This window comes from Streptomyces sp. NPDC002309 (assembly GCF_053593375.1).
Map to the genome: position 1 here is coordinate 1 of NZ_JBSFCI010000022.1, position 113,301 is coordinate 113,301.

The 113,301-nt window shown below is 70.2% G+C and carries 105 protein-coding genes, 3 pseudogenes and 1 riboswitch (1 of these 109 only partly in view); of the genes and pseudogenes, 38 read left to right on the forward strand and 70 right to left on the reverse strand.

All coding sequences use genetic code 11. From position 1 onward, the window contains the following. From ACWCPM_RS19385 to ACWCPM_RS19395, 3 genes are all read right to left on the reverse strand, one after another. The coding region (locus ACWCPM_RS19385) for an NADH-quinone oxidoreductase subunit C (protein WP_450977423.1) at window positions 1-655 on the reverse strand (655 nt) is incomplete at its 3' end. Then, window positions 652-1,287, reverse strand: a complete 636-nt coding sequence (locus tag ACWCPM_RS19390; protein ID WP_450977545.1) for an NADH-quinone oxidoreductase subunit B — start codon at window positions 1,285-1,287, stop codon at window positions 652-654. The genes ACWCPM_RS19390 and ACWCPM_RS19385, both read right to left, overlap by 4 nt. Before the next feature lie 137 nt (window positions 1,288-1,424). Further along, complete coding sequence (locus ACWCPM_RS19395) at window positions 1,425-1,865, reverse strand: NADH-quinone oxidoreductase subunit A (RefSeq protein ID WP_450977424.1); 441 nt, start codon at window positions 1,863-1,865, stop codon at window positions 1,425-1,427. Window positions 1,866-2,061: 196 nt separating this feature from the next. Here ACWCPM_RS19395 and ACWCPM_RS19400 point away from each other — a divergent pair, with 196 nt between their 5' ends. The 5 genes from ACWCPM_RS19400 to ACWCPM_RS19420 all read left to right on the forward strand — a co-directional run bounded on the left by ACWCPM_RS19400 (window position 2,062) and on the right by ACWCPM_RS19420 (window position 8,968). Then, on the forward strand, window positions 2,062-3,252 hold the full coding sequence (locus ACWCPM_RS19400; protein ID WP_450977425.1) for a sensor histidine kinase: 1,191 nt from the start codon (window positions 2,062-2,064) through the stop codon (window positions 3,250-3,252). Window positions 3,253-3,559: 307 nt separating this feature from the next. Beyond that, the gene (locus ACWCPM_RS19405; RefSeq protein WP_450977426.1) at window positions 3,560-4,918 is read left to right on the forward strand and encodes a sensor histidine kinase; all 1,359 of its coding nucleotides are present in this window, start codon (window positions 3,560-3,562) and stop codon (window positions 4,916-4,918) included. Between the two features lie 130 nt (window positions 4,919-5,048). Next, window positions 5,049-5,708, forward strand: coding sequence for a LuxR C-terminal-related transcriptional regulator (locus ACWCPM_RS19410; protein ID WP_450977546.1), 660 nt, complete (start codon window positions 5,049-5,051; stop codon window positions 5,706-5,708). Window positions 5,709-5,967: 259 nt separating this feature from the next. After that, entirely contained in the window at window positions 5,968-7,896 is a 1,929-nt protein-coding gene (locus ACWCPM_RS19415) for a 2-oxoacid:acceptor oxidoreductase subunit alpha (protein ID WP_450977427.1), read from the forward strand. After that, window positions 7,889-8,968 (forward strand): 2-oxoacid:ferredoxin oxidoreductase subunit beta, encoded by a 1,080-nt coding sequence (locus tag ACWCPM_RS19420; protein ID WP_450977428.1) that lies wholly within the window; start codon window positions 7,889-7,891, stop codon window positions 8,966-8,968. The genes ACWCPM_RS19415 and ACWCPM_RS19420 overlap by 8 nt, the downstream gene beginning before the upstream one ends. A gap of 31 nt (window positions 8,969-8,999) precedes the next feature. Here the strand turns inward: ACWCPM_RS19420 and ACWCPM_RS19425 are convergent, their stop codons facing one another. Further along, complete coding sequence (locus ACWCPM_RS19425) at window positions 9,000-9,398, reverse strand: winged helix-turn-helix transcriptional regulator (protein WP_450977429.1); 399 nt, start codon at window positions 9,396-9,398, stop codon at window positions 9,000-9,002. A gap of 101 nt (window positions 9,399-9,499) precedes the next feature. Here ACWCPM_RS19425 and ACWCPM_RS19430 point away from each other — a divergent pair, with 101 nt between their 5' ends. Both ACWCPM_RS19430 and rarD read left to right on the forward strand, forming a co-directional pair. Further along, a complete protein-coding gene (locus tag ACWCPM_RS19430; protein WP_450977430.1) occupies window positions 9,500-10,354 on the forward strand; it encodes an SDR family oxidoreductase in 855 nt (284 codons plus the stop codon). Window positions 10,355-10,464: 110 nt separating this feature from the next. Beyond that, window positions 10,465-11,511: an EamA family transporter RarD gene (gene rarD, locus ACWCPM_RS19435; RefSeq protein WP_450977547.1), complete on the forward strand. Its 1,047-nt coding sequence runs from the start codon at window positions 10,465-10,467 to the stop codon at window positions 11,509-11,511. A gap of 118 nt (window positions 11,512-11,629) precedes the next feature. Here the strand turns inward: rarD and ACWCPM_RS19440 are convergent. Beyond that, window positions 11,630-11,785, reverse strand: a pseudogene (locus ACWCPM_RS19440) (zf-CGNR multi-domain protein); the annotation flags it as partial. Between the two features lie 49 nt (window positions 11,786-11,834). Between ACWCPM_RS19440 and ACWCPM_RS19445 the strand changes: the two are divergent. Next, entirely contained in the window at window positions 11,835-12,302 is a 468-nt protein-coding gene (locus tag ACWCPM_RS19445) for a VOC family protein (protein WP_450977431.1), read from the forward strand. Window positions 12,303-12,367: 65 nt separating this feature from the next. Here ACWCPM_RS19445 and ACWCPM_RS19450 read toward each other — a convergent pair whose 3' ends face one another. The 3 genes from ACWCPM_RS19450 to ACWCPM_RS19460 form a co-directional block, all read right to left on the reverse strand. Beyond that, entirely contained in the window at window positions 12,368-13,129 is a 762-nt protein-coding gene (locus tag ACWCPM_RS19450) for a hypothetical protein (protein ID WP_450977432.1), read from the reverse strand. Between the two features lie 965 nt (window positions 13,130-14,094). Further along, window positions 14,095-15,315, reverse strand: a complete 1,221-nt coding sequence (locus tag ACWCPM_RS19455) for a LolA family protein (protein WP_450977433.1) — start codon at window positions 15,313-15,315, stop codon at window positions 14,095-14,097. Window positions 15,316-15,795: 480 nt separating this feature from the next. Next, window positions 15,796-16,806, reverse strand: a complete 1,011-nt coding sequence (locus ACWCPM_RS19460) for a polyprenyl synthetase family protein (RefSeq protein WP_450977434.1) — start codon at window positions 16,804-16,806, stop codon at window positions 15,796-15,798. A 330-nt stretch (window positions 16,807-17,136) separates the two neighbouring features. Between ACWCPM_RS19460 and ACWCPM_RS19465 the strand changes: the two genes are divergently transcribed. After that, on the forward strand, window positions 17,137-17,550 hold the full coding sequence (locus ACWCPM_RS19465; RefSeq protein WP_450977435.1) for a hypothetical protein: 414 nt from the start codon (window positions 17,137-17,139) through the stop codon (window positions 17,548-17,550). Between the two features lie 739 nt (window positions 17,551-18,289). Next, a riboswitch (cyclic di-AMP (ydaO/yuaA leader) is annotated at window positions 18,290-18,467 on the forward strand. A 3-nt stretch (window positions 18,468-18,470) separates the two neighbouring features. Further along, window positions 18,471-18,953: a transglycosylase SLT domain-containing protein gene (locus tag ACWCPM_RS19470; protein ID WP_450977436.1), complete on the forward strand. Its 483-nt coding sequence runs from the start codon at window positions 18,471-18,473 to the stop codon at window positions 18,951-18,953. Here the strand turns inward: ACWCPM_RS19470 and ACWCPM_RS19475 are convergent. Further along, window positions 18,917-19,795 carry an HAD family hydrolase gene (locus tag ACWCPM_RS19475; protein ID WP_450977437.1) on the reverse strand — a complete coding sequence of 293 codons (879 nt, stop codon included), beginning with the start codon at window positions 19,793-19,795 and terminating at the stop codon, window positions 18,917-18,919. The two genes, ACWCPM_RS19470 and ACWCPM_RS19475, sit on opposite strands and share 37 nt — an antisense overlap. A 359-nt stretch (window positions 19,796-20,154) precedes the next feature. On the opposite strand from ACWCPM_RS19475, the gene fahA reads away from it, so the two are divergent. Further along, on the forward strand, window positions 20,155-21,366 hold the full coding sequence (fahA, locus tag ACWCPM_RS19480; protein ID WP_450977438.1) for a fumarylacetoacetase: 1,212 nt from the start codon (window positions 20,155-20,157) through the stop codon (window positions 21,364-21,366). Between the two features lie 244 nt (window positions 21,367-21,610). Further along, complete coding sequence (locus ACWCPM_RS19485) at window positions 21,611-22,549, forward strand: M56 family metallopeptidase (protein WP_450977439.1); 939 nt, start codon at window positions 21,611-21,613, stop codon at window positions 22,547-22,549. Window positions 22,550-22,569: 20 nt separating this feature from the next. On the opposite strand, the gene recQ is transcribed toward ACWCPM_RS19485, so the two are convergent. The 15 genes from recQ to ACWCPM_RS19560 form a co-directional block, all read right to left on the reverse strand. Next, window positions 22,570-24,570: a DNA helicase RecQ gene (gene recQ / locus ACWCPM_RS19490; RefSeq protein ID WP_450977440.1), complete on the reverse strand. Its 2,001-nt coding sequence runs from the start codon at window positions 24,568-24,570 to the stop codon at window positions 22,570-22,572. 202 nt (window positions 24,571-24,772) lie between these two features. Then, window positions 24,773-26,422, reverse strand: a complete 1,650-nt coding sequence (nuoN, locus tag ACWCPM_RS19495; RefSeq protein WP_450977441.1) for an NADH-quinone oxidoreductase subunit NuoN — start codon at window positions 26,420-26,422, stop codon at window positions 24,773-24,775. Next, window positions 26,419-27,990, reverse strand: coding sequence for an NADH-quinone oxidoreductase subunit M (locus ACWCPM_RS19500; RefSeq protein ID WP_450977442.1), 1,572 nt, complete (start codon window positions 27,988-27,990; stop codon window positions 26,419-26,421). Before ACWCPM_RS19500 ends, nuoN begins: the two co-directional genes overlap by 4 nt. 5 nt (window positions 27,991-27,995) lie before the next feature. After that, window positions 27,996-29,948 (reverse strand): NADH-quinone oxidoreductase subunit L, encoded by a 1,953-nt coding sequence (gene nuoL / locus ACWCPM_RS19505; protein ID WP_450977443.1) that lies wholly within the window; start codon window positions 29,946-29,948, stop codon window positions 27,996-27,998. Between the two features lie 12 nt (window positions 29,949-29,960). Continuing rightward, window positions 29,961-30,260: an NADH-quinone oxidoreductase subunit NuoK gene (nuoK, locus tag ACWCPM_RS19510; protein WP_401436525.1), complete on the reverse strand. Its 300-nt coding sequence runs from the start codon at window positions 30,258-30,260 to the stop codon at window positions 29,961-29,963. Beyond that, window positions 30,257-31,099, reverse strand: a complete 843-nt coding sequence (locus ACWCPM_RS19515; RefSeq protein WP_450977444.1) for an NADH-quinone oxidoreductase subunit J — start codon at window positions 31,097-31,099, stop codon at window positions 30,257-30,259. Before ACWCPM_RS19515 ends, nuoK begins: the two co-directional genes overlap by 4 nt. Continuing rightward, window positions 31,096-31,737, reverse strand: a complete 642-nt coding sequence (nuoI, locus tag ACWCPM_RS19520; protein WP_450977445.1) for an NADH-quinone oxidoreductase subunit NuoI — start codon at window positions 31,735-31,737, stop codon at window positions 31,096-31,098. The genes ACWCPM_RS19515 and nuoI overlap by 4 nt, the downstream gene beginning before the upstream one ends. Next, window positions 31,730-33,106 carry an NADH-quinone oxidoreductase subunit NuoH gene (nuoH, locus tag ACWCPM_RS19525; protein ID WP_450977446.1) on the reverse strand — a complete coding sequence of 459 codons (1,377 nt, stop codon included), beginning with the start codon at window positions 33,104-33,106 and terminating at the stop codon, window positions 31,730-31,732. The genes nuoI and nuoH overlap by 8 nt, the downstream gene beginning before the upstream one ends. Then, entirely contained in the window at window positions 33,103-35,607 is a 2,505-nt protein-coding gene (locus ACWCPM_RS19530; protein WP_450977447.1) for an NADH-quinone oxidoreductase subunit G, read from the reverse strand. The genes nuoH and ACWCPM_RS19530 overlap by 4 nt, the downstream gene beginning before the upstream one ends. Beyond that, on the reverse strand, window positions 35,604-36,953 hold the full coding sequence (nuoF, locus tag ACWCPM_RS19535) for an NADH-quinone oxidoreductase subunit NuoF (RefSeq protein ID WP_450977448.1): 1,350 nt from the start codon (window positions 36,951-36,953) through the stop codon (window positions 35,604-35,606). Before nuoF ends, ACWCPM_RS19530 begins: the two co-directional genes overlap by 4 nt. Then, a complete protein-coding gene (gene nuoE / locus ACWCPM_RS19540; protein WP_450977449.1) occupies window positions 36,953-37,825 on the reverse strand; it encodes an NADH-quinone oxidoreductase subunit NuoE in 873 nt (290 codons plus the stop codon). Before nuoE ends, nuoF begins: the two co-directional genes overlap by 1 nt. Beyond that, window positions 37,822-39,144, reverse strand: coding sequence for an NADH-quinone oxidoreductase subunit D (locus ACWCPM_RS19545; RefSeq protein ID WP_450977450.1), 1,323 nt, complete (start codon window positions 39,142-39,144; stop codon window positions 37,822-37,824). Before ACWCPM_RS19545 ends, nuoE begins: the two co-directional genes overlap by 4 nt. Then, a complete protein-coding gene (locus tag ACWCPM_RS19550; protein ID WP_450977451.1) occupies window positions 39,141-39,890 on the reverse strand; it encodes an NADH-quinone oxidoreductase subunit C in 750 nt (249 codons plus the stop codon). Before ACWCPM_RS19550 ends, ACWCPM_RS19545 begins: the two co-directional genes overlap by 4 nt. After that, on the reverse strand, window positions 39,887-40,441 hold the full coding sequence (locus ACWCPM_RS19555; protein ID WP_450977452.1) for a NuoB/complex I 20 kDa subunit family protein: 555 nt from the start codon (window positions 40,439-40,441) through the stop codon (window positions 39,887-39,889). Before ACWCPM_RS19555 ends, ACWCPM_RS19550 begins: the two co-directional genes overlap by 4 nt. Before the next feature lie 14 nt (window positions 40,442-40,455). Continuing rightward, window positions 40,456-40,815, reverse strand: coding sequence for an NADH-quinone oxidoreductase subunit A (locus ACWCPM_RS19560; protein ID WP_007383963.1), 360 nt, complete (start codon window positions 40,813-40,815; stop codon window positions 40,456-40,458). A 715-nt stretch (window positions 40,816-41,530) separates the two neighbouring features. On the opposite strand from ACWCPM_RS19560, the gene ACWCPM_RS19565 reads away from it, so the two are divergent. Then, window positions 41,531-42,367, forward strand: a complete 837-nt coding sequence (locus ACWCPM_RS19565) for a C40 family peptidase (RefSeq protein WP_450977453.1) — start codon at window positions 41,531-41,533, stop codon at window positions 42,365-42,367. 729 nt (window positions 42,368-43,096) lie between these two features. Here ACWCPM_RS19565 and ACWCPM_RS19570 read toward each other — a convergent pair. After that, the gene (locus ACWCPM_RS19570; RefSeq protein WP_450977454.1) at window positions 43,097-44,389 is read right to left on the reverse strand and encodes a geranylgeranyl reductase family protein; all 1,293 of its coding nucleotides are present in this window, start codon (window positions 44,387-44,389) and stop codon (window positions 43,097-43,099) included. A gap of 98 nt (window positions 44,390-44,487) precedes the next feature. Between ACWCPM_RS19570 and ACWCPM_RS19575 the strand changes: the two genes are divergently transcribed. Together ACWCPM_RS19575 and ACWCPM_RS19580 are read left to right on the forward strand one after the other, a co-directional pair. Beyond that, window positions 44,488-44,994, forward strand: coding sequence for a GNAT family N-acetyltransferase (locus ACWCPM_RS19575; protein WP_450977455.1), 507 nt, complete (start codon window positions 44,488-44,490; stop codon window positions 44,992-44,994). Between the two features lie 106 nt (window positions 44,995-45,100). Beyond that, window positions 45,101-45,439 (forward strand): PASTA domain-containing protein, encoded by a 339-nt coding sequence (locus tag ACWCPM_RS19580; protein ID WP_450977456.1) that lies wholly within the window; start codon window positions 45,101-45,103, stop codon window positions 45,437-45,439. Window positions 45,440-45,467: 28 nt separating this feature from the next. Here ACWCPM_RS19580 and ACWCPM_RS19585 read toward each other — a convergent pair whose 3' ends face one another. From ACWCPM_RS19585 to ACWCPM_RS19610, 6 genes and pseudogenes are all read right to left on the reverse strand, one after another. Next, window positions 45,468-46,160: a demethylmenaquinone methyltransferase gene (locus ACWCPM_RS19585; RefSeq protein ID WP_450977457.1), complete on the reverse strand. Its 693-nt coding sequence runs from the start codon at window positions 46,158-46,160 to the stop codon at window positions 45,468-45,470. A gap of 319 nt (window positions 46,161-46,479) precedes the next feature. Then, the gene (locus ACWCPM_RS19590) at window positions 46,480-47,082 is read right to left on the reverse strand and encodes an imidazolonepropionase-like domain-containing protein (protein ID WP_450977458.1); all 603 of its coding nucleotides are present in this window, start codon (window positions 47,080-47,082) and stop codon (window positions 46,480-46,482) included. 1 nt (window position 47,083) lies between these two features. Next, complete coding sequence (gene mqnC, locus ACWCPM_RS19595) at window positions 47,084-48,283, reverse strand: cyclic dehypoxanthinyl futalosine synthase (RefSeq protein ID WP_450977459.1); 1,200 nt, start codon at window positions 48,281-48,283, stop codon at window positions 47,084-47,086. A 141-nt stretch (window positions 48,284-48,424) separates the two neighbouring features. Next, window positions 48,425-49,156: a prepilin peptidase gene (locus tag ACWCPM_RS19600; RefSeq protein WP_450977460.1), complete on the reverse strand. Its 732-nt coding sequence runs from the start codon at window positions 49,154-49,156 to the stop codon at window positions 48,425-48,427. Then, on the reverse strand, window positions 49,153-52,134 hold the full coding sequence (locus ACWCPM_RS19605; protein WP_450977461.1) for a BTAD domain-containing putative transcriptional regulator: 2,982 nt from the start codon (window positions 52,132-52,134) through the stop codon (window positions 49,153-49,155). Before ACWCPM_RS19605 ends, ACWCPM_RS19600 begins: the two co-directional genes overlap by 4 nt. A gap of 463 nt (window positions 52,135-52,597) precedes the next feature. Next, a pseudogene (locus tag ACWCPM_RS19610) lies at window positions 52,598-53,206 on the reverse strand (hypothetical protein); the annotation flags it as partial. Between the two features lie 21 nt (window positions 53,207-53,227). Here ACWCPM_RS19610 and ACWCPM_RS19615 point away from each other — a divergent pair. Together ACWCPM_RS19615 and ACWCPM_RS19620 are read left to right on the forward strand one after the other, a co-directional pair. Beyond that, window positions 53,228-54,079, forward strand: a complete 852-nt coding sequence (locus ACWCPM_RS19615; RefSeq protein WP_450977462.1) for a DUF5753 domain-containing protein — start codon at window positions 53,228-53,230, stop codon at window positions 54,077-54,079. Window positions 54,080-54,088: 9 nt separating this feature from the next. Further along, the gene (locus ACWCPM_RS19620; protein WP_450977463.1) at window positions 54,089-54,301 is read left to right on the forward strand and encodes a DUF397 domain-containing protein; all 213 of its coding nucleotides are present in this window, start codon (window positions 54,089-54,091) and stop codon (window positions 54,299-54,301) included. A gap of 42 nt (window positions 54,302-54,343) precedes the next feature. Here the strand turns inward: ACWCPM_RS19620 and ACWCPM_RS19625 are convergent, their stop codons facing one another. The 9 genes from ACWCPM_RS19625 to ACWCPM_RS19665 form a co-directional block, all read right to left on the reverse strand. Further along, the gene (locus ACWCPM_RS19625) at window positions 54,344-54,805 is read right to left on the reverse strand and encodes a pilus assembly protein TadG-related protein (protein WP_450977464.1); all 462 of its coding nucleotides are present in this window, start codon (window positions 54,803-54,805) and stop codon (window positions 54,344-54,346) included. Beyond that, on the reverse strand, window positions 54,802-55,218 hold the full coding sequence (locus tag ACWCPM_RS19630; RefSeq protein WP_450977465.1) for a TadE/TadG family type IV pilus assembly protein: 417 nt from the start codon (window positions 55,216-55,218) through the stop codon (window positions 54,802-54,804). Before ACWCPM_RS19630 ends, ACWCPM_RS19625 begins: the two co-directional genes overlap by 4 nt. Before the next feature lie 2 nt (window positions 55,219-55,220). Further along, entirely contained in the window at window positions 55,221-55,676 is a 456-nt protein-coding gene (locus ACWCPM_RS19635) for a TadE family protein (RefSeq protein WP_450977466.1), read from the reverse strand. Window positions 55,677-55,709: 33 nt separating this feature from the next. Next, window positions 55,710-55,961, reverse strand: a complete 252-nt coding sequence (locus ACWCPM_RS19640) for a hypothetical protein (protein ID WP_450977467.1) — start codon at window positions 55,959-55,961, stop codon at window positions 55,710-55,712. A 61-nt stretch (window positions 55,962-56,022) separates the two neighbouring features. Next, window positions 56,023-56,946, reverse strand: a complete 924-nt coding sequence (locus ACWCPM_RS19645; protein WP_450977468.1) for a type II secretion system F family protein — start codon at window positions 56,944-56,946, stop codon at window positions 56,023-56,025. Beyond that, a complete protein-coding gene (locus tag ACWCPM_RS19650) occupies window positions 56,943-57,905 on the reverse strand; it encodes a type II secretion system F family protein (RefSeq protein WP_450977548.1) in 963 nt (320 codons plus the stop codon). Before ACWCPM_RS19650 ends, ACWCPM_RS19645 begins: the two co-directional genes overlap by 4 nt. Before the next feature lie 46 nt (window positions 57,906-57,951). Then, window positions 57,952-59,259: a CpaF family protein gene (locus tag ACWCPM_RS19655; RefSeq protein WP_450977469.1), complete on the reverse strand. Its 1,308-nt coding sequence runs from the start codon at window positions 59,257-59,259 to the stop codon at window positions 57,952-57,954. Further along, on the reverse strand, window positions 59,256-60,092 hold the full coding sequence (locus ACWCPM_RS19660; protein WP_450977470.1) for a hypothetical protein: 837 nt from the start codon (window positions 60,090-60,092) through the stop codon (window positions 59,256-59,258). Before ACWCPM_RS19660 ends, ACWCPM_RS19655 begins: the two co-directional genes overlap by 4 nt. A 17-nt stretch (window positions 60,093-60,109) precedes the next feature. After that, window positions 60,110-60,823 (reverse strand): hypothetical protein, encoded by a 714-nt coding sequence (locus ACWCPM_RS19665; protein ID WP_450977471.1) that lies wholly within the window; start codon window positions 60,821-60,823, stop codon window positions 60,110-60,112. Between the two features lie 395 nt (window positions 60,824-61,218). Here ACWCPM_RS19665 and ACWCPM_RS19670 point away from each other — a divergent pair, with 395 nt between their 5' ends. The 11 genes from ACWCPM_RS19670 to ACWCPM_RS19720 all read left to right on the forward strand — a co-directional run bounded on the left by ACWCPM_RS19670 (window position 61,219) and on the right by ACWCPM_RS19720 (window position 69,980). Further along, entirely contained in the window at window positions 61,219-62,154 is a 936-nt protein-coding gene (locus ACWCPM_RS19670) for a hypothetical protein (RefSeq protein WP_450977472.1), read from the forward strand. Next, window positions 62,151-62,849: a hypothetical protein gene (locus ACWCPM_RS19675; RefSeq protein WP_450977473.1), complete on the forward strand. Its 699-nt coding sequence runs from the start codon at window positions 62,151-62,153 to the stop codon at window positions 62,847-62,849. Before ACWCPM_RS19670 ends, ACWCPM_RS19675 begins: the two co-directional genes overlap by 4 nt. Before the next feature lie 244 nt (window positions 62,850-63,093). Continuing rightward, entirely contained in the window at window positions 63,094-63,765 is a 672-nt protein-coding gene (locus ACWCPM_RS19680) for a hypothetical protein (RefSeq protein WP_450977474.1), read from the forward strand. Next, window positions 63,762-64,841 carry a hypothetical protein gene (locus ACWCPM_RS19685; RefSeq protein WP_450977475.1) on the forward strand — a complete coding sequence of 360 codons (1,080 nt, stop codon included), beginning with the start codon at window positions 63,762-63,764 and terminating at the stop codon, window positions 64,839-64,841. The genes ACWCPM_RS19680 and ACWCPM_RS19685 overlap by 4 nt, the downstream gene beginning before the upstream one ends. Before the next feature lie 260 nt (window positions 64,842-65,101). Then, entirely contained in the window at window positions 65,102-65,758 is a 657-nt protein-coding gene (locus ACWCPM_RS19690) for a hypothetical protein (RefSeq protein ID WP_450977476.1), read from the forward strand. Continuing rightward, window positions 65,746-66,777, forward strand: coding sequence for a hypothetical protein (locus ACWCPM_RS19695; RefSeq protein ID WP_450977477.1), 1,032 nt, complete (start codon window positions 65,746-65,748; stop codon window positions 66,775-66,777). Before ACWCPM_RS19690 ends, ACWCPM_RS19695 begins: the two co-directional genes overlap by 13 nt. 192 nt (window positions 66,778-66,969) lie before the next feature. Next, window positions 66,970-68,007, forward strand: a complete 1,038-nt coding sequence (locus ACWCPM_RS19700) for a hypothetical protein (RefSeq protein ID WP_450977478.1) — start codon at window positions 66,970-66,972, stop codon at window positions 68,005-68,007. A 20-nt stretch (window positions 68,008-68,027) separates the two neighbouring features. Then, entirely contained in the window at window positions 68,028-68,900 is an 873-nt protein-coding gene (locus tag ACWCPM_RS19705) for a hypothetical protein (protein ID WP_450977479.1), read from the forward strand. Further along, window positions 68,897-69,163 (forward strand): hypothetical protein, encoded by a 267-nt coding sequence (locus tag ACWCPM_RS19710; protein ID WP_450977480.1) that lies wholly within the window; start codon window positions 68,897-68,899, stop codon window positions 69,161-69,163. The genes ACWCPM_RS19705 and ACWCPM_RS19710 overlap by 4 nt, the downstream gene beginning before the upstream one ends. 4 nt (window positions 69,164-69,167) lie before the next feature. After that, entirely contained in the window at window positions 69,168-69,635 is a 468-nt protein-coding gene (locus tag ACWCPM_RS19715) for an RDD family protein (RefSeq protein WP_450977481.1), read from the forward strand. Window positions 69,636-69,713: 78 nt separating this feature from the next. After that, window positions 69,714-69,980, forward strand: coding sequence for a WXG100 family type VII secretion target (locus ACWCPM_RS19720; RefSeq protein WP_450977482.1), 267 nt, complete (start codon window positions 69,714-69,716; stop codon window positions 69,978-69,980). A gap of 93 nt (window positions 69,981-70,073) precedes the next feature. Here ACWCPM_RS19720 and ACWCPM_RS19725 read toward each other — a convergent pair whose 3' ends face one another. The 3 genes from ACWCPM_RS19725 to ACWCPM_RS19735 all read right to left on the reverse strand — a co-directional run bounded on the left by ACWCPM_RS19725 (window position 70,074) and on the right by ACWCPM_RS19735 (window position 76,204). Further along, window positions 70,074-74,534, reverse strand: coding sequence for an FtsK/SpoIIIE domain-containing protein (locus ACWCPM_RS19725; RefSeq protein ID WP_450977483.1), 4,461 nt, complete (start codon window positions 74,532-74,534; stop codon window positions 70,074-70,076). A gap of 51 nt (window positions 74,535-74,585) precedes the next feature. After that, entirely contained in the window at window positions 74,586-75,029 is a 444-nt protein-coding gene (locus tag ACWCPM_RS19730) for a hypothetical protein (RefSeq protein ID WP_450977484.1), read from the reverse strand. A gap of 326 nt (window positions 75,030-75,355) precedes the next feature. After that, window positions 75,356-76,204: a menaquinone biosynthetic enzyme MqnA/MqnD family protein gene (locus ACWCPM_RS19735; RefSeq protein WP_450977485.1), complete on the reverse strand. Its 849-nt coding sequence runs from the start codon at window positions 76,202-76,204 to the stop codon at window positions 75,356-75,358. 295 nt (window positions 76,205-76,499) lie between these two features. Here ACWCPM_RS19735 and ACWCPM_RS19740 point away from each other — a divergent pair, with 295 nt between their 5' ends. Beyond that, on the forward strand, window positions 76,500-76,703 hold the full coding sequence (locus ACWCPM_RS19740; protein WP_450977486.1) for a cold-shock protein: 204 nt from the start codon (window positions 76,500-76,502) through the stop codon (window positions 76,701-76,703). Window positions 76,704-77,096: 393 nt separating this feature from the next. On the opposite strand, the gene ACWCPM_RS19745 is transcribed toward ACWCPM_RS19740, so the two are convergent. From ACWCPM_RS19745 to ACWCPM_RS19790, 10 genes and pseudogenes are all read right to left on the reverse strand, one after another. Continuing rightward, window positions 77,097-79,043, reverse strand: coding sequence for an AMP-dependent synthetase/ligase (locus tag ACWCPM_RS19745; RefSeq protein WP_450977487.1), 1,947 nt, complete (start codon window positions 79,041-79,043; stop codon window positions 77,097-77,099). 321 nt (window positions 79,044-79,364) lie between these two features. After that, on the reverse strand, window positions 79,365-80,009 hold the full coding sequence (locus ACWCPM_RS19750; RefSeq protein ID WP_450977488.1) for a TetR family transcriptional regulator: 645 nt from the start codon (window positions 80,007-80,009) through the stop codon (window positions 79,365-79,367). A 77-nt stretch (window positions 80,010-80,086) separates the two neighbouring features. Continuing rightward, a pseudogene (locus ACWCPM_RS19755) lies at window positions 80,087-80,561 on the reverse strand (dicarboxylate/amino acid:cation symporter); the annotation flags it as partial. A gap of 25 nt (window positions 80,562-80,586) precedes the next feature. Continuing rightward, window positions 80,587-80,886, reverse strand: a complete 300-nt coding sequence (locus tag ACWCPM_RS19760) for a DUF4229 domain-containing protein (RefSeq protein WP_450977489.1) — start codon at window positions 80,884-80,886, stop codon at window positions 80,587-80,589. Between the two features lie 152 nt (window positions 80,887-81,038). Further along, a complete protein-coding gene (locus ACWCPM_RS19765; protein ID WP_450977490.1) occupies window positions 81,039-81,563 on the reverse strand; it encodes an N-acetyltransferase family protein in 525 nt (174 codons plus the stop codon). A gap of 84 nt (window positions 81,564-81,647) precedes the next feature. Then, complete coding sequence (gene mqnE / locus ACWCPM_RS19770) at window positions 81,648-82,811, reverse strand: aminofutalosine synthase MqnE (RefSeq protein WP_450977491.1); 1,164 nt, start codon at window positions 82,809-82,811, stop codon at window positions 81,648-81,650. Window positions 82,812-82,894: 83 nt separating this feature from the next. After that, entirely contained in the window at window positions 82,895-83,350 is a 456-nt protein-coding gene (locus ACWCPM_RS19775; RefSeq protein ID WP_450977492.1) for an Lrp/AsnC family transcriptional regulator, read from the reverse strand. Between the two features lie 62 nt (window positions 83,351-83,412). After that, window positions 83,413-84,090 (reverse strand): UbiX family flavin prenyltransferase, encoded by a 678-nt coding sequence (locus ACWCPM_RS19780; RefSeq protein ID WP_450977493.1) that lies wholly within the window; start codon window positions 84,088-84,090, stop codon window positions 83,413-83,415. A gap of 100 nt (window positions 84,091-84,190) precedes the next feature. Continuing rightward, window positions 84,191-85,093, reverse strand: a complete 903-nt coding sequence (gene mqnP / locus ACWCPM_RS19785; RefSeq protein WP_450977494.1) for a menaquinone biosynthesis prenyltransferase MqnP — start codon at window positions 85,091-85,093, stop codon at window positions 84,191-84,193. Then, window positions 85,090-86,541 carry a menaquinone biosynthesis decarboxylase gene (locus tag ACWCPM_RS19790; RefSeq protein ID WP_450977495.1) on the reverse strand — a complete coding sequence of 484 codons (1,452 nt, stop codon included), beginning with the start codon at window positions 86,539-86,541 and terminating at the stop codon, window positions 85,090-85,092. Before ACWCPM_RS19790 ends, mqnP begins: the two co-directional genes overlap by 4 nt. Window positions 86,542-86,630: 89 nt before the next feature. On the opposite strand from ACWCPM_RS19790, the gene ACWCPM_RS19795 reads away from it, so the two are divergent. Further along, window positions 86,631-86,963, forward strand: coding sequence for a PLD nuclease N-terminal domain-containing protein (locus ACWCPM_RS19795; protein ID WP_450977496.1), 333 nt, complete (start codon window positions 86,631-86,633; stop codon window positions 86,961-86,963). Window positions 86,964-86,967: 4 nt separating this feature from the next. Here the strand turns inward: ACWCPM_RS19795 and ACWCPM_RS19800 are convergent, their stop codons facing one another. Then, window positions 86,968-87,516 (reverse strand): hypothetical protein, encoded by a 549-nt coding sequence (locus ACWCPM_RS19800; protein WP_450977497.1) that lies wholly within the window; start codon window positions 87,514-87,516, stop codon window positions 86,968-86,970. Between the two features lie 197 nt (window positions 87,517-87,713). Here ACWCPM_RS19800 and ACWCPM_RS19805 point away from each other — a divergent pair, with 197 nt between their 5' ends. Beyond that, window positions 87,714-88,175 carry a nucleoside deaminase gene (locus ACWCPM_RS19805; protein ID WP_450977498.1) on the forward strand — a complete coding sequence of 154 codons (462 nt, stop codon included), beginning with the start codon at window positions 87,714-87,716 and terminating at the stop codon, window positions 88,173-88,175. Next, on the forward strand, window positions 88,168-89,151 hold the full coding sequence (locus ACWCPM_RS19810; protein WP_450977499.1) for an isopenicillin N synthase family dioxygenase: 984 nt from the start codon (window positions 88,168-88,170) through the stop codon (window positions 89,149-89,151). The genes ACWCPM_RS19805 and ACWCPM_RS19810 overlap by 8 nt, the downstream gene beginning before the upstream one ends. 126 nt (window positions 89,152-89,277) lie before the next feature. Here the strand turns inward: ACWCPM_RS19810 and ccsB are convergent, their stop codons facing one another. From ccsB to hemL, 7 genes are all read right to left on the reverse strand, one after another. Then, on the reverse strand, window positions 89,278-90,390 hold the full coding sequence (ccsB, locus tag ACWCPM_RS19815) for a c-type cytochrome biogenesis protein CcsB (protein WP_450977500.1): 1,113 nt from the start codon (window positions 90,388-90,390) through the stop codon (window positions 89,278-89,280). Continuing rightward, a complete protein-coding gene (resB, locus tag ACWCPM_RS19820) occupies window positions 90,387-92,129 on the reverse strand; it encodes a cytochrome c biogenesis protein ResB (RefSeq protein ID WP_450977501.1) in 1,743 nt (580 codons plus the stop codon). The genes ccsB and resB overlap by 4 nt, the downstream gene beginning before the upstream one ends. Before the next feature lie 3 nt (window positions 92,130-92,132). Beyond that, window positions 92,133-92,903: a cytochrome c biogenesis CcdA family protein gene (locus ACWCPM_RS19825; protein WP_450977502.1), complete on the reverse strand. Its 771-nt coding sequence runs from the start codon at window positions 92,901-92,903 to the stop codon at window positions 92,133-92,135. Window position 92,904: 1 nt separating this feature from the next. Continuing rightward, window positions 92,905-93,510 (reverse strand): TlpA family protein disulfide reductase, encoded by a 606-nt coding sequence (locus ACWCPM_RS19830; RefSeq protein WP_450977503.1) that lies wholly within the window; start codon window positions 93,508-93,510, stop codon window positions 92,905-92,907. A gap of 66 nt (window positions 93,511-93,576) precedes the next feature. Beyond that, window positions 93,577-94,896 carry a hypothetical protein gene (locus tag ACWCPM_RS19835; RefSeq protein WP_450977504.1) on the reverse strand — a complete coding sequence of 440 codons (1,320 nt, stop codon included), beginning with the start codon at window positions 94,894-94,896 and terminating at the stop codon, window positions 93,577-93,579. Between the two features lie 122 nt (window positions 94,897-95,018). Then, on the reverse strand, window positions 95,019-95,699 hold the full coding sequence (locus tag ACWCPM_RS19840; protein WP_450977505.1) for a histidine phosphatase family protein: 681 nt from the start codon (window positions 95,697-95,699) through the stop codon (window positions 95,019-95,021). Further along, entirely contained in the window at window positions 95,696-97,012 is a 1,317-nt protein-coding gene (hemL, locus tag ACWCPM_RS19845) for a glutamate-1-semialdehyde 2,1-aminomutase (RefSeq protein WP_450977506.1), read from the reverse strand. The genes ACWCPM_RS19840 and hemL overlap by 4 nt, the downstream gene beginning before the upstream one ends. 281 nt (window positions 97,013-97,293) lie before the next feature. On the opposite strand from hemL, the gene ACWCPM_RS19850 reads away from it, so the two are divergent. Next, entirely contained in the window at window positions 97,294-97,908 is a 615-nt protein-coding gene (locus ACWCPM_RS19850; protein WP_450977507.1) for a hypothetical protein, read from the forward strand. 9 nt (window positions 97,909-97,917) lie between these two features. Here the strand turns inward: ACWCPM_RS19850 and ACWCPM_RS19855 are convergent, their stop codons facing one another. Together ACWCPM_RS19855 and ACWCPM_RS19860 are read right to left on the reverse strand one after the other, a co-directional pair. Continuing rightward, window positions 97,918-98,655: a TIGR03943 family putative permease subunit gene (locus ACWCPM_RS19855; RefSeq protein WP_450977549.1), complete on the reverse strand. Its 738-nt coding sequence runs from the start codon at window positions 98,653-98,655 to the stop codon at window positions 97,918-97,920. 325 nt (window positions 98,656-98,980) lie between these two features. Further along, entirely contained in the window at window positions 98,981-102,544 is a 3,564-nt protein-coding gene (locus ACWCPM_RS19860) for a S8 family serine peptidase (protein ID WP_450977508.1), read from the reverse strand. A gap of 10 nt (window positions 102,545-102,554) precedes the next feature. Here ACWCPM_RS19860 and ACWCPM_RS19865 point away from each other — a divergent pair, with 10 nt between their 5' ends. After that, a complete protein-coding gene (locus tag ACWCPM_RS19865; RefSeq protein WP_450977509.1) occupies window positions 102,555-102,779 on the forward strand; it encodes a hypothetical protein in 225 nt (74 codons plus the stop codon). Window positions 102,780-103,362: 583 nt separating this feature from the next. Here ACWCPM_RS19865 and ACWCPM_RS19870 read toward each other — a convergent pair. From ACWCPM_RS19870 to ACWCPM_RS19895, 6 genes are all read right to left on the reverse strand, one after another. Continuing rightward, window positions 103,363-104,388 carry a permease gene (locus ACWCPM_RS19870; RefSeq protein WP_450977510.1) on the reverse strand — a complete coding sequence of 342 codons (1,026 nt, stop codon included), beginning with the start codon at window positions 104,386-104,388 and terminating at the stop codon, window positions 103,363-103,365. Between the two features lie 91 nt (window positions 104,389-104,479). After that, window positions 104,480-105,931 (reverse strand): HAMP domain-containing sensor histidine kinase, encoded by a 1,452-nt coding sequence (locus tag ACWCPM_RS19875; protein WP_450977550.1) that lies wholly within the window; start codon window positions 105,929-105,931, stop codon window positions 104,480-104,482. A gap of 9 nt (window positions 105,932-105,940) precedes the next feature. Further along, window positions 105,941-106,654, reverse strand: coding sequence for a response regulator transcription factor (locus tag ACWCPM_RS19880; protein WP_450977511.1), 714 nt, complete (start codon window positions 106,652-106,654; stop codon window positions 105,941-105,943). 130 nt (window positions 106,655-106,784) lie between these two features. Then, window positions 106,785-107,543, reverse strand: a complete 759-nt coding sequence (locus ACWCPM_RS19885) for an FMN reductase (RefSeq protein ID WP_450977512.1) — start codon at window positions 107,541-107,543, stop codon at window positions 106,785-106,787. After that, window positions 107,540-108,652 carry an LLM class flavin-dependent oxidoreductase gene (locus tag ACWCPM_RS19890; protein ID WP_450977513.1) on the reverse strand — a complete coding sequence of 371 codons (1,113 nt, stop codon included), beginning with the start codon at window positions 108,650-108,652 and terminating at the stop codon, window positions 107,540-107,542. The genes ACWCPM_RS19885 and ACWCPM_RS19890 overlap by 4 nt, the downstream gene beginning before the upstream one ends. 64 nt (window positions 108,653-108,716) lie before the next feature. After that, window positions 108,717-109,061: a hypothetical protein gene (locus ACWCPM_RS19895; protein ID WP_450977514.1), complete on the reverse strand. Its 345-nt coding sequence runs from the start codon at window positions 109,059-109,061 to the stop codon at window positions 108,717-108,719. 83 nt (window positions 109,062-109,144) lie between these two features. Between ACWCPM_RS19895 and ACWCPM_RS19900 the strand changes: the two genes are divergently transcribed. Both ACWCPM_RS19900 and ACWCPM_RS19905 read left to right on the forward strand, forming a co-directional pair. Then, window positions 109,145-109,480, forward strand: a complete 336-nt coding sequence (locus ACWCPM_RS19900) for a YnfA family protein (RefSeq protein ID WP_450977515.1) — start codon at window positions 109,145-109,147, stop codon at window positions 109,478-109,480. Between the two features lie 252 nt (window positions 109,481-109,732). Then, window positions 109,733-110,491 (forward strand): SDR family NAD(P)-dependent oxidoreductase, encoded by a 759-nt coding sequence (locus tag ACWCPM_RS19905; protein ID WP_450977516.1) that lies wholly within the window; start codon window positions 109,733-109,735, stop codon window positions 110,489-110,491. 6 nt (window positions 110,492-110,497) lie between these two features. On the opposite strand, the gene ACWCPM_RS19910 is transcribed toward ACWCPM_RS19905, so the two are convergent. Continuing rightward, window positions 110,498-111,691 carry an RtcB family protein gene (locus ACWCPM_RS19910; protein WP_450977517.1) on the reverse strand — a complete coding sequence of 398 codons (1,194 nt, stop codon included), beginning with the start codon at window positions 111,689-111,691 and terminating at the stop codon, window positions 110,498-110,500. Between the two features lie 180 nt (window positions 111,692-111,871). Here ACWCPM_RS19910 and ACWCPM_RS19915 point away from each other — a divergent pair, with 180 nt between their 5' ends. Both ACWCPM_RS19915 and ACWCPM_RS19920 read left to right on the forward strand, forming a co-directional pair. Continuing rightward, on the forward strand, window positions 111,872-112,732 hold the full coding sequence (locus tag ACWCPM_RS19915) for a DUF3558 domain-containing protein (protein ID WP_450977518.1): 861 nt from the start codon (window positions 111,872-111,874) through the stop codon (window positions 112,730-112,732). A 108-nt stretch (window positions 112,733-112,840) separates the two neighbouring features. Continuing rightward, window positions 112,841-113,301, forward strand: partial view of a DUF3558 family protein gene (locus tag ACWCPM_RS19920; RefSeq protein ID WP_450977519.1) — the 5' portion only. The gene runs 415 nt beyond the window's last position; the window shows 461 of its 876 coding nt (coding positions 1-461); it begins with the start codon at window positions 112,841-112,843; the stop codon falls past the right edge of the window.

The following is a 113,301-nucleotide window of genomic DNA, read 5'->3' on the forward strand; positions in this document are numbered from 1 at the left end:
GACCGCTGCCGTGTCCGCGGATCCGACGGCCGCTCTCGGCCCTCGTGGCCGCGCCGCGCGCCGGGCGGGCGGAGGCAGCCGGGAGCTGGCCCTTGAGGGGACCCCATTCGTTGGGGTCCGGGACGCCCGGCGGCAGCATCTGGCGGCGCTTGGGCCCGCCGTGCTCGGACTCGCCCGGCTCCTTCGCGCCGGGCCAGGCCTTGGCGACGCGGGCGGCGAGGACGAAGTCCTTGCGGAGGGGGTGGCCCTCGAAGGTCTCCGGCAGCAGGAGGTGGTCCAGGGCGGGGTGGCCCTCGAAGCCGACGCCGAACATCTCGTGCGTCTCGCGCTCGTGCCAGCCCGCGCCCGCGTAGACCTCGACCGCGGAGGCGAGGACCGGGGCCTCATGGGGCACGGTGGTGCGCATCAGCAGCCGGCGCACCGGGTCGAGGGCGACCAGGTGGGCCGAGACGCGAAAGCCCGTGCCGGGTTCGTCGACGGCGCTCAGCCAGTCGAAGTAGGTGCAGCCCAGTTCGTCGCGGGCCGTACGCAGGGCCGTGATCCAGGAGGCGGGCGGTACGTCGACGGTCAGGAGCGCGTAGGACTCCTCGGCCGTGGCCTCCGTGCCGAAGAGCTCCTCGGCGGGGGCGGGCAGCCAGCCGACCGTGCCGTTCATCGGGCCTCCCCCGCGCCGCTGCCTTCCGTGGCCGGCGGGAGGACCAGGCCGCTGCGCAGGGCCGCCGCCGACGGACGTGCGGAACCGTACCGCTCCTCCAGCGACTCACGGGCGATCTTCTCCTGAAGCTTGAGGATGCCCTGGAGCAGCGCCTCGGGGCGGGGCGGACAGCCGGGGACGTAGACGTCGACGGGGATGATCTGGTCGACGCCCTTGGTGACGGAGTACGAGTCCCAGTACGGGCCGCCGCAGTTGGAGCAGGCGCCGAAGGAGATGACGTACTTCGGCTCGGGCATCTGTTCGTAGAGGCGCTTGATGGCGGGCGCCATCTTGTCGGTGACCGTGCCGGAGACGACCATCAGGTCCGCCTGGCGTGGACCGGGGGCGAACGGGATGACGCCGAGGCGGATGAAGTCGTGGCGGGCCATCGACGCTGCGATGAACTCGATCGCGCAGCAGGCGAGGCCGAAGTTGAAGACCCAGAGCGAGTAGCGGCGGCCCCAGTTCAGGACCACCTTCATCGGCTCGGGGGCGAGGCGGGCGAGGGCACCGAGGCGCTTCGGCTCAGAAAGCAGGACGGGCTCCGGAAGCAGGACCGGATCCTGAGCCGAGGCACGCTCCGGAACCGACACAGGCTCCGGAGCGGAGGCACGCTCCTGGGCCGAGGCACGCTCCGGAACCGAGACAGGCTCCGGAGACAGGCCGGGCTCCGTCACGGGGCCGGGCTGCCCCGCGCCCGCGGGCGGCACCGAGGGAGTCGTTTCTGGCGTCACGTCCATGCCAGGACACCCTTCTTGTAGGCGTAGAGCAGGCCAACGGCCAGGAAGCCCAGGAAGATGAACATCTCGACGAGGGTCGTGGCTCCGTAGCCGGGGGCGGCGAAGACCGTGGCCCACGGGAAGAGGAAGATCGAGTCGATCGCGAAGATCACGTAGAGGAACGCGTAGACGTAGTAGCGGACCTGGGTGTGGGCCCAGCCCTCGCCGACGGGGTCGACTCCGCACTCGTAGGTGAGGAGCTTCTCGGGGGTGGGCACGACCGGGCGCAGCAGCCGACCGGCGCCGAAGGCGATGGCCACGAAGAGCACGCCGACGGCGGCCAGCAGTCCGACGACCGAGTAGGACTGGAAGTAGTCCGCCGCGATGACGGCGGTCGGTTCGACGGTCGGTTCCCGCACGTCCGTCCCTCGCTCCCCTGGCCTCGACCTCATGACTGTTCGAGCGGCCTTCCGGCCTCGCGACGTCACGCCATCGTTCGACGATCTGTACGCAACGTGAGTCTAGGGCCTGTCAAAGAGGCCGTAAGCAGCCCATCACGCCTGGCGAGGCAGGGGTGGGGTTTTCCCCAGCGGAACGTGGCGGCGCACCTCATGGCGCAGGCGCGAACCGCCGGGCACCCTAGCCCATGTGACCGAACACTTCCCGTCCGCGAGCGCGGCGGCGGCCGACCAGGACACGGACCGTCTGCCGCCGGCCCGGTTCGCCTACGACAGGCACACCTGGAAGGAGATCGCGCATCTCCTGGCGAACCTGCCGACGGCCCTGCTGGGCTTCGTCTACGTCGTCACCGTGCTGTCCGTCGGCGCCTTCCTGACCGTCACGGTGATCGGCTTCCCGCTGCTCGCCCTGGGTCTGCTGGGCGCCCGGCAGCTCGGCAGGCTGGAGCGGGCGCGGGCGCGAAAGCTGCTCGGGGTGCGCGTGGACGAGCCGAGCCCGATCCCGCGCCGCAGTGCGGGCGGTTTCCTCCCCCGGCTGTGGATGGCGCTCAAGGACCCGGTGGGCTGGCGGACCGCCCTGTACGACTTCATCCGGCTGCCGTGGGGCATCCTCACCTTCACGCTCACGCTGACCTCGCTGTTCGTGCTGTGGCCGGTGCTGCCGTTCATCGCGCGGGGCCTGACCAACGCGGACCGGGCGATGGTGCGCGGCCTGCTGTCGCCCTCGGACGAGCTGGAGCGGCGGATCGCCGAGCTGGAGTCGGACCGGGGGACCGTGGTCGACACCGCCGCGGCGGATCTGCGGCGTATCGAGCGCGACCTGCACGACGGGGCGCAGGCCCGGCTGGTCAACCTGGCCATGGGCCTCGGTCTGGCCAAGGAGAAGCTGCTGGAGGACCCCGAGTACGCGGCGGCGATGGTCGACGAGGCGCACGGCGAGGTGAAGCTGGCCCTCCAGGAACTGCGGGACCTGGCGCGCGGCATCCATCCGGCGGTCCTCACCGACCGCGGCCTGGACGCCGCCCTCTCCTCGGTCGCCTCACGCTGCACGGTGCCGGTGAAGGTGACCGTGGACCTCGTGGAAAGGCCGGCGGAGGCCATCGAGGGCATCGCCTACTTCACCGTCTCGGAGCTGCTGCAGAACGTCAGCAAGCACAGCGCCGCGAAGTCCGCGTCCGTGGACGTGTGGCGCAGCGAGGAACGGCTCCTCATACAGGTCGCCGACGACGGCCGGGGCGGCGCCGGCTTCGACGGCGGCACGGGGATGCGCGGGCTCGCGGAGCGGCTGGGGGCCGTCGACGGGCTGTTCGTGGTCGACTCCCCGGCGGGCGGCCCCACGGTCATCACCGCGGAACTGCCCTGGCGGGACCGGCGGCACTGAGGACGCACCGGCAACGCCGACGACCGCTTCCGCCGACGGCGGACCCATGGCCCCCGGAGGTGGGACGGCGAACCGGTGAGCCTGACCGGCAGACCAACGGACCAACGAACCGGTGAGCCGGCGGACCGGTGGGCCGATGGGCCGATGGGCCGATGAACCGGCGGACCGACCGGTCCCCCTGAGGTAGGGAAAACCCCCCGCCCGAGATGCCGACGGCCTCCATGGTCCGCCGGTCCCGGGGCCAGCAGGCTGGGACCACGACAGACACAGCGGACCGAGCACACCGAGCAGAACGGGGACCAGGCCCATGGCCACGGAGTACAGGCACGGCTACGGACACCCGAGCGGGACGTCGGGCCTGGGCGCGGAGCGGAGCGCCGGACGACGGCCCCGGCTGCCGGCCGGGCTCCGGGCACCGTTCGAGGGCCGCACCTGGCGCGAGTTCGCCTATGTACTCCTCAGCCTGCCGATCAGCGTGCTGATGTTCACCTACGCGGTGACGATGGTCTCGCTCGGCGCGGGGCTGCTGGTGACGTTCCTCGGCATACCGGTACTGGCGGCGGGACTGGCCGGCTGCCGCGGCCTCGGCGCGCTGGAGCGGGCGCGGGCGCGCGGGCTGCTCCGGCTCGACGTCGCCGACCCGGAGCCGCTGCGGCCGCGCGGGCGCGGCCTGATGGGGTGGATGGGCGCGGTCCTCAAGAGCGGCACGTCCTGGCGCCATCTGCTGTACTCGGTGCTGCACCTCCCCTGGGCCGTCTTCTCCTTCGCCGTCGCCGTGAACTTCTGGGTGTACGGCTGGGCCCTGCTGACCTACCCCGTCTGGTACTGGGTCTTCCCGATGTACGGCGGCCAGGACGGGCTGCAGCTGTACGGCGACGAGACCCACCGCATCTACCTCGACAACCCGTTCGAGATCACGGTGACGGCGTTGGTGGGGCTGCTGTTCACGCTGGCCACGCCGTGGATCGTGCGGGCGCTGACGCTGGTGGACCGGCTGCTGGTGCACGGCCTGCTCGGGCCGTCGCGGCTGGCGACGCGGGTGGTGGAGCTGGAGTCGGACCGGGGGACCGTGGTCGACACCGCCGCGGCGGATCTGCGGCGAATCGAGCGCGACCTGCACGACGGGGCGCAGGCCCGGCTGGTGGCGCTGGCGATGGATCTGGGGCTGGCGAAGGAGAAGCTGGCCGAGGATCCGCAGGCGGCGGCGCGCATGGTGGACGACGCGCACGGCGAGGTGAAGACGGCCCTCCAGGAACTGCGGGACCTGGCGCGCGGCATCCATCCGGCGGTCCTCACCGACCGCGGCCTGGACGCCGCCCTCTCCTCGGTCGCCTCACGCTGCGCGGTCCCGGTGCGGGTGGACGTGGACCTGGCGTCGCGACCGGCGCCGGCGATCGAGGGGATCGCGTACTTCACGGTCTCCGAGCTGCTGCAGAACATCAGCAAGCACGCGCAGGCGTCCTCGGCGGCGGTGGACGTCTGGCGGTCGGAGAACCGGCTCATGCTGCAGGTGACGGACGACGGCGTGGGTGGGGCCGGCGCCGGCGGCGGTTCCGGACTGGCCGGGCTGGCGGAGCGGCTGGACGCGGTGGACGGCATCCTCGTGGTCGACTCCCCCGCGGGCGGCCCCACCCGTGTGACCGCGGAACTTCCCTGGCGCGGCTGAACCGCCGCCGACCGACCGACCGACGAGCAGACCCCCGCACCCACCCCGCCCCCTCGCAAAACCTGGAATGCTTGACGGGTCTTTGGGGCGAAGTCGAGCAACCGGGGGGCCGAGGATCGTGGAGGACAGGGTGCGGGTGGTCATCGCCGAGGATTCGGTGCTGCTCAGAGAGGGGTTGACCCGGCTCCTCACGGACCGCGGGCTCGACGTCGTCGCCGGTGTCGGTGACGCGGAGGCGTTGATCAAGACCATCACGGAACTCGACGCCGAGAGCAGGCTGCCCGACGTGGTGGTCGCCGACGTGCGGATGCCGCCGACGCACACGGACGAAGGCGTCCGGGCGGCGGTGCAGCTGCGCAAGGCGCATCCGGGACTCGGCGTGCTGGTGCTCTCACAGTACGTGGAGGAGCGCTACGCCACCGAACTGCTGGCCCATTCCAGCCGGGGCGTCGGGTATCTGCTGAAGGACCGCGTGGCCGAGGTGCGGGAGTTCGTGGACGCGGTGGTACGGGTGGCCGAAGGGGGCACGGCCCTCGACCCGGAGGTCGTGGCGCAACTGCTCGGGCGCAGCCGGAAGCAGGACGTGCTCGCGGGGCTCACGCCGAGGGAGCGGGAGGTCCTGGGGCTGATGGCCGAGGGCCGGACGAACTCGGCGATCGCCAGGCAACTGGTGGTGAGTGACGGCGCGGTCGAGAAGCACGTCAGCAACATCTTCCTCAAACTGGGGCTGTCCCCGAGCGAGGGGGACCACCGCCGGGTCCTCGCCGTGCTGACCTATCTGAACTCCTGAGACACGAACCCACTCCCGAGATCCGGTCCCACCCCTGAGGTACGACCCCACACCAGAGTCCGCACCCGCATCCGCACCGGACGGCGTCGGCGGAGGGAGTCACCCGTACGGCCTATTCGAACGGGCTGCGGGGAGCTACTCGGGCAGGTAATCATCATGCGAATGGCCGACGGCTGGCGAGCCGTCCAGTCGTAGGGTTGGTGCTGGGAGGACCCTGTGGGGTCGATCCCCGACAGCGCCTCGAAGGAGGTCCGGTTCAGTGACGAGCCAGGTCAGTAGCCCAGCGGAGCAGGCCGACGGAGCGGTCGTGGGAGAGCAGCGCAAAGCGGCCGGCGTCAAGGACGTCCGCCGTCTCGACCGAGTGATCATCAGGTTCGCGGGGGACTCGGGTGACGGTATGCAGCTCACCGGTGACCGTTTCACCTCGGAGACCGCGTCGTTCGGCAACGACCTGTCGACGTTGCCGAACTTCCCGGCCGAGATCCGGGCCCCTGCCGGGACCCTGCCGGGTGTCTCGTCGTTCCAGCTGCACTTCGCCGACCACGACATCCTCACCCCGGGCGACGCGCCCAACGTCCTCGTCGCGATGAACCCGGCCGCGCTGAAGGCCAACGTGGCCGATCTGCCGCGGGGTGCGGAGATCATCGTCAACACGGACGAGTTCACCAAACGGGCGATGCAGAAGGTCGGCTACGGGACGAATCCGCTGGAGGACGGTTCCCTCGACGGCTACCAGTTGCATCCCGTGCCGCTGACGACGCTGACGGTGGAGGCCCTGAAGGACTTCGACCTGTCGCGCAAGGAGGCCGAGCGCAGCAAGAACATGTTCGCGCTCGGTCTGCTGTCGTGGATGTACCACCGGCCGACGGAGGGCACGGAGAGGTTTCTGCAGTCCAAGTTCGCGAAGAAACCGGATATCGCGGCGGCGAACATCGCGGCGTTCCGGGCGGGCTGGAACTTCGGGGAGACCACGGAGGACTTCGCGGTCTCCTACGAGGTCGAGCCGGCGGCGAAGGCGTTCCCGGTGGGCACGTACCGCAACATCTCGGGGAATCTGGCGCTGGCCTACGGTCTGATCGCGGCGGGCAGGCAGGCGGATCTGCCGCTGTTCCTGGGCTCGTACCCGATCACGCCGGCCTCGGACATCCTGCACGAGCTGAGCCGGCACAAGAACTTCGGTGTGCGCACGTTCCAGGCCGAGGACGAGATCGCGGGCATCGGTGCGGCGCTGGGCGCGGCCTTCGGTGGCTCGCTGGCGGTGACGACGACATCCGGGCCGGGGGTGGCGCTCAAGAGCGAGACCATCGGCCTCGCGGTGTCGCTGGAACTGCCCCTGCTGGTGGTGGACATCCAGCGCGGTGGCCCCTCGACCGGTCTGCCGACCAAGACCGAGCAGGCCGACCTGCTGCAGGCGATGTACGGGCGCAACGGTGAGGCGCCGGTGCCGATCGTGGCGCCGCGGACCCCGGCGGACTGTTTCGGCGCGGCGCTGGAGGCGGCGCGGATCGCGCTGACGTACCGCACTCCGGTCTTCCTGCTGTCGGACGGGTATCTCGCCAACGGCTCGGAGCCGTGGCGTATCCCGGAGCTGGACGAGCTGCCGGATCTGGCGACGCAGTTCGCGCAGGGGCCGAACCACACCCTGGAGGACGGCAGCGAGGTCTTCTGGCCGTACAAGCGGGACCCCCGGACGCTCGCCCGTCCATGGGCGATCCCGGGCACACCGGGGCTGGAGCACCGGATCGGCGGCATCGAGAAGCAGGACGGCACCGGGAACATCTCCTACGACCCCGCCAACCACGATCTGATGGTCCGTACCCGGCAAGCCAAGATCGACGGCATCGACGTCCCCGACGTCGAGGTCGACGACCCCGCCGACGCGAAGGTCCTGGTACTGGGCTGGGGGTCGACCTACGGGCCGATCACAGCGGCGGTACGGCGGCTGCGCACGGCCGGGCTTCCCGTGGCGCAGGCGCATCTACGGCATGTGAATCCGCTCCCGCAGAATCTCGCGGACGTGCTGGCACGTTTCGACAAGGTGGTGATCCCCGAGATGAACCTCGGTCAGCTCGCCACGCTGGTCCGGGCGAGGTACCTGGTCGACGCCCAGTCCTACACCCAGGTCAACGGCATGCCGTTCAAGGCCGAACAGCTGGCAGCGGCGCTGAAGGAGGCCATCGATGGCTGAGACGTCCCAGGAAGGCACCGGCACGATCGAAGCGCTTTCCCTGGTGCCCAAGGCCGCGGGCAGACAGTCCATGAAGGACTTCAAGTCGGACCAGGAGGTCCGCTGGTGCCCCGGCTGCGGTGACTACGCGATCCTCGCCGCGGTCCAGGGCTTCATGCCGGAACTCGGCCTGGCGAAGGAGAACATCGTCTTCGTCTCCGGCATCGGCTGCTCCTCCCGCTTCCCGTACTACATGGACACCTACGGGATGCACTCCATCCACGGCCGCGCACCCGCCATCGCCACCGGCCTGGCCGCCTCCCGCCGTGACCTCTCCGTCTGGGTCGTCACCGGCGACGGCGACGCGCTGTCCATCGGCGGCAACCACCTCATCCACGCCCTGCGCCGCAACGTCAACCTCAAGATCCTGCTGTTCAACAACCGGATCTACGGTCTGACCAAGGGCCAGTACTCGCCCACCTCCGAGGTCGGCAAGATCACGAAGTCGACCCCGATGGGCTCGCTCGACGCCCCCTTCAACCCGGTCTCCCTCGCGCTGGGCGCGGAGGCGTCCTTCGTCGCCCGGACCGTGGACTCCGACCGCAAGCACCTCACCGAGGTGCTGCGCGCCGCGGCCGCCCACTCCGGCACCGCCCTGATCGAGATCTACCAGAACTGCAACATCTTCAACGACGGCGCCTTCGACGTGCTCAAGGACAGACAGCAGGCCGAGGAAGCGGTGATCCGCCTGGAGCACGGGCGCCCGATCCGCTTCGGCGCGGACGACACCCGCGGAGTGGTCCGGGACCAGCGGACCGGCGACCTCGAGGTCGTCACCGTCACTCCCGAGAACGAGGAGCGGATCCTCGTGCACGACGCCCACGCCGAGTCCCCGACCACGGCCTTCGCGCTCAGCAGGCTCGCCGACCCCGACACCCTGCACCACACCCCGATCGGCGTCTTCCGCGCCGTCGACCGTCCCGTCTACGACGCCCAGATGACCGACCAGCTCGACGCCGCCATCGAACAGAACGGCAAGGGTGACCTCGCCGCGCTGCTCGCCGGCGGCGACACCTGGACGGTCGTCGGCTGAACCCCGCGCGGTACGCGGCACCGGCCCGGGCTCAGGCCCGGGCCTCGTCGTATGCCGTCCGCGCCTGCTCCACGTCGCCCATCCGGTGTTCCGTCCACAGCGCCAGCGCCCGGACCTGCTCCGCGGCCTCGCGGCCGAGGACGGTGAGCGAGTAGTCGACGCGGGGCGGAATGACGGGCCGGGCGTCGCGATGGACGAACCCGTCGCGCTCCAGGGTCTGCAGTGTCTGGGTGAGCATCTTCTCGCTGACCTGCCGGATCTCACCGACCGCCCGGCGCAGTTCGCTGAACCGGTGCGGGCGTTCCAGGAGCCGGATCAGCACCAGCACCCCCCAGCGGCTGGTCACGTGCTCCAGCACCAGCCGGTACGGGCACATCGCCTCACCGTCGGGCTTCCCTGTCCTCTCCAGCTTCCCTGCACTCTCCGTCATATCGGTACCTTACTTCAAAGTGGGTACTTTCGAAGAGTTAGTGTCCCTCCTAGGGTGAGTGGCAACCCCCTGCCGCAAGCACTCCACGGAGGAGCCCCACCATGAGCATCGTCGTCACCGGAGCCACCGGACACCTCGGCCGTCACGTCGTCGAGCAGCTGCTGGAGAAGGTCCCCGCCGACGGGATCACCGCCGTCGCCCGTGACGCCGGGAAGGCCGCCGGCCTCGCGGAGCGCGGGGTGCGGATCGCACTCGCCGACTACAACGCGCCCGCGACCTTCGACGCCCTGTTCTCCCCCGGCGACAAGGTGCTGCTCATCTCCGGCAACGAGTTCGACAAGGACCGCGTGGCCCAGCACAAGGTCGTGATCGACGCCGCGGAGGCGGCCGGCGTGGCGCTGCTCGCGTACACGAGCGCCCCCGGCGGCCTGACGGCCGCGCTCGCCGACGACCACCGCGCCACCGAGCGGCTGGTACTGGCGTCGGGCCTGCCGTACGTGCTGCTGCGCAACGGCTGGTACCACGAGAACTACACCGAGAACCTCGCCCCGGTCCTGGAGCACGACGCGGTGGTCACGGCCGCCGGCGAGGGCCGCGTCGCCTCCGCCTCGCGCGCCGACTTCGCGGCCGCCGCCGTTGCGGTGCTGACCGGCGAGGGACACGAGAACACGACGTACGAGCTGAGCGGCGACGAGGCATGGGGCTTCGCGGAGTACGCGGCCGAGCTCAGCCGGCGGACCGGCCGGGAGATCGCCTACCAGCCGGTCCCGGTCGAGACCTACCGGCGCATCCTCACGGGCGCCGGGCTGCCCGAGCCGTTCGCCGAGATCCTCGCCGGGGTGGACGTGTCCATCGAGAAGGGCGAGCTGGCCGTGCGCACCGGGGACCTCTCCCGCCTGACCGGACGCCCGACCACCCCGCTCTCCGAGGCCGTCGCGGCGGCGCTCGAGGACTGATCCCGCCCCACCGCCCCCACCTGTCATGACCGTATGGCGATACGGCCATGACAGGCAGGGGTGGTCGGCGCTACCTTCGTGCGGTGGGCTGGAGCGCGAAGGAGAAGCCGGTGTCGGGGAAGTCGAGGGGCGAGGGCCGCATAGGTCTGCTGAACGGCGTCGCCGCCTACGGGATGTGGGGGCTCGTCCCCCTCTTCTGGCCGCTGCTGAAGCCCGCCGGCTCGGTGGAGATCCTCGCCCACCGGATGGTGTGGTCGCTGGCCTTCGTCGCCGTCGCGCTGCTCTGCGTACGGCGGTGGGGCTGGGCCGTCGAACTGCTGCGGCAGCCGCGCCGCCTCGCGCTCGTCACGGTCGCCGCGGCCGTCATCACCGTCAACTGGGGCGTCTACATCTGGGCCGTGAACAACGGCCAGGTCGTCGAGGCGTCCCTCGGCTACTTCATCAACCCGCTGGTCACCATCGCGATGGGCGTGCTGCTGCTGAAGGAACGCCTGCGGCCCGCGCAGTGGGCGGCGGTCGGCGTCGGCTTCGCGGCCGTGCTCGTCCTCACCCTCGGCACCGACGGGCCACCGTGGGTCTCGATCGTCCTCGCCCTCTCCTTCGCCACCTACGGCCTCGTCAAGAAGACGGTGAACCTCAGCGGCCTGGAGTCGCTGACCGCCGAGACCGCGATCCAGTTCCTGCCGGCGCTCGGCTATCTGCTGTGGCTGACGGGCCAGGGCGAGTCGACCTTCCACACCGAGGGCGTCGGGCACGCGGCACTGCTCGCCGCGACCGGTGTCGTGACCGCGCTCCCCCTGGTCTGCTTCGGCGCGGCCGCGATCCGCGTGCCCCTGACGACGCTGGGGCTGCTGCAGTACCTGGCCCCGGTGTTCCAGTTCCTGCTGGGCGTCCTCTACTTCCGCGAGTCCATGGCGCCCGAGCGCTGGGCCGGCTTCACCCTGGTCTGGCTGGCGCTGACGCTGCTCACCTGGGACGCGCTGCGCACCGCGCGCCGGGCGGCCCGCAGGCTGAAGGCCGAGAGGAGCGCGTCGGCCACCATGGCCGCGGCCACCACCGTCGAGAGCGGCACCATCGCGACCGGAACCGATGGCACCGTACGGAAGGCGGAGAGTGTGTCCTCCGGGCACGAGTCGGGCGTCGACGCCAGACCGTAGCCGACGCACGGCCCAGCCCGGCTCGGCTCAGCGACCGGGATCTCCGTGGAATGTACGACCAGTCAGCCGCCCGCAGACCGGATCGGTGCGGCCTGGGCGGCGCACGACGAACGCGGCTCACGAGGTCGTCGGGCCGGTGCAGGACCTCGTAGCGGGCCAGGGCGCCAGGGCCGCCGGTGGTCAGCGGTTCCAGACAGAGCGCGCCGGGGTCGAAGCAGCAGGGCCTGCCGTCCTACGAAATCAGCGTCGACCCGGGTGCGGCCGGCCGCGGAATCGGCGCTCCCCATGGACGCTCGGTCAATATGACCAATACAACTGGTTACATGACCGACAAGGCAACCGCACCTGTGCACTGGAAGCTCGTCATCGACGCCGCCGACCCCCACGCGCAGGCCGACTTCTGGGCCGCCGCGCTGGGCTACGAGGTCGAGGACAACAGCGCCCTGATCGAACGGCTGCTGCAGCTGGGTGCGCTCCCGGCCGCCGCCACCGTGGACTTCCACGGCCGCCCGGCCTTCCTGGACCTGATCGCGGTACGGCATCCCGACGATCCGTACGAGGCGGAGAGCGGCACCGGTCTGGGACGGCGGCTGCTCTTCCAGCGCGTACCCGAGCCCAAGTCCGGCAAGAACCGGCTCCACCTGGACCTGCATCCCGGCGAGGGCCGGAGGGCGGACGAAGTGGAGCGGCTGCGGGGCCTGGGCGCGAGCGCGGTGCGGGAGGTCAAGGAGGCCGGCGGCGCGTGGGTGGTGATGACCGACCCGGAGGGGAACGAATTCTGCGTGCACTAGGCCTGTCCCGCAGCGGACCTACGGCAGGCGGCGTGCGGCGGCCCTGCGGCAGGCGGCGGGGGCGCTCAGCCTCCGGGCCCCCTGCCCGCACGCGTGGCGAGACGGCCCATCCGGGCGTGGGCGGACTCCAGCTCCTCCAGGTCCTCGGCCGCGGGTCCGGGCTCTGCCGCCAACTCGGTCCACAGGTCGATCAGTTCGCGCCCGAGTTCCAGGCCGAGCTCCGGGTCGCGCACGGCCCGCCAGGCTGTGGCCGCGCTCTGCACGTTCCCGTAGGCACCCTCCGCGTCCCGCATTCGGCGGTAGGTGCGGGCGACGTCCAGGGAGAACCGGAAGGCGCGGACCGGTTCGGCGGCCAGGTAGGCGACGTACGCGGTGAGTTCGAACAGGCGGAGGAGTTCGGGGTGGTCGGGCGGGAGCGCGGCCGACGCGTCGGCCAGGGCCTGCTCCGCGACGGCCGCAGCGGTGCCTATCCGCCCTGCCTTCACGGCTTCGCCGATACGGGCGGTGGGCTCGGCCAGCAGGGCGGACGTCGGCAGCTGGGTCTCGTCCTCCGGCCCGAGGATGGCCTCGGCGACCGCGTCGAACCCGCGGGGCGGCGTGGGCTTCGGGTCGGGGTCCAGCCGGCGGCCGGCGGCCAGGTCCGGCGTGACGAGCGGTTCCGGGTGCGGCCGGGCGTCCATGACGGGCGGCGGCCCGAACTCGCCGAGCGGCTGGGGCTCCTGGATCGCCCGCAGCCGGAAGGTGGGCGTGGAGGTGGGCCCGGAAACCGGCGGAGTGCGCAGGGTCTGCGTGACGTCGTCCTGCGGCGGCTCGGCCGCGGGCCACACGGGCGTCTGCGGCGGCCGATGCGGCGAAGGGGCAGGCGCCTGCGGCGACCGCGGCAGCGCAGGAGCGGGGGCCTGCGGCGGAGCGGGGGCCTGCGAAGCAGCGGGAGCCTGCGAAGCAGCGGGGGCCCGCAGAGAACGGGGCGCCGACGGGATGGGCGCCTGCGGAGAAGGAGGAGCCACCGGAGAGGGGGGCTGCGCAGAACGAAGGGCAACAGGGGAAGGCGGCTGCGCAGAACGAGAGGCCACCGGGGTGGACGGCTGCACCGCTACGGCGTCCCCCGCCGCACTCGTCGGCACAGGATCCGCCGTGAAACAACTCGACCCGTCCGGGTGAACCCGAAGCGGTACGACAAATCCGATCCGCTCGTCGCGCACGGTGGCGAGGACGGGCCGTCCGGTGGCGAGGGCGATGCGGTGGAGGTGGTTCAGTACCGTCCGCTGGAGTTCCTCGCCGGGCACGGCGACGACCGGGACGCCGTCGACCGAGGCGGCGACAGGGCCCTCGGTGTCCGGTCCGGCCCCAGGAACCCGGACGTCGATCACCGCACCCGCCCCCTGGTCCTGGTGTTCCCGCTTCTTCTCGCTGCCTGGTCGAGACATCGGTTTCCTCACTCGCCGGCGTCCACACCTCGGCGGACCCTACCGTCGAGTCTCACCGATTTCGCCGCATACACGCGTCACCAGGGCGTCACAGCCTCGTCCCAAGACCCGGCACGGTCGATCGAGTCGGCTGCCGACGTCCACCGCGCTCCTGGCCACTCGACGACATCGAGAGATCTGCGTGCGCTGTGCCTGGTCGCGTCCTGAAGGACGCCGGCGGTGCCTCCCGCACGACGACGTTCATCGCGCGGGAGACACCGCCGGCCCGCTTCCCGTACGAGGCCGCCCGGCGCTGACGGCCAAGCCCCCGGGGGCGGCCGTGCGCCCTCGGGGGCCAAGAGCCCGGACGGCATGCGCCGTGACGGCTACTTCGCGGAGTCGGCCGCCTTCACCAGCGTGTCCTTGGTGACCGCGCCGACATAGACCTTGCCGTCGTCCGTGATCAGTGCGTTGACCAGGCGGGTCTTGAAGACCATGCCCGAGCCGAACTCGCCCTTCACCTCGTCGCCCAGGGAGCCCAGGAAGCCACCCGCGGCACCCAGCTCACCCATGTCACCGGGCCCCGCGCCGGAGGCAGCGCCCTCGGCCCCGGAGTCGAGGACGGCGACGGAGGTCCAGCCCTCGCCGATGACGTTCAGCCCCTCGAGGCCCTTGGCGAGCTCCTCCTCCTCGGGCCGCTGCGCGGAGTGCTCGGGCGCCTCCACGCTGCCCTCCTCGGTCACCTTCGCGCCCTTGGGCGGGCTGAAGTCGAAGGTCGACGCGGCGGGCTTGGCGAAGCTGACCTGTGTGAAGCCCGCGTCCACCACTGCGGCGCCGCCGCTCGCCGGGGTCAGCGTGAACTTCAGCGGCATCCCGGTTTTCGCGTCCACCGCCACGCTGATCGCGCCGACCGTGGAACCGGACTGCTTCGGCTCGATGCGCAGTTTGTAGGCGTCACGGCCGGCCACCTGGGCGGTGCCGTCGACGGTCACGGACGTGGTGTCGTCGACCGCCTTCAGCGCCTCCTCCGTCAGCCCCTTGGGCGTGGCCGGGGTCTCTTCCGTCCGCTGCTCGGCGCCCTCGTCCGCGGTGCCGTGGAAGACCTCGTTGGACGCGCTGTCGTAGCCCCAGACGTCCTTGCCGTTGTGGATCAGGCTGTACTCGGCGGCGTTCTCCAGCAGCGACAGCTTCTGCCTGTCGGGACCGTCGGCGGCGACGCGCAGGGTGTGCGTGCCGGTGGCCAGCTCGGTCAGCTTCGCCGACGGGTCGGCGGAGGAGCCCTCGCCGCCGGACGGGGTCGCGCCGGACATCAGGTCACCCTCCAGGCCGCCCAGGTCGGGCAGTCCCAGATCGGTGCTGATCTTCACCGTGCCGGACAGCTGCTGCACGTCCGACGCCGCGATCTTCTCTATGAGTTCTTCCGCGGTGATCTTCGGCAGGTCGGGGCTGCCGGAGTCGGCCAGTGCGGGGACGAGCCCGATGGTGCCCGCCGCCAATCCCAGGACCGCCGCCGGGACGACGTACCGGGCGGCCTTGCGCCGCCGGGCCGCGCGCAGTTCGTCCGCGTCGGCCACGGCCGTGGTGTCGTCGGATTCGTACGGTGCCATGTGTGCCTTACCTCCGTCGTCGGCGGCGGCTGCCTCGTCGCGTCCTCGCAGGGGTCCCACCCCGAGCCGCCATTCTCACCCGGATCGGTGAGGAGTGGTGTGTTCCGTGTTCTCCATCTGACCAAATAGGGCGGCAAGATGCGTCAGACCCGGGAGCCAACTCCGCGTACTGCTGGGGTATGACACGAGACGACGACATCTCCCCCGACCCGTAGGGGTGCGACGGGGGGTCACACGTCGTACGGGGGCACGAGGGCCGGAGAACCGGGCCCTCGACAAGCGGTCGAGCGGACAACCGGACGCACGAAGGCCGGACGGCGGATCAGCCGAAGGGCGACCCGCCGAGCAGCGACTGGCCGAGTATCGACCGCCCGACCGACCGGCCGATCAGCCCGGCCCGTCCGCAGCAGCCGCCCCGCGGCGAGACGGGGCAGGGCGTGGGGCGTGGCGTGGCGGTGTGGGGCGGAACCGGTCGGGCCGCTATCCGGCCCGGTGCACCACGGCCTCGCACAGTTCCGTGAGCGCCGCCTTCGCGTCGCACTCGGGCAGCGGGGCGAGTGCCGCCCGCGCCTCCTCGGCGAACCGCACGGTGTCGCGCCGCGCCTGCTCCAGCGCCGGGTGTGCCCGCAGCGCGGCCAGTGCCTCCGCGTGCCGCGTGTCGTCGCTGAGGTCGGACGCGAGCAACTCGCACAGCGCGACGTCCTCGGCCAGCCCCAGCCGGGCGGCACGCTCGCGCAGACGCAGCACGGGCATCGTGGGGATGCCCTCCCGGAGGTCGGTGCCCGGCGTCTTGCCCGACTCGTGCGAGTCGGAGGCGATGTCCAGCACGTCGTCCGCGAGCTGGAAGGCGACGCCGAGGCGCTCCCCGTACTGGGTGAGCACGTCCACCACCGACTCGTCGGCCCCGGACATCAGTGCGCCGAACCGGCACGACACCGCCACCAGCGATCCCGTCTTGCCGGCGAGCACGTCGAGGTAGTGCTCGACCGGATCCCGCCCGTCCGACGGGCCCGCGGTCTCCAGGATCTGGCCGGTCACCAGCCGTTCGAACGCCTCGGCCTGCACCCGTACGGCCTCGGGCCCGAGGTCGGCCAGGATGTGCGAGGCACGGGCGAACAGAAAGTCACCGGTGAGGACGGCGACGGAGTTGCCCCAACGGACGTTCGCGCTCGGCACGCCGCGCCGCACGGCGGCCTCGTCCATCACGTCGTCGTGGTACAGCGTCGCCAGATGCGTGAGCTCCACGACGACGGCGGAAGGCACGATGCCGGGTGCGTACGGGTCACCGAACCGGGCCGCCAGCATCACCAGCAGGGGCCGGAACCGCTTCCCGCCCGCCCTCACCAGATGCTGCGCGGCCCCCGTGATGAACGGGACCTCGCTCTTGGTGGCTTCGAGCAGCCCTTCCTCGACAGCCGCCAATCCGGCCTGGACATCGGCTTCCAGAGCCTGGTCCCGCACGCTCAGCCCGAACGGCCCGACGACGGTCACGAGGGGTCTCCTGTCTGCTGGTGTCTACTGGCGATTACGCGGAATGTCGATAGGTCGCTGCCTTCACTCAAGTCAGCGTATCCGGTCACGTTTCGATCACCGAGGCCGCCCACCGCTACGTCTCAGGCGGTATTGGATCACGGCGGGTATTTTTCTAATCAGTTGATATGAGTGGGTATTTATCGACTCGGTCGGAGCAGCCGACCCCTGCCCCGCCCCGCCGCCGGCACCGGATGTGGACTCGGACCCGGCCCCGGGAGCATGCCGCCTTCCGGCGACGACCGCGCCCTCCCCGGCCGGCCCCGGGGCCCGCTCGGGCAGAACCCGCCCGTGACGACCTCCGGCCCGGCCCGGCACGCCACCGTCGGCCGTCACCTGGCCGGACGCACGGACACCACGGAGGTCGCACCCACGCCGCGGCCGATGCGCCGCGCCGATCCCTCGGCCGCCACAGCACTGATCGCCGACGCGGGGCTCATGGCCCTCGCCGACCCGGCAGCGTCGGCCGCCGCGCCCGGGCCGCGCCTCACAGCCGCGCCCGGGCCGCGCCTCACAACGGACACCGCCCACCGAAGCCGTCGCCGAGGTCACGCTCCTGCACATCCGCAACCCCTCCTCCACGAGACGGCCCACGAGGACCTCCGTATCCCGCTGCCCGACGGAACCCTGTCGTACGCGCGCGTACGGCGCCCGATCACCGACGAGCCCCACCGGCGCTCCCGGGGCACCCCCCGAACCGCCTGACCGACCCGACCGCACCCCGGCGTCGAGGCGGCGGGCGGCGGCGAGGCCCGCCTGCGAACGGGGACGCGGCGACCGGGCCCGCCGAGGATGCGCGGACGATCGTTACGACAACGACGCGCACCACGGGGGAGGTTCCGTCCTCACGCTGGAGATACGCGCACAGGCGGCGACCACGCCGGCTCACGTCCGCCGCCCGGCCGTTCCGCGCCACGTCCTCACCGCCCAGCGGGACATGCGCCGCGGCGCGCCACGAAGGGTGCGAGCCCACCCACCCCTCGCCCTTCGTGACGGGCGTCACTCACCCCTCCCGGGCGAGCCCGCGCCCGCCCGGGGTCCAGGACCCCGCGCACCAGGGGGAGTTTTTACCTGGAATTACCGAATACGACACTTTGCACTTGGCCTCGAAGCGGCCACCTCTCACACCCGAGGGACACACGCCCCACGAGCCGTCGATTGACTAGCACTTGGGCCTATTGCCCGATTTGCCACTCTTTCTGCAGGCGCGTGAGTTGGCTCACTCGCCCCCCTTCACGAGCCCCTCGCATCAACGGCGCGATCCACCGTTGCACATGGCCGAGTTGACGCTTTTCGACCGCAAAGGATCAAGGGTGACAAAAGGTCAGGAGGAAGATCAAATGCCGCAATGCCAGAAACGACCACTTGTTTCGGACATGTGCTCTCGCATACGTTCCGGGCCAGTCGGGCGGAACGCCGAATCCTGCCGCCGCCCGCGCCACCCATGACGGACTCACTCACCGCACGGCAGGAGCGGGGGACCCAGGTAGGCCGCCGGACCGGATGCCGCACTCCACGGCACACCGGAACGGCTCGGGGTGAAGTCGCACTCGCAAGAGAGCGGCCGGGCCCTCCCCGCCCGAACCCGACAGCTCACCTCGCAGGCGCCGGAGAGGACAGTCCCCATGACTGCAAACGGTCAGATCAGTCGTACTCGTACTGCCCGCATCGTCCGCAAGCTCGCCGTCGCCGGTACCGGCGCCGCCGTCCTCGCCCTGCCGCTCATCGGCGCGACCACCGCTTCCGCGGCGACGCCCGCGGCCATGCCCACGTCCGTCAAGTACTACTCGAACAACCTCGACGGCTGGATCCGCCAGTCGCTCGACATCATGGCGCAGAACGGGATCCCCGGGTCCTACAACGGCATCCACCGCAACATCATCCGGGAGTCCTCCGGCAACCCGAACGCCATCAACAACTGGGACTCGAACGCCGCCAAGGGCACCCCGTCCAAGGGCCTGCTCCAGGTCATCGACCCCACCTTCAAGGCCTACCACGTGACCGGCACGGCGTACGACCCGTACGACCCGGTCGCCAACATCACCGCCGCCTGCAACTACGCGGCCGACCGCTACGGCTCCATCGACAACGTCTTCGGCCCGTACTGAGCCTCGGCCAGCAACCGTTCGAGGACGACGGCGATGCCGTCGTCCTCGTTCGAGAGCGTGACCTCGTCGGCCACCGCCTTGAGCTCCGGGTGGGCGTTGGCCATGGCGACTCCGTACGCGGCCCAGTCGAACATGGGGATGTCGTTCGGCATGTCCCCGAAAGCGATGGTCCCCTCCGGGCCGAGGCCCAGATGCCGGGCCGCCAGCGCCAGCCCCGTGGCCTTGGTGACGCCGCACGGCTGGAGCTCGACCGTCCCCGGCCCCGACATGGTGACGGTCGCGAGCGAGTCGACCACCGCCCGCGCCACCGCCGCCAACTCGTCGTCGGACAGGGTCGGATGGCGCAGCAGCACCTTGCTGATCGGCTCGCACCACAGGTCGTCGCGGCGATCGATCCGCACCGCGGGCAGTGTGGGGTGCGGCATCAGATAGCCCGGCTCGATGAGGGTGAGCCCGTCGACACCGTCCTGGTCGACGGCCGCGTACACCTGGCCGACCTCGGCCTCGATCTTGCCGAGCGCGGTCTCGGCCAGCTCCCGGTCCAGCGTGACGGACCACAGCAGAATGTCCGCGTCGGCGTCGTACAACTGCGCGCCCTGCCCGCACACCGCGAGCCCGCCGCCGCCCAGGACGTCCAGCAGCGGCCGTACGCGCGGCGCCGGCCGGCCGGTCACCACCAGATGCCGGGCCCCGGCCGCCGAGACCCGCGCGAGCGCGGCGAGAGAGCGGTCGGAGACCGTGTCGTCGCCGCGAAGCAGCGTTCCGTCCAGGTCAGTGGCGATGAGGGCGTAGTCGGTGCGCGCGTACTCGGTGTGCGCGGCATATGCGATGGGTGCGGCCATGATCAGAGAATACGGACACCGCACCCCCGCTGTTCATTCCCAACTACCGTCCCACTGTCCGCTTTTCACTCTCCCGTGGCGCCTGCCGGCTCCTTGATCGTGGTGTTGGCTCCCCGACGGCCCGGAAGAGGGTCCCGAAGCCCTTGAGGGGCAGGCAGGACGACGTTCGCCAGGTTCGTCATGTGCCGGCATGGTGCTGTCCCGTGTCGCCGGACAGGTTTCCGGAACCCCGGGGTGGTATGCATTTCTGGACATTCGGAATCTTCTACGCCTGTCGGACACTGCCCAACGGTGGTGCCGCAGCCGTAACGTGATCCACGACCGCATGGACCGCGCGTACGAAAGTGAGGCAGCACCCCATGCCCCCCTTCGATGTCCCCGAGGGCGACCCCTTCGGACCGCACAACCTTCCGTACGGCGTGTTCTCGCCCGCCGGGTCCGCCGAACGCACGGTGGGTGTCCGCCTCGGCGACCACGTCCTCGACGCCGGCGCGGCAGCACTGGCGCTCGGCTCCCCGTACGCCGAGCTGCTGGCCCGGCCGACCCTCAACCCGCTGCTCGCGGCAGGCCCCACGGCCTGGTCGGACGTCCGGCGCGCGCTGACCGCCTGGGTCACCGTGCCGTCCCACCGCGAGTCGCTCGCACCCCTGATGCACCCGCTGTCCTCGGTGACCCTGCACCTCCCCTTCGAGGTCGCGGACTATGTCGACTTCTACGCCTCCGAGAACCACGCGCGAAACGTCGGCCAGATCTTCCGTCCCGACGCGGCGGACTCCCTCACCCCCAACTGGAAACATCTGCCCATCGGTTACCACGGCCGCTCCGGCACGGTCGTCGTCTCCGGCACCGACGTCGTCCGTCCCTCCGGCCAGCGCAAGGCCCCGGCCGACGCCGAGCCTGTCTTCGGCGCTTCCGTGCGCCTCGACATCGAGGCCGAGGTCGGCTTCGTGGTCGGCGTCCCCTCGGCGATGGGCACACACGTGCCGCTGTCCGGCTTCCGCGACCACGTCTTCGGCCTGTGCCTCCTCAACGACTGGTCCGCCCGCGACATCCAGGCCTGGGAGTACGTCCCTCTCGGCCCGTTCCTCGGCAAGTCCTTCGCCACCTCGGTGTCGGCGTGGATCACCCCGCTGGACGCGCTGGACGAGGCACGGGTCGCTCCACCCGGGCGGACGCACCCCCTGCTGCCCTACCTGGACGACGCCGAGGAGGAGCCCGGCGGCTACGACCTCCGCATCTCCGTCGCCCTCAACGGCCACGTGATCGCGGAGCCGCCCTTCTCCACCATGTACTGGACGGCCGCCCAGCAGCTCGCCCACATGACCGTCAACGGCGCCTCCCTGCGCACCGGCGACCTGTACGGCTCGGGCACGGTCAGCGGTCCGGAGGAGGGCCAGCGCGGTTCGCTCCTGGAGCTGACCTGGAACGGCCGTGACACCCTCGAACTGCCCGTCGGCAAGCGGACGTTCCTGGAGGACGGCGACGTCGTGACGATGACGGCCTGGGCTCCGGGTCCGGGCGGCGTGCGCGTCGGGCTCGGCGAGGTCACGGGCCGCGTCGTGGCGGGGTGAGAATCGCGCGACGGTCGACGGCGAAGGAACGTCTTCGGCGCTGACCACGACCGCCCGTCACCGGCATACTGGCGGCGGGCGGGCGCGACGCGCGACGCGGGCCTGTGACGCTCACGGTGCGCGAGCCGCCCGCCCCGCACCGCCTCACGGGGCACACACCGACCCACCCCGAAGCCACACCGCATCACCCCCCACCACCGCCCCGAAGCCGCCCCCCTCCCGACCAGGATCCGGAGCCCGTGGCATGACCGTCTGCCTGCTCCTGCTGAGCGTCGTCGCCCTCGCGGCCGCCGTGCCGGTCCCCCGCGCGCTGGTGCGCGCCGCCTGGCCCGAACGGGAGCCCGTCGTCGGGCTGTGGGTGTGGCAGTGCCTGGTCGCCACCGTCCTGCTCTGCTGTCTGACCGCGCTGGTCCTGGGCGCGGCGGCCGTCTTCCAGACGGTGCGCGACCAGGTCTTCGCGCCCGCCCCGCCGCACGTCGCCGCCGCCTACGACCTGTCGGCGGCGCCGCCCTGGGCCGCCGCGCTGACGCTGCTGCTGGCCTGTGGCGCCGCGTGGACCGCGGCGATGCTGGTGCGCGAGCTGTGCGAGGCCCGGCGCCGCCGCGGCCAGGCTCGCGCACATCTGCGGGAACGCGCTCCCGACCTGCCCGCCGGCCTGCCCGCCGCCCGGGGGCCACTGCTCGTCCTGGAGGACGAGTACCCGGATGCCTGGTGGATGCCGGGCAGTCCGCCCCAGCTGATCGTCACGACCGGCGCGCTGCACCGTCTCACGGACCACCAGCTCGACGCCGTCCTCACCCACGAGCGCGGCCACGCCCGCGCCCGTCACGACTGGCTGCTGCACCTGTCCACCGCGCTCGCCACCGGCTTTCCGCGTGTCCCCCTCTTCGCCCACTTCTGCGACCAGACGCACCGCCTGGTCGAACTCTCCGCCGACGACACGGCCTCCCGACGCTGCGGCCACCTGACCACCGCGCTGGCCCTGATCGAACTCAACCAGCACCGGGGCGTCCTCTCCTGCGCCTCCAGCCACCGCCTGCTGGGCGAACGCGTCGACCGTCTCCTGGAGCCGCCCGCCCGGCTCGACCGCAGACACCGTGCCCTGACGACGACCGCGGCGGCTCTGGTGCCGCTGCTGCCCCTGCTGATCACGTTCGCTCCCGGACTGACGGCACTGTCCTAGCGGCACTCCTTTCCCGTGCCCTAGATCCAGTCCTCCGGCTCGGGCTCCGGCTCCGGCTCCGCGTCCGGCTCGGGCCAGTCGTGCGCGTCCTGATGCCCCGCGGGAGCCGGCGCCGTGCCGCTCGCCGCGCCGCTCGATCCGTCCAGGGACACGAGCACCTCCAGCACGCCCTCCCCGTACGTCACCAGCTTCTTCTCGCCGACTCCGCTGATGCCGCCGAGCTCGGCCACCGAACGGGGCCACGCCGTGGCGATCTCGCGCAGGGTGGCGTCATGGAAGATGACGTAGGCCGGGACGCCCTGCTCCCGCGCCTGCTCGGCGCGCCAGGCGCGCAGCGCCTCGAAGGCCGGCAGCAGCTCCTCGGGCAGCTCGGCCACCGCGGCCTTCGCCTTGCGTTCTCCGCGCCCGGAGGACGACGATCCCGCCCGCGAAGTCGGCGCCTTCTTCGGCTCCTTGCGCAGCGGCACCTCCCGCTCCCGCCGCAGCACCCCGCCGCTGGCCTCGGTCAGCGCGAGCGTGCCGTAGTCCCCCTCGACGGCGAGCAGTCCCTGGGCGAGCAACTGCCGGACCACACCCCGCCATTCGCCCTCGCCCAGCTCCTCGCCGATGCCGAACACCGAGAGCTGGTCGTGGTCGAACTGGATCACCTTGGCGGTGCGCTTGCCGAGCAGGATGTCGACGATCTGCACCGCGCCGAACTTCTGCCCCCGCTCCCGCTGCAGGCGCACCACCGTCGACAGGACCTTCTGTGCCGCGACGGTGCCGTCCCAGGTCTCGGGAGGGGTGAGACAGCTGTCGCAGTTGCCGCAGCCGGCCGCGTCCGGCTCCTGGCCGAAGTAGGCGAGCAGCTGGCCTCGGCGGCACTGCGCCGTCTCGCACAGCGCCAGCATCGCGTCCAGGTGCGCGGCCGCCCGCCGCCGGAACGCCTCGTCGCCCTCGCCGGACTGGATCAGCTTCCGCTGCTGGATGACGTCGTTGAGGCCGTACGCCATCCAGGCCGTGCTCGGCAGCCCGTCCCGCCCGGCACGGCCGGTCTCCTGGTAGTACCCCTCCACCGACTTCGGCAGGTCCAGATGGGCCACGAAGCGCACATCGGGCTTGTCGATGCCCATGCCGAAGGCGATCGTCGCCACGACGACCAGCCCGTCCTCCCGCAGGAACCGCGACTGATGTGCCGCTCGCGTACCCGCGTCCAGCCCCGCGTGATACGGCACGGCCTCGACGCCGTTCCTGGTGAGGAACTCGGCCGTCGACTCGACCGACTTCCGCGACAGGCAGTACACGATGCCCGCGTCGCCCGCGTGCTCCTCACTCAGGAAACCGAGCAGCTGCTTCTTGGGGTCCGCCTTCGGCACGATCCGGTACTGGATGTTGGGCCGGTCGAAGCTCGCCTCGAAGTGCCGGGCCGTCGGCATGTCCAGCCGCTGGGTGATCTCCCGGTGGGTGGCCCGCGTGGCGGTCGCCGTCAGGGCGATCCGCGGCACGTCGGGCCAGCGCTCGCCGAGCAGCGACAGCGCCAGGTAGTCGGGCCGGAAGTCGTGCCCCCACTGGGACACGCAGTGCGCCTCGTCGATCGCGAAGACGGAGATCTTCCCGCGCGACAGCAGGTCCAGCGTGGCGTCGAGCCGCAGCCGCTCCGGCGCCAGGTACAGCAGATCCAGCTCACCTGCGAGGAACTCGGCCTCCACCACCCGCCGCTCGTCGAAGTCCTGGGTGGAGTTGACGAACCCCGCCCGCACACCCAGCGCCCGCAGCGCGTCGACCTGGTCCTGCATCAGCGCGATGAGCGGCGACACGACGATGCCCGTACCGGGTCTGACCAGGGCCGGAATCTGGTAGCACAGCGACTTGCCGCCACCGGTCGGCATCAGCACGACGGCGTCGCCACCGGCCACCACATGCTCGATGACCGCCTCCTGCTCCCCACGGAAGGCCTCGTATCCGAACACCTTGCGCAGCGCGCCCAACGCCTCGCTCTCAGCCACCGCCGTCATGGCACCTACCCCGCCTGTCCCACCCATCGCCGTGCCCCCGTACGTCGCATCTCGACCACTGCGTCCACGATAGGCGCCCGGACCGACAGCCCCGAAGTTATCCACAGGCTTCCTCCGGCTCTCCTCTCGCACCGGTCGGACATGCGCCCGCCGTGATCGGCTTCAGGCACCTCGCACAACGGAACGGCCCTCCCCGGTCACCGAGGAGGGCCGCCATGGACGAGAGCCGTCAGCGCACGAAGACTCCCGCGTTCCCCGCCAGCTCCAGGAAGTACTGCGGCGCCACACCCAGTACCAGCGTGACCGCCACGCCCACCCCGATCGCCGTCACCGTCAGCGGCGACGGCACCGCGACCGTCGGGCCCTCCGGCTTCGGGTCGCTGAAGAACATGAGCACGATCACCCGGACGTAGAAGAACGCCGCGATCGCCGACGAGATCACGCCGATCACCACCAGCGGGGCCGCCCCGCCCTCCGCCGCCGCCTTGAACACGGCGAACTTCCCGGCGAACCCGGAGGTCAGCGGGATACCGGCGAAGGCAAGCAGGAAGATCGCGAACACCGCCGCCACCAAGGGCGACCTGCGTCCGAGCCCCGCCCACTTGGACAGGTGCGTCGCCTCACCGCCGGCATCGCGCACCAGCGTGACCACCGCGAACGCCCCGATCGTCACGAACGAGTACGCCAGCAGGTAGAAGAGCACGGAGGACACACCGTCCGGCGTCGTCGCGATGACACCCGCGAGGATGAATCCCGCGTGCGCGATCGACGAGTACGCCAGCAGTCGCTTGATGTCGGTCTGGGTGATCGCGACGATCGCGCCGCCCAGCATGGTGACGATCGCGACGCCCCACATCACCGGCCGCCAGTCCCAGCGCAGGCCGGGCAGCACGACGTACAGGATGCGCAGCAGCGCGCCGAACGCGGCCACCTTCGTCGCGGCGGCCATGAAGCCGGTCACCGGAGTCGGCGCGCCCTGGTACACGTCCGGCGTCCACATGTGGAACGGGACAGCGCCCACCTTGAACAGCAGCCCCATCACGATCAGCGCGGTGCCGAGCAGCAGCAGCACGTCGTTGCCCATGGTGCCGGCGAGGGCGGGGGTGATGTCGGTGAGGGTGCCGTCGACGACCTGCGCGATGGTGCCGTACGCCATCGAGCCGGAGTAGCCGTACAGCATCGCGATCCCGAACAGCGTGAACGCGGAGGCGAACGCGCCGAGCAGGAAGTACTTGACCGCGGCCTCCTGCGACATGAGCCGCTTGCGGCGGGCCAGCGCACACATCAGGTACAGCGGCAGGGAGAAGACCTCGAGCGCCACGAACAGTGTCAGCAGGTCGTTGGCCGCGGGGAAGAGCAGCATCCCGGAGACCGCGAAGAGCAGCAGCGGGAAGACCTCGGTGGTGGTGAAGCCCGCCTTGATCGCGGCCTTCTCGCTGTCGCTGCCGGGCACGGACGCCGCCTGCGCGGCGAAGGAGTCGACCCGGCTGCCGTGCACGGCGGGGTCGAGCCGCCGCTCGGCGAAGGTGAACAGGGCGACCAGCGCGGACAGCAGGATCGTGCCCTGCAGGAACAGGGCCGGTCCGTCGACCGCGACCGCGCCCATCGCCGCGATCTGCGCCTTCGTCGTGCCGTACCCGTCCGCCGCGAGGGCCACGGCCGCCGCGAAACCGGCGGCCAGACCCACGGCGGACACGAACATCTGCGTGTAGTAGCGGGCCTTGCGCGGGACGAACGCCTCGACCAGCACCCCGATGATCGCCGCGCCGAGCACGATCAGCATGGGCGACAGCTGGGCGTACTCGATCTTCGGGGCGTCGATCTTGGCGATCGGGTCCGCCGCGGTTGTCCACAGGCTGTGGACGGCTGTTGCGCTCACTTGGCCGCCTCCACCTCGGGCCGGGGGTCCTTCTTCTGTACGTCGGACATGGTGTGCTCCACCGCCGGGTTGACGATGTCCGTGAGGGGCTTCGGGTAGACACCCAGGAAGATCAGCAACGCGATCAGCGGGGCGACCACCACGAGCTCACGGACCCTGAGGTCCGGCATCGCGGAGACCTCCGGCTTCACCGGGCCCGTCATCGTCCGCTGGTAGAGGACGAGGGTGTAGAGCGCGGCGAGCACGATGCCGAAGGTGGCGATGATGCCGATCACCGGGTAGCGCGCGAACGTGCCCACCAGGACCAGGAATTCACTGACGAAGGGTGCGAGCCCGGGCAGCGACAGGGTCGCCAGGCCGCCGATCAGGAACGTGCCGGCGAGCACCGGGGCGACCTTCTGGACCCCGCCGTAGTCCGCGATGAGCCGCGAGCCGCGACGCGAGATCAGGAAGCCCGCCACCAGCATCAGCGCGGCCGTCGAGATGCCGTGGTTGACCATGTAGAGCGTCGCGCCGGACTGGCCCTGGCTGGTCATCGCGAAGATGCCCATGACGATGAACCCGAAGTGCGAGATCGACGCGTACGCGATCAGGCGCTTCATGTCCCGCTGGCCGACCGCGAGCAGCGCGCCGTACACGATGCTGATCAACGCCAGCACGAGGATCGCGGGCGTCGCCCACTTCGAGGCTTCCGGGAACAGCTGGAGGCAGAAGCGGAGCATCGCGAACGTGCCCACCTTGTCCACGACCGCCGTGATGAGCACGGCGACCGGGGTGGTGGACTCCTGCATGGCGTTGGGCAGCCAGGTGTGCAGCGGCCACAGGGGCGCCTTCACCGCGAAGGCGAAGAAGAAGCCGAGGAACAGCCAGCGTTCGGTGCTGGTCGACATCTCCAGCGAGCCGTTGGCCCGGGCCTCGGCGATCTCCGTGAGCGAGAAGTTCCCGGCGACCACGTAGAGGCCGATCACCGCGGCCAGCATGATCAGACCGCCGGCCAGGTTGTAGAGCAGGAACTTCACCGCGGCGTACGACCGCTGCGTGGACGCCACCTGCTCGCCGTGCTCGTGGGCGCGGTCCCCGAAGCCTCCGATGAGGAAGTACATCGGGATGAGCATGGCCTCGAAGAAGATGTAGAAGAGGAAGACGTCGGTGGCCTCGAAGGAGAGGATCACCATCGCCTCGACCGCCAGGATCAGCGCGAAGAAGCCCTGAGTGGGCCGCCACCGCTTGCTGCCGGTCTCCAGGGGGTCGGCGTCGTGCCAGCCCGCGAGGACGATGAACGGGATCAGCAGCGCCGTGAGCGCGATGAGCGCCACGGCGATTCCGTCGACGCCGAGTTCGTACCGGACACCGAACTCCGCGATCCAGGCGTGCGACTCGGTGAGCTGGTAGCGGTCGCCGCCCGGGTCGAAGCGGACCAGCACCGTGATGGCGAGGGCGAGCGTGGCCAGCGAGACGAGCAGCGCCAGCCACTTGGCGGCGGTGCGTCGCGCGGCCGGGACGGCGGCCGTGGCGATCGCCCCCAGCGCGGGGAGCGCCGCCGTCGCTGTCAGCAGAGGAAAGGACATCGGTATCAGACCGCCCTCATCAGCAGGGTCGCGGCGACGAGAACCGCCGCGCCGCCGAACATCGAGACCGCGTACGACCGCGCGAAGCCGCTCTGCAGCTTGCGCAGCCGCCCGGACAGGCCGCCGACCGAGGCCGCCGTGCCGTTGACGACTCCGTCGACCAGGGTGTGGTCGACGTACACCAGGGACCGGGTCAGGTGCTCGCCGCCACGGACCAGGACGACATGGTTGAAGTCGTCCTGGAGCAGATCGCGACGGGCGGCCCGGGTGAGCAGCGACCCGCGCGGGGCCACGACCGGGACCGGGCGGCGGCCGTACTGCGCGTAGGCGATCGCGACACCGATCACCATGACGGCCACCGTGGACAGCGTGACCGTCAGCGCGCTGACCGGCAGGTGCCCGTGGTCGTAGCCCGTGACCGGCTCGAGCCAGTGCACGAAGCGCTCCCCGATGCTGAAGAAGCCACCCGCGAAGACCGAACCGAAGGCCAGCACGATCATCGGGATCGTCATGGTCCTGGGCGACTCGTGCGGGTGCGGCTCGGCGTGCTCGCCGTGTGCCTGGGCGCCCGGCTCGGCCGTGGTGGCCGTGGCCGTGTGCCTCCAGCGCTCCTCACCGAAGAACGTCATCAGCATCACGCGCGTCATGTAGTACGCCGTGATGGCCGCGCCGAGCAGGGCGCAGGCGCCGAGGATCCAGCCCTCGGTGCCGCCCTTGGCGAACGCCGCCTCGATGATCTTGTCCTTGGAGAAGAAGCCGGACAGGCCGGGGAAGCCGATGATCGCCAGGTAGCCGAGGCCGAAGGTGACGAAGGTGATCGGCATGTACTTGCGCAGGCCGCCGTACTTGCGCATGTCGACCTCGTCGTTCATGCCGTGCATGACCGAACCGGCACCGAGGAAGAGCCCGGCCTTGAAGAAGCCGTGCGTCACCAGGTGCATGATCGCGAAGGCGTAGCCGATGGGGCCGAGGCCGGCGGCGAGGACCATGTAGCCGATCTGCGACATCGTCGAGCCGGCCAGCGCCTTCTTGATGTCGTCCTTGGCGCAACCGACGATCGCACCGAACAGGAGCGTGACCGCTCCGACGATCGCGACGACCAGCTGGGCGTCGGGCGCGCCGTTGAAGAGGGCGCCGGAGCGGACGATCAGGTACACGCCCGCCGTCACCATCGTCGCGGCGTGGATCAGGGCCGAGACCGGTGTCGGGCCCTCCATCGCGTCCCCGAGCCAGGACTGCAGCGGCACCTGGGCGGACTTGCCGCACGCGGCGAGCAGCAGCATCAGGCCGATCGCGGTGAGCATGCCCTCGGAGGCGTCACCGACGAGACCCGGCTCGCCGTGGCCGCCGAGCACCGGCCCGAACGCGAACGTGCCGAAGGTCGTGAACATCAGCATGATCGCGATCGACAGGCCGACGTCGCCGACGCGGTTGACCAGGAACGCCTTCTTCGCGGCGGTGGCGGCGCTCGGCTTGTGCTGCCAGAAGCCGATCAGCAGATAGGAGGCGAGACCGACGCCTTCCCAGCCGACGTACAGCAGGAGGTAGTTGTCGGCGAGGACGAGCAGCAGCATCGCCGCGAGGAACAGGTTCAGGTAGCCGAAGAAGCGGCGGCGCCGCTCGTCGTGCTCCATGTACCCGATCGAGTACAGGTGGATCAGCGAGCCGACGCCGCTGATCAGCAGGACGAACGTCATCGACAGCTGGTCGAGCTGGAAGGCGACGTCGGCCTGGAAGCCTTCGACGGGGATCCAGCTGAACAGGTGCTGTGTCAGCGTCCGTTCTTCCGCGCCCTTGCCCAGCATGCCGGCGAAGAGCACCGCGCCCAGGACGAAGGAGACGAACGCGAGGGCCGTGCCGATCCAGTGGCCGACGGCGTCGAGCCGCCGGCCGCCGCACAGCAGGACGGCCGCTCCGAGCAGGGGCGCCGCGATCAGCAGCGCAATCAGGTTCTCCACTGCAGCGACCCCTTAGAGCTTCATCAGGCTGGCGTCGTCGACCGAGGCCGAGTGGCGGGCGCGGAACAGCGACACGATGATCGCGAGACCGACCACGACCTCCGCCGCGGCGACGACCATCGTGAAGAACGCGATGATCTGGCCGTCGAGATTGCCGTGCATCCGGGAGAAGGCGACGAACGCGAGGTTGCAGGCGTTGAGCATCAGCTCGATGCACATGAACAGCACGATCGCGTTCCGCCGGATCAGCACGCCGGTCGCGCCGATCGTGAACAGCAGAGCGGCGAGGTAGAGGTAGTTGACGGGGTTCACTTCGACGCCTCCTCGGTCCGCTTGAACGTCGGCGGATCGATCTCGTCCCGCTCCAGCCGGTCCTGAGAGCGCTGTTCGAGAGCCCGCAGGTCGTCGAGCGCCTCGGTGGAGACGTCCCGGATCTGTCCGCGCTCGCGCAGCGTCCTGCTGACCGTGAGGTCGGACGGGGTGCCGTCGGGCAGCAGGCCCGCGATGTTCACCGCGTTGTGCCGCGCGTACACACCGGGCGCCGGCAGCGGCGGCAGGTGCTTGCCCTCGCGGACGCGCTCCTCGGCCAGCTCGCGCTGGGTCTTGGCGCGCTCGGTGCGCTCGCGGTGGGTGAGCACCATGGCGCCGACCGCGGCCGTGATCAGCAGGGCCCCGGTGAGTTCGAACGCGAAGACGTACTTGGTGAAGATGAGGGCGGCGAGGCCCTCCACGTTGCCCCCGGCGTTCGCCTGGCCGATGCCGTTGAACTCGGTCAGCGAGGCGTTGCCGATGCCCCCGACGAGCAGCGCACCGAAGCCCAGGCCGCAGAGCAGGGCCAGCCAGCGCTGGCCCTTGATGGTCTCCTTCAGGGAGTCCGCCGCCGTGACACCGACCAGCATCACCACGAACAGGAACAGCATCATGATCGCGCCGGTGTAGACGACGATCTGCACGATGCCCAGGAAGTAGGCGCCGTTGGCGAGGTAGAACACCGCCAGGACGATCATCGTGCCGGCCAGGCAGAGGGCGCTGTGCACGGCCTTCTTCATGAAGACGGTGCACAGGGCGCCGATCACCGCGACCGTGCCGAGGATCCAGAACTGGACGGCCTCGCCGGTGGAGGTGGTGTAGGCGGCGAGCTGCGCGGTCATCGTCCGACCACCTTCTCCGAGGCGGTTTCGCCGTCACCGGGGGCCGAGGCCGCGTCCTCGGGCTTCTCGCCCTCGGAGACGGCGACCTGAGGCACCGTACCGGGCGCGGCCTCCGTCACCAGGCCCCGGTAGTAGTCCTGCTCGTCCATCCCGGGGTAGATGGCGTGCGGCGAGTCGACCATGCCCTCTTCGAGGCCGGCCAGCAGCTGCTCCTTGGTGTAGATGAGGTTGGCGCGGCTGGAGTCGGCGAGCTCGAACTCGTTCGTCATCGTCAGCGCGCGCGTGGGGCACGCCTCGATGCACAGGCCGCACAGGATGCAGCGGGCGTAATTGATCTGGTACACCCGCCCGTACCGCTCACCCGGCGAGTAGCGCTCCTCCTCCGTGTTGTCCGCGCCCTCCACGTAGATGGCGTCGGCGGGGCAGGCCCAGGCGCACAGCTCGCAACCGACGCACTTCTCCAGGCCGTCCGGATGGCGGTTGAGCTGGTGCCGTCCGTGGAACCGTGGGGCCGTGGTCTTCTGCTGCTCCGGGTACTGCTCGGTCAGCCGCTTCTTGAACATGGCCTTGAAGGTCACGCCGAAGCCGGCCACGGGGTTCTGGAAACCGGGCTTGGTCTCCTTGGGTTCCTCAGCCATCGGACGCCTCCTTTCCATCCGTAGATCCACCCAGAGATCCGTCACTCTGAGTATCGGGCCCACCACTGACAATCAGCTCACGCTCACGGCTCGAGCGGCGCCTCGGCACCGGCGGCAGCTCCTGTCCGGGCAGCGGCGGCACCGGGAATCCACCGGCCATCGGGTCGAACGCGGGCTGCTCGGCGGGCGGTTGTGCCGACCTGGAGCGGTCGCGGAAGAAGTCCACGACGAACGAGAGCAGCAGCAGGGCGAGGACTCCGCCACCCACGTAGAGCGCGATGTCGGCGAAGGCGTAGTTCTCGTTGCGCAGCGTCCGCACGGTCGCGACCAGCATCAGCCAGACCACGGAGACCGGGATCAGGACCTTCCAGCCGAGCTTCATCAGCTGGTCGTAGCGGACGCGCGGGAGCGTGCCGCGCAGCCAGATGAAGAAGAACAGCAGCAGCTGCACCTTGACGACGAACCAGAGCATCGGCCACCAGCCGTGGTTGGCGCCCTCCCAGAAGGTGCTGATCGGCCACGGGGCCCGCCAGCCGCCCAGGAAGAGCGTCACGGACACGGCCGAGACGGTCACCATGTTGACGTACTCGGCGAGCATGAACATCGCGAACTTGATCGACGAGTACTCGGTGTTGAACCCGCCGACGAGGTCGCCCTCGGACTCCGGCATGTCGAACGGCGCGCGGTTGGTCTCGCCGATCATCGTCACGATGTAGATCACGAAGGAGACCGGCAGCAGGACCACGAACCAGCGGTCCGCCTGCGCCTCGACGATCGCCGACGTCGACATCGAGCCCGAGTAGAGGAACACCGACGCGAAGGCGGCGCCCATGGCGATCTCGTAGGAGATCATCTGCGCGCAGGAGCGCAGACCGCCGAGCAGCGGATACGTGGAACCGGAGCTCCACCCCGCGAGCACGATGCCGTAGATGCCGACCGAGGCCACCGCGAGGACGTACAGCATCGCGATCGGCAGGTCGGTCAGCTGCATCGTGGTGCGCTGCCCGAAGATCGAGATCTCGTTGCCGGCCGGACCGAACGGGATCACCGCGATCGCCATGAACGCCGGGATGGCCGCGATGATCGGCGCGAGGACGTAGACGACCTTGTCCGCGCGCTTGACGATGAGGTCTTCCTTGAGCATCAGCTTGATGCCGTCGGCGAGCGACTGGAGCATGCCCCAGGGGCCGTGCCGGTTGGGGCCGATGCGCAGCTGCATCCAGGCGACGACCTTGCGCTCCCAGACGATGGAGAACAGCACGGTCACCATCAGGAAGGCGAAGCAGAACACCGCCTTGATCGCGACCAGCCACCACGGGTCGCGGCCGAACATGGAGAGGTCTTCAGCGGCGACGAAGTACGGGCTCATGCCTCCACCTCCTCGGTGGCCTCACCGGCGGGCGTCGCCGGGCCGATGCGGACGAGCGAGCCGGGCAGCGCCCCGGTGTCGGAGGCGACGCCCCCGCCCGCGGAGTTCAGCGGCAGCCAGACCACCCGGTCCGGCATCTCGGTGACCTGGAGCGGCAGCCGGACCGTGCCGGCGGAGCCGGTCACGGCGAGCACATCGCCGTCCTTGACGCCCGCCTCGGCGGCCGTGGCGGACGACAAGCGCACGCGTGCGGCGTGCCGTGTCCCGGCCAGCGCCTCGTCGCCCTCCTGGAGCCGGCCCTGGTCGAGCAGCAGCCGGTGACCGGCCAGTACGGCCTCGCCGGCCGCGGGCCGAGGCAGCGCTCCCGCGGTCTCCACGGGATCGGTGGCCTGGGGCCCGCCCCAGGCACCGAGCCGGTCCAGCTCCGCGCGCGCGGTCCGCAGATCCGGCAGACCCAGGTGGACGTCCATGGCGTCGGCCAGCATCTGCAGCACGCGCGCGTCGGTGGGCGCGAGGCGGCGGCTCATCTGGTCGGGCTTGAGCGCGGCGTCGAAGGAGCGCACCCTGCCCTCCCAGTTGAGGAACGCGCCCGCCTTCTCGGCCACCGCGGCGACCGGCAGGACCACGTCGGCGAGCCGCGTGACCTCACTGGGCCGCAGTTCGAGCGAGACCAGGAAGCCGACCTCGCCGAGCGCCTCACGCGCGCGCGTGGGGTCCGGAAGGTCCGCGACCTCGACACCGGCCACCAGCAGCGCCTGGAGTTCGCCGCTCGCCGCGGCCTCGACGATCTGACCGGTGTCCCGGCCGTAGCGCATCGGGAGTTCGGCGACGCCCCACGCGCTCGCGACCTCGTCCCGCGCGCGCGGGTCGGTCGCCGGGCGTCCGCCCGGCAGCAGCGACGGCAGGGCACCCGCCTCGATCGCACCGCGTTCCCCGGCCCGCCGCGGAATCCACACCAGCCGCGCGCCGGTCGCGGACGCGGCCCGTACGGCGGCGGTGAGGCCACCGGCGACGCCGGCCAGCCGCTCACCCACGACGATCACGGCGCCCTCGGCGCGCAGCGCCTCGGCGGCCACCGCACCGTCGTCCTCCAGGCCGGCGCCGCCCGCGAGCGCGTCCAGCCACTCGGTCTCGGTGCCGGGGGCGGCCGGCAGCAGCGTGCCGCCCGCCTTCTCCAGGCCGCGCGTGCTGTGCGTGGCGAGCGAGAACACCTTCTGCCCGTGCTTGCGCCAGGCCTTGCGCAGCCGCAGGAAGACGCCGGGCGCCTCCTCCTCCGACTCGAACCCGGCCAGCAGGACGGCGGGCGCCTTCTCCAGGAGCGTGTACGTGACGCCCGTACCGTCGAGGTCGCGGCCGCGTCCGGCGACCCGCGCGGCGAGGAAGTCGGACTCCTCACCGCTGTGCACGCGCGCGCGGAAGTCGATGTCGTTGGTGTCGAGGGCCACCCGCGCGAACTTGCTGTACGCGTACGCGTCCTCGACGGTGAGCCGGCCACCGGTGAGCACGCCGGTGCGCCCGCGCGAGGCGAGCAGCCCCTGAGCGGCGATCTGCAGCGCCTCCGGCCAGGAGGCGGGCTCCAGCTCACCCTCGGCGTTGCGCAGCAGCGGTGTCTCCAGGCGGTCCTTCACCTGCGCGTAGCGGAACGCGAAGCGTCCCTTGTCGCACATCCACTCCTCGTTGACCTCGGGGTCGTTCGCCGCGAGGCGCCGCATGACCTTGCCGCGGCGGTGGTCGGTGCGGGTGGCGCAGCCGCCGGAGCAGTGCTCGCACACGCTCGGCGAGGAGACCAGGTCGAACGGGCGGGAGCGGAACCGGTACGCGGCCGAGGTCAGCGCGCCGACCGGGCAGATCTGGATCGTGTTGCCGGAGAAGTACGACTCGAAGGGGTCGCCCTCGCCGGTGCCCACCTGCTGCAGCGCGCCGCGTTCCAGCAGCTCGATCATCGGGTCGCCCGCGACCTGGTTGGAGAAGCGGGTGCAGCGCGCGCACAGCACGCACCGCTCACGGTCCAGCAGCACCTGCGTGGAGATCGGCACCGGCTTCGCGAAGGTGCGCTTGCGGCCCTCGAACCTCGACTCGGCGTTGCCGTGGGACATCGCCTGGTTCTGCAGCGGGCACTCACCGCCCTTGTCGCAGACCGGGCAGTCCAGCGGGTGGTTGATGAGCAGCAGCTCCATCACACCGTGCTGCGCCTTCTCGGCGACCGGCGAGGTCAGCTGGGTCTTGACCACCATCCCGTCGGTGCAGGTGATGGTGCAGGACGCCATCGGCTTGCGCTGGCCCTCGACGTCGACGATGCACTGGCGGCAGGCACCGACCGGGTCGAGGAGGGGATGGTCGCAGAACCGCGGGATCTCGATGCCGAGCTGTTCGGCGGCCCGGATGACCAGGGTGCCCTTGGGGACGCTGATCTCGGCGCCGTCGATCGTCAGCGTGACGAGGTCCTCCGGTGGTACGGCCGCCTCTCCCCCACCGGAGGGAGCGCTCGTGGTCACAGTCATGCGTTCACCTCCGTACGGTGGTCGGCCCAGGCCGTCGACCTGGCCGGGTCGAACGGGCAGCCACGGCCCGTGATGTGCTGCTCGTACTCGTCGCGGAAGTACTGGAGCGAGGAGTAGATCGGCGAGGCGGCGCCGTCGCCGAGGGCGCAGAAGGACTTGCCGTTGATGTTGTCGGCGATGTCGGCCAGCTTGTCGAGGTCGCTCATCGCGCCCTTGCCGGCCTCGATGTCCCGGAGCAACTGCACGAGCCAGTACGTTCCTTCACGGCAGGGCGTGCACTTGCCGCAGGACTCGTGGGCGTAGAACTCGGTCCAGCGGGTCACGGCGCGCACGACGCAGGTCGTCTCGTCGAAGCACTGCAGGGCCTTGGTGCCGAGCATGGAACCCGCGGCGCCCACCCCTTCGTAGTCGAGGGGGACGTCGAGGTGCTCGTCGGTGAGCAGCGGCGTCGAGGACCCGCCCGGCGTCCAGAACTTCAGCCGGTGGCCGGGCCGCATCCCGCCGCTCATGTCGAGGAGCTGGCGCAGGGTGATCCCGAGCGGCGCCTCGTACTGGCCGGGACTCGCGACGTGACCGCTGAGCGAGTAGAGCGTGAAGCCGGGCGACTTCTCGCTCCCCATCGACCTGAACCATTCCTTGCCGTTCTTCAGGATGGCGGGAACAGAGGCGATCGATTCGACGTTGTTCACCACAGTGGGGCACGCGTAGAGGCCCGCGACGGCAGGGAAGGGGGGACGGAGCCGCGGTTGGCCCCGGCGGCCTTCGAGCGAGTCGAGCAGCGCGGTTTCCTCACCGCAGATGTACGCGCCGGCGCCGGCGTGCACGGTGATGTCTAGGTCCATCCCGCTGCCCAGGATGTTCTCGCCGAGGTAGCCCGCCGCGTACGCCTCCGCGACGGCCGCGTGCAGTCGCCGCAGAACGGGGACGACCTCACCCCGCAGATAGATGAAGGCGTGCGACGACCTGATGGCGTAACACGCGATGATCATGCCCTCGATGAGGCTGTGCGGGTTCGCGAAGAGGAGCGGGATGTCCTTGCACGTCCCGGGTTCCGATTCGTCGGCGTTGACCACCAGATAGTGCGGCTTTCCATCCCCCTGGGGAATGAACTGCCACTTCATCCCGGTCGGGAATCCCGCGCCGCCGCGGCCGCGCAGCCCGGATTCCTTGACGTACGCGATGAGGTCGTCGGGCGTCATCGCGAGCGCCTTGCGGAGCCCCTCGTACCCGTCGTGCCTCCGGTAGACGTCCAGGGTCCAGGACCCCTCCTCGTCCCAGAAGGACGACAGCACGGGTGCCAGCAGCTTCTCGGGGCTGGTGTCCTTGAGCTCGGGTGCCAACGTCATCACTCCCCCTCCTCGGCGACAGGCCCTGCCGGGTGGGAGGGGTCGGACGCCGATGTCTTCTGCGGTGCGTCGTGCGAACCGAGGTGCTCCGCCGGTGACGGCTCGTGGACCGCCCCGTCGTGCGGCTCCTCGTGCGGACCGCCCTCCCGCGGATGGACCACGCGCGCGGGTGCGGCCTCTCCCCTGGCGAGGCGGAGGCCCACCAGCGACGCGGGTCCCGCTCCGCCCGTGGCCTCGACGGCGCCCTCCCGCTCGTCGGGGAAGCCCGCCAGGATCCGGGCGGTCTCCTTGAACGTGCACAGCGGCGCCCCGCGCGTCGGCTCGACCCGCTCTCCCGCGCGCAGGTCGTCCACCAGGCGCTTCGCGCTCTGCACGGTCTGGTTGTCGAAGAACTCCCAGTTGACCATCACGACCGGCGCGAAGTCGCAGGCCGCGTTGCACTCGATGTGCTCCAGCGTGACCTTGCCGTCGTCGGTGGTGCCGCCGTTGCCGAGGCCGAGGTGCTCCTGCAGCGCCTCGAAGATCGCGTCACCGCCCATCACCGCGCAGAGGGTGTTGGTGCACACACCCACCTGGTAGTCGCCGCTCGGCCTGCGCCGGTACATGGAGTAGAAGGTGGCGACGGCCGTGACCTCGGCCGTGGTCAGGCCGAGCACGTCCGCGCAGAACCGCATACCCGTGCGCGTGACATGGCCCTCCTCCGCCTGCACGAGGTGCAGCAGGGGCAGCAGCGCGGAGCGGGAGTCGGGGTAGCGGGCGATGACCTCGCGCGCGTCCCCCTCCAGCCGGGCCCGGACGTCGTCCGGGTAGTCGGGCGCGGGCAGTTCCGGCATGCCCAGGCTGACGCCCCGCTCCGAAGAAGAGGTGGTCACCGGTCGACGCCTCCCATCACGGGGTCGATGGACGCGACGGCGACGATGACGTCGGCCACCTGGCCGCCCTCGCACATCGCCGCCATGGCCTGCAGATTGGTGAAGGACGGGTCACGGAAGTGGACCCGGAAGGGACGGGTGCCGCCGTCGGACACGGCGTGCACCCCCAGCTCGCCCTTGGGCGACTCGACCGCCGTGTACGCCTGCCCCGGCGGGACGCGGAAGCCCTCGGTCACGAGCTTGAAGTGGTGGATCAGGGCCTCCATGGAGGTGCCCATGATCTTCTTGATGTGGTCCAGCGAATTGCCCAGTCCGTCCGGGCCCAGGGCGAGCTGGGCGGGCCAGGCGATCTTCTTGTCGCCGACCATGACCGGCCCGGGCTTCAGCCGGTCCAGGCACTGCTCGACGATCCTGAGCGACTGGCGCATCTCCTCCAGACGGATGAGGAAACGGCCGTAGGAGTCGCAGGTGTCGGCGGTCGGCACCTCGAAGTCGTACGTCTCGTAGCCGCAGTACGGCTGGGACTTGCGCAGGTCGTGCGGCAGTCCGGTGGCGCGCAGGATCGGGCCGGTGGCGCCGAGGGCCATGCAGCCGGCCAGGTCGAGATAGCCGATGTCCTGCATACGGGCCTTGAAGATGGGGTTCCCGGTGGCGAGCTTGTCGTACTCCGGGAGGTTCTTCTTCATCTTCTTCACGAACTCGCGGATCTGGTCCACCGCGCCGGGCGGCAGGTCCTGGGCGAGTCCGCCGGGGCGGATGTACGCGTGGTTCATCCGCAGGCCCGTGATGAGCTCGTAGATGTCGAGAATCATTTCACGATCGCGGAATCCGTAGATCATGATCGTGGTGGCGCCGAGCTCCATGCCGCCGGTGGCGATGCACACCAGATGCGAGGAGAGCCGGTTCAGCTCCATCAGGAGCACCCGGATGATCGTGGCCCGGTCGGGGATCTCGTCCTCGATGCCGAGAAGCTTCTCGACGGCGAGGCAGTAGCCGGTCTCGTTGAAGAAGGACGTCAGGTAATCCATGCGCGTGACGAAGGTGGTGCCCTGCGTCCACGTCCGGAATTCCAGGTTCTTCTCGATGCCGGTGTGCAGGTAGCCGATGCCGCACCGGGCCTCGGTGACCGTCTCGCCCTCGATCTCCAGGATCAGGCGGAGCACGCCGTGGGTGGAGGGGTGCTGGGGCCCCATGTTGACGACGATGCGCTCGTCGTCGGCGCGGGCCGCGGACTGGACGACCTCGTCCCAGTCGCCACCGGTGACCGTATATACGGCGCCCTCGGTGGTCTCACGCGGAGTTGCGTGCTGCGTGCTCATGAGTACGACCTCCGCTGGTCCGGAGCCGGGATCTGGGCGCCCTTGTACTCGACGGCGATGCCGCCGAGGGGGTAGTCCTTGCGCTGCGGGTGGCCCTGCCAGTCGTCCGGCATCATGATCCGCGTCAGGGCCGGGTGACCTTCGAAGACGATCCCGAAGAAGTCGTAGGTCTCGCGCTCGTGCCAGTCGTTGGTGGGGTAGACGGCGACCAGCGACGGGATGCGGGGGTCGCTGTCCGGGGCGCTGACCTCGAGGCGGATCAGCCTGTTGTGGGTGATCGACCGCAGGTGGTAGACGGCGTGGAGCTCGCGGCCCTTGTCGCTGGGGTAGTGGACCCCGCTGACGCCGGTGCACAGCTCGAAGCGCAGCGCCGGGTCGTCGCGCAGGGTGCGGGCGACGCGGACCAGGTGCTCGCGCTCGATGTGGAAGGTGACCTCGCCCCGGTCGACGACCGTCTTCTCCACGGCGTTCTCGGGGAGCAGTCCCTGTTCCTCCAGGGCGCCCTCCAGCTCGTCGGCGACCTCGTCGAACCAGCCGCCGTAGGGGCGGGTGGCCGGTCCGGGCAGCCGGACCGAGCGGACCAGGCCGCCGTAGCCGGAGGTGTCGCCGCCGTTGGCGGCGCCGAACATGCCGCGCTGCACGCGGATCTCCTCGCCGCCCTGGCCGCGCTGACCCGGGAGGTTGGAGGAGGAGAGGTCCTTCTCGGGGTTGACGCCGTCCGACGCCCCGCTGTTCGCGTCGCTCATCGCAGCAGCCCCTTCATCTCGATCATGGGCAGGGCCTTGAGCGCCGCTTCCTCGGCCTCCCGGGCCGCGTCCTCGGCGTTCACGCCGAGCTTGGAGCCCTGGATCTTCTGATGGAGCTTGAGGATGGCGTCCAACAGCATCTCCGGCCGTGGCGGGCAGCCGGGGAGATAGATGTCGACCGGGACGATGTGGTCGACGCCCTGGACGATGGCGTAGTTGTTGAACATGCCGCCGGAGGAGGCGCACACCCCCATGGAGATCACCCACTTGGGGTTCGGCATCTGGTCGTAGACCTGCCGCAGCACCGGCGCCATCTTCTGGCTGACCCGGCCGGCCACGATCATCAGGTCCGCCTGGCGGGGCGATCCGCGGAAGACCTCCATGCCGAAGCGCGCCAGGTCGTAGCGGCCGGCGCCGGTGGTCATCATCTCGATGGCACAGCAGGCGAGGCCGAACGTGGCGGGGAAGACGGACGCCTTGCGTACCCAGCCCGCGGCCTGCTCGACGGTGGTCAGCAGGAATCCGCTCGGCAGCTTTTCTTCGAGTCCCATGACTTAAAGGCCCCTCAGTCCCATTCCAGGCCGCCGCGCCGCCACACGTACGCGTAGGCGACGAAGACGGTGAGCACGAAGAGCAGCATCTCCACGAGCCCGAACACACCCAGGGCGTCGAAGGTGACGGCCCACGGGTAGAGGAAGACGATCTCGATGTCGAAGACGATGAAGAGCATCGCCGTCAGGTAGTACTTGATGGGGAAGCGCCCGCCGCCGGCCGGCGTGGGGGTCGGCTCGATGCCGCATTCATAGGCTTCGAGCTTGGCGCGGTTGTACCGCTTCGGACCGATCAGCGTGGCCATGACCACGGAGAAGATCGCAAAGCCTGCCCCGAGGGCTCCCAGTACGAGGATGGGCGCATACGCGTTCACCGCTCCTCGCTCCTCTCAGTCGGCACTGACTGCTGGCGGTGGTGCACGGGCTCACATCCGCCTCACGCGTCCCACGAGCCCCGCTCGTCCCGGCGAAGATCGAGAACATGTGAAGCAGGTCACAAGCCCAACTGCCTCGCATCTTATGCCTGCCGCTCTGTGATCTGCGACACGGGGTATTACACAAGCTTTGTGATCTCTGCCACCTGACGATGGATCATGAAGTCGGATGATCGGCGATCTTCGCACTTGAGGCGTTCAAGTGATCACCTGTGGTGACATTTCCGCTAGTCAGCACAGTTCGGAAGGGGCGTCTCCATATCAAGAGACTTCCCCTGCATGCAAATTGGAGCGGGTCGCCACGGCCTGATAGTGGGACGCGTTCACACATCAGGGGGAGTCCGGAACGAGGTGTGGACGCGTGCGCGCGTTCACGAACTCGGCGACGTCGGCCTCCCCGCGCCGGACGCACCGGCTCCGGTAACCGTTCCGTGACCTCCGCCACATTCACGAGGGGCCCATGAGAAGCGGGCTTGGCCATCCGCCCCAACCGGTGGTAGGACGCGGGCAATTCGGGCGTAATGATGAAAGCCCGTGATCACAGGCTTGATGACGGACGTCCGCAATGTCCGTTACGGCGTCAATAAGGTGCGGCACTCCAAAGATTCAGGCCGCCGATTGAACAACTGTGGCGGACCACACGTTCCTTGAAGGTATGGAGGAGCCCCTGATACCGGTTATTCCCATGTCCCACACCGCCCACATACGTAGCCACCGGAAGCCCCGCCAGCGCAGCGCCTCGACGATGGCGATGCGCGCCGGAGTTGCCGGTGGCATCCTCAGCACCGTGGCCGTCGCCGGCACGTCGGCCTCGGCATTCGCCGCCGAGCCGGTGACGCAGACGATCGAGCTGCCCACTCTCACGGCCGACCTGTCGGCACAGGTCGCCCAGTCCGCGGACGCCACGCAGCTGGCCGCCGCGAACTACGAGCTGCAGGCCGAGCGTGACGCGGCCGCCGCACAGGCCGCCAAGGAGGCCAAGGCCGACCTGGCCGTGGCCAAGAAGAAGGCGGAGGCCCGCAAGAAGGCCGCCGAGGAGGCGCGCCAGGCCGCCGCGGAGCGCGCCTCGCGCGACGCCGAGCGGGCGACGCTGTCGACGGCCTCCACGGCCTCCGACGCCGTCAGCGTGCCGTCCGGCGGCAGCGTCGCAACCGTCATCGCCTTCCTTCAGGCCCAGGTGGGCGACGCCTACGTGCTGGGCGCCAGCGGCCCCAACGCCTGGGACTGCTCCAGCCTGGTCCAGGCGGCGTTCAAGCAGGTCGGCGTCGACCTGCCGCGCGTGTCGCAGGACCAGTCGATGGTCGGCACGGACGTCTCGCTGTCGAACCTCCAGGTCGGCGACATCCTGTACTGGGGCGGCAAGGGCTCGGCGTACCACGTGGGTGTGTACGTCGGGAACGGCCAGTACCTGGACGCGGCCAACCCCTCGAAGGGCGTCGTCGTCCAGGACCTCTCCGGCTACCCGGCGTCGGGTGCGGTGCGCGTCCTCTGACGCGAACGCGCCGCACCATCCCTACACAAAAGGCGCATTGAGGTACGGATGGGCCGCAACCTCCAGAGGCAGCGGCCCGTCCGTACCTTCGTCCGTATCGCGTCCGCGCCCCTTCATGCCCCGCCTGACCTCGTCCGCGTGCGCGGACGACGCCGGCCGAGGTCGAAGGTGTCGCGCGGGCCGAGCCGGTGACGCGGGGCTTCGGCGCGCCCGGGGGCTCCCGCTCCGCCGGCCGGTACGGCTCCCGGAGACGACAGCACCCCGCAGGCGAATTGTCCGCTTCGGGCAGGGTATTGACCGGCGAGCCGGGCGGATTCGTCGGCACCCTCCATGCCGGCGGCGTCGACGTCCGTGCGGACGTGGCCGCACGCCGCTCCAGGCCGTCGGTGAAGCGGCGGGGCACCTCAGGGCCGCCGCGCCCTCCAAAAGCGATGCCGAATCCCGGGCACATGTCAGCCCGAGAAGCCTGAGACCGCGCCTTCGCCACCGCCCCCCACGGCCGTGGACCTGCGCCTCGGCGAGGTACGGCTCACCGTTGGGCGCGTGCCACCCTGGCTCCTCACGCCGCTGACGACGGCGACGGGTTCGGGTATCGCGTGGTGGACGATCCGCTGACCGGACGCCGCCCCGGGTGCCGAGCCCGATGTCCGGCCCACCGATCGTGGCCCACGGCGAGAACGACCTCGCACCACGGGCCACAACCGGGCTCGCGCCATCCGGCCCGAACGATCACGAACGCGGGGCCACCTTGCTCAGCCCGTTGATGATGCGGTCCATCGCGTCGCCGCCCGTGGGGTCGGTCAGGTTGGCGAGCATCTTCAGCGTGAACTTCATCAGGACGGGGTGCGTCAGACCGCGCTGGGCGGCGATCTTCATCACCTTCGGGTTGCCGATGAGCTTCACGAAGGCCCGGCCCAGCGTGTAGTAGCCGCCGTAGGTGTCCTTCAGGACGCGCGGGTAGCGCTGGAGGGCGAGTTCGCGACCCGCGGGGGTCGAGCGGGCGTGCGCCTGGACGATGACGTCGGCCGCGATCTGGCCGGATTCCATGGCGTAGGCGATGCCCTCGCCGTTGAAGGGGTTCACCAGGCCGCCGGCGTCGCCGACGAGCAGCAGGCCCCGGGTGTAGTGCGGCTGGCGGTTGAAGGCCATGGGCAGGGCGGCGCCGCGGATCGGGCCTGTCATGTTCTCCGGGGTGTAGCCCCAGTCCTCGGGCATGGAGGCGCACCAGGCCTTGAGGACCTCGCGCCAGTCCAGCTCCTTGAAGGAGTCGGAGGTGTTGAGCACGCCGAGGCCGACGTTCGAGGTGCCGTCGCCCATGCCGAAGACCCAGCCGTAGCCGGGCAGCAGCCGGTCCTCGCCGGGCCCCCGGCGGTCCCACAGCTCCAGCCAGGACTCCAGGTAGTCGTCGTCGTGGCGCGGGGAGGTGAAGTACGTGCGGACCGCGACGCCCATCGGGCGGTCCTCACGGCGGTGCAGGCCCATCGCGAGCGAGAGGCGGGTCGAGTTGCCGTCGGCGGCCACGACCAGCGGCGCGTGGAAGGTGACCTCGCGCTTCTCTCCCGTGTCACCGAGCTTGGCGTGCACCCCGGTGATGTGTCCGGTGCGCTCGTCCACGATCGGCGCGCCGACGTTGCAGCGCTCGTACAGGCGCGCGCCCGCCTTCTGCGCCTGCCGGGCGAGCTGCTCGTCGAAGTCGTCGCGCTTGCGGACGAGTCCGTAGTCGGGGAAGGAGGCGAGATCCGGCCAGTCCAGCTGCAGCCGCACGCCCCCGCCGATGATCCGGAGCCCCTTGTTGCGCAGCCAGCCGGCCTCCTCCGAGATGTCGACGCCCATCGCCACGAGCTGCTTGACGGCGCGCGGGGTGAGCCCGTCGCCGCAGACCTTCTCGCGCGGGAACTCGGTCTTCTCCAGGAGCAGTACGTCCAGCCCGGCCTTCGCGAGGTGGTAGGCCGTCGCCGAGCCGGCCGGGCCCGCGCCCACCACGATCACATCGGCGGTGTTGTCCGTCAGAGACTCGGCCACGGCGGGATCTCCCCAAGTTCGAAATCTGTGTGCCGACCGGCACTGGACATGGGCAGTCTATTCAGCAGAATTGATCAACCCGCCGAAGGGATACCCCCGTGAACCGAGCTCTCCCCGTGGTACGGCTGCGTGTCCCCACCGACGAGGACGCGGTGGCCTGGCACCGGGTGTTCGACGACCCGGACGTCATGGAGTTCCACGGCGGCCGGGCCGCCGAGTTGTCCGTCTACGAGGAGCTCACCGCCCGCCAGCGCAGGCACGACGCCGAACTGGGCTTCTGCCTGTGGACCGTGCTCGACTCCGACGACCGGGTCCTCGGCTTCACCGGCGCCCAGCCGTGGCCGCGGGAATGGGGCCCGAAGGGCGAGATCGAGATCGGCTGGCGGCTCGGCCGGGAGCACTGGGGCAAGGGATACGCCACCGCGGCCGCGCGGACGACCCTGGAACGGCTGCGCACGGCGGGCGTCGGCAGTGTGGTGGCCATGGTCGGCGCGGGCAACACCCGGTCGATCGCGGTCACCGAGAGACTCGGTATGCGCCGCGCCGAGACCTTCAGCAGCCCCGGGACGGACAAGTCGGGACACTGTTTCCGACTGGACCTGTGACGAAGAACGGTGACAGAGGGTAATAGTCGGCTACAGAAAGCCACTTGACGCTTCCGGATGACACCCCCGGGCGGTTACGCTGCCAGTACCTCTGGGGGTGACATCTGTGCGTATAACACCCAAGACACCCGAAGTGCGCGTGCCGAGGTTCGTCGGCCTGATGGCCATGGACGCCCGTGAGGCGGCGAAGGCAGAGGGAGTACGGCTCGCCGCGCCCGACCGGCCCGACTTCCATCTCACCGTCGTGGACTACGTCGTCCGGCAGTACCCGCCACCCGGCGTCGAGGTGCCGCGCGACGCGGTGGTCAGCGTGTGGTTCGACCTCGGCGAGGGCGAGGGCGGCGGCGGCGCGGGCGTACGGGAGCCTCGGCTGCCGAGGCCGCCACGAGGCGGGATGGAACGCGAGCTGGGGCAGCCCGGGGACACGTTCGAGGCGATCAGGTGAGCCCGGCCCCAGCCCTCGGGCCCACGGCTCAGGCCTTGAACCCCCGGTGCAGGGCCACCACGCCACCCGTCAGGTTCCGCCAGGCCACCTTCGACCACCCGGCCTTGCCCAGGCGCTCGGCCAGAGCGGGCTGGTCGGGCCAGGCGCGGATGGACTCGGCGAGATAGACGTAGGCGTCCGGGTTGGACGACACCGCGCGGGCCACCGGCGGCAGCGCCCGCATCAGGTACTCGGTGTAGACCGTGCGGAACGGCTGCCAGGTCGGGTGCGAGAACTCGCAGATCACCACGCGCCCGCCCGGCCGGGTCACCCGGTACATCTCGCGCAGCGCGGCATCCGTGTCCTGCACGTTGCGCAGCCCGAAGGAGATGGTGACGGCGTCGAACACGTCGTCCTTGAAGGGCAGCCGCGTCGCGTCGCCGGCGGTCAGCGGCAGCCAGGGGTGGCGCCGCTTGCCGACCTGGAGCATGCCGAGGGAGAAGTCGCAGGGCACGACGTAGGCACCGGCACGGGTGAAGGGCAGCGAGGAGGTCGCCGTACCGGCGGCCAGGTCCAGCACCTTCTGTGCGGGGCGCGCGTCGACCGCCCTCGCGACCTCCCGGCGCCACACCCGGTCCTGGCCGAGCGACAGCACGTCGTTGGTGAGGTCGTACCGTTCCGCCACGTCGTCGAACATCGAGGCGACTTCGTGCGGCTGCTTGTTCAGGGAGGCGCGGGTCACGAGGACCATTCTTGCAGCACCCCCTCAGGGAGCAGGGCGCGGCATCTCCTGGACGCCCGAGCGGCAGCCGGGCCCGCTTCCGCCGGCGGGACGACGGTCCGGCCCGGCACACCGCCGGCGGGACAGCGCTCCGGCCCGTCACACCGCCGGGATCGCGGTCCCGCCCGGGCCACTGACGGGGATCGCGGTCCCGCCCGGCACACTGCCCGCCCGACACGATCCGACCATGCCCGGTTCCCGCGCCGATCCGACCATGCCCGGTTCCCGCCCGACACGATCAGACCCGGCACACTGCCCGCCCGAAACGATCCACCCCGGCCTACTTACGGCGAAACACGATCCGGCCCGCCACGACGGTCGCCACGCAGCTCCCGCCCCCACGCTCGGCCAGCTCCGCCTCGTCCCGCACGTCGAACACGGCGAACCGCGCGGCAGATCCGCTCTCACGTGCGGGTGGGGAGTCGACGGGCAGCCCGGAGGCGAACGGATCGAGGGAGGGCACTCCGCCCGGCGCCCCGAGCCGTCCCATCACGCCGATCCCGGACCGCTGGACGGCCGCGGCCACGGCACGGTTGCTGAAGGCGCCCGCCACCACGACGGTCCCGCGCGCCAGCATCCGCTGCACTCCACGCCGCGCGCTGGCACCCCACCGCGCCTCGTCCATGCCGAGCGCGGCCAGGTCGTCCCCGGTCAGGGGGTCCGTCCCGAGTTCACCCGCCTCGCGCGGGTCCGGGTGGTAGGCCTGCTCCAGCAGTTCGGGCCCGTGCATGTTGACGAGCCCCGAACTGAGGATGCCGGGCCAGCGCCGCACGCGCGCGAGCGGATGGGCGCGGGTGAGCTCCTCCAGCGGGCCGGCCGCGAGCACCCACTCGCCGCGCACGGCGAGGGCACGCCCCCTGGAGTCCGCGTGGACGGTCAGCAAGTCAGTTGGAGGCGAGCAGCTTGAGCTCGGGGTGAGCCGTGCCGCCCTCGATCGCGGTGGACGAGATGTGGGACATGACGCGCGCGTCGACGGGGTCGTTCGCCGGGTCGTCGTGCACGACGAGGTGCTCGTACGTCGTGTTCCGCTGCGCGGGCACGCGGTCCGCGGTGCGGATCATCTCGATCATCTCCAGCAGGTTGGAGCGGTGCTTGGCACCGGCCGCCGAGACGACGTTCTCCTCCAGCATCACCGAGCCGAGGTCGTCGGCACCGTAGTGCAGGGTCATCTGCCCGGCGTCCTTGCCCGTGGTGAGCCAGGAGCCCTGGATGTGGGCCACGTTGTCGAGGAAGAGGCGGGCGATCGCGATCATCCGCAGGTACTCGAAGATGGTGGCCTGGGTGCGGCCCTTCAGGTGGTTGTTCTGCGGCTGGTAGAGGTACGGGATGAACGCGCGGAAGCCGCCCGTGCGGTCCTGTACGTCGCGGATCATCCGGATGTGCTCGATCCGCTCGGCGTTGGTCTCGCCGGTCCCCATGAGCATGGTGGACGTGGACTCGACGCCCAGCCCGTGCGCCGTCTCCATGATCTCCAGCCACCGTTCGCCGCTCTCCTTGAGCGGGGCGATGGCCTTGCGCGGACGCTCGGGCAGCAGTTCGGCGCCGGCGCCCGCGAAGGAGTCCAGTCCGGCGGCGTGGATCCGCTGGATGGCCTCCTCGACGGTCACCTTGGAGATCCGCGCCATGTGCTCGACCTCGCTCGCCCCCAGGCTGTGGATGACGAGCTGCGGGTACTCCTTCTTGATCGCCGCGAAGTGCTTCTCGTAGTACTCGACGCCGTAGTCGGGGTGGTGACCGCCCTGGAACATGATCTGCGTACCGCCGAGTTCGACGGTCTCGGCGCAGCGGCGCAGGATGTCGTCGAGGTCGCGCGTCCAGCCCTTCGCCTTGTCCTTCGGCGGGGCGTAGAACGCGCAGAACTTGCACGCCGTGACGCACACGTTCGTGTAGTTGATGTTCCGCTCGATGATGTACGTCGCGATGTGCTCGGTGCCCGCGTACCGACGGCGGCGCACGGCGTCGGCGGCGGCGCCCAGCGCGTGCAGCGGGGCGTCGCGGTAGAGGTCGAGCGCCTCCTCGGGAGTGATCCGCCCGCCCTCGGCGGCACGGTCGAGGACGGACTGGAGGTCGGCCTTCTCGGTCACCGGATGTCCCTTTCGTCAAGGGTCGTGGACGGACCGAACCAGCCTACGCCAGCCGTTTTCCCGACCCACGCGCAGCCCGCCCCGCCGACCGGTGAGCCACCCCAGGCCGACCGACTCCACCCACAGGTGAGCCGCCCCCGGTCAGCCCGCCGCCCCCGACAGCAACCCGCCGAAGGCGCCCGCGAGCAGGAACGGCCCGAAGGGGATCGCGGTCTTCCGCCCCGCCCTCCGTACGACCACCAGCGCGCCTCCGTACACCGCCCCGCACACGAACGCGGCGAACGTCCCGAGCAGCACCGCCCCCCACCCGTACCAGCCGAGCACCGCCCCCGCGCCGAGCGCCAGCTTCACGTCTCCGAAGCCCATACCGGCGGGGTTGATCAGAAAGAGGAGGAGGTAGAAGCCACCGAGCGCCGGCGCGCCCAGCAGGGCGGTGCCCCACTCCCCGGCGTGCCCGGGCACCAGCGCGGCCACCCCGAGCAGGGCGAGCGTCCCGGCCGCGAGCGGCAGTGTCAGCGGGTCGGGCAGCCGCCGCACCCGCACGTCGACGACCGCGAGCAGCACACCCACAGGCGCGATCAGCAGCCAGACGACGAGCTCGGGCCGGGGGCCGGTGACGGCGGCGACGGTGGCGCAGAGCAAGGCGGTGAACGCGGCCGGCCATGCCCAGCAGGGGCCGTAGGACGCGACGTCGGCCGCGCAGCGGGGGCACCGGGCGGGCCCGGCCCATCCCCGGATCGGATGCCCGCCGGGACACCGCTCACGCCAGTCCTCCCCGGACGGCACGGAGAAGCGGTGGACGGCCCGCGGCAGCAGCACACCCGCTGCGGCACCCCAGGCCGCGGCCGGAAGGATCAGCGTGGCTCCGCTCATCCCCCGGCCGCCACGCCCTCGCGCCAGGTCGGCAGGAGTTCGTCCAGCAGGGCCTCGGTGCGCGGCGGAAGCCCTCGTGCCCCGCTGCGGCCGAGCAGGTCCTCGGCTAGCGCGTGGAGCCGGACGGTGTCGCCGGTGCTGTGGGTCGCGCGCAGCAGTTCGTGCCAGAGCCGCTCGTCGGTGGGCGCGGTGCGCAGGGACGCTCCCAGCGCCTCGATCGCCTTCTCCGCCCGGTCCTTCTCCAGGTGGAACGCGGACAGCGCGAGGCCGATGTCCGCGACCAGCAGCGGGAGCTGGGCGTCGATGATCTCGTGGGCGAGCCAGCGGTAGCGGCCCTCGGGCCGGTCGGACAGCAGAGGGCCGCGCACCAGGCTCAGCGCCTCCGTCAGCAGCCGTCCGCGCACACCACGGTTGTCGGCGCCCTTGCCCTGTGTGGCCTCGTGGTAGAGGGAGCGCAGCACGTCGAGGTCGGAGACGACGGAGCCGGCGAGCGTGAGCCGCCCGGTCTCGTCGGTGCGCAGCCGCGGGCTGCCGTCCTGGTCGGCGCCGAGCCAGGCTCGCAGCCGCTCCAGGAGCGCCTCCCGCACGTCGTCGGTGACGCCGCGCGGCCACAGGGCGGAAGCCAGGACCCGCGGGTTCACCCCCTCCCGGTGCAGGAGCAGCAGCGCGAGCGCCTCGTGCAGCAGTGCGCTGCGCTCACCGTCCGGGGTCTCCAGCCCGGTGACCTCGTACGACCCGACGAGTCGCGCGTACACCGCCGGACGCCCCTGCTCGCTCAGGTCGACGAGGAACCGGGGGGCGGTGTCGGGCCCGTCGGGACCACGCTCGGGGTCGGCGTCGGTGAACAGCTCGACGACGGCGCGCTGCTGCTCCGAGGGCAGCATCTGTGCGTCGAGCGAGAGGCCGAGGAGCGGCGCGGTCAGTGTGCCGGTCTCGTCGATCTCCATCTCCCACGTGGCACCGGGCAGTTCGCCACTGCCGGTGCCGACGAGGTAGCCGATGCCGAGACGGCTCGCGTCGGCGGCCAGTTCGGCGAGCCGGACCGCGTCCTCGGCGGTGGGCTCGGCGGCGAGCAGGACGAGGTGCGGGGCCCATCGGGTGTGCTGGGCCGGTCCCGTACGGCCGGTGAGAACGCTGTCGTGCCCGGCGGCGCCCAGCGCCCCACGCCGCTGCCGGGTCTCGGCCCCCATGGTCTCGATCAGGTCGTCGATGCCTTCGAGGTGGCGGATCCGGCTGGGCGCGAGGGGGGTCAGGTCCTGGCCGAAGCCGACGAGGGTGATGGTCATGCGGTCCGACCAGCCGTTGGTGGCCAGTTCGGCCGCGACCGAGGCGAGGACGGCGGCCCGGTCGGCCTCGCGTCCGCTCAGCGAGACGATGCCGGGCACGGCCTCCAGGTTGAGCAGCAGACGGGAGCCGTCCATGGTGCCGAGGCTGACGAGTCCGGGGTACGGGGCCGCCGTGTCGACGTCCTCGTACCGCTCGGCGTTGCTCCTGGCCAGCTGCCAGAAGGTCTGGTCCTGCCCGAGCTGCCAGGGAGCGGGCGGCTTGCCGGCCGGCTGGGCGAGCTGGAGGTGCAGGTCGCCGTCGCTGAACCACACGGCGTACACGGTCGGCAGCGGCCTCGACTCGGCGGCCAGCGACGCGGCGAGTCCGCGCAGCGACCGGTCCAGCAGCCGTACGCCCTCCGGGTCGGCGCCCACCAGCAGCGCGTCCTGCACGTCCAGGGCGTCACCGGCCGGCGTGGGCGGCTCCATGCCGCGCCGCCCGCCGACGGCGCCGAGCGCGGACTGCCACACGGACTGCCGGCGCCGGTGCCCGAGGGCGGCCAGGAGCCCGGCGGCGAGAAGCGGCGCGCCGAGCAGCGCTTCGGGGAGGCCGAAGGAGCGGTCGGTCCCGGCAGCGGCGACGGCGTGCTGCTCCTGCCGGTCCTGGTGCGGGGCGGACTGTTCGGGGGCGGGCCGCTGCTCGGGAACGGACACCTGGGAGGAGCCGGCTCCCGACTGGCCGTCGCCACCCTGCTGACCCTCGCCGCCGTGCTGACCGCCACCGGCGTGGGCCTGATCCCCGGACCTGGCGTACTCGTCGATCTGCTGCCGCACCTCCGGCGAGACGTCCGCCGCCTCGTCGGGCATCTCGACCAGTTCGCCGCCGACCGCGTCCCCGGGCATCTCCATGATCCAGCCGGGCCGGATCAGACTGGCCTCGGACAGCCTGGAGCCGTCCGGCTGTTCGCGGTCCTTGTTGAGCGCGTAGATCTCCTTGTACCGGCGTCCGTCGCCCAGGTGCCGCTCGGCGACCTCCCACAGGGAGTCGTGATGGCGCCCCTCGGGCGGCTGGATCCGGTAGTACTTGGTGTCGCCCTCACGGGCCGCGCTGTCGTCCTCGGCCTGGGCGGCGGCGTCGGACGCCTGCTCCGCGAGGGCTGCGGCCGTGTGCGCCGCCTGCACCTGCTGCTGGGCGAACAGGCCCGGCGTCCGCTGGGCCGCGGCGACGGTCCCCCTCGGGTTCCCCTCCACGCTCTGCCCGAGTTGCGACAGCCCCGGTGTGAGACTGGCCGCCGTGGCACCGACGAGCAGCAGCGCCGCGACGAGTTGCCGGGCCAGCAGCTGGCTGGGGCCGGCCCCGGGCACCCGCCCCGGCACGCCCACACCGGACAGGGCCGCTTTCACCTCGACGAGCACGCAGGCGGTGAACTGGGCCCAGGCGAGCCAGACCACGAACGTGAGGATGCCGAGGAACGTCCCGACGGTGATCTCCTGCTGCAGCCACTCCAGGCTCGGCGCCTCGGAGGGCAACGGCCAGCCCGCGGTCATCGCGAGCGCGACCGGCACGCCCACCACGAGACCGGCCAGGGCTATGAAGGCGACGAACGCCTTCACGAAGTCCCCGAAGGTACGCCGCCGCACACGCACGGGCTGCGGCGTCCGGTTCCTCGGGGTCGACGGGCCCGTCGAGCTGGGAGTGCTGCGTCGCGGCATGGCGGGTGTCCTGGTCGTGTGGGGAGTGTGTCGAGTTGTGGGTCGTGGGGCGAATCGAGCCTACCGAGATCTTAGGGACCGGCACTGACGGCGTCGAAGGCCGAACGGCACCAACTCCCGGCCGCTGCGGGCCGATCCAGAACATTCGCACCGCTTTGCCTGCAATTCGGGCAAAGGCTCACCCGATTCACATCGCCCCGAGAATTCCCACCCCGCACACCCGCGACGCCGGGTCCCCGCAGCCCTCACACGATCCGCCGCGAACTCACAAGCGGCCTGTCCGCCTGTGATCGCCTCCTTGCCTGCCGTAACCCCGCAGACTTCAGAGGGCACTCCCGTGGCACGCCACGCTCCGAAGACGACCGCCGCCGTACGACATCAAGGGGGCGGACTCGGAGGCGGGCAGCGCGTCGGCTTCAACGTCCGTCCGCTTCGGCCGACTCACCCGCTGACACTGCGAGCCTCAGCGGCTGTCCTCCTCGAACAGATCCTCCGCCCGCCTCGCGTGCAGCGCCCGCTGAGCCCACAGTTCGAGCTGGCCCAGGTCCGAACAGGCCTCCACCCGATCACGGACGAGATCCGGCACGGCGATGTCCCGCCAGCCGAGGATCCGCATGACCGTCGCCCTGCGCTCCCGCTCGATACCTTGCTCGATGCCTTGCTCAATGCCTTGCTCGATGCCCTCTTCACGCACCTTCTCGGCCACCTCGTGCCGGAAGAAGTAGTTGACCGGCATCATGAGCTCCTTCCAGATCTGCTTGGCCTGGGCGTCCACCAGGCACGACTCGACGAACTGCGCGAGCATCCCCGCGCTGTCGGTGTCCGTGGTCGCCAGGGCCGCCGCCAGCGGATTCAGTATGGCAGCGGCGCCCGGCCCCTTCCCATGCGTCATCGCCGAGAACGCCGCGAGGAAGACGTCCCGCCTGGCCTCGGCCTCGTCGGTGACGAGCGGCACGTTCTCGGGGCTGAGCACGAGCGGTCGAACGGTCAGGGAGTGCCAACCGGGCAGCCCCAGACGGATCGGCCTTGTCGCCCAGCGTGCCGTGGACACGCTCTGCGTCAGCACGATCAGTGGTTGAGGCAAGGAGGAGTCATGACGCGCAGGCAACAGCCCACCGCACGACAAGTACGCCTGGGCACCGAGCTGCGGAAACTCCGTGATGCCGCAGGGCTCAAGGCGACTGAGGCCGCCGCGCTTCTTGCGACGACCTCGGCGCAGATGAGCCAGATCGAGTCCGGCATCGCAGGTGTGAGCGAGGCGCGGGTGAGAAGGTTTGCCGCTCAGTACTCCTGCACGGACGAGGAGTTGATCGCCGCTCTCGTGGCAATGGCCACCGATCGGACACGCGGCTGGTGGGAGGAATACCAGGGCCTACTGCCCGCGTCCTTCCTGGACCTGGCCGAGTTGGAGTACCACTCCACCTACCGGCTGGATGTGGAGTTCCTGCACATCCCCGGCCTCTTCCAAACGGAGGATTACGCTCGCGCGGTCTTCTCGTACCGAGTCCCGAGCCTCCCGGAAGCCGACCTGGAACTGCGTGTCCAGCACCGCATCCAGCGCAAGGCCGTCCTCGAGAGGCCCACACCCGTCCGCTACCAAGCAGTGATCCATGAGGCGGCCCTACGCATCAGGGTCGCCGACCGGCGTTCCGCGCGAGCCCAGCTCGCACACATCGTGGAGGTCTCCGAGGCTGACCACATCCTGGTGCGCGTCATCCCTTTGGACCTGGACGGCTTCGCCGGAGCCATCAGCGCCATGATGTATGCGGGCGGGGCCGTACCCAAGCTGGACACAGCAGTCCGGGACGGACCGCAGGGAGCGGACTTCATCGACTCTGAAGCCCAACTGGGGGCCTATCGTGTGCTCTTCCGCAAGGTGGAGGCGGCGTCACTCGGATCCGAAGGTTCGCGTGACCTCATCCACAGACTGTCGAAGGAACTGTGAGGCGCCCCCATGAGCATCCCCGACAACTGGCTGAAGTCGTCGTACTCGGGTGGCGGTGACGGCAACAACTGCGTGGAAGTCGCCGCCCTCCCCACCCTCATAGCCGTCCGCGACTCCAAGCACCCCGCGCACGGCCTCCTCAGCTTCCCGGTCGAACCCTTCACCGCGTTCCTCGACAGCCTCAAGGCCGGCGATCGACAGGAAGCCGCATACGGGGGATGACCCGTGTCCCACGGGTCGACGGACCGGCAGATGCTCGGGCGCTCAGCCCACCTGGTTCTCCGCCACCGCCTGCCCGTGGACGACGACATCGCCGCCGTAGAACATCCCCACGAACACCGGGGAGTACGTGAGCTGGATCTCGACCTCCACCCGCTCGGCGTCGGCCGCCACGCAGTGGCTCGCCGCGATGTCGGCGCCGGTCATGTCCATCTCGCGGGCGAAGTTCCTGACCCGGGTGTCGCAGTTCTCGTGGTTGATCGGCGCCGGGCCGCCCTCGTCCTCGTACAGGGCTTCGAGGTCGATGTCCTGCGCCGCGTACCGGGCGGCCTGTTCGGCGATGTCCGCCGCCCGCTCCCGCTTGGAGATCGACAGACCGCCGTCGATGACGAAGGCGGACAGCGACAGGAAGACCAGGGCGAAGATGATGACCGCGCCGGCACCAGAACCGCGGTCGTCCAGTGCGACCCGGCGACGGTCCCACCACGCGCGCACGACGGCCGTCACGCCGACCTCCGGAACGGATCCAGCGGCGAGCTGAAGCTGGCCGACAGCGTGGTGGGGATGTCCAGGCCCAGCATCGCCAGGCCCCGCACCTCACAGCTCACCTCGACCGTGAACAGGGTGTCGGGTGCGAAACCGGCACTGGTCTGCCGTACCGACACCGGCCCCGCGCAGACGTCGGCGAGGTTCGCCTCCGCCGCCCTGCGTGCCTCCACCATCGCCGTCGTGCGGTCCTTCTGGATGGAGCCCGCGCGGGCCGCGTCCCGGGCCGCACCGTCGAGCGCGCCACGGCCGTCGACCAACTGCCCGAAGGCCACCAGGACGAGGATGAACAGGATCATCACCGGGGCGAGGATCACCACCTCGACCGTCGAGAGCCCACGGTCGTCGCCTTCTTGCCCGAACGCCGCAGCCATGCTCAGTTCTCCCCCTCCGCGACGAACCTCTCCACCGGCCCCACCGACTGCGCGTGCACCGTCAGGTCCAGTCCGGGAAAGACCGCCGGCACCCGAGCGGTGATCTCCACGCCCACCGTGCCGGCATCCGGCTGGAGCATCACGACGTCGGGAGACAGGACCAGTTGCGGCCCGAGTTGGGCGATGTAGCTGTCCACGACGTCCCGCGCCTCGCCCCGCCAGCCGCCCGGGTGTTCGTCCGCCGTGGCCCGCGCCTCGCGGGCGCCTGCCTGCGCCGCCGCCTGGGCGACATGGTCGGCGAAGAAGTACAGCGCGAACTGAACGGTGGCGAAGATCATGAAGAACAGCACCGGTGTGAGCAGCACGAACTCGATCGCGGTCATGCCTGAGTCGCCACGGCCGGCCGCCGCCTCACGCGCGGCCGCGACCCTTCGGCCCACCCATCCGCCCACAGCCATGAGAACCCCGCCAACCCCCTTCGTACGTCCGGCTCAGCAGGTCTTGCCCGCGTCCGCGCCCTTGATGCAGTCGCCGACCTTGGTGGCGCCCTCGCTCAGCGCGGTGTTGATGATCGCGGCCACCACGCCGACGATCGCCACGACGACCGCGGAGATGATCACCCACTCGACCGCGGACGCGCCCCGGTCGAGTTCTCCGGATCGGGCGCGCTCGACACGGGCCCGCAGGAAGGTGACCAAGAAGTCCGTCGCCGGGTTCCCGGTGAGGAAGTTCCGTCCGTTCATGGTGAGTTGTCCTCTCGCAATACGAAGTACTGGCTTGTGTCCGGGCTTCGGACCACTGACGTCAGACCTGGAACACGCGCATCGCCGCCGGGAAGATCAGGAACACCAGGAAGCCGGCGCACAGCAGCAGCTGGGCCACGAGCATCGACTGGGACTTCTCCCCCGCGCTGCCCTCGATGTCGGCGAGTTCCCGGTGTCGCATGGTCTCCGCGCGGGACGCGAGCGACTCCCGGACCTTGGCGCCGTCGTCGGCCACCAGGGCCAGCGAGGCCGACAGGTCCTTGAGTTCCTCGACCCCGATCTCCTCGCCGAGCTGGCCCAGGGCCTGCCACTGGCTGATGCCGGTGATCCGGGCGTCGGCGAGCGCGTTGCGGATCCGCTGGGACGCCCAGCCGTCGGACACCTCCGCCGCCGCCATCAGGGCCTCGGGGAGACCACGGCCGCCCGCCAGGCTCATCGACACCAGATCGAGGTAGGCGCCGATCACCCGCCGCAGGTCCCGACGCTTGTCCGTCGCGTCCCGCCGTACCTCCAGGTCGGGCAGGAAGAAGAAGACGACCGCGCAGAGCAACGCCAGCCAGACCGGGACGATCGGGCTGCTGTCGAACCCCAGCGTCCAGACCACAGCGAACAGGAACGGCCCGAAGAACAGCCCGGCAGCGGCCAGCAGTGCCTTGGTCGCCAGGAACTTCTCCCATCTCCGGTCCAGCACCGCCAGGTCAGCCCGCAGCGAGCGCTGTTCCCAGCCCTGCTGCTGGTAGAACTCGGCGACCCTGGCCCCGACCTCGGCCCGCAGCGAGCCGAAACGGCCACCCGGTTCCTGTGCCGTTCGGGCCGACTCGTACGCCGACCCGCGCGCCCGCAGCGCGTCGATCCGCGCCACCTGCGCGACGGCGCTCCGCCGGGTCGGCGACAGCGCGCGGACGAGGACGTAGACGCCCAGTCCGACGACCGCGCCGGCGACGATCGGCATCGTCAGGTTCATCGTCGTACCGCCTCGTCCGAGGGGAGGGTCTGTGCCGGCGCGCCGCCGGCATGCTGCGCCGGCGTCCGGGGCCCCACGAACCGCACCGACGGCTCCTCCCGGACGAGGAAGCGCTCGGGCGTCTCGATGGTGGACAGCTTGCGCAGCCACCAGAAGCCCAGCGCGAACAGCCCGCACACACAGGCGAGCACGAGCTGTCCGACCGGGGTGCCGTACGGCTCGACGAACTCGCGGTTGAAGACGGACAGGCCGAGCACGAAGGCGATGGAGACGCCGACGACGATCTGCACCGAACGGCGGGTGGATGCGCGCTGGGCCATCACCCGCTGCCGCATGTCCACTTCCTCGCGCGCGGACTTGGCGAGGGCACCGAGGACTTGGCGCAGGCCGGGACCGCGCAGCCTGGCGTTCAGGATCAACGCCGCGACGATGATGTCCGCCGACGCGTCGTCGATCTCGTCGGCCAGCATCTGGAGCGCGTCCGGCAGAGGTGTGCGGGCGCGCAACCGGTCGACCAGAGCGTCCAGGTGAGGGCGCAGGACGGGTGCGGCGGCCCGGGCGGAGGCCGGAATCGCCTGTTCCAGCCCGACCGCGCCCGCGATCGTGTCGCGCAGCGACTCGGTCCAGGAGGCGAGGGCCTCGACCCGCCGCATGGCGGCCCGCTCCTCCGCGGCACCGCCGAAGAGGCGGTCCCAGAAGAACACCAGGACACCGGCGGCGACGCCCGCGACGGCCCAGCGGGTCAGCAGCAGGACGACGAGGGCGACCAGGGCGGCGAGGGAGCCACGCCGCCCTGCGAACCGGATCAACTCGCCCGCCCGCTCGCTCGCCCGATGCTTCTCGTGCTCCGGTTTCGCGGGCAGTCCGCGCACGGCGACGACGAACAGCACGAGACCGCCGGCGACGGCGACCCCGCTTGCGATCGAGTAGAGGATCGTCGTCGAGAACAGGCCTCCCATGGAGCCGAGTTGCCCGAGCGCGGCAAGACTGCTCGTGGTCACGGCGTCACCCCCACGTTCCCGAGGGCCGGTAGCCCTGCGCGATCAGGTCGTCCACACACGCGAGGGGGGCGTGCGGCACGACCCGCCCGTCGGGCGTCTGGGCGAACACCTCGCTGGACAGCACCCGGCCGTCGACGCCGTTGACCTCGCGGACGGAGGTGACCATGCGCTGGAGACGTCCCCCGGTCTGGAACTCGTTGCGGCGCTGGATGAACACGACGAAGTTCACCGCACCCGCTATCAGCATCTGGCTGGCTTCGATCGGCAACCGCTCGGAAGCCTGCAACGCGTAGGTGGAAATGCGGTTGAAGACCTCGCTGGAGCTGTTGGCGTGGATCGTGGACAGCGATCCGTCGTTGCCCTGCGACATCGCGTTGAGCATGGTGACGATCTCGTCGCCGAGCACCTCGCCGACGATGACCCGGGAAGGGTTCATACGCAGGGAGCGGCGCACGAGCTCGGCCATCGGGATCGCTCCCTGCCCCTCCGAGTTGGGCAACCGCTCCTCGAACGCCACCACGTTCGGATGGAGGTCGGGAAACGTGTCGAGTCCGAGCTCCAGTGCCCGCTCCACCGTGATCAGCCGCTCGTGCGGCGGGATCTCGTTCGCCAGGGCCCGCAGCAACGTCGTCTTACCGGCGTTCGTCGCACCCGCGATCATGATGTTCTTCCGGGCGCGGACCGCGCATGCCACGAAGTGGCCGACCTCAGGCGTCAGGGTGCCGTTGCCGACCAGGTCGGAGATGAACACCTTTCCCATGCGGGCGCGGCGGATCGACAGCGCGGGGCGCCGCGCCACGTCCATGACGGCCGACAGGCGCGAGCCGTCCGGCAGCCTCAGGTCGAGCTGTGGATTGGCGGAGTCGAAGGGCCGGGACGACAGACCGCTGTACGCGCCGAGGACCTGGATCAGCTCGATGAGCTCCTCGTCCGTCTCGGCGACCGGATCACCCCTGACCTCGCGGCCGTCGGCGTATCCGACGAAGACCTGGTCGCAGCCGTTGATGTCGATGTTCTCGACCTGCTGGTCGTCGAGGAGCGGCTGCAGGCGCCCGACGCCGAACAGGGCGGCGTGCACGGCGGCCGCGTACTGCTCCTCGGTCTCGGCGTCCAGAGGCGTCCGACCCGCGTGGATCTCCGTGCGGGCGTACTCTTCGAGGATCTGGGCTATGACCGCACGGGCGTAGTGCCGCTCGTCCTCGCCGGACATCGGCGTGACGCCGCCCACCTGGTCGACGCGGCGCTGCTCGGCGATACGGTCACCGGCGTCCTGCCGGAACCGCTTGACCAGCTGGTGGTCGACAGCGGTCATCGGCCGGCTCCCTGCGGAGCCCCGCCCGGCACCGACCAGGCGGCACCGTACTGCTGGTACAGATCCGCGGTGACCTTGCGGGCCGAGCGGATGAGCAGCGACTTGTCGAGCCGCCCGCGCCTGCGTCCGGCCAATTGCTCCGCCCCGGCCGGGTCGTCGGCGATGGTGCCGACGACCCGGGCTCCGGTCTGCGCGTGCACGAGCATGTCGTTGACCTGGCCGGCCAGCTTGCCGGCGTTGTTCGGGTCGGCGATCAGCACGACACCGATCATCGGCGTGGCCAGGGTCGCCGCGCCGCGCGGACCGCCGTGCAACTTGGCGGAGAGGGCCGCGGCCCTGTCCCGGACGCGGGCAATCGCCTCCGGCTCGGTTCGGGAGACGAGCAGGACGAGCGCCGCGTGCGGGAACAGTTCGACGGCGGGGGTGTCCCCGCTGATCCGCCCGCAGTCGGCGATGACGTCGGCGGGAGCGTGCGGCGAGTCGGCGAGGGCGGCGAAGGCCCGGCCGAGGGTGGGCCACAGTCCGGTCAGCCCGGCGGCATGCTCCGCGATGCCGAGCCCTACGAGAACTTCGAGGCCGCCGTTCAGCGGCTGGACATGGTCCCAGAGCTGGTCCGGGGCGAGGCCCCTGCGGGCCGTCGCGGCGATGGACAGCATGCCGGCGTTGGGGTTCAGCGGACCGCCGTGCGCCGCGGCGGAGCGGTAGACCAGGTCGCCGCCCGCCGGGTCGGTCTCGGCGAGCAGCGCACGGCGGGGCCAGACCGCCGCGAGGGCGACGGCCGTGGTGGTGACGCCGGGGGAACCCTTGTCGGCGGCGAGAACGATGAGCGCCATGGGTGTGCGTTCGCCTTCTACTCGCCGGACACGTGCACGATGGCGACCGCGCCACTCGCCGCGGCCCGGGCCACAGCGGCCGCGTCGTCCTGGTCGACGAGAAGCGTCAGGGAGAGGTTGCCGGTGCTGACGGTGGCGTCGCTCCTGTCGGCTTTGGTGTTGACCTTGGCGTTCTCGACGAGGAGGCCCCCGGAGGGGGTCGTACCGGAGTCGGATTCGCTGTCGTCGGAGCCCGCTGCGCTCTCCACGTTGTAGACGGCCACGGTGTCACCGGCCTTGATGTTCGACGGGTAGGTGCCCTCCTTGAGGGCCACGCCCACCGATGCCTTGCCGGCGGGCAGGCTCTCGCCCGCGGCGAACATCTGCCCCATCACGACGGTGTCGGCGTAGATCGTGGACTTCGCCTTGAGCTTCTTGAGGCTGTCCAGCTGTTCCCACCGGACGTAGTTGATGCTGTCGTCGGCGGCGACCATCACGGAGGTGGTGTTGCTGTCGCTGACGGACTCTCCGGTCGGGATGTCCTTCGTCACCTGGACGACCTCGATCCGGTCCCCTGCCTGCAACACCAACGTCGTCACGCCGAGCGCGCCGACCAGGATGAGCAGCACGGCAAGCGCGGCGAGTGCGGGTTTGCGCTCGCGTGGAGGGGTGGGAAGCCGTTCACCGACCGCCGGTTGAGCGGGACCGGCGGAACGCCCCGCGCCCGCCCCCGAACGCTCCTGGATCTTCACGCAACCGCTCCCCGTACACCCAAGAATCTGTGTCGCATCTCGCGCTTCTGACACTTCGCCCCTGCCCGCGGTGTCGGGCGCGCCAGGACAATTGATCGGCGCATGGGTGAGTGTCAGGCGCTGGCACCGTATCAGCCGCGCATAGGCCCCTCAAGGCGCACCCTGCGCATCGGGCTGCCCCCGACGCACCGTTGCCATCCGTAACGTGAGCTGCGTCGTTCGCCGTCGGCACAGCATCCGGGGGGGGTGGGCGCCTCGCTGTGCGCGAGCGAATCGGGCACGCCGTCACGTGGCGGTCATCACCCCTGCACGATTCGCTCACAAGGGCCCGGAACCGCCATGCCATGATCTGCACTGCCGTGGGAACGACGGCGAACGGGGGAGGAGTCACGGCAATGGCAGAAGCGATATCGGTGGAACTGCTCCCGGTCAGCGGGGCGGTGCTGGCCTCCGACGCACGTGTACTCCTCGGCGTCCGGGCCATCGGAGAGCGGGTCGGCTTCGACTACACGGACGACGCCGCCGTCACCGCACTGCTCACGGAACGCCTCCGCGCGGTGGAGGCCGCTGAGCGCAGCCGGCTGCACTTTCTGGCCACGCTGACCCTGATGGCCGCGGTGATACTGCCGTTCCTTCCGTCGACTGCGCCGCGCCTCGTCCCGGAGCCCGCCCTGGCGTACGCGGCCGCCGCCGTCCTGCTGCTCGTGAGTGTCGGCGTCATGGCTGTCACCCGCAGCCGCTGGAAGCGCGCACTGCATCATCCGGCCCTGGACGGCTACCGCGAGGTCCTGGGCGTGGCGCGCGCGCACGGCCTCCCGCTGACGCACGTACCTGCGTGGCTGGAGGGGCGCTCGCTGACGAGCGGTTCGAGTGGGGGCTCGGCGCGGGTCCCGACGTACGAGCGCGTGGAACCGATGCCTGCCACCCAGCCGACGCCCCCGACGGCGGCCGTTCCGCCGAAGCCCGCGGCGGTGACGTCGTACGAGTCGATCGCCGACAAGGGCGACTGGCACGACGAAGCGGGCTGCCTGATGGTGCTGGCCGGTGCCCTGGGGGTCATCTGGGCCGCGACCTCCGACCGGCCGATCGGCTACGGCGCGCTCGTCCTCGTACCGCTGGTGATCGCGACCTGGCTGGCGGGCCGCCGTCAGGGGCGCGAGAAGGAGCGGCTGAAGGAACAGGCGGTGGCTTACGTCAAGGCCGTCGCGGCGGCGCAGACGGCCGGAGCACCGGTACCGGAACTGTCACCTGTACTACGGAAGTTGCTGGACGAAGGACCCGCAGTGAGCGCACAGCGCGCAGAGACCGACCAAGGAGTTCAGTCCCCATGAAGCGTTCCGCAGTGTCCCTGGCCGCCGTGCTGACGGCCTGTTCCGGCACAGACAGCACGGTCGCCGAGCCCACGGCCACCGCTCCCAAGGCCACCGCTCCCCGACCCGGGCAGCCGACGCCCGCGGAGCAACTCGCGAAGCTCATGGTCACGGACGCCGAAGCCACCGGTCACACGGTGACGGAGCCCGACACCGAGTACGACTTCGCGAAGAGCCCGGACGAGGTGACCGTCACCGAACCGGGCTGCGCCCCGATCGTCCATGTCACCAACTACCTTCCCCTCGGCGAACCGGATGCCTTCCTGCGGCGCTTGGCCAAGCGGGACACCTCCATGTCCTCCACCATCACACTCGCCACCTACCCGGCCGGGAAGGCCGAGGCGGCGATGCAGGGGCTGGCCGAGGCGACGGCATCCTGCGAAGACGGCTTCACCGCGAAGTCGGCCGGCGCGACCCAGCCGTACGACACGGTGACCGGGGAGAGCGCTCCAGCGGGCGGCGACGAGTCCGTCGCCACCGCCTTCACCTTCGAGTACGAGGGCTTCCCGCAGACCGTTCGCACGCAGACCTTCCGCTTCGGCGACACGATCGCCACCTACTGCACCGTGGACACCGGCGCGTTCCTGAACGCCCGCCCGGGCGAGGCCAAGGTGCCGGCCGACCTCGTCAAGGCGCAGAACGCGAAGCTGGACTGACCGCGGTGACGTGTCCGCCCCGCGTGTGAGGCCGGGCATGACGAACGAGGAGGGACCATGCGTCCGGCGCCGGCCGTCTTCCCGATGCCGTCCGCTTTGGTGAAACCGAGTACGGCCCCGATACCGTCGGATCCCTTTACCCACCTGACAGCGCGCCCGCCCGAAGTTCGCTCTGGCGAAACCGGGAAGCCCCCGGATACCGTCAGTGCTCTTGACTGAACATCTGTCTCACGGGGAGCCCACTGTGAAGCGCCGCACCTTGTCCGTAGCCACCGCGCTGGCGGCCACCGCAGCCCTGCTGCTGTCGGCATGTGGCAGCAAGGACGACAAGTCCACCGCCAACGACAAGATCGCCGGGGCCGACCAGGCAACGGACACCCCGAAGGAATCACCAAAAGCCCCGGCAGCCCCGGCAGAGGACAAACCAGACGGCGTGGACGTGTCCCTGCCCAAGGACATGAACCTGGTCTTCGACTGGGACAAGCCGACCGACAAAAACCAAGCCGCGGCGATGGACGACGCGGCGAACTTCGTGCGCGCCATCTACCGAGGCGTCGACAAGAGCACGACCAAGGATGCAGCCATCACGGCCTACGCCACGGGCGACGGACTGCACTACGCAGAGACCCAAATCCAGAAAAGGGTCGATGGAGGCTGGACCGCCACAGGCACCCGGCGCCACTACCAGGCCACCACCCGGTCCGTACCGAGCGGGACCTCTGTGGAGGTCGCGTTCTGCGTGGACTCGACCCACTTCTACAGCAAGGAAGTCAAGACCGACAAGGTTGTGAAGAGCGAACCCGGCATCGACGCCTTCGACTACTTCAAAATCATCATGGTGAAGTTCCCTACAGGCTCGGACCTGTGGCAGGCGTCCGAGGTATTCGTGGAGATGAAGGCGGAGAAGTGCCAGTGAACAGATCACTGCGTTCGGGCTTCAACGCCAGCACCGCTGCCCTGATCCTGGTACTCGCCGCCTACGGCCTGGCAAAGCCGGCGCACGCGACGGAACTGCCGAACAACGGCTCCAACACTGACCAGCAAGGCGGCAGCGACGAGACCGGCATCTACGCCGCCGCACGCATCCAGTACTCCGGATCCGTGGCCAAGGACGGCAGTCGCGGGAACGTCACCTCCTCCGACGTCAACTGGACCCCACCCCCCTGCTGGTACGCCCCCTACCTCGGCGCCAAGGACTTCAAGGAAAAGATGTCCAAGGACATCGAGAGCCAGATGGGTGCGCCCGGGATGGGCGGTCACGCAGGCGCGGCCCTCGGCGAACTGCAGCGCCACTACGAAGACGAATACGGCTGGACCGACGCCCCGGGCTACAAGGACTACAACGTCGAAAAAGACGGCAAAGGCATGTTCTGGGCCGGCGTCGAGAACCCCAACGAACCAGACCTCCTCAAACGGAATTCCTGCAACGACCTCCCCTTCTGGGTCGACAACGGCGAGACCCCACCGGCCCGGTACGAAGAGGCCATCACCCCCGAGATACTCGCGGCCCTCGCCTACCAGCACATGCAACTCCCCGACACCGAGGTCACCATCGCCCCGGAGACCACCACCAAGGTGAACCTCCCGACCTGGGCCTGGCTGGACAGAGCCGTCTTCGACGAGGTTCAGGCCACCGCGGCCATCAACGCCCCCGGCTTCAACATCCAAGCCACAACCACCGCCCGACCCGTGGCCCTGAAGCTGGAACCAGGCACAGAAGACGCCGAGACCTACCCAGCCTCCGGCGAGTGCGCCATCAACGCCGACGGCTCCATCGGCGAGCCCTACGCCAAGGGCAAGTCCCACCAGACCCCGCCCTGCGGCCTCAAATACCTCCGCTCCTCCGGCAAGGGCACCTTCAACCTCCAGGCCACCATCACCTGGGAAATCGCCTGGACCGGCACCGGCGGCACCGGCGACGACCTCCCCGATGGCACCTTCGGCAACAACCAAGCCATCACCGTCCAGGAGATCCAGTCCGTCAACCGCTGAAGAGCCGATGACCTTCAGTGAGGCATCCCGGCACCTCCACACCCAGGCAGTACGCCGAGCGGCGGACAGCTGACGGAAGAGGTGGTGAAGACGCTGAACCAGCAACTGCACTGTGACGCCTGCACCGTGCACGGTGAACAACCACCCTGCGACTCATGGCCGGACCGCATGCCCTCACGAAGTTCGCTCTGGCGAAACCGGGAACGCCCCGGATACCGTCAGTGCTCTTGACTGAACATCTGTCTCACGGGGAGCCCAGCTTGAAACGCCGCACCTTGCCTGCCACCACACTCGCCGCGGCTGTAGCCGCAGCCCTGCTGCTGACGGCCTGTGGCAGCGAGGACGACAAGCCCACCGCCAACGACAAGATCGCCGGGGCAGACACCGGTCAGCCCGAGTCATCGTCGCCGAGCGCGAGCGCCTCCGGTCCTGCCGACCGGCCCGAGATCAACTTGCCGAACGATGTGGAGAACAGGTTCGAGACCTGGCAGACGGGCGACCCGACGAAAGACGCCGTACTGTCCGACGTGGCACAGATGGTCAACGCCGTCGACGACGCCATCCTCCGCAGGGACACCGACTCGGCGGCGGTCGCCTACTACCGCCAAGGCAGCGCGCTTCTGAGCGCCCAGAGGTGGATCCAGGCATGGCTTGACGAGGACATCAGTTTCACCGGCCTCACGCGCTACTTCGATCCCGACATCAAGGTCGCGGACAAGGACACGGCAGCAGTCGTCTACTGTGCAGACGAGAGCAAGGCCTATAACAAGGACCGTAAAACCGGCATTGTGGATAAGTCGCCTTCCGATGAGAGTCCGTACGTCACGTACAGCACGCAGCTGAAGAAGAACGACAAGGGAGTCTGGCAAACCACCGCTGTGGTGTCGAAGCGGGGGGACAAGACATGCGCAAGCTGATCCGCACCGCCGCCTTCGCCAGTGTTCTCTTCATAGCGGCCGGCACGTTCAGCGGCACCGCGAACGCCAAGGGGCCGGGTCAGTCCGAAACCGAGATCGACACCGACGGCGGTCGGTCCGGCAACACGCTGGTGTCCCGAATCACGTACTCCGGAAGCACCAAAGCCACTGCGGGCGGCTCAGGCGGTGTCACAGCAGTCGGTGACTGGACCCCGCCTGCCTGCTGGTACGAGCCCCGCTCCGCGCAGGAGTTCGCCAAGTACGTCGAGGACATGTACACCGAGACGGTCAACGCACCCGGCCAGCACAGCTACGCCAAGACCTCCGTCGGCATGTACCGGGACAAGTACAAGGACGGCACCTACAAGAACTACAACCTGGACAAGAAGGACCAGGGAACCTTCTGGGTCGCCGTCCGTGACGAGGACCGCTGGATGGAGCCCGAGGCGCAACTCTGCGACGAGCAGCCCTTCTGGGTGGAGAACGGTGACGCCCCTCCCGTCGAGAACGCCGTCACGCCGCAGATCCTCGCCGAACTCGCCTACAACCGTATCCAGCTCCCGACCACCGAGGTCACCCTCGCCCCAGCCCAGACCACGAAGGTCAACCTCCCCACCTGGGCATGGCTCGACAAGGCAAGGTTCCAGGAAGTCTCCGTCACCGCGGCCCTCGACATCGGCGCCCTCACCCTTCAGGCCACCACCACCGCCAGGCCGGTCTCCCTCAAGCTGGAGCCCGGTACGGCCGACGCCGAGACCTACCCCGCCTCCGGCGAGTGCGCCATCAACGCCGACGGCTCCATCGGCGAGCCCTACGCCAAGGGCAAGTCCGACCAGACCCCGCCCTGCGGCCTCAAATACCTCCGCTCCTCCGGCAACAGCACCTTCAACCTCCAGGCCACCATCACCTGGGACATCACCTGGACCGGCACCGGCAGCCCCGGCGGCAACCTCCCCGACGGCACCTTCGGCAACGACCAAGCCATCACCGTCCAAGAAATCCAGTCCGTCAACCGGTGAGCCAACGACGCCCAGCAACATCAGCCCCCCAACCCATCGTGTGTTCAGCGGTGCGCTGTCATCACGAGCAGAAGATCGGGCGCACCAAGACATGGTCGAAGGTTGGCCGGAGCCGGGTCATGCGTACCCAGACGGCGCACCGAAGAAATCGAATCCGCACACGTAGATGTCGCACTGAGAAGGAGCACAGCCGTGGGCTTCAAGGGCATGGACGATGTCCAGGCTCCCAAACTGGCAGCAGCCGTCGACGTATTGGGAGGTACGCTCAGTATACAGGGTGGCCTGATCAGCGGAATTCTGGATAAGTGGAACGCCAAGGCAGAAGGCGTTTCCGACTTCCCCAAGAAGGCCAGCTGGGCAGAGGACGAGGCCAAGGACATTCGACGCCGCTTGGGAATCTCCTTGGACGACCCCGAGGCCACGCTCACGTTCGCCGGTCTGGCCGGCGTACTGGAGACTTGGCAGGAATTCAAGGACGGCACACTCAAGGACATCAAGACCCCCTTCAAGGCCCTGAAGATCCCAACAGCAATCGAGGCATCTCTAAGGCTGTACAAGATGTGGGCTCAAGGACAGAACGTCGACGGGGCGCGAGCGGTCTACGAGCTGAATAAGTATTTCGGGTCGGCCGCCTCCCGAATCAAGACTACCCGCGGCGAGCTGCTGAACGAGCTACTCAAAGCTCAGAGGCTGAGGAATCTCTATAAAGAGCCCTGGAAGTGGCAGCAGGCCGTACGGGCCGCAGCCGTCAAGCTCAAGATTCCATTCGCCGAAAAACTCTTCGCGAACGCACCGGGCGCGGGAATGCTTGCTCGCCGCGTCTTTCTGCCTCTAACGGTTCTGCATGGCGTAAAACAGATGTTCCTCCCTGACCACCAAGGAGCCCAGGGATGGGTAGACCGCGGCATGGGTGGAATTGAGGCCGCTGGCGCCGTTGCCGTACTTGGTGGCGCCGGCATGGCAACAGCGCTTGGCGCTTCTGCCACGGTGGCCGCCGCCGTCCCGGTCGTAGGCTGGGTCGCTCTCGGCGTAGCCGGAGCCTACTTCCTGGGAAGCTGGGCCTGGGACAAGTGGGGCGACGACATCAAGGCAGGAGCCAAAGATGCCTGGAATGCCACGACGGAGTGGGCCGGTAGAACGAAGGGCAAAGCGGAGGAAATCGCCAACGAGGCAAAAAGTGCGGTGACTAATCTGGTCCCCAACACCATCCGCAGATACAAATTCTGGTAACTGAGCATTGGATAGATGATATGCGCAGCCCTGATATCGACATGGACCTGCAAGAGTTCCGGGAGATCCTGAGCGAATCCCTGAAGGACGGGGGAACTCAGCACTTGCTCAGGCTCACCGACGAAGAAATCGCCGTCCTCGATCCCGAGTCACTGACGGAATGCGTGGCTCCCACCCCCAGGCTTGGCGAACTTTCGGCACAGGAGCGCGAATGGGCCTACGCCACCGCCCTTCGCTCCCTGGTGTCGCGAGAAGCCGTGGAGGTGGGGAACATCGATGAACTGGACGCAGTCCTTCGTAAAGCTCAGGGCTCCGACGAGGCCGAGGTGGCCACGACTCCCTCGGGCATTGACCTCGACCTTCGCATCACCCCGGAGGTCAGCCTCGCACTGACCCTGCGCCGAACGGCCACCCGGGCCCTCGCTGTGGAGCAGCACACCTCGGCCGGTGTCACTCATGCACTGGTCTACATCCATTCCGAGGACCTCTACCTGGTGGAACGCGTAACGGCGGGCGGGCTTCACGCCTTCACCCTGGCGAGCTCCACAGATGATGCGGCAAGGTTGGTCCAACTGTTCGTCGACCCCTTCGAGGTGGCAGACAAGGACAGCCACATCCACCATCTGACGCCGGAACAGATCACTGAGGAGAAAGTCGGCCGTCCGCTGACAGAAGCAATCAACTCCGCCATCGTGGTGGGGCAGATCGTACTTTTGACGGATCGCCCCGGCCCACTCCTCACAACTTACGCCACCGATCGTGCGGTGTGGAGCGTCTTCGTGGCGTCCCCCAATTCGCCAAGCGGAATCGAAGCTCGAGCGGTCGGAAAGCCCACACTGAACAGAATGATCAGCCGATTGCTGAGCCAGGAGCAATCCGAGGAGACGAAGTGAGCCGAGAGACGGAGTGCCGCGAGGATTTCCGTAAGCTAAAGAAATACGCAGACGAAATCGAACGGTCCTGCGACAACGTTCAACTGCTGTGCGGTGAGGAGACCTGGAAGGGCCCCAAGAGCGATCGCTTTCGAAGCGAGTGGGTCACGCACAAGAAACAGATAAAGAATGCGCTTGTGGACGCCCGAGCCGCCATGGCTAGCGCGCTCAAACGCGTAGAGCAGGAAGAAGCCGAGAAGAAGAAGCCGGGGAACGGGAACTAGCTTCATGGTAAGCCAGCAACAGTCGAACTCCGACCTCGCAGTGACTCCCTGCGGGACACGTCGGCTTGTCGCTGTTTTTGTTGACGCGGCGATTGCCATCCTAGTCGGCTTCGCAGCGGGAGCGGCAGCCGGTATCGGGGCGCTGAACGATATCCCTCATATTTACCTCAGCTCTCCCACTGTGTGGGGAGCAGCTTTCGGCGGTGGAATCGCGCTGTCACTCTGCAACCAAGTACTACTCACGTGGGCGGCTCACGCAAGCCTGGGAAAGGCAGTGGCGGGCCTGCGTGTGGTCCGGACATCCGACGGCGGCCGCCCGGGATTTATCCGCCTCTGCAGGCGCTGGCTGTTCGGATTCTATTGGATGATCGTCTTCGTTCCTATACACGTGGCTGCGGACAGCAATGTGGAGCAGCAGGACGCGGTGGGACTGCGCGTGGTGCGCCGGGGCCGAGGAATGACAATCGGATGACGAGTCAGAAGGATTTGCGATAGTGTCGGCTCGGCGGACGGATGGTTCGCCCATCTTCGACACACGGGGAGGCAGATCGTGACGCTCAAAGGCGCGGACACTACTCGACTTCGCGGTCTTTCCACGACTTTCAAGACCCAGCACAAGAACCTTGACGACCTGATCAGGGCAATCTCAAACGGAACCAGGGACAGCGAGGACTTCTGGAAGGGCCCGCGAGCCAACCGCTTCAGGGACGAATGGGACAAGCTGAAGCCGTCACTCGTCCATTTCCTCGAGTCGCTTGAAAATGCACGTAAGGAAACCAACGACGCAGCCGACGCAAACGACCGTATCAACGACTAGTTGTTTTCTGTTCCGTCTGCTTTCAAGGTGACGTGGTGAGGGCCGGACACCCATCGGGTGTCCGGCCCTCACCACCTCGTGTTCCGTTTGCGTTCAGTCCGGAAGGACTGCCTGAGCCGGCATGGCTTCCCCGCCCTGCACAAAGAGTCCACGACCGGTTGGCCCGCCGCCGACGTTCCCCGGCAAGCGGATGCTGAACATCTCCCCGTCCTGGGAGCCCTGAGGGGAGAGCAGCAGTCCGTTCCTGGACCGGCGCGCCTGCACTACGAAACCCCGGTACTGGGAGGACAGCGTGTCGACCGCTCCAGCCGCGACGAGTCCCATGCCACCGTCCATACCGCGGCGCAATACATCTTCCAGCGCTTCGTCGAGCGGGGTGTCGTAGAGCAACTCAGCGTCATCGACCAGCACGACGTACGGGCCTCGCGCGCCGCCGGTCAGCGCCTCCAAATCGTCCGCCCTGCTGTCGCTGTCCAGGCAGCCGAGGACCCCCGACCGGGGGGCCAGTTCACGCAACGGTGAGCGGCGCGGAGTCACCAGGATGACCTCGGTGCCCCGCTGCAGCAGCGATTGAGCCGCTGTCACCAACGTGCTGGATCGGCCGGATTTCGGCGGTCCGGAGATGACGAACCCAGGACCCGCTTCCTCCAGGTCCGCGCCCAGGAGCCGCAGTTCGTCGCCGCCCACGGCAAAGAGGGTCCACAGGGGCGACGAAGGAACGAAGTCGGGCTGCAGCGCCATCGCTTCGGAGCCCTTGATCCGGCTGGGAAGCACATCCACGCGGATCGGACGCTGGTACGGCGTCGGGCGAACGGCTTGTCGACGCGGCGCCCGCGCGATCCCCTGCAGTACAGCCACCTGCGCCTGACCGGAGGGGTTCTCGGCGAGCAGAGCGATCTGGCTCTCCTGCACGCCGTCGTCGGTCGCCCTGAGGGCTCGTCCAGCGGGGATCTCCTTGGGGACATCCTTCGTGGCCATGCCCGCCAGCGAGTAGTCGGACGGATCGGCGAGACGCAGCACGAGACGGTCACTGAAGGTGCTCGAGATCTCGCCCGTCAGCCCGCTCCGGTCAGTGGTGAGGACCACCTTCACGCCTACCGCCGCGCCTTCTCTGAACACGCGCTTCGCCGACTCGACGAGCCGACCGTAATCGTAGTTCTCGAAGGCCAGCCGGAAAGCGTCCCACCCATCGAGCAGGAGCACCATCCACGGCAGTCGCTCCGCAGGTTGGGTGGCCATGCGTTGCTCAACAGCACTGGACTGTCCCTTTTCGGCGAGGAGCAGTTGGCGCCGGGACACTTCCGCCAGCAGCCGTCCCAGAAGCCGGTCCACCCGCGCCGTCTCGTCCCGGGTCACCACGGCCCCGCAGTGAGGTAGGCCGGTGAGGGGGAGAAGCGCATTGGCTCCGCAGTCGATGCCGTAGAGGTGGACGTCGCTCGGCGAACAATTCTGGGCAATGGCTCCCGCGATCGTGCGCAGGGCGGTCGAGCGGCCGGACCGGGGTCCGCCAGCGATCATCAGATGCTCGCCGTCGGCCAGGTCCAGTGCCAATGCTGCCCGGGCCTGCCGTGCCGGAAGGTCGGTGAGACCGAAGCGGATAGGTGCCACCGAGTCCTCGCTCGCCTGCTTGGCCGGCAGCATGGCCACATCGGACAACACCACATGCGTCGGGATGGGTGGCAGCCACGGGCTGCGTGGCTGGGCCGTGCCCAGCCGCTCGGCGGCGTCCCTGATCGCGTCCACCAGGACGGCGAGGTCCGTGACCATCGTTCCGTCGTCATCGCCGTTCTGCGTGACACGCGGCATGGGACGCCCGTAAGCCGCCCAGTCGAGGAGGTTCACCGTCACCTCAGGGGCGCTTTCCGCGCCCGGGCGCCGACCACCGATCCGCGCGGACTGCACACCGGCCAGCGACTGCGAACCGGACCGCACGTAGCACCGGCCCGGTGTGGCCTTGGAGATGCTGCCGGCGTCGGCCGCGTCAATGACGTCACGTGACTCATCCGCGTTCGTCACGCGTAGGGCTATACGAAGGTTCGTGTTGGCTCGGATGTCCGCGCTGACCACACCCGCGGGGCGTTGGGTGGCCAGCATTAGGTGCACGCCCAGCGAGCGGCCACGCCGCGCGATGTCCACCAGGCCTGCGATGAAGTCGGGCAACTCGGCGACCAGCGACGCGAACTCGTCGATGATGAGCACCAGCCGTGGCATGGGCTCGAGCTCCGGACGCAGGCGCCGGGCGTCGTTGTAGTCCTCAATGTCCTTCGTCGCCGCGTCGAAGAGGATCTCCTCTCGGCGCCGCAACTCGGCTGCGAGCGAGGCGAGCGCCCGTTCCGTCAAGTGCGCGTCGAGGTCGCTCACCATGCCGACGGTGTGCGGCAGCCGGGCGCAGTCCTGGAACGCACTGCCGCCTTTGTAGTCGATCAAGACAAAGTTGAGTGCGTCCGGGGTGTTGCCCACGGCCAGCGAGGCGATGATCGTCTGAAGAAGTTCCGACTTGCCCGCGCCCGTGGTGCCCGCGATCAGTGCGTGCGGGCCGTCCCTGCGGATGTCCAGGACGAACGCGCCGTCGGAGGCCAGACCGATCGGCGCTGCCGTCGTGGATCCGCCCCGCTGCCAGATGGCCGCGATGTCCGCTCCGGTCGGATTGGGCATGCTCAGCAGGTTGAGCAGCCGCGCGGCACTCGGCAATGCGCTGTCCGCGTCGTCGCGGCTGACGTCCCGCACGGGTGCCAGAGCGCGGGCTACCCGATCGCACCAGGCGACCGATACCTGGTCTGCCAGAACTTCGCCCGCCGACTCGTAGCCGTACCCCCGCAAGTGGATCCGGCTGGGCGACTGCGGCGTCCAGCAGATGGCCGCACGGCACTCCTCGGGCAGCAGTCGCTCGTCCTCATCGACGCACAGCGCGAAGATTCCGTGGCTCGGTCCTTCCTGCAGGAGCTGTGGAACGCCGGGCACTCGGCGCAGAAGTCGTGCGCCGTCAAGGACTATCAGCACGTGCGGGTCCGGCCGCAACGCCCTGATGCCACCGTTCTCCCGCGCAAATGCCTGACGGCGCGCCAGTTCTGTCTGAAGCTCGTTGACCCTCCGCGACACGGAGTCCGCATCCGTGCCCACCAGAGCGATACAGTTCTGCCCCTGTTGCGGCCTCGTGTGCGGCAACCACTGGGCCCAGGTCCAGTTGGTGGCGGCATCGGGTAGTGAGGAGAGGACCACCACGGACAGGTCGCGCGGGCTGTGGAGTACGGCCGCCTGCGCGGTGAGCCACCGCGCGGTGGAGGACGCCTGGGCCCTGTCTCCGGCGATGCCGACGACCCCGAGTTCAGCGAAGGGAAGAGCCAGCGGCACGTTGGTCACAACTGGAGGTTCGGGCTCCAACACATCCGAAGCCGCACCTCGGGCATTCAACAGGTCAATCTCCGCCTGCAGATCACTGAATCCCACGCGCAGGTGCATGGCGTCGGAATCCGTGATGCGACGTTCCCACAGGCGCCTGCGGGGCCCAGTAGCGAACAGCAGCAACTGCCCCGGATCGGGGTAGGCATCGCGACGCCGCTTCTGGTCCTGCTCACCAAGCCGTGCGAGCTCGGCTTCCTGCTCCTGCTTGGCCTTCTTGTACTCCTTCATGGCGGCCCGGTACTTCTTCTTCCCGTGCCGCCGGTCGCTCAGCCACTGGCCGAGCATCATCAGAGGTGAGAGGAGGCAGAACAACAACATATAGATCGTCTTGGTGACGAAGTACATGCCAAGGCCGAAGAACAACGGCATCAGCATGGAAATGAGCTGAAGGCGTATCCCTTCGTCCTTGCCCGGCGGGGCCGGAACGACGAGCCTCGGCCGTGGCACGGGAGACGTCAGGCGCGGCGGACGGTTGTAAGCAAGTCCCCCTTCTCCCATGGGAGAAAGGTGGGCATCGGGTTCGCCTGGCTCGGCTAGGCTGAAGAGCGATTCACCGGTCCTGAGCAACATGCCCGCTTCCCACTGCCGGGCTCCGGTCACCGGCTCGTCGTCGAGCAGCAACTCGACGCCGGCAACAGACGTGACCTCGACGTTCCCCTTGATATCGACCGACACGCGCACCGCCTGCGGCGCGAGGAAAACGTCGTCATCGACGGCCAGTGTGTTGGTGGAGGCGGAGCCGATAGCCGTGACACCGACGGAGAGCCGCGCGACCCGCCCCGAGCCCGGGCCACCGATGACCCTGATCTCGTACCTACCTGCCGGTTCACCTACCCCCAAGAAGGGGCCGATGGCAGCGTCGACCGTGAGGCGGGACCCGTCCCTGAGCGCCTCGCCCGCTGCAGCGGTGGGCGAAAACGGGCGTCCGTCGATCCACAGAGCAGTCTCCGCGGCCGCTCTTCCTCTCCACGGCAGTTGTCGCCCTGGAAAGGGGGTCACCACGCCCGAAGTAGGGAACTGGAGAGCTGCGCCGCCTCGCTGGAGGCGTCTCACCGCCTCGGCCACCTCGGCGGCGGTCGCGCCCTCGCCAACGCTGATCATCGCGTCTTGGGCTGCAGCTCCTTCCCAGACCAAGGTCGCCCGCACCTGCATCGAGACCTGCCCCCTCCCCTTCGGATCCGCCAGTCCCGATCAGAAAATACGCTAGTCGGCGTCCTCGATCGGGACATGGGGAGCGAATGCGCGCACAGCATTCACCAGACGCTCGCGATCAAGGGTCCACAGGTTGATGTGCCTGCTCGCTCGAAAAAGCTCGTGGTCGATGTGCGGTGCGAGTCGGCCGGTCTGCTCCCGAGCGAGGGAAGCGTTCGGGCCCGGCAGGTCCGGCGCTCCTGCCCGCCGTCGCAGACCGATGTAGTTCATGTGCTTGAGATCGGCAGTCTTCTGCTGCCACACGACCACCGCCGCGATGTCCCTCCAAGGCACGAAGGCGGTCTGCTTCTCGTGGCGCGCGGGGGCGCCTCCCAACGTCACGCCCTGGTCGTCGACCCTGAACGCGACAAGTCGCTTGGCCCAGGCTCCACTCAGGAGCTGAAAGGGACTCCAGGTGTAGTGGACTTCGTAAACAGGCGAAGCGGATGCGGACATCAGCGCGTCTCTCCTTCGGTGTACGACCTGGCTGTCGCAGACACAGTAGTGACCGCCGGGCTACATGACCTTCGGCATCCGAGCCTCTGGGTTCCCCGAGTCCTTGCTGTCCGCCCCGTGGGTCGGGCCGTCCCGCGTCGGAATCACCACACCGGCGTCGCCGGAGTGCACCCACCATCGTTCTCCTCGGCACGTGCCGACGTCGCGAGTTACTCAGGCCCCTTTGCTCTTGGGCTCGTCGACTCCGATCGGCTGGATGGCGTGCCCCCTTCCCCGTGCGCCGCCGCTGCCCCGCAACGCATAGTCCCGCCGCTCACGCCTGATCCCTACGGCCCCAGCAGCTCCACCCTCACATCCGCCGGGAACCCGGTCGTCGGGCCCACCCGGCGGGCGAACTCGGCCACGGCCGCCAGCTGGGTGTCGCCGAGACTGAAGTCGAGGGTGGTGAAGTACCGCTCCAGGACCCGCTCGTCGAACGCCTCCCAGCGGGCCGCCTGCTCGGCGACCTTGGTGACCTCCTCCAGGGAGAGGTTGCGGGAGGCGAGGAACGCCTCGTGCACCTGGCGGGTGATGTGGGGCTCGCGCTCCGCGTAGTCCCGGCGGGCCGCCCAGACGGCGAAGACGAACGGCAGCCCCGTCCACTCCTTCCACAGCGTGCCGAGGTCGTGCACGGTCAGTCCGTACTTCGGCCCGTCGAGCAGGTTCGCCCGCAGCGCCGCGTCGCCGATGAGGACGGCCGCGTCGGCCTCCTGCATCATCAGGCTGAGGTCGGGCGGGCACCTGTAGTAGTCGGGTCGCACGCCGAAACGGTCCGCCAGCAGCAGCTGCGCGAGGCGTACGGAGGTGCGCGAGGTGGAGCCCAGGGCCACCCGGCGTCCGTCCAGCTCGTCCAGCGGGACCTGGGAGACGATCACGCAGGACATCACCGGTCCGTCGCAGCCGACGGCGATGTCCGGGAAGGCGACGAGGTCGTCGGCGTTCTTCAGGAACTCGACGAGGGTGATCGGCCCGATGTCGAGGTCCCCCCGCACCAGCTGCTCGCTGAGCTTCTCGGGGGTGTCCTTCGTCAGCTCGAAGTCCAGCAGCGTTCCCGTTCTGGCGAGCCCCCAGTACAGGGGCAGGCAGTTCAGGAACTGGATGTGACCGACGCGCGGCCGCGTGCGAGAAATGTCCACATCGAGAGGCTAGACCCCGTGGGGTAGGGTTCAGGCTTCTGGGGTCCCCCTCTTGACGTCAACGTCGACAAGGCGTTCAAACATCAGGATGACGTGATCTTGACCTCTATTGCTTTCGGCTGCCCGCGTGCTAGGCTCGCCGCAAGTTGCAGTTTGGTTTCCCTTGCAGTAAAGAGCCTGCGGAGCATGTGACCGCGGGCTCTCGACGTTCTCGGACAGATGCAGTTGTGCAGAACTCAATCTTCACACTTGCTGGTTCTGGAGCAGGGCAACCCTTTGGGCCCAAGGAGGGCTTATGGCTACCGGAACCGTGAAGTGGTTCAACGCCGAAAAGGGCTTTGGTTTCATCGCCCAGGAAGGCGGCGGCCCCGACGTCTTCGTCCACTACTCCGCGATCAATGCGACCGGCTTCCGGTCCCTTGAGGAGAACCAGCACGTGACCTTCGACGTGACCCAGGGCCCGAAGGGCCCGCAGGCGGAGAACGTCGTCCCGGTCTGATCCTCTGATCCAGGATCGAGTGCAACACCCAAGGAGCCCCGCGCCATCCGGCGACGGGGCTCCTGCCTTTTCGCGCGCCTCCCGCCCTTCGCGCGAAAGGGAACTCTCGGGAATTCCGAGAGGAAGGCGGCGGTACCGCCTTTTCTGACGCGACCGATCACGACGGACGGGGCCGGAACACCGTCGCCGGGTCCCGGTCGGCCGGACCGCACGCGCACCACGACCACCACGGGGCCGTCGTCACCGATGCACCACCGCCCCCGCCTCCCACCCCCGCCTCCCGCCTCCCGGCGAGGCGCCCCCTGCACCAGCCGCACCGTCCAGCGGTCGCCGCCGGGCGGGGCGGCCTCCGTCCACGTCCCTCTCGGCCCGAACCGGATCTCCGGAGCGCGATCACTCGCCGTAGAGGGCCTCCACCTCGCCGGCGAAGTCCCGCAGGATGGCGTCCCGGCGGAGCTTCATCGAAGGGGTCAGATGGCCGGCCGACTCCGTGAAGTCGGTGGGCAGGACGGTGAAGCGGCGGATGGACTCGGGACGGGAGACGAGTCTGTTGGCCTCGTCGACCGCGCGCTGCAGGACCGCCCGCAGGTCCGCGTCGTCGACGAGGAGCTCGGGCGGCACCGGGTGCTTGCCGTTCATCTGCCGCCAGTGGGTGATGCCGTCGGCGTCGAGGGTGAACAGCGCGGATATGTAGGGGCGGCGGTCGCCGACGACGAGGCAGTGGGAGATCAGGGGGTGGGAGCGGAGCCAGTTCTCCAGCGGCGCCGGGGCCATGTTCTTGCCGCCCGCGGTGATCAGGATCTCCTTCTTGCGGCCGGTGATGGTGAGGTAGCCGTCGTCGTCCAGCCGGCCGATGTCGCCCGTCGGGAACCAGCCGTCCGGCGACGCCGGGACCACGCCCGCGTGCGGGTCCCAGTAACCGCGGAGGACCTGGCCGCCCGCGAGCAGGATCTCGCCGTCCGCCGCGATCCGCACCCGGGTGCCGGGCAGCGGCCAGCCGACCGTGCCGAGCCGGGGTCTGAGCGGGGGTGTCAGGGTCGCCGCGCCGGTCGTCTCGGACAGCCCGTAGCCCTCGTACACGTCGATGCCCGCGCCCGCGTAGAACGCGGCCAGGTCGCGGCCGAGCGGGGAGCCGCCGCAGACGACGTAGCGGATCCTGCCGCCCAGCGCGTTGCGGATCCGGCGGTAGACCAGCGGGTCGTAGAACGCGCGGGACGCCTTCAACGAGGCGCCGGGGCCGGAACCGGTGCCGCTGAGCCGGGCCACCGCCGCCTCGCCGTAGCGGCGGGCGACCTTCGCGGCGCGATCGAACGCCGGTGCCCTGCCGCCGCGTTCGGCGGCGGCGCGGGCGCTGTTGTAGACCTTCTCCAGCATGTACGGGATGGCCAGCAGGAAGGTGGGCCGGAAGGCCGCCAGATCGGCCAGCAGGTCCTCCGCCCTCAGGCTTGGCGCGTGCCCCAGTCTGACCCTGGCGCGCACACAGGCCACGGCCACCATCCGGCCGAACACATGGGAGAGCGGCAGGAAGAGGAGGGTGGACGCCTCCTCGCTCGTACGCGCCTTGAAAACGGGGTAGAGGAGCTCGATCGCGTTGTCGACCTCCGCCAGGAAGTTGCCGTGGGTCAGCGCGCAGCCCTTGGGGCGGCCCGTGGTGCCCGAGGTGTAGGTGAGGGTCGCCAGCGTGTCCGGGCCCAGCATCCCGCGGCGCACGTCGACCTCCGTGTCCGGCACCGGCTGCCCCAGTTCCGCGAGCCGGGCCACGTGGTCCTTCTCGATGACCCACAGGTGCCGCAGGTCGGGCAGGTGCGGGAGTTCGGGCCCGATCGCCGCCGCCTGGCCGGCCGTCTCGGTCACCAGCGCGACCGCGCCGGAGTCCTGGAGGATCCAGCGGGTCTGGAAGACGGACGAGGTCGGGTACACGGGGACGCTCACCAGCCCGGCGGCCCAGGCGGCGAAGTCGAGGAGCGTCCACTCGTACGACGTCTGCGCCATGATCGCGATGCGGTCGCCCGGCACGAGCCCCTCGGCGATCATTCCCTTCGCCACGGCGAGCACCTGTGCGGCGAACTCCGCCGCCGTGACGTGCGTCCAGTTTCCCTCGTCGTCGCGGCGACTGAGGACCGGGCGGTCCGGCTCCGCGGTCGCGTTCTCGAACGGCAGGTCGGCCAGCGAGCCGTGCGACACCGGCGGCACCAGCGACGGCACGGCGACCTCCCGCACCTCGCCGTCCAGCCGCCGCGTCTCGGGCTCGACGAGGACCGGTCCGGCGTCGGGGTCGTATTCCAGCGATGACTCTGACGCCTGTGGCGGTACGGGCGTGGAAGAGTACGAGATGGGCATGGCAGCTCCTGGGGCCTGCAGCGCGGTACGGCTCCGCTGCATGAGGTACGCATGACGCCTACGGAGGCGTTCACCGGCGAGGCGTGCTGGGGGCGTCCCCGGCGGTCAGGTGGCAGATCGTACGGCTCCGACGTGGGGAGGTCGTGCGGGTTCGACGATGTTCCGGAGCCGGGGATGTGGAGTACCGGAGGCCTCGCGGCACCCCCACTCACCTGCGGTGACCCTACTGAGGAGTAGGGAGCGCCGGTCCCGGCCCGGTGACCGACGCGGCACACCGCGCCCGCGAGCCGGCGGATGCCGTGGCGCCCGCGCGGGCGGCCCTCAGTCTCCCGGCGGGCTCCAGTGCCGTCCTTCCAGCAGGTCGCCGAGGCCCGACCACGCAAAGTTCATCAGGGTCCTCGCCGCCTGGTGGGCCGTGACGTGCGGGGTGGCGTTGGCCCACTCGGCCAGTGACTCCGCGGCGCCGACCAGGGCCTGGGCGAGCCCGGCGAACTCGGGCTCGGGCAGCCCGGGGTCCTGGCGGGCGTCGCGGGCCGCCTCGGCGATCAGCCGGGTGACGAAGGTGACGATGTCCGCGCGCATCGCCGTGACCTCGGCGGCGAACGCCTCTCCGTGGGTGCGGGCCTGGAGGTGCAGCACGGACCAGCCGTCGGGATGCCGGGCGGTGTGGGTGAAGAACGCCAGCAGCCCGTCCCAGAGCCGGCGGTCGGCCGGCGTGTCGGGCCGCACGCCGGCCTGGACGGCTTCGAAGAGCGCCTGCGCCTCGCGGCGGATGCAGGCGGTGAAGAGATCGTCCTTGGAGTTCAGGTAGAGGTACACCAGCGGCTTGGAGACACCGGCCAGTTCGGCGATGTCGTCCATCGACGCCGCGATGTACCCCCGTTGCCCGAAGATCTGTACGGCGGCGTCCAGCATCTGCTGCTCACGGACCGCACGCGGCATCCGCTTGGTCTTCACGGCACCCATGCGGTTCAGCGTACGGTCCGCGCGGCAGGCGGCCGACGGCAGGACGGGGCGGGTCGCACGCCGCCCCGGTCGCGAACTCAGGCGGCGACGGCCACCCGGTCCCGCTCCTCCACGGGCGAGCTGCCCGCGTTGTCGTACGCCTCCCGGTCGAGCAGGCCCTCGCGGGCCGCCACGACGACCGGCACCAGCGCCTGCCCGGCCACGTCGGTGGCGGTGCGGATCATGTCCAGGACCGGGTCGACGGCGAGCAGCAGGCCGACGCCCTCCATGGGCAGGCCGAGCGTGGACAGGGTGAGCGTCAGCATGACGGTGGCGCCGGTCAGACCGGCCGTGGCGGCGGAGCCGATCACCGACACGAACGCGATCAGCAGGTAGTCACCGACGCCGAGCGGGATGTCGAAGATCTGCGCGACGAAGATCGCGGCGGATGGCGGGGTAGATCGCGGCGCAGCCGTCCGTCTTCGTGGTCGCGCCGAAGGGCGCGTACTCCCGCGGCACGCCGAGGCGCTCGGTGACGCGCTGGGTCAGCGGCATGGTGCCCACGGACGACCGGAGAGGTCTGACCCTCACAGCACTCTCAGGAGGTCCGGCCCTGCGCCCGCGCCGCGTCGTCCGCGCCGTCCTCCTGGGTGCGGTCGGCCTCGAAGCCGGCCTTGACGCGCTCCACCTTCCGCACGATCTGCACCGATGCCCGGTCCCGCTCGCCGCGCAGCGCGACGAAGCTGATCGGCGCCGAGAGGACGAGGGCGAGCAGCACCACCCAGATGCCGTTGGAGGCGCCGAGTCCGCGCGGGGCGACGCCGGAGTAGACGAGGCCCCAGACGACCACGAGGCAGCCCACGAAGATCCCGAGGCGCATCAGCGAGTAGCGGAGCATCTCAATCCACTCTTCCGTGTCGAAAGGCCAGAACCGCCCAAAGGGCACCGCCCAGTGAAGCACGCCCGGCAGTCGATCTTGCATGGGGGTGCACACGACGGGCATGTGCGGGAACTCACCACACCCCGTGGCAGGTTGCGGGCCGACGACGGTCAGTGCAGCGGCAGCAGCATGACGACGTCGTCGCGGTCGTCGCCGGGAGCGACGCGTATCGCGTCGGGGACGCGGCCGACCTCCTTGTAGCCGCAGGAGCCGTAGAAGCGCTCCAGCCCCATGCCGCTCCGGCAGGTCAGCCGTATCGCCTCGATGCCCTCGAATCCGCGGGCCGCGTCGGCGGCGGCGGCCAGCAGGTCCCGGCCGTACCCCTCGCCCTGGTGGCGCGGGTGCACCATCACCGTGTAGAGCCAGAGCCAGTGCCCCATCAGCCGGTGCGTGTTGAAGGTGAGGAACGCGGTCGCCGCGACCCGGCCCTGCTCGTCGAATCCGGCGAGCAGGCGGCAGCGCCCCTCGGCCATCGCCACCAACTGCCTGACCAGCTCGGGGCGTACCGCCTCCCGCGTCACGGGCGGGACGAATCCGACGGCTCCACCGGCGTTGGTGACGTCCGTCCAGAGGTCGAGCAGACCGTCGCGCAGGGAGCGGTCCACGGCGGGATCGAGCGTGAACGTAAGGGGCATGGCGCGATGGTATCTATTACACCCCCGCGTGGCGAGAGCCGTCCGCCGAGCGATGACGTCCGAGCGATGACGGTCGCCGGGCGGTCAGATCCGCATCGGCTGCGGCGCCTCACGACGCGCCGGTTCCGGGCCCTCGAACTCGCGGATGATCTCGTACCGCGTGTTGCGCTCCACCGGGCGGAAGCCCGCGTCGCGGATGAGGTCCAGCAGGTCGTCGCGGGTGAGCTTGTTCGGCGTGCCGTAGTTGTCGGCGTCGTGCGTGATCTTGTACTCGACGACCGAACCGTCCATGTCGTCCGCGCCGTGCTGGAGGGCGAGCTGCGCGGTCTGGACGCCGTGCATCACCCAGAAGACCTTGACGTGCGGGACGTTGTCGAAGAGCAGGCGCGAGACGGCGAACGTCTTCAGGGCCTCCAGCGGGGTCGCCATGGCCGTGCGGGCCTGGAGGCGGTTGCGGACCTTGCCGTCCTTCACGTCGACGAAGTCGTGCTGGTAGCGCAGCGGGATGAAGACCTGGAAACCGCCGGTCTCGTCCTGGAGTTCACGCAGCCGCAGGACGTGGTCGACACGGTGGCGGGGCTCCTCGATGTGCCCGTAGAGCATGGTGGAGGGGGTCTTGAGTCCCTTCTCGTGCGCCAGCCGGTGGATGCGCGACCAGTCCTCCCAGTGGGTGCGGTGGTCCACGATGTGCTGCCGGACTTCCCAGTCGAAGATCTCCGCGCCACCGCCGGTGAGCGACTCCAGACCGGCGTCGATCAGCTCGTCGAGGATCTCCGAGGCGGACAGGCCGGAGATGGTCTCGAAGTGGTGGATCTCGGTGGCCGTGAAGGCCTTCAGCGAGACGTTCGGGAGGGCGGCCTTCAACTCGCGCAGGGAGCGCGGGTAGTAGCGCCACGGCAGGTTGGGGTGCAGACCGTTGACGATGTGCAGCTCGGTGAGGTTGTCGGCCTCCATCGACTTGGCGAGCCGCACGGCCTCCTCGATGCGCATCGTGTACGCGTCCTTCTCCCCCGGCTTGCGCTGGAAGGAGCAGTACGCGCAGGAGGCCGTACAGACGTTGGTCATGTTGAGGTGGCGGTTGACGTTGAAGTGCACGACGTCGCCGTTCTTGCGGGTGCGCACCTCGTGGGCGAGGCCGCCGAGCCAGGCCAGGTCGTCCGACCCGTACAGCGCGACGCCGTCCTCACGAGTCAGTCGCTCACCGGAGCGGACCTTCTGCTCCAGCTCGCGCTTGAGCCCGACATCCATGCGCACACCTCTCTCCGACCAGACTGCGTCAACCGTACCCTCCGCCTCCCGGGCACCCGGTGGCGCCGTGGAGCGCCTCGCGGCTACACCTCGTCGGGCAGCTCCCCCACCCGGTTCTCCCACTTCGTGGACAGCACGATGGTGGTACGGGTCCGGGACACGCCCTTGGTGCCGGAGAGCCGGCGGATGATCTTCTCCAGGCCGTCCACGTCGGTCGCCCGCACCTTGAGCATGAAGGAGTCGTCACCGGCGATGAACCAGCAGTCCTCGATCTCCGGGAGGTCGCGCAGCCGCTGCGCCACGTCCTCGTGGTCGGCGGCGTCGGAGAGCGAGATGCCGATCAGGGCGATCACGCCGAGGCCGAGCGAGGCGGCGTTCACGGTGGCGCGGTAGCCGGTGATGACACCGGCCGCCTCCAGCCGGTTGATGCGGTCGGTGACGCTCGGCCCCGACAGTCCGACGAGGCGCCCCAGCTCCGCGTAGGAGGCCCGGCCGTTCTCCCTCAGGGCCTGGATGAGCTGCCTGTCCACGGCGTCCATAACGATCGAAGCCTTCCGCTGAAGAGTCTGACGAGGTGCTGAAGGGTGCGGTGGTGCGCGGGTCAGTCGGTGGGGCGTGATCCGCCGCCCAGTTCGCCCTTCCAGCGTCGGTAGAGCGTGTGGGGGACACCCGCCGCGTCGAGGACGCGCCCGGCGACGAAGTCGACGAGGTCCTGGATGTGCGTGGCGCCCGCGTAGAAGCCGGGGGAGGCGGGTACGACGACCGCTCCCGCGCCGTCCAGGGTGACCAGGTGCCGCAGCGTCTGCCCGTTCAGCGGCGCCTCGCGCACGGCGACGACCAACGCGCGCCCCTCCTTCAGGGTGACGCTCGCGGCGCGTTGCAGCAGGTCCTTCGACAGGCCGAGCGCGACCCCGGCGACGGAAGCGGTGGAGGCGGGCACGATCAGCATGCCCTTGGCCGGATACGACCCCGAGGACGGCCCCGCCGCCAGGTCGCCGGCGCTCCAGTGCCGCACTCCCGAGAGGTCCACCTCGAACGTGCCGGGCTTGCCGTCGGCCCCGCGCGCCAGCCATTCGCGCAGGTCCTCCTGCCAGTGCGCGTCACGGAAGGGCAGCCCGGTCTCGTCGAGCAGCGTCAGCCGGGAGGCCCTGCTGACCACCAGGTCGACGCTCTCCCCCGCCTGGAGCAACCCACGCAGCACCGCGGCCGCATACGGCGTACCGGATGCTCCGGAGACCCCCACGATCCAAGGCGCGCGCTGCGATTCCCCTGCGTTCACATATTGAGCGTACCGGCGCGGGAGGACATGGTCCGGCCGGGTGCGCACCGCGGCCGTCGCCGCCCGGGCTTCGTGCCCCGGTCGGCGGGCCGCAGCCGGTTCACACGGTCAGCCCCCGGACCAGGAGGTCGAGCAGCGCGCACCCGAACAGGGCGATCCCGATGAATCCGTTGACGCTGAAGAACGCCCTGTTCAGCCGGGACAGGTCGTGCGGGCGGACGATGGAGTGCTCGTAGACGAACGCGCCGGCGACGATCAGCAGGCCGAGCCAGAAGAACGCACCCGCGCCGGTGACCAGGGCGTACCAGACGAAGAGCGCCGTCGTCACGGCGTGGCAGACGCGGGCCGCCCGGATCGCCGCCGGGATGCCGAAGCGGGCCGGCACCGACAGGACGCCGGTCTCGCGGTCGGCCTCGACGTCCTGGCAGGCGTAGATCAGGTCGAAGCCGCCGATCCAGATGCCGACGGCGAGGCCGAGGATCACGGCGTCCCAGGACCAGGTGCCGGTGATGGCCAGCCAGCCGCCGACCGGGCCCATCGCCTGGGCGAGGCCGAGGATGGCCTGCGGGAAGTTCGTGAACCGCTTGCCGTAGGGGTAGACGACCATCGGGACGACGGCGACCGGGGCCAGCGCCAGGCACAGCGGGTTCAGCAGGGCCGCCGAGCCGAGGAAGATCACCAGGGCGATCAGCGCGCCCGTCCAGGCGTGCCGTACCGACATCGCGCCGGTGACCAGCTCGCGGTGGGCGGTGCGCGGGTTCCGGGCGTCGATCTCGCGGTCGATGATGCGGTTGACGGCCATCGCGAAGGTGCGCAGGCCGACCATGCAGACGGTGACCAGGAGCAGACGGCCCCAGTGGATGTTGCGGTCCAGGTCGAACATCGCGGTGAGGGCGGCGATGTAGGCGAAGGGCAGGGCGAAGACCGAGTGCTCGATCATGACCAGCCGCAGGAACGCCTTGGTGCGTCCCGGCTGGGGGATCGCGGCGGATACGGAACTCACAGGCCGTACTCCCTCCAGCGGCGGTCGACTTTCGCCGCCGTCTCCGGATCGGACTCCACCATGTCGGGCCATCCCCCGTCGCGGGTGTAGCCCTCCTCGGGCCACTTCTTCGTCGCGTCGATGCCCGCCTTGCCGCCCCAGAACTGCTGGTAGGAGGCGTGGTCGAGATGGTCGACCGGACCTTCGACGACCGAGAGGTCACGGGCGTAGTCCGTGTTGCCGAGGGCCCGCCAGGCGACCTCGTGCAGATCGTGCACGTCGCAGTCCGAGTCGACCACCACGATCAGCTTGGTCAGCGACATCATGTGCGCGCCCCAGATCGCGTGCATCACCTTCTGCGCGTGCTTGGGGTACTTCTTGTCGATCGAGACGATCGCGCAGTTGTGGAAGCCGCCGGCCTCGGGCAGGTGGTAGTCCACGATGTCCGGCACGATGATCTTCAGCAGGGGCAGGAAGAACCGCTCCGTCGCCCGGCCGAGGGGTCCGTCCTCCGTCGGGGGCCGGCCCACGACGATCGACTGGAGCAGCGGCCGCTTGCGCATCGTCACGCAGTCGATCGTCAGGGCCGGGAAGGGCTCCTGCGGCGTGTAGAAGCCGGTGTGATCGCCGAACGGGCCCTCGGGGAGCATCTCGCCGGGCTCCAGCCAGCCCTCGATGACGACCTCCGCCTGCGCCGGCACCTGGAGCGGCACGGTCTTGCAGTCGACCATCTCGATCCGCTTGCCCGCCAGGAACCCGGCGAACAGGTACTCGTCGATGTCGCCGGGCAGCGGCGCGGTGGAGGCGTACGTCACGGCGGGCGGGCAGCCGAAGGCGATCGCGACCGGCAGCCGCTCGCCCCGGCGGGCGGCCACCTGGTAGTGGTTGCGGCTGTCCTTGTGGATCTGCCAGTGCATGCCGATGGTGCGCCGGTCGTGGCGCTGGAGGCGGTACAGGCCGAGGTTGCGGACGCCCGTCTCCGGGTCCTTGGTGTGGGTCAGGCCCAGGTTGAAGAAGGAGCCGCCGTCCTTGGGCCAGGTGAACAGGGCCGGGAGCTGCTCCAGGTCGACGTCGTCGCCGTGCAGGACGACCTCGTGCACCGGGGCGTCCTTCACCTTCTTCGGCGGGACGTGCGCCATCGCGCCGAGCTTGCCGAACGCCTCACGCACACCGACGAACCCGTGCGGCAGCTCGGGCCGCAGCAGCCCGCCGATCTTCTCGGAGATCTCGCCGTACGACTTCAGCCCCAGCGCCTTCAGCAGCCGCCGGTCCGTTCCGAACACGTTCATGGCGAGGGGCATGGACGAGCCCTTCACCTTCTCGAAGAGCAGCGCGGGGCCGCCCGCCTTCTGCACCCGGTCGACGATCTCCCCGACCTCCAGATACGGGTCGACCTCCACCTTGATGCGCTTCAGGTCCCCCTCGCGCTCCAGTGCCCTGAGCAGGGAGCGAAGATCGTCGTAAGCCATGGGGACAAGTATCCCCGAGGGGCTACCCTGGCCCCGTCACGGGGGCCGTGCGCGCGGCCCCCGACCGCCGTTCCACGAGGTGAGTGCCGATGCTCCGGATCCTGATGTTCGTCGTGCCGCTGGCGTTGAGCGTGTACGCGTTCATCGACTGCATCAGCACCGACGAGAAGGACATCCGACACATCCCGAAGCCGCTGTGGGCGATCCTGGTGCTCCTGTTCCCGCTCGTCGGTTCGCTCTCGTGGCTGATCGCGGGCAAGCACCGCCGCCCCGAGGCCCGGCCCGGCCGCCGCTCCGAGTGGGTCGCCCCCGACGACAACCCGGAGTTCCTGAAGTCGCTCTCGGAGGACGCGGACGACGACGACAAGGACGGGAAGCGGGACGGCGACAAGGACCGCAAGCACGACGGCGACGAGGCCTGACGCGTCAGTCGGCGGAGGCCTTCCCGACCTTCACGACCCTGATGTGCTCCGGGCCGAACTCCTCCGCGATCACGCCCTTCGCGGCCGCCGGGTCGTCGACGCCGACGTGCACCCAGCCCCGCTCGTCCACACCGACCTCGCGGAGGTCGAAGGCGCCCTCCCAGCGGTGCATGTCGGCGGAGATCCGCACGGCGAGGCTGTCCAGCTCACGCCGGCTGACCTCGGTGTCGTGCAGACGCAGCGTCACCCCCTTCCCGGCCGCGCCGCAGGCGTCGTCGTCGAAGTCGGCGGAGGGCACGCGGTAGACGTCCGCGGCCCCGTCGTCGGCGTCGACGGAGAGCCCCGTGTAGACGTCCGGGTGCCGCCGGGCCAGCCCGCCGACGGACCTCAGGGTCTGCTCCAGGCTCCGCCCGGGCACCCCTCCGGCGCACTCGGAGGCCGTCGTGGGCTCGTCCGGCTCCGCGTACAGCACGTCACGGTCCTCGACGGTGCACCCCTGGAGCACCCCGAGCGCCAGTGCGACCGCCGCGACGGCCCGCATACCTCTCCTCATGTCCCCTCCGTCCATGGTGCGTCGTCACTGTGACGCCGCAGCGGCCGCCCGCGTTCGGTCTCCGCCGGCCGTCTTCCGGCCCGTCGCCCGCCGCCGCACGCGTACGCCCCGCGACGGGCCGCACCGCCCGGGAAGACCGCGACCGACGCGCGGCGCCGGGCGTTGCCCCGGTGTCGCCGGGCCGGGAGAGTGGAGGCATGGATCTGCCGCCGGATCAGGCACAGGCGCGCGCGTGGCTCGCCACCGCCGTCGCCGAGGCGCGCGCCGGGCTCGCGGAGGGCGGCATCCCGATCGGCGCCGCGCTGTACGGTCCCGACGGCTCCCTCCTCGGCCGGGGACGCAACCGGCGCGTGCAGGACGGCGACCCGTCGGCGCACGCGGAGACGGCGGCCTTCCGGGACGCGGGGCGGCAGCGGTCGTACCGCGGGACGACGATGGTGACGACCCTCTCGCCGTGCTGGTACTGCTCCGGGCTGGTCCGGCAGTTCGGCATCTCCCGGGTGGTGATCGGCGAGGCGGTCACCTTCCACGGCGGGCACGACTGGCTGGCGGAGCACGGCGTGAAGATCGTGCTCGTGGACGACCCCGGGTGCGCGGCCATGATGCGCGCCTTCATCGAGGACGACCCGGCTCTGTGGAACGAGGACATCGGTGAGTGACCTCCGTGTCCCCCGCGACCCCCGTATCCCCACGATCGACCTGCGGCCCTGGCTGTCCGGCGACGCCGACGCCCGCGACCGCGTCGCCCGTACGGTCGACGAGGCCCTGAAGTCCGCCGGTTTCCTCCTGGTCACCGGGCACGCGGTGGACCCGGGCCTGCGTGCCCGCCTCCGCGCCACCGCCCGCGCCTTCTTCACCCTCCCCGAATCCGTGAAGGGGCGCTACGCCGCGAGGGTCGGCGGGCGCGGCTGGCTCGGGCCCGGCGCGGAGGCCAACGGCCACGCGGAGGGCACCGAGACCCCGCCGGACCTGAAGGAGTCGCTGACCTTCGCGACGCACGAGCCGTTCGACGACCCGGTGGTGGACGCGCAGTGGTACGCGCCGAACGTCTTCCCGGCGGAGGTGCCCGCGCTGAAGCCGCTCTGCGAGGAGTACCTGGCGCGGATGGCCGTGCTGGAGAACGAGCTTCTCTCGCTGCTGGGCAGGGCCCTCGGCCTCGAACCCGACTTCTTCACCCGGCACATGGACCACCCGACGTACGGCTTCAACATCAACTGGTACCCGGGCAGGGACGTCGTCGGCACGCCCGAGCCGGGGCAGTTCCGCATCGGCCCGCACACCGACTTCGGCACGGTCACCATCCTCGACCGGCAGGCCGGCAGGGGCGGACTCCAGGTGTTCACGGACGAGGGCGGCTGGCAGGACGCGCCCTACGACCCCGATGCCTTCACCGTCAACATCGGTGACCTGATGGCCCGCTGGACCGGTGACCGCTGGCGCTCCGGCCGCCATCGCGTCCTGCCCCCGTCCGCGGACGCCCCGACGGAGGAGCTGATGTCCCTGGTCTACTTCGGCGAGTGCACGCCGGGCACCCGCGTGGAGTCGGTGCCGGCCCCGGTGGGGCGGGTGGCGTACGAACCGGTGGACTCGCACGTGTATCTGCGGGAGAAACTGGAATCGATCACGGTGGAGTGAGCCGCGGCCCCCGGGGACCGCTGTCGGCGTCACACCGCCAACGCGTCGATCAGACGTTGTCCGTACGGCGAAGGCCGGTTCCCGTGACGCGGGTCACGGGAACCGGCCTTCGCCTGTACGCGGGGCTCAGAACCCGACGGACCGAAGGGCGCTCAGCCCGACATCGGCGTACGAGTGCTTGCCGGAGACGAAGATGTTGACGCCGTAGTAGTTGAACAGCCAGCACCCGAAGGCGGCCAGCGCCAGATACGCGGCCTTGCGGCCCTTCCAGCCGGCCGTGGCGCGGGCGTGCAGGTAACCGGCGTAGGCGACCCAGGTGATGAACGACCAGGTCTCCTTGGGGTCCCAGCCCCAGTAGCGGCCCCAGGCGTCGCCCGCCCAGATCGCGCCCGCGATGATCGTGAACGTCCACAGCGGGAAGACGGCCGCGTTGACCCGGTAGGAGAACTTGTCGAGGGAGGACGCCGCGGGCAGCCGCTCCATCACGGAACTGGCGAACCGGCCGGGGGTACCGCCACCGGCGAGCTTGTTCTCGTAGGAGTCGCGGAAGAGGTAGAGCACCGTGGAGACCGCGCCGACGTAGAAGACGGCGCCGCACAGGATCGCGGTCGAGACGTGGATGTACAGCCAGTACGAGTGGAGGGCGGGGACCAGCTGGTCGCTGGCGGTGTACAGGACCGTGACGGCCACGCCGAGGTCGAGGAGCACCGACGTGATCAGGGGGAGGCCGAGCCAGCGGACGTTCTTCCGCAGCGCGAGCAGCGTGAGGAACACGCCGACGGCCACGGTGGAGAAGGTGATGTTGAACTCGTACATGTTGCCCCACGGCGCCCGCTGCACCGACAGAGCCCGCGCGAGCACACCGCCGAACTCGATGAGGAACGCGAGCGCGGTGAGGGACACGGCGATGCGGCCGTAGAGGTCGCCCTTCTCGTCACCGCCGTGCGCCCCGGGCCCGTCGGGCACGTCGCGGGCGCCGGCCGCGGCCCGGACGACGACCTTCGGCCGCTCCAGCACGGCGGTCCCGCCGGCCTTCTTCACCGCGACGGACGGAGCCTTCGCGGCGGCCGCCCCGGCGGCGGTGAGCGCGGCGGCGGTGCGGCCGACCTTGCTGCGGCTGCCGAAGATCCATTCGGTGATGTAGGCGAAGAAGGCCAGGGTGTAGACGGCCATCGCGGAGTAGATCAGCGTGTTGCTGAGGTCCGCGAGGCTCTCGTTGGTGGCGGCGGCGAGAATCATTTCTCAGCCCCTTCGGCAGGTACGACGTCGAGGTCGGGGTCGGGGTCGGGGGAGTCTGTGGGGTGGTCGTCGGGGTCCGGCGCGCCCGGCGCCTTCGCGTACAGCGTCGCGGCGAGGTCGCCGAGCTCCTCGGGAACCTTCGCGGACTCGCTGCGGCCGAGGCCGGCCATCTCGACGACGGTGACGCCGTCGGCGCCGCGCACCGCGCGCACCCAGACGCGGCGGCGCTGGACGAACAGGGAGGCGGCCAGGCCCAGGATCGCGGCGACGGCGCCGCCCAGCGCCCAGCCGCTGCCGGGCTGCTGGGTGACCTGGAAACCGGCCCACTCCTTGACGCCCTCGAACGTGACCGAGCCGGCCCCGTTCGGCAGCGTCATGGTCTCGCCGACCGCCAGCCGCTTCTTGAACAGCTTGCCCTCGGAGTCCTTGAACTCCTCGAGGTTCTTCTTGTTGAGCTGGTACACGCTCTGCGGGATCCCGGAGTCGACACCGAGGTCGCCGTGGTACGCCGACAGCGCGAGGCGCGGGTTCAGCAGCGCCGGGAACTGGGAGAGCATCGTGCCGTGGCCCTCACCGGCGAAGCTGGGCACGAAGAAGGCGTTGAAGCCGAGCTGCTCCTTCTTCCCCTCGGCGTCGCGGTAGCCGTCGCGCACCATGAGCGCGCCGGAGGAGGTGACGTTGGCGTCCAGCGGCAGCAGCGGCACGGCCTCCTTGTCCATCACGACGTTCCCCTCGGCGTCCCGGACGGTGACGATCGGGGCGTAGCCGTGGCTGACCAGGTAGACCTTGGAGCCGTCGATCTCCAGCGGTTCGTTGACCTTGACGGTGACCGGCCGGTCCTTGCCGTAGGCGCCGACGCCGTAGGTGAGGCTCGCCTCGAAGGTGCGCGGGGTGCCCCGGTTGGGGCCGGTGGCCTCGTAGGTGCCGTGGAAGTCGTCGAGGGTGAAGCTGAACGGGTCGAGGTCGTCCGGGGTGAAGAGGTTGCCGGACTTGAAGTCGTCGTACTGGGTGAGGGTGTTGGCGAAGCCGTCGCCCTCCAGGATCAGCTTGTTGCCCTCGGACCTGAAGAGCTGGCCCCAGGCGAAGGCGATCAGCATCACGATCAGGGCGATGTGGAAGGCGAGGTTGCCGACCTCCCGCAGATAGCCCTTCTCGGCGGCGACCGCGTCACCGGCGAGGTGGGCGCGGAAGCGGCGCTTCTTCAGCAGGGTGAGCGCGGCCTCGCGGACCTGCTCGGGCTCGGCCTCGGTGCGCCAGGTGGTGTAGGCGGGCAGCCGGGTCAGGCGTCTGGGCGCGCCCGGCGGGCGGCCGCGCAGCTGGCCGACGAACTGCCAGGTGCGCGGCACGATGCAGCCGATGAGGGAGACGAACAGCAGGATGTAGATCGCGGAGAACCACACCGAGCTGTAGACCTGGAAGAGGCCGAGCGTGTCGTAGAGCGGCGCGAGGGTCTCGTGGCGCTCACGGAAGTCGGCGACCCGGGTCGCGTCGACGCCGGTCTGCGGGATCAGCGAGCCGGGGATCGCGGCCAGCGACAGCAGCAGGAGCAGCAGCAGCGCGACCCGCATGGAGGTCAGCTGCCGCCAGAACCAGCGGGTCCAGCCGACGACGCCGAGGGCCGGGAGGTTCGGCGCCTCCTCGGCGGGCGCGGTGGACAGCTGGGCGCCGGCCGCGCCGAGGTCCTGGTCCGCGCCCTGCTCCTCGGCGGCGCTCGTCCCGCTTGCGGTGGTCTTGCTCATCGATCAGATCCCCACAGTGAAGCCGTTGGACCAGGTCTGCATGTCCTGCACCAGGCGGTCCCACGCCCCGGTCAGCAGCAGCACACCGGTCGCGATCATCATGATCCCGCCGACGCGCATCACCCACACATAGTGGCGCTTGACCCAGCCGAAGGCACCGAGGGCCTTGCGGAAGGCGACCGCGGCGAGCACGAAGGGGACGCCGAGGCCGAGGCAGTAGGCGATGGTGAGTAGGGCCCCGCGTCCGGCGCTCGCCTGGTTGGAGGAGAGCGCGAGCACGGAGGCGAGGGTCGGGCCGATGCAGGGCGTCCAGCCGATGCCGAACAGGGCGCCCAGCAGCGGCGCGCCGACGAGCCCGGTCGTGGGCCGGGTGTGGAAGCGGAACTCCCGCTGCGTCAGCCAGGGCATCATCCCCATGAAGAAGACGCCGAGCAGGATCATCAGAGCGCCGAGCACCCTGGTCAGCGTGCTCTGGTACTCCATCAGGGTCGAGCCGAAGTAGCCGAACAGCGCGCCGCCGGAGACGAAGACGGCGGTGAACCCGAGGACGAAGAGCGAGGCGCCGAGAACCATCCGCCCGCGCCGGGCCTCGGCGAGGTCGGTGCCGGTGACCCCGGTCACGTACGAGAGGTAGCCGGGCACCAGCGGCAGGACGCACGGGGAGAAGAAGGAGACGAGGCCGCCGAGGAGCGCCACGGGCAGGGCGAGCAGCAGCGCGCCGCTCAGCACGGTGTCGTTGAGCCCGGTGGCGGCGAGCTCGGTCACTGCGGTCACGTCACTTCTCCGCGAGGACCGGGTCGAGCATCTCGCGCATCTTCTCCTCGCTCAGCGGCTGGAGCGTGCGCGCGGCGACCTTGCCGTCCCGGTCGATGACGAGCGTGGAGGGGATGGCCTGCGGGTTGAGCGTGCCCTTCTCGAACCGGAGCATCAGCCTGCCCGTCGGGTCGTACAGGCTCGGGTAGCTGACGCCGAACTCCTTCTCGAAGGCGAGCGCCGGACCGGTGCTGGTGTCGCGCGTGTTGATGCCGACGAACTGGACGCCCTGGTCCTTGGTGTCCTGGTAGACCTTTTCGAGGTTCTTGGCCTCGGCCCGGCACGGGGCGCACCAGGAGCCCCACACGTTCAGGACGACGACCTTGCCCTTGTGGTCGGCGACGTCGAGCTGCCCGCCGTCGATGGTCCTGCCGGACAGGTCGGGCGCGGCGGCCCGGTCGCCCTTGCCGGCGGTGTCGATACCGTCGGCGCCGGCGACGAAGTTCGTGGCGCCGCCGCCCCCGGACGTACCGCCGGAACCGCACGCGGACAGCAGCAGCGCGGCGACGGCGGCGCCGGAGGTGGCGAGCAGGACGGTACGGCTACGGGCGCGACGGGCGGCACTCATGTGAAAAGTTTCGCATGTCCGTTCCGGGGATCTTGCGCACCCCCCTCAGGGGCGGAAACCCGCATTTCAGGCGGCGTTCGGCGACCCCGAGCCGCTGGGCGATCCCGCGGGACCGGTCGCGGGCGCCTCGAGGAAGCCGTTCCACCCGCCGGCGGGGGCCTGCCCCACGTCCAGCGTGCGCAACTGGTCGAGGATCTCGGGCTTCTGCACGTCCAGCCAGTCCACGAACTGCCGGAAGGAGACGAGTCGTACGTCCTCGCCCTTCTCCTTCTCCCGCGCCATGTGCTTGAGGGCTTCCTCCACGGCGTCCATGTATATGCCGCCGTTCCACTGCTCGAAGTGGTTGCCGACGAAGAAGGGGGCGCGATTTGTCTCGTATGCCCGCCGGAAACCCTGGATGTACGCCTGCGTGGACTGCTCACGCCAGGCCGGGTAGTTGTGCGCGGGCGCCTTGGTGGAGTTCAGCGACTGGTTGGCGAGCATGTTGTAGTCCATCGAGAGGACTTCGAACGAGCGCCCGGGGAAAGGTATCTGCTGGAGCGGAAGGTCCCATATGCCCTGTTTCTTCAGCGGCCAGACCTGACGGCCGCCCGGCGAGGAGGCGTCGTAGCGCCAGCCCAGCTCACGCGCGGCGGTCAGCAGGTTGTCCTGGCCGAGCAGACAGGGTGTCCGGGCGCCGACGAGCTCCTTGTCGTAGTCGAAGGGCAGCGACGGCAGATCCGTCCATCCGGAGTTGGTCCGCCACTCCTTCACGAACGACTTCGCCTGGTCTATCTCGCTGCGCCACTGCTGCGGCGTCCAGTTGCCGACCGACCCGGACCCGCCGCAGAAGTGGCCGTTGAAGTGGGTGCCTATCTCATGGCCCTCCAGCCAGGCACGGCGGACGCCCGCGAGCGTCTCCTTGATGTGCGCGTCGGAGAGATAGCCGATGTCGGAGGCGCCCCGGAGGTTGTTCGGCGGGTCGTAGAGCCGCTTCTTCGACTCGGGCAGCAGATACAGCCCCGAGAGGAAGAAGGTCATGTGCGCCTCGTACTCCTTGGCGAGGTCGAGGAAGCGCGGGAAGAGACCGTTGCCCACCTCGCCGGCGCCGTCCCAGGAGAACACCACGAACTGCGGCGGGGTCTGACCGGGCTCCAGCGGCACGGGCTTGTCGGGCTGCATCGGCTGCTTGCCCGTGAAGGAGGTCGAACCGTCACCGATCGGACGGGCGGTGGGCGTCGGACTGCCCTCCGGACTGCCGCCCGGGCCGTTCTCCGGCCCCTGCCCGGAACCGCCGGCGGTACCTGGCCCGTCCGACGAGGCAAGGGGTCCGCACCCGGCGAGCCCCAGGGCGGCCGCGGCCCCGACGCCGAGACCCATTGCTCCCCGCCGACTGATGTGAGACATGACATCCCCGTCCGTTGCACTCTGTGGTGTCACCTAGTCAGAGGTCACAACGGGCAGGGAGGTTCCTCCTATTCCGCAATGATTCGGTGCCAAATGTAAGGAAATCGTCAACGGGGTTCCGTCTAGGCCCCGAACGCCTTGTCCTTGCCCTTCACCGGCTTGGCGCCGGCGAGGAGATGCGGCGGGACGAGGTCACGCGCGGGCTCGCTGTAACCGACGGAGACGATCCGGTCACCCTCGTACGTGAAGGACGTCAGCGACGCGAGCGTGCACTGCCGGCGGCGCGGGTCGTGCCACAGCCGGCGCTTCTCGACGTAGGAGCGCACGATCCAGATCGGCAGCTGATGGCTGACGAGCACCGCCTCGTGCCCCCGCGCCGCGTCCTTCGCCGCGTCCAGCGCGCCCATCATCCGGATGACCTGCTCGACGTACGGCTCACCCCACGACGGGCGGAACGGGTTGACCAGGTGCTTCCAGTTCCCGGGGCTGCGCAGCGCGCCGTCGCCCACGCCGAAGGTCTTTCCCTGGAAGACGTTGCCGGCCTCGATCAGCCGCGGGTCGGTCGAGAGGTCCAGCCCGTGCGCCTCGGCGATCGGCGTCGCCGTCTCCCGCGCCCGCTCCAGCGGGGAGGCGACCACGTGAGTGACGTCACGCGAGGAGAGGTGCCCGGCGACCCGGTCGGCCATCTGCCGCCCCAGCTCCGACAGGTGGTACCCGGGCAGCCGCCCGTACAGGACCCCGTCCGGGTTGGCGACCTCGCCGTGCCGCATCAGATGGACGACGGTGACGTCCCGCGCGCTCATGCGGTGGCCTCCGCCGCGGCGCGGGCCGCCGCCGGGAGGGCGTCGGCGATCCGCTGCACCGCGCGCTCGTCGTGCGCGGTGGACACGAACCACGACTCGAAGGCGGACGGCGGCAGATAGACACCGTTCGCCAGCATGGCGTGGAAGAAGGCGGTGAAGCGGTACGACTGCTGCGCCTTCGCGTCCTCGTAGTCGCGCACCGCGCGGTCGGTGAAGAACACCGAGAACATGTTGGAGGCGTGCTGCACGGTGTGCGCCACGCCCTCCTTCGTGAGCGCCTCGCCGACCAGCTCCTGGATCTGCCGCGACACCTCGTCGACCTTGGTGTAGGCCGCGTCGTCCAGGAGCCGCAGCTGGGCGAGGCCGGCGGCGGTGGCGACCGGGTTCCCGGAGAGGGTGCCGGCCTGGTAGACCGGGCCGGCCGGGGCGAGGTGCGCCATGACGTCCGCGCGCCCGCCGAAGGCCGCGGCGGGGAAGCCGCCGCCCATCACCTTGCCGAAGGTCATCAGGTCCGGCACGACACCGTCGACCCCGAACCAACCGGAGCGGCTGGTGCGGAAGCCCGTCATCACCTCGTCGGAGATGAAGAGGGCGCCGTTCTGCGCGCACGCGTCCTTCAGTCCCTGGTTGAAGCCGGCCGCCGGCGGCACGACGCCCATGTTGCCCGGGGACGCCTCGGTGATCACGCAGGCGATCTCGCCGGGATGGGCGTGGAAGGCGGCGTGCACGGCTTCGATGTCGTTGTACGGCAGGACGATGGTGTCGCCGGCCTGGGCGCCGGTCACGCCCGGGGTGTCGGGCAGCGCGAAGGTCGCCAGACCGCTGCCGGCGGCGGCCAGCAGGGCGTCGACGTGACCGTGGTAACAGCCGGCGAACTTGATCACCTTGGTGCGGCCGGTGAAGCCGCGGGCCAGGCGGATCGCCGACATGGTCGCCTCGGTGCCGCTGGACACCAGCCGCACCTGCTCGACCGGCCCGACCCGCCCGACGATCTCCTCGGCGAGCGTGACCTCGCCCTCACCGGGCGTGCCGAAGGACGTACCGCGCGCGACCGCGTCCTGGACGGCGGCGATCACCTCGGGGTGGGAGTGCCCGAGGATCATGGGCCCCCAGGAGCACACGAGGTCGACGTACTCGCGCCCGTCGGCGTCCGTCAGGTACGGACCGGTGCCGGACACCATGAAGCGGGGCGTACCGCCCACGGCGCGGAAGGCACGCACCGGGGAGTTGACGCCGCCGGGTGTGACGGCCGCCGCACGGTCGAATAGAGCCTGCGAGACAGGCGCTTCGTAGGAATAGGGCAGTTCGCTCATGACGTGCGACTTCTCCGACTTCTCGGACTTCCGGTTGCCATTGACCTCATCAGGGTAGGCCGCGGCACCTCGTGATCGATCCTCCTCCACCCCGTCCTTCTGCGAAACTGAGACCTGATACACACGGCTCCTGCGGGGCATGGGGATCAGGGGCTGCGAAGATCCTGCGGACAGGTGTTTCACCGCACGTTTCGGCGCGCGGCCGTGGGGGAGGTCACTGACACGATGATCGGGTTGCGCGGCGGGGGCCCCGCGTCCTAGAAAAGCAGTCGGGTGGAGATATGCATCGCGGTGGTGGACTGGGCGAGGGGACCGACGACCTGGGTCCTCGACGCGCCCAACGGGGAAAGCACCGGCGCGAGGCGGAGGAGTCCACCGAAAGACGTCAGACGCAGGGTGTGCCGAGCGAGTCCGAGCGGATCGACCGACTTCGGGCCGGAAGCAGGAATGGTGGTCGGGTGGGGGTGACGTACAAGTACTTCGGCGCGCCGGACGGTGCCACGGCGGCCCGCGTCCCGATCTCGATGCGCCCCGAGGAGCTCGGCGGCGACGAACTCGGCATGAACGGCATGTTCACCAAGATCAAGCCGGAGACGATGGCCGCGATGGTCCTGACCGGCATCGAAGGCGTCCCCCTGCACAAGGTCCCCCCGCTCGAACTGGTCGTCCTGCATCCCGACTACGCGGTGGTCAAACTCCCGATGACCGTCGTCGACCCCCTCCGCGGCATCGGCGAGGAGGCGGTGGGCGCGGCGGCCTTCATCTGGTCGACGGTCCCGGACCGCGGCGGTCCGCGCGACGCGTTCAACGTGTACCAACTGCTGCACGAGTGGCAGGACTTCTCGGTCCGGCTGCACGAGGCGGGGCATCAGCCGTACTGCCTGGTGTGGCCCTGAGCCGAGAGTTCAGGGCGCCGTGAGGGGCAGCGCGTCCGTGTAGCCGTTCGCCGGCTTGGCAATCCGCTCGACCGTGTCGGCGTCCACGGCTGCCGGGGCCGACTTCGTGCCCAGGGTGCCGGACGGGTGCCAGGTCCCTGTGAGCGTCACCCACTGGTCGGCCGGCGGTGCCTGCACTTTGTGCACGCGGACCCGGATCGACTGGGCGTCCGCCGCGCAGCAGCTCAGCATCAGCCGCGTCAGATACCAGCCGTCCCCGTCGGGGGTGACGAAACCCGTCAGCCGGACCGTACGGCCCTCGATCGCCCGCTCACGGTCCTGCTGCACGCGCTGGGTGAAGTCGGTGAGGGTCATCGGCAGCGGCGAGGTCGCGGGCAGCGGGTCGAAGTGGTCCTCCTCCGCGATCGCCTTGGGTGCCTCGCGGGAGGCGGTGAAGGCGCCGAGGGCCGGAGGGGCGAAGAAGAGCAGGCTCAGAGCGGGGAGGAGCAGCAGCCAGGCCACCTTGGGCGTGCGGGAATGGTCGTGCCCGTGGTGGTCGTCGTGGCCGTGAGTGCCCGGATCGCCCGCATCTCCCCTGCCCCACCACGCCTCCGCCGCCGCAAGGCCCAGCAGGAGCACCCCTGATCCGATCAGCAGCGGGCGCATGCCCTCCTTGACGTAGCGCAGGTACAGGTCGGTGAGGAGGGAGGCGTGCAGGACGCCGGCGCCGCTGAGGGCGAGAAGGGCTATCTGGAGAGGGCGCTTCACCATGTCTCCTTCAAGGATGCCCCGTCCTTCGGGGCGGGGAGGAATCGAATCTCCTGCGGGGCAGGGCGTGGGGTAGGGCGTGGGGTAGGGCAATCGCCGTCAGGACGATTGCCCGTCTCCCTCCGCGGCGGCGAGCGCGACCTCAAGCAGGTGCAGGATCTCGGAGTTGATGGACCGCCGGTCGACAGCAGAGACAAGAACTCCGCCCGCGTGATGCTCGTCCGGGCCGGTCTCAACCCGGCTGGTGCCGAGGGCGTAAGACCTGCGGGAGCGCCGCTCCCGGGCCGCCGGGGCGCGGTGAACCGGGCTTGCCGGTTCACCCGGTTCACCTCAGACCGAATGCCCTGATGATCGTCTGGCTCACGTTGTTGCCCCGCTGGTCCGTGGCGCTGGTCCGCAGACTCGCGTAGCGGGCGCGTGAGGGGGCGTCCAGCTTCCCCTGCCAGCCGGCTTCGGTGTGCCGCACCGAGGTGCGGTGCCAGGTGGCGCCGTCGTCGTACGACACTTCGAGCGTCACCGCTTTCATGGGCGCACCGTCCAGGACGCCCGGCATGTGCGAGGCGCCGACCGTCACCGCCGATCGCCGGTGTGCCTTCCCGGAGAGGTCGGTCGGCACGCCGTAGTCGAGCTGGACGAGGGCCAGCGGTGTGCCGGTCGCGTGGTCGTGGAGACGGGAGGCGAAGGTCCACTCGGTGTGCGTGCGCGTCGAGTACGGGCGACCCGACGTGTTCCGGGACGTGTCCATGACCAGGCGGTAGGTGCCGGGGTCCTCGGGGACCTCGACCTCGAACCTGTTCGTGGGCTCCACGAGGACCTGGTCACCCTGGTGGAGGGAGACCTGCTCCGTCACGCCGTCGTCTCCCGGCGCGAACCCCGTGTGCCCGCCGGAGTCGCCCCAGGCGTAGAGGGAGGGCAGGGTGATGAAGTTGCCGAACCGGGCCGGTGCCGTGCTGAAGCCCTCGGAGACGAAGCGCGGGTGGTGCACCGGGGCGAACCACGTCTCCTCGACACTCTTGCCGGGCCGGAACGAGGCGGCGGGAGACATCTGGTAGAGCCCTGGCACGCCCACCTGGGACACCCACTTCAGGCCGGGTGCCACCGTCACCCACGAGGTGGTCGCGCCCTGGGCGTCCACCACGGTGAAATCGGTTGCCGACACCTGCGGGTCGCCGGCCCACAGGTCTGTACGCGTGGTGGTGGCCTCGCCCGGCTCGGTGTGACGGAACGTCTCGTCGATACGCGCGAGGTCATGGACCTTCGGGCGGTAGGAGGGGTCGCCCGGGACAGCGCCCTCGTGCCGGCGTGCCAGGTCGTACAGGTACTCGGTGTGGGGGCGGGAGATCACCTGCACGCGAGCGCCGCGCCGGGTGACGAGGGGCAGCAGGCGGGCGGCGTCGTCCGTGCCGAGCGAGGCCACCGGCAACGGGGCGCCCTTGGGCTCGTCGGCCCAGAGGTCGAGCCGTCCGTGGCCGTCATCGAGGATCAGCAGCAGCCGCGCACCGGCCCTGGCCGCCGCGTCCGCCTGGGCGGGGCCGGAGACCGTGTCGCTGCGGCGGACGACCGCGATCTTGCCCCGCGCCGCCGCGCGGGCGAAGTCCCCGGGAGTGCCGTTCCCGGCCCAGACGATCGATTCGGTGCCCGTCGCCCTGGGCAGCCGGGGGGAAAGGCTCTGGAAGGCGAAGCCGTCGAACCGGGAGCCTCCCGCGGACAGGGTGAGTGCCGGCTGGATCTGCCGCCAACGGGTCGTGACCTTGTAGGTCCCCTGTTCCACCTTCGGGGTGGGCGTGACCCACAGGCCGTCGTAGCGGGCCGGCAGCTCGTACCTCTCGTAGTACGGGTACAGGTCCTCGTAGGACCGGTACTGGTCGATCCTCAGGTACCTGTTGACGGTGCGCTGCGGGGTGACGGCCGCGACCTTGCGCAGCTGGGCGGCGTCGAACCGTACGGTCCGGTCCCGGTCGAGCACGATCTCGGGAGCGTTGAAGACGGCCTTGCCCAGGGTGTGCGCCGTGTCGATCCCCGGCACGTCGGCGTACATCCAGGCCGCGTACGTGCCGGTGTGCAGGTCCGCCGACATGCGCCCCGTGGCGTCCAGCTCGAACACCGCCGGCGCGGTGCTGCGGCTCAGCTCCTTGACGATGACGGTGCCGGGCAGCGGTGCGCCACGGCGGTCCTTCGACGTGACGGACAGGTTCGCCCGGGGGCCCCGCTTGCTGACGCCGACGGGGGTGTGGGTGCGCAGCACGCCGTCACGGCCGGTGGCGGTGACGACACCGCTGTAGCCCGCGTCGTCCACCGCGGCGTCGAGGTGGATGACCAGGCCGACGGTGGCGGTGCCGTGCGCCGGAACCGTCACCGTCGAGTCGGAGAGCGTGAACAGGCCCTCGGGTACACCGGGCGCCGAGACCGCCAGGTCGACGGTGACCGGGGTCTCCCCGATGTTCGTGTAGGTGACGTCCTTACGGACCGTCTGCCCGGGCTGGAAGGGCGCCTCGGGCCGGGCGAAGACCGAACCCGTCGCGAGGAGACCGGCGTTCACGGTGGCCGCGATGTCGAGTCGGCCGCTGCCGCCGGAGAAGGGGCTGTACCGCTGCGTCACCTTGGTCGTGCTGACCAAGGCGTCCTTCAACTGCCTGCCGGTCCACTCCGGGTGCCGGGCCGCCAGCAGGGCCGCCGCACCGGCGACATGGGGCGTGGCCATGGAAGTACCGCTCATCGTCTGATAGGCACCCTCCCCGCCCTCCGCGTACTGCGACCTTGCCGCGAGGATGTCGACACCGGGAGCGGTGAGGTCGGGCTTGAGCGCGTTGTCCCCGACACGGGGCCCGCGGCTGGAGAAGGGGGCGAGCCGGTCCGCGCCGTCGACCGCACCGACGGTCAGCGCGGCGTCCGCCGCGCCGGGGGCGCCCACGGTGAAGTCCCTCGGCCCGGAGTTGCCGGCCGCCACGACGAACAGGGCCCCGGTTTCCTCACTGAGCCGGTTCACCGCCTGACTCAGCGGGTCGCTGCCGTCGGTCGGCTCCCCGCCCAGGCTCATGCTGACGATCTTGGCGTGCTGCTCCCGGGCGGCCCACTCCATGCCGGCCAGGACCCACGAGTTCTGGCCGGTGCCGTCCTTGTCCAGGACCTTGCCGATGTGCAGCGACGCACCAGGGGCAACGCCCCTCTCCTTGCCCTCGGACGCCGCTCCGGTCCCGGCGACGGTGGAGGCGACATGGGTGCCGTGACCGTGGCTGTCCGAGGCGTCCTCGTCCGGGACGAAGCTCTTGGTCGCCGACAACTGCCCGGCGAAATCCGGATGCTCGGCGTCGATGCCGGAGTCCAGGACGGCCACGTCGACGCCCTGCCCGCTCTCGCCGCCCTTCCAGACCTCCGGTGCGCCGATCTGCGCCGTGCTGTCGGCCAGCGTGGCCGTGACCTTGCCGTCCAGCCACACCTTGGCGATACCGCCGGCCAGCCGCCCGTGCGACGCCGTCCTGCCGGACGTACTCGCCCCTCCTGCCTGCGAGGAGGTACCGGTGAGGGAGGACCAGAAGCCTGCTGCTCCGGTGTGCCGGGCGGATATCGCCGCGCCCTGGATGCTGTTCAGCGTCAGCGTCCGGCTCGCGCCCCTCGGCGTCGGCTGCGTGCGCGCACGCGCGGCCTCGTCCGTGTACGTGACGATGAGCGGGGTGGCGTCGCTGCGGGAGTCGTCGTAACCGAACTCCAGGAGCGAGGTGACGTTGAACAACCCCTCGTCCAGCGCCCCCGAGGCTATGTAGGGCAGCGCGGCGTCGGGATACACGTACGTGTCGGTCCCGACCGTCATCACGTGCGCGCCGCTCGGACCGCCCTGCGCGCCCACCACTTCGGTGGACGTCTGCCCGTCACCCGTGGGGGTGACCGTCACCCTGTCACCGGTGATCAGCGTGACGGAACGGGGAGCGCCCGTGGGACCGGCCGGGGAAGCGGCCGTCGTCGTGGACGGCCCGGACGACGCCACCGGCACTGCCGATGCCGTGCCCGTCGCCGTCAACGCGACCACCGTGGCCAAGGCGGCTGCTCTCAGCCGTCTTCTGCGGAATAGGGGGATGGACACCAAATCTCCCAACTACCTGTTCTGTTCCCGTTGCGTGGCGCCCTGAGCGGGCCCACGCGAGATGGCCAAAATAGTCGATCTTCGGTGGCTGAAACGTAGACCCTGTCGTGAGTTCGGTGAGTTCTCTGCCGCAGGTCGACGCGGCACCGGGACCGAGGTGCCGACGAACCGGCGCGCCGGGGCCGGTTCCCTCCCCGGTCTGCCGAGCGAGCACGATCCGGCCACCCGACACCTCCGGCCCGCCTGGGGAGCGGTTGCCGTGCGCACACGGCGGGAGTACGCCGCCCGAGCCCGTCGACGAACTGCTCGCCGCCGGGAGCTGCCGCGCATCGCGATGGGCCTGATACGCGTCGGCCCTGGTCCCCCGCCCGCGCCACCGGGCCGTACTCGCCCTCGGCTCCCTTCGCGTCGGTCGTCGATGTACCTCATGCGACCCGGAGTTACCGGGACCCTTGCAGAAAGCCCCGGCGTTCACGCCGGGGCTGAATGCATCTCAGGACTGCTCTGACGTGCGACTTACAGCGGACGTTTTTGCTGGTGCTCCGCCGCACGATGCGGAGAAATACGGCTCTCCTGTCGGATCGGCCGGCGAACCGTCGGCGCGATCCGCAACGGAGTCGGGGAGGATGTCAAAGGAGGACCGCTCCGATCAGTGCGCTGGACAGGACCGCGACGACCGTCGTGGCGGCGGAGAAGCGGAACGCGAAGGCCCGTCCGAACGTGCCCGCCTGGAGGGCGATCAGCTTCACGTCGACCATCGGCCCCACGACCATGAACGTCAGCCGGGCGACCGGCGAGAAGCCGGTGAGCGAGGCCGCGACGAACGCGTCGGCCTCGGAGCAGACGGCGAGCAGGATGGCCAGCGCGGCCAGGAAGAGCACGGACATCCAGGGTGAGCCGGAGAAGGTCTCCAGCACGGAGCGCGGGACCGCCACGTTGAAGGTGGCCGCCGCCATGGCGCCGACGACGAGGAAGCCGCCGGCGTGCAGGAAGTCGTGCCGGAAACCACGCCGGAACTCGCTCCAGCGGCTGTGGCCCGGGTGGTGACCGGTGTTGCGGACGGCCGGCTTCAGCCATTCCGTCCTGCCCAGCGCCAGCCACAGCCAGCCCATCGCGACAGCCGTGACGAGGGAGGCGAGCAGCCGGGCCAGCACCATCTGAGGGCTGCCGGGGAACGCGACCGCCGTCGCGGTCAGCACGATCGGGTTGACGGCGGGCGCCGACAGCAGGAACGCGAAGGCGGCGGCCGGCGTGACACCCCGGCCGATCAGGCTGTTCGCGACGGGCACCGAGGCGCACTCGCAGCCGGGCAGGACGACTCCGGCGGCCCCGGCGACGGGCACGGCGAGCGCCGGCCGCTTCGGCAGCAGCCGGTGGAACACGTGCGCCGGCACGAATGCGTTGATCGCGCCCGAGAGCGCCGTGCCGAGCAGCAGGAACGGCAGCGCCTGCACGGTGACGGCCAGACACACCGTCCGCCACGCCTGCACGGCCGGGGCGTCCGCCCACCGTCCGGCGGCGAAGAGCAGCGCACCGGGCAGCACGGCGGCGGCCGACAGAAGGAGCGGCCAGTACGGGGGCCAGGCCCGAGGGCGCGCGGTGACGGCACCGTCCCGCGCGTCCACTCCCGTGGCCGGGTCTTCCGTCTTCTGCATGCGGGCTCCGCGCGTCGGCCGATCACAGCGACGATAGCGGGCGCCGTCCGGCTCCCGCCGGGGGGAGTGCGAAACCGTGCGAGGGCGTTGGTCAGCACTCTCCGCCCGGGTCCGGCACGCCCACGGTGAACCCGATGACCGCCCCGCCGCCCTCGCGCCGCCGGACGAACGGCTCGCCGCCGTGTGCCAGCGCCACCTCCCGCACGATCGACAGCCCCAGCCCGGACCCCGGCAGTGCCCGAGCGCCCGCGGCCCGGTAGAAGCGGTCGAAGACGCGGTCCAGGTCGCATTCGGCGACGCCGGGTCCCCGGTCGTGCACCTCCACCCGGACCGTCCCCGGCCGCGCCGGGCCGGAGACCACGATCTCGATCGGGGCGGTGCCGTGGGCATCGAACTTCGCCGCGTTCTCCACCAGGTTCGACAGCGCCCGGGTCAGCATCCCCGGCCGTCCCTCGGTCGTCGTGTCGCCGCTCGCACGCACCTCGATCCGCCGGCCCGTACGCCGTCGCGCCAGGCCGGCGACGTCCTCCGCGAGGTCGGCGACATCGATCCGCAGCCGCGGCTCGGCGTCCGACTGCCCGGCCGCCAGGTCCACCAACTCATTGACCAGGTCGGTCAGTTCGCGTGCCTCCTGCCCGAGGTCGGCGACCAGCTCGTCGCGTGTGGCGGGCGGCAGCTCGTCGATCCGGCGCAGCAGGGAGATGTTCGTGCGCAGGGAGGTCAGCGGCGTCCGCAGCTCGTGCCCCGCGTCCTGCACCAGCCGCCGCTGGTCCTCCTCCGACTGGGCCAGCCGTCCCAGCATGCGGTCGAAGGCCCGGCCGAGCCGGCCCACCTCGTCACCTCCGGTGACAGGTACGTCGATTCCGAGCCGACGGGTGCGGGCCACCGCCTCCGCCGCCGCCGTCAGGATCACCAGCCGCCGGGTCATCCGCCGCGCCAGCCACCAGCCGAAGAGGCCCGCGCCGACCACCACCGCCCCCATCAGCAGCCAGGTCCGCCGCTGGAGCGCCCGCAGGAGGTCCTCGGTGTCGCTGAACTCCTGCGCCACCTGCACCGCGCCCCGGCCGCCGCCGAGCGCGACGGTCGCGATCCGGTAGACGTCGTTCCCGACGTCGACGTCCTTGTGCTGCACCATCCTCCCGGCCCGCGCCGCGCCCGCGACGCCCCGGTCGGCCGCGGTGACCGGCAGCCCGGGACTGCCCGGGTCGACGACTCGGCCGTCCGGGCCCAGGACCTGGACATCCGTACGGGCGGGCCGGACGAAGTCGTGTCCCGGCAAGGAGGAGAAGTCCTCCGGGGTCATCCGGCGCTCGCTCACTTCGGCCCGCAGATCCTGCACGACCTCGTCGAAGACCGACTGCTGGTCGACGCGGACCAGCCGCGCGGCCGCGCCGTAGGACAGGATTCCGACCAGGACGGTGACGACGGCGGTGACGGTGGCGAAGGACACGGCGAAGGTCGTCCGCAGCGACACCAGCCGCGGCCGCCACCAGCCGCCGGCGACGGTTCGCCAGGACCTGGCCCGGGCCCGGACCCCCCGCAGTCGGCCCACTCAGTCCTCCCGCAGCACGTAACCCACCCCGCGCACGGTGTGAATCAGCTGCGCTACCCCCGGCTCGTCCAGTTTGCGGCGCAGATAGCCGACGTAGACGGCGAGGTTCTTCGAGCCCGGCCCGAAGTCGTAGCCCCAGATCCGGTCGTAGATCGTGGAGTGGTCGAGCACTATGCCCTCGTTGCGCACCAGCAGCTCCAGCAGCTCGAACTCCGTGCGCGTCAGCTCCAGCTCCCGCTCGCCGCGCCAGGCCCGCCGCGCCTGCGGATCCATGCGCAGTCCGGCCGCGCCCAGCTGCCGCGCGGGCAGCGGCACCCGCTCCGGTGCCTCGACCCCGGCCGGTCCGTTCGCCGTGCGCCGCAGCAGGGCCCGCAGGCGCGCGAAGACCTCCTCGACGTCGAACGGCTTCACGACGTAGTCGTCGGCGCCCGCGTCCAGCCCCGCGATCCGGTCGGCGGTCTCCACCAGCGCCGTCAGCATCAGGATCGGTGTCCGGTCCCCCTCGGCCCGCAGCACCCGGCAGACCTGGAGGCCGTCGATCCCGGGCATCATCACGTCGAGCACCAGCACGTCCGGCGGTGTGCGATGGGCCTGCGCCAGCGCCTCGACGCCGTCGGCGACCGCGGTGACCCGGTAGCCCTCCAGGGTCAGGGCCCGTTCCAGGGCGTTGCGGATGGCACGGTCGTCCTCGGCGAGCAGCACTGTCTGGGGCACCCGTCCAGTGTGGCAAAGCGGGACGGTCGTACGACCGGACGGGCGAGCGGCACCTGATCCTCTTACTGGCCTCTCACCCGCCCGGGACATGCGTCCTGCGCGGTCACGCCCCCGGCGGGCACACCTCGCACTACCCGACCGGCCGCAGCGCGGCGAGCTGCTCCTCGAACGGAACCACCTCGAACCCCTCGAAGGCCCGACCGGAACCGCCCAGGGACACCCCCACCAGCCCTCGGCCACTCGGATCGATGGACACCTCCTCGGACCGTGAACCGCTCGTGTCCACGGCCCTACCGGCCGCCGTGCCCTCGCCGGCGCCCGCCGCGGGGGCCGAGGCTCCGTCCGCCGGGCGCGGCCTGCTCAGCGACAGCCCCTCCATCAGCCGGACCAGCTCTCCCGCCGCCCGTTCGATGCGCCCGTCGAGCCCCTCGGCGCCCCAGTCCTCCGACGCGGCGTACACACCGGTCGGGACGATGACGGCCTTGAGGTAGGCGAAGAGCGGGCGCAGCGCGTGCTCCAGCACCAGCGAGTGGCGTGCGGTGCCACCGGTCGCCGCGATCAGCACCGGCTTGCCCCGCAGCGCCTCGGGGTCGATCACGTCGAAGAACGACTTGAACAGCCCGCTGTACGACGCCGCGAACACCGGCGTGACCACGACCAGCCCGTCCGCCTCCGTCACCGCGTCGAGCGCGGCGGACAGGGCGCGGTCGGGGAACCCGTTGGTGAAGTTGTGCGCGATCGCGACGGCGAGCTCACGCAACTCCACGACCTGGACCTCGACGGGCGCGTCGGCCGGCGCCTGGCCCTGCGCGGCCACGGCCAGCCGGTCGCCCAGCAGTCGTGTGGACGACGGCACACTCAGCCCCGCCGAGACGACCACGAGTTTCATGCGGCGCTCACCCCTTCCCCGGCGCCGTCCGCGGCGCCTTCCTTCGCCTTGAGCAGCGTGGCGTGGACGGGAGCGTCCGGCACGTCCGCCGGCCGTCCCTTGGCGAACTCCTCGCGCAGCACCGGCACGACCTCCTCGCCGAGCATGTCGATCTGCTCCAGCACGGTCTTCAGGGGCAGCCCGGCGTGGTCCATGAGGAACAGCTGGCGCTGGTAGTCACCGGCGTAGTCACGGAAGGCCAGCGTCTTCTCGATCACCTGCTGCGGCGAGCCGACGGTCAGCGGGGTCTGCTCGGTGAACTCCTCCATCGAGGGCCCGTGCCCGTAGACCGGCGCGACGTCGAAGTACGGCCGGAACTCGCGCACCGCGTCCTGCGAGTTCTTGCGCATGAACACCTGCCCGCCGAGGCCGACGATCGCCTGCTCGGGCGTGCCGTGCCCGTAGTGGGCGTAGCGGGTCCGGTACAGCTCGATCATCTGCTTGGTGTGCTCGGGCGGCCAGAAGATGTTGTTGTGGAAGAAGCCGTCGCCGTAGTAGGCGGCCTGCTCGGCGATCTCGGGAGACCGGATCGAGCCGTGCCACACGAAGGGCGGCACCCCGTCCAGCGGCCGCGGAGTCGACGTGAACCCCTGCAACGGCGTACGGAACTTGCCCTTCCAGTTGACGACGTCCTCGCGCCACAGCCGGTGCAGCAGGGCGTAGTTCTCGATGGCGAGGTTGATGCCCTGCCGGATGTCCTGCCCGAACCAGGGGTACACCGGGCCGGTGTTGCCGCGGCCCATCATCAGGTCCATCCGGCCGTCGGCCAGATGCTGGAGCATCGCGTAGTCCTCGGCGATCTTCACCGGGTCGTTGGTGGTGATCAGCGTGGTCGAGGTGGAGAGGATCAGCCGCTCCGTGCGTGCCGCGATGTAGCCGAGCATGGTCGTCGGCGACGAGGGCACGAACGGCGGGTTGTGGTGCTCACCCATCGCGAACACGTCCAGGCCGACCTCCTCGGCCTTCAGCGCGATGGCGACCATGGCCTTGATCCGCTCACGCTCGGTCGGCGTACGGCCCGTGGTGGGGTCCGGGGTGACGTCCCCGACGGTGAAGATCCCGAACTGCATGGTCGCTCAACCTCCAAGTTGTTGACGCTTCAACTATACCTGGAGAACCGCGGCCCCTCGGCTCCTATTCCGCCTCCGTCCACGCCTCCGCGCGCGAGCCCGCGGGAGACGGCCGGCGCGGATCACGCCCGGTCCGCGCGAGCAGCCGCTCGAACACCGGGGCGCCCTCCGCCACCTGCACCGGTTCCCCGGCCATGCCCGTCGCCCGAGTGGTCGGCGCCGGCTCGGCCACGGCGCGAGTGAGCTCCGCCACGACCACCGCCGACGCCGCCTCGTCGTCCCCGGCCGGATCCCACGGGTGAACGGTCAGATCGAGCAGCGCCATCGAGCCGACCGGGCGCGCGGACGGCTGCCGCGCCCCCGCCGTGCCCTCCTCCGCGCCCGGCGCCGCCCATGCGGGCGCAGACACCCCGAGCCCGCAGCGCCACAGAGGCCCGCGGCCCGGGGGAGGCCCGCCGTTCTCGGCCGATTCCGGCATGCGAGGCTCGCCTCATGCTCGTGCTGCGCTCCGCTGTCCTCTTCCTCGTCGCCGCCCTCTTCGAGATCGGGGGCGCCTGGCTCGTCTGGCAGGGCTGGCGGGAACAGCGCGGCTGGCTCTGGATCACCGGCGGGGTCCTCGCCCTCGGCGCCTACGGCTTCGTCGCCACCTTCCAGCCGGACGCCCACTTCGGCCGCATCCTCGCCGCGTACGGCGGGATCTTCGTCGCCGGTTCGATCGCCTGGGGCGTGGTCGCGGACGGCTACCGCCCGGACCGCTGGGACATCACGGGCGCCCTGATCTGTCTCACAGGCATGGCAGTGATCATGTGGGCCCCCCGAGGAACCTGACCCCCACCCCCCTCAGAGGCGCGGGAACCCACGCGACAAGCCCGCCCCCACCCCCTCAGGGGCGCGGGGAACTGCGCAAACACCCCCCACCCACCCGCACACGACAAACCCGATCAGCCCCCACCTCAGGGGCGCGGGGAACTGCGCGACCAGCCCCTCACCCACCCGCAGCCACCCCGATCCGCACCCCGCACCACACATACCCTTGACCCCGTACGGCCCGCCCGCCCCACGCCCCGCCGAGGAGACCCCATGGCCCCGTCCCGCATCGCAGTAGTCACCGGCGCGAGCAGCGGAATCGGCGCCGCGACAGCCCGGCAGCTGGCGACCGCGGGCTACCGGGTCGTCCTCACCGCCCGCCGCAAGGACCGCATCGAAGCGCTGGCCGAGGAGATCGTCGCGACCGGCGGCCAGGCCACCGCGTACGCCCTGGACGTCACGGACCGCGCGGCGGTGGACGAGTTCGCGACCGCCTTCAAGAAGATCGCCGTGCTGGTGAACAACGCGGGCGGAGCGCTGGGCCTGGACCCGGTGGCCACCGGCGACCCGGCCGACTGGCGTCAGATGTACGAGACGAACGTCCTCGGCACCCTCAACCTCACCCAGGCCCTGCTCCCCCAGCTGATCGCGAGCGGCGACGGCACGGTGGTCGTGGTCTCCTCGACGGCCGGCCACGGCACCTACGAGGGCGGCGCCGGCTACGTCGCCGCCAAGCACGGCGCCCACGTACTCGCCGAGACCCTCCGTCTGGAGATCCTCGGCGAGCCGGTCCGGGTCGTCGAGGTCGCCCCCGGCCTGGTCAGGACCGAGGAGTTCGCCCTGACCCGCTTCGGCGGCGACGAGGAGCGCGCGGCCAAGGTCTACGAGGGCGTCGCCGACCCCCTGACCGCCGACGACGTGGCCGACACCATCACCTGGGCGGTCACCCGCCCCAGCCACGTCAACATCGACCTCCTGGTCGTCCGCCCCCGGGCCCAGGCCTCCAACACGAAGCTGCACCGGGACCGCTGAGCCGGGTCAGCCCTTGACGCAGACGACCTGCTTCAGCTTGGCGACGACCTCCACCAGGTCCCGCTGCTGGTCGATCACCTGCTCGATCGGCTTGTAGGCACCCGGGATCTCGTCCACCACGCCGGAGTCCTTGCGGCACTCCACACCCCGCGTCTGCTCCTCCAGGTCCTTGGTGGAGAAGCGCCGCTTGGCGGCGTTCCGGCTCATCCGCCGGCCGGCGCCGTGCGAGGCCGAGTTGAAGGACTTGTCGTTGCCGAGGCCCTTCACGATGTACGAGCCCGTGCCCATCGAGCCCGGGATGATCCCGTACTCACCGGACCCGGCCCGGATCGCGCCCTTGCGGGTCACGAGCAGGTCCATGCCCTCGTACCGCTCCTCCGCCACGTAGTTGTGGTGGCAGGAGATCTCCGGCTCGAACGCCGGCTTCGCCTTCTTGAACTCCTTGCGGACCACGTCCTTCAGGAGCGCCATCATGAGCGTGCGGTTGTACTTGGCGTACTCCTGCGCCCAGAACAGGTCGTTGCGGTATGCCGCCATCTGCGGGGTGTCCGCGACGAAGACGGCGAGGTCGCGGTCGACCAGGCCCTGGTTGTGCGGGAGGTTCTGGGCGACACCGATGTGGTGCTCGGCGAGCTCCTTGCCGATGTTGCGCGAGCCGGAGTGCAGCATCAGCCACACAGAACCGGACGTGTCGACACAAACCTCAACGAAATGGTTTCCGCCACCCAGCGTCCCCATCTGCTTGACGGCCCGCTCCTCACGGAACTTGACCGCCTCGGCCACGCCCCCGAACCGCCCCCAGAAGTCGTCCCAGCCGCCGGTGGCGAGCCCGTGGAAACGTCCCGGCTCGACAGGGCTGTCGTGCATGCCCCGGCCCACCGGAATCGCCTCCTCGATCTTCGACCGCAGCCGCGACAGGTCCCCCGGCAGGTCGTTCGCCGTCAGGGAGGTCCGCACCGCGGACATCCCGCAGCCGATGTCGACGCCGACCGCTGCCGGGCAGACGGCGCCGCGCATCGCGATGACCGAGCCGACCGTCGCGCCCTTGCCGTAGTGCACGTCCGGCATGACCGCGAGCCCCTCGATCCAGGGCAGGGTCGCCACGTTCCGCAACTGCTGGAGCGCGCCCTCCTCGACCGTGGCGGGGTCGGTCCACATACGGATGGGCACCTTCGCGCCCGGCATCTCGACGTACGACATAGCGTCCTCATTCCCCCGGAAGTTCCCAAAGTTCTCGAAAAGCAAAACCGGTGCCAAGGTCGACGTAAAGGACAACGGACCGGCGTTCACGGCAGTGCGTGCGATACACATTGTCTCCAGGGGGAGACCGGCGACGGCAAGCGATTAACCGGCGAGATGTCCAGCGAGAGGAGCCTGACCGTGCAGCGGAAGGCGTACGTATCCGGCGTCGTCGCGGTCCTCGCGGCCCTGCTGGCCGGCTGCACCGGCGGTTCCGACGGCGGCGACACCACGGACAGCGCCAACTCCGACAGCGCCGGCACGGCCACGGCGGCCGCCGAGCCCGGCCGTTACCGCAACCTCCCCGAACCCTGCGGCGCGGTCCGCGAGGACACCCTCGACTCCCTCCTCCCCGGCATCCGGGAGATCGTCGACGAGGAGCAGCGCGAGCACGCCTACGAGGGCGCGCCCACGCTCACCTACGACAACGACCGCAAGGTCGGGTGCCGTTGGAAGGTCGAGTCCGCGTCGGCGACCAACCACCTGTTCGTCGACTTCGAGCGCGTGGTGTCGTACGACAACGCGGTGAGCGACGACGACCAGGCGCGGGAGCTGTTCGCGGTCGGCCGGACGGCGGCGGACCTGCCGGAGCCGACGGCCACGGAGACGCTCTCCCCCACGGGCACACGGTCCCCGTCCGGGACGGGCACCCCGTCCGGCAGCGGCGCCCCGAGCCCGGCCGGAGCGGCGTCCGGCACCCCCTCGGGCACCCCCTCCGGCACTCCCGGCGGCACGCAGGGCCCGACGGTCACCCCGGCCGCGCTCCAGCCCCGCGTCCTCGAGGACCTCGCGGACGAGGCGTTCCTGGACGACGAGCTGAACAGCTCCGGTTCGACGGCCAGGCAGCGCACGGTGACTGTGGCGTTCCGCACGTCCAACGTCATCGTGACCATCGCGTACGAGGAGCAGCCGGCGACCGTCGCCGTCGCCCCGGACAGCAAGGAGATGCAGGACAGGGCCCGGAAACTGGCCGCGGAGCTGGCCGACTCGTTCGCCGAGTAGGGCTTGCGCGCACCCCGCGCAAAGCGGCTGAACCCGGTCCGCGCGGTTCACTCACCGCGTACCGTGACCCCTCGGACCTGTAACCCGAGCGTCACGAGTGAAGGAACCATGCAGCGACGAGCACAGCGAGCCGACCAGCCCGAGCAGCGACCCCGCCGCGTCACCCGCGTCCTCGTCGGCGCGGCGGCCGTCCCCGTGATGCTGATCGCCGCAGGCTGCTCCTCGGACTCCGGCTCCGGCGCCGAGGCCGGGCAGGCGTCGAAGAGCCCGGCGGGCGCCTCCGCGAGCCCCTCGCCGACCGTGGAGGCGGCGGCGTACGCGAAGCTGCCGGAGCCGTGCGCGGCGCTGTCGAAGAAGACGCTGGAGGATCTGGTCCCGGAGGCCGGCAAGAAGGGCAAGAAGGGCAACTCGGACGATCCCTCGCTCCGGGCCGGCTGCTCCTGGGACAGCCTCGACAACAACGGCGTCAAGGGCTCCCAGTTCCGCTGGCTGAACGTCTCGCTGCTGCGCTTCGAGTCCGACGTCACGCGCGGCACGGGCGAGCGGCGGGCGCAGGAGTACTACGAGAA

Excerpts from the sequence above, each read along its gene's own strand:
- ACWCPM_RS19395 (WP_450977424.1), bottom strand. The coding sequence starts at position 1,865 with ATGAGGTCGAGGCCAGGGGAGCGAGGGACGGACGTGCGGGAACCGACC.
- ACWCPM_RS19405 (WP_450977426.1), top strand. The coding sequence starts at position 3,560 with ATGGCCACGGAGTACAGGCACGGCTACGGACACCCGAGCGGGACGTCG.
- ACWCPM_RS19420 (WP_450977428.1), top strand. The coding sequence starts at position 7,889 with ATGGCTGAGACGTCCCAGGAAGGCACCGGCACGATCGAAGCGCTTTCC.
- ACWCPM_RS19425 (WP_450977429.1), bottom strand. The coding sequence starts at position 9,398 with ATGACGGAGAGTGCAGGGAAGCTGGAGAGGACAGGGAAGCCCGACGGT.
- ACWCPM_RS19430 (WP_450977430.1), top strand. The coding sequence starts at position 9,500 with ATGAGCATCGTCGTCACCGGAGCCACCGGACACCTCGGCCGTCACGTC.
- ACWCPM_RS19445 (WP_450977431.1), top strand. The coding sequence starts at position 11,835 with ATGACCGACAAGGCAACCGCACCTGTGCACTGGAAGCTCGTCATCGAC.
- ACWCPM_RS19455 (WP_450977433.1), bottom strand. The coding sequence starts at position 15,315 with ATGGCACCGTACGAATCCGACGACACCACGGCCGTGGCCGACGCGGAC.
- ACWCPM_RS19470 (WP_450977436.1), top strand. The coding sequence starts at position 18,471 with ATGACTGCAAACGGTCAGATCAGTCGTACTCGTACTGCCCGCATCGTC.
- ACWCPM_RS19475 (WP_450977437.1), bottom strand. The coding sequence starts at position 19,795 with ATGGCCGCACCCATCGCATATGCCGCGCACACCGAGTACGCGCGCACC.
- fahA (WP_450977438.1), top strand. The coding sequence starts at position 20,155 with ATGCCCCCCTTCGATGTCCCCGAGGGCGACCCCTTCGGACCGCACAAC.
- ACWCPM_RS19485 (WP_450977439.1), top strand. The coding sequence starts at position 21,611 with ATGACCGTCTGCCTGCTCCTGCTGAGCGTCGTCGCCCTCGCGGCCGCC.
- recQ (WP_450977440.1), bottom strand. The coding sequence starts at position 24,570 with ATGGGTGGGACAGGCGGGGTAGGTGCCATGACGGCGGTGGCTGAGAGC.
- ACWCPM_RS19500 (WP_450977442.1), bottom strand. The coding sequence starts at position 27,990 with ATGTCCTTTCCTCTGCTGACAGCGACGGCGGCGCTCCCCGCGCTGGGG.
- ACWCPM_RS19515 (WP_450977444.1), bottom strand. The coding sequence starts at position 31,099 with ATGACCGCGCAGCTCGCCGCCTACACCACCTCCACCGGCGAGGCCGTC.
- nuoI (WP_450977445.1), bottom strand. The coding sequence starts at position 31,737 with ATGGCTGAGGAACCCAAGGAGACCAAGCCCGGTTTCCAGAACCCCGTG.
- nuoH (WP_450977446.1), bottom strand. The coding sequence starts at position 33,106 with ATGAGCCCGTACTTCGTCGCCGCTGAAGACCTCTCCATGTTCGGCCGC.
- ACWCPM_RS19530 (WP_450977447.1), bottom strand. The coding sequence starts at position 35,607 with ATGACTGTGACCACGAGCGCTCCCTCCGGTGGGGGAGAGGCGGCCGTA.
- nuoF (WP_450977448.1), bottom strand. The coding sequence starts at position 36,953 with ATGACGTTGGCACCCGAGCTCAAGGACACCAGCCCCGAGAAGCTGCTG.
- ACWCPM_RS19545 (WP_450977450.1), bottom strand. The coding sequence starts at position 39,144 with ATGAGCACGCAGCACGCAACTCCGCGTGAGACCACCGAGGGCGCCGTA.
- ACWCPM_RS19550 (WP_450977451.1), bottom strand. The coding sequence starts at position 39,890 with ATGAGCGACGCGAACAGCGGGGCGTCGGACGGCGTCAACCCCGAGAAG.
- ACWCPM_RS19555 (WP_450977452.1), bottom strand. The coding sequence starts at position 40,441 with ATGGGACTCGAAGAAAAGCTGCCGAGCGGATTCCTGCTGACCACCGTC.
- ACWCPM_RS19565 (WP_450977453.1), top strand. The coding sequence starts at position 41,531 with ATGGAGGAGCCCCTGATACCGGTTATTCCCATGTCCCACACCGCCCAC.
- ACWCPM_RS19600 (WP_450977460.1), bottom strand. The coding sequence starts at position 49,156 with ATGAGCGGAGCCACGCTGATCCTTCCGGCCGCGGCCTGGGGTGCCGCA.
- ACWCPM_RS19605 (WP_450977461.1), bottom strand. The coding sequence starts at position 52,134 with ATGCCGCGACGCAGCACTCCCAGCTCGACGGGCCCGTCGACCCCGAGG.
- ACWCPM_RS19615 (WP_450977462.1), top strand. The coding sequence starts at position 53,228 with ATGACGCGCAGGCAACAGCCCACCGCACGACAAGTACGCCTGGGCACC.
- ACWCPM_RS19620 (WP_450977463.1), top strand. The coding sequence starts at position 54,089 with ATGAGCATCCCCGACAACTGGCTGAAGTCGTCGTACTCGGGTGGCGGT.
- ACWCPM_RS19630 (WP_450977465.1), bottom strand. The coding sequence starts at position 55,218 with ATGGCTGCGGCGTTCGGGCAAGAAGGCGACGACCGTGGGCTCTCGACG.
- ACWCPM_RS19635 (WP_450977466.1), bottom strand. The coding sequence starts at position 55,676 with ATGGCTGTGGGCGGATGGGTGGGCCGAAGGGTCGCGGCCGCGCGTGAG.
- ACWCPM_RS19640 (WP_450977467.1), bottom strand. The coding sequence starts at position 55,961 with ATGAACGGACGGAACTTCCTCACCGGGAACCCGGCGACGGACTTCTTG.
- ACWCPM_RS19645 (WP_450977468.1), bottom strand. The coding sequence starts at position 56,946 with ATGAACCTGACGATGCCGATCGTCGCCGGCGCGGTCGTCGGACTGGGC.
- ACWCPM_RS19650 (WP_450977548.1), bottom strand. The coding sequence starts at position 57,905 with ATGGGAGGCCTGTTCTCGACGACGATCCTCTACTCGATCGCAAGCGGG.
- ACWCPM_RS19655 (WP_450977469.1), bottom strand. The coding sequence starts at position 59,259 with ATGACCGCTGTCGACCACCAGCTGGTCAAGCGGTTCCGGCAGGACGCC.
- ACWCPM_RS19660 (WP_450977470.1), bottom strand. The coding sequence starts at position 60,092 with ATGGCGCTCATCGTTCTCGCCGCCGACAAGGGTTCCCCCGGCGTCACC.
- ACWCPM_RS19670 (WP_450977472.1), top strand. The coding sequence starts at position 61,219 with ATGGCAGAAGCGATATCGGTGGAACTGCTCCCGGTCAGCGGGGCGGTG.
- ACWCPM_RS19675 (WP_450977473.1), top strand. The coding sequence starts at position 62,151 with ATGAAGCGTTCCGCAGTGTCCCTGGCCGCCGTGCTGACGGCCTGTTCC.
- ACWCPM_RS19695 (WP_450977477.1), top strand. The coding sequence starts at position 65,746 with ATGCGCAAGCTGATCCGCACCGCCGCCTTCGCCAGTGTTCTCTTCATA.
- ACWCPM_RS19705 (WP_450977479.1), top strand. The coding sequence starts at position 68,028 with ATGCGCAGCCCTGATATCGACATGGACCTGCAAGAGTTCCGGGAGATC.
- ACWCPM_RS19715 (WP_450977481.1), top strand. The coding sequence starts at position 69,168 with ATGGTAAGCCAGCAACAGTCGAACTCCGACCTCGCAGTGACTCCCTGC.
- ACWCPM_RS19725 (WP_450977483.1), bottom strand. The coding sequence starts at position 74,534 with ATGCAGGTGCGGGCGACCTTGGTCTGGGAAGGAGCTGCAGCCCAAGAC.
- ACWCPM_RS19730 (WP_450977484.1), bottom strand. The coding sequence starts at position 75,029 with ATGTCCGCATCCGCTTCGCCTGTTTACGAAGTCCACTACACCTGGAGT.
- ACWCPM_RS19740 (WP_450977486.1), top strand. The coding sequence starts at position 76,500 with ATGGCTACCGGAACCGTGAAGTGGTTCAACGCCGAAAAGGGCTTTGGT.
- ACWCPM_RS19745 (WP_450977487.1), bottom strand. The coding sequence starts at position 79,043 with ATGCCCATCTCGTACTCTTCCACGCCCGTACCGCCACAGGCGTCAGAG.
- ACWCPM_RS19750 (WP_450977488.1), bottom strand. The coding sequence starts at position 80,009 with ATGGGTGCCGTGAAGACCAAGCGGATGCCGCGTGCGGTCCGTGAGCAG.
- ACWCPM_RS19760 (WP_450977489.1), bottom strand. The coding sequence starts at position 80,886 with ATGCTCCGCTACTCGCTGATGCGCCTCGGGATCTTCGTGGGCTGCCTC.
- ACWCPM_RS19765 (WP_450977490.1), bottom strand. The coding sequence starts at position 81,563 with ATGCCCCTTACGTTCACGCTCGATCCCGCCGTGGACCGCTCCCTGCGC.
- mqnE (WP_450977491.1), bottom strand. The coding sequence starts at position 82,811 with ATGGATGTCGGGCTCAAGCGCGAGCTGGAGCAGAAGGTCCGCTCCGGT.
- ACWCPM_RS19775 (WP_450977492.1), bottom strand. The coding sequence starts at position 83,350 with ATGGACGCCGTGGACAGGCAGCTCATCCAGGCCCTGAGGGAGAACGGC.
- ACWCPM_RS19790 (WP_450977495.1), bottom strand. The coding sequence starts at position 86,541 with ATGGCTTACGACGATCTTCGCTCCCTGCTCAGGGCACTGGAGCGCGAG.
- ACWCPM_RS19795 (WP_450977496.1), top strand. The coding sequence starts at position 86,631 with ATGCTCCGGATCCTGATGTTCGTCGTGCCGCTGGCGTTGAGCGTGTAC.
- ACWCPM_RS19800 (WP_450977497.1), bottom strand. The coding sequence starts at position 87,516 with ATGAGGAGAGGTATGCGGGCCGTCGCGGCGGTCGCACTGGCGCTCGGG.
- ACWCPM_RS19805 (WP_450977498.1), top strand. The coding sequence starts at position 87,714 with ATGGATCTGCCGCCGGATCAGGCACAGGCGCGCGCGTGGCTCGCCACC.
- ccsB (WP_450977500.1), bottom strand. The coding sequence starts at position 90,390 with ATGATTCTCGCCGCCGCCACCAACGAGAGCCTCGCGGACCTCAGCAAC.
- resB (WP_450977501.1), bottom strand. The coding sequence starts at position 92,129 with ATGAGCAAGACCACCGCAAGCGGGACGAGCGCCGCCGAGGAGCAGGGC.
- ACWCPM_RS19830 (WP_450977503.1), bottom strand. The coding sequence starts at position 93,510 with ATGAGTGCCGCCCGTCGCGCCCGTAGCCGTACCGTCCTGCTCGCCACC.
- ACWCPM_RS19835 (WP_450977504.1), bottom strand. The coding sequence starts at position 94,896 with ATGTCTCACATCAGTCGGCGGGGAGCAATGGGTCTCGGCGTCGGGGCC.
- ACWCPM_RS19840 (WP_450977505.1), bottom strand. The coding sequence starts at position 95,699 with ATGAGCGCGCGGGACGTCACCGTCGTCCATCTGATGCGGCACGGCGAG.
- hemL (WP_450977506.1), bottom strand. The coding sequence starts at position 97,012 with ATGAGCGAACTGCCCTATTCCTACGAAGCGCCTGTCTCGCAGGCTCTA.
- ACWCPM_RS19850 (WP_450977507.1), top strand. The coding sequence starts at position 97,294 with ATGCATCGCGGTGGTGGACTGGGCGAGGGGACCGACGACCTGGGTCCT.
- ACWCPM_RS19870 (WP_450977510.1), bottom strand. The coding sequence starts at position 104,388 with ATGCAGAAGACGGAAGACCCGGCCACGGGAGTGGACGCGCGGGACGGT.
- ACWCPM_RS19885 (WP_450977512.1), bottom strand. The coding sequence starts at position 107,543 with ATGAAACTCGTGGTCGTCTCGGCGGGGCTGAGTGTGCCGTCGTCCACA.
- ACWCPM_RS19890 (WP_450977513.1), bottom strand. The coding sequence starts at position 108,652 with ATGCAGTTCGGGATCTTCACCGTCGGGGACGTCACCCCGGACCCCACC.
- ACWCPM_RS19900 (WP_450977515.1), top strand. The coding sequence starts at position 109,145 with ATGCTCGTGCTGCGCTCCGCTGTCCTCTTCCTCGTCGCCGCCCTCTTC.
- ACWCPM_RS19905 (WP_450977516.1), top strand. The coding sequence starts at position 109,733 with ATGGCCCCGTCCCGCATCGCAGTAGTCACCGGCGCGAGCAGCGGAATC.
- ACWCPM_RS19910 (WP_450977517.1), bottom strand. The coding sequence starts at position 111,691 with ATGTCGTACGTCGAGATGCCGGGCGCGAAGGTGCCCATCCGTATGTGG.